General features: G+C 41.3%; 57 protein-coding genes and 1 other RNA gene. 31 read left to right on the forward strand and 27 right to left on the reverse strand.

What is annotated here, in order from left to right; translation table 11 throughout:
- Window positions 1-1,181: 1,181 nt before the first annotated feature.
- From V7K45_RS21215 to V7K45_RS21225, 3 genes are all read left to right on the forward strand, one after another.
- Window positions 1,182-3,680 carry a DUF3987 domain-containing protein gene (locus tag V7K45_RS21215; RefSeq protein WP_335006898.1) on the forward strand — a complete coding sequence of 833 codons (2,499 nt, stop codon included), beginning with the start codon at window positions 1,182-1,184 and terminating at the stop codon, window positions 3,678-3,680.
- A 1,184-nt stretch (window positions 3,681-4,864) separates the two neighbouring features.
- Window positions 4,865-5,332, forward strand: a complete 468-nt coding sequence (locus V7K45_RS21220) for a hypothetical protein (protein WP_335006900.1) — start codon at window positions 4,865-4,867, stop codon at window positions 5,330-5,332.
- Between the two features lie 196 nt (window positions 5,333-5,528).
- On the forward strand, window positions 5,529-5,915 hold the full coding sequence (locus tag V7K45_RS21225; protein ID WP_335006902.1) for a hypothetical protein: 387 nt from the start codon (window positions 5,529-5,531) through the stop codon (window positions 5,913-5,915).
- Here the strand turns inward: V7K45_RS21225 and V7K45_RS21230 are convergent.
- Window positions 5,907-7,211 (reverse strand): lipid-A-disaccharide synthase, encoded by a 1,305-nt coding sequence (locus V7K45_RS21230; protein WP_335006904.1) that lies wholly within the window; start codon window positions 7,209-7,211, stop codon window positions 5,907-5,909. The two genes, V7K45_RS21225 and V7K45_RS21230, sit on opposite strands and share 9 nt — an antisense overlap.
- Window positions 7,212-7,755: 544 nt before the next feature.
- Here V7K45_RS21230 and V7K45_RS21235 point away from each other — a divergent pair.
- Window positions 7,756-10,140, forward strand: a complete 2,385-nt coding sequence (locus V7K45_RS21235) for an ATP-binding protein (RefSeq protein WP_335006906.1) — start codon at window positions 7,756-7,758, stop codon at window positions 10,138-10,140.
- A 106-nt stretch (window positions 10,141-10,246) separates the two neighbouring features.
- Window positions 10,247-11,548, forward strand: a complete 1,302-nt coding sequence (locus V7K45_RS21240) for a hybrid sensor histidine kinase/response regulator (protein ID WP_335006908.1) — start codon at window positions 10,247-10,249, stop codon at window positions 11,546-11,548.
- A gap of 72 nt (window positions 11,549-11,620) precedes the next feature.
- Here the strand turns inward: V7K45_RS21240 and V7K45_RS21245 are convergent, their stop codons facing one another.
- Window positions 11,621-12,172, reverse strand: a complete 552-nt coding sequence (locus V7K45_RS21245; protein ID WP_335006910.1) for a 2'-5' RNA ligase family protein — start codon at window positions 12,170-12,172, stop codon at window positions 11,621-11,623.
- Between the two features lie 210 nt (window positions 12,173-12,382).
- Here V7K45_RS21245 and V7K45_RS21250 point away from each other — a divergent pair, with 210 nt between their 5' ends.
- From V7K45_RS21250 to queF, 5 genes are all read left to right on the forward strand, one after another.
- Window positions 12,383-12,649 carry a YciI family protein gene (locus V7K45_RS21250; protein WP_335006912.1) on the forward strand — a complete coding sequence of 89 codons (267 nt, stop codon included), beginning with the start codon at window positions 12,383-12,385 and terminating at the stop codon, window positions 12,647-12,649.
- A gap of 37 nt (window positions 12,650-12,686) precedes the next feature.
- Window positions 12,687-12,783: signal recognition particle sRNA small type (gene ffs, locus V7K45_RS21255), an RNA gene on the forward strand.
- A gap of 25 nt (window positions 12,784-12,808) precedes the next feature.
- Window positions 12,809-13,195 carry a phasin family protein gene (locus V7K45_RS21260; RefSeq protein ID WP_289795595.1) on the forward strand — a complete coding sequence of 129 codons (387 nt, stop codon included), beginning with the start codon at window positions 12,809-12,811 and terminating at the stop codon, window positions 13,193-13,195.
- A 157-nt stretch (window positions 13,196-13,352) separates the two neighbouring features.
- Window positions 13,353-13,754, forward strand: coding sequence for a hypothetical protein (locus V7K45_RS21265; RefSeq protein ID WP_334701037.1), 402 nt, complete (start codon window positions 13,353-13,355; stop codon window positions 13,752-13,754).
- Window positions 13,755-13,835: 81 nt separating this feature from the next.
- Window positions 13,836-14,249, forward strand: coding sequence for a preQ(1) synthase (gene queF / locus V7K45_RS21270; RefSeq protein WP_335006915.1), 414 nt, complete (start codon window positions 13,836-13,838; stop codon window positions 14,247-14,249).
- 37 nt (window positions 14,250-14,286) lie between these two features.
- Here queF and pstS read toward each other — a convergent pair whose 3' ends face one another.
- The 3 genes from pstS to V7K45_RS21285 all read right to left on the reverse strand — a co-directional run bounded on the left by pstS (window position 14,287) and on the right by V7K45_RS21285 (window position 17,791).
- Window positions 14,287-15,372, reverse strand: coding sequence for a phosphate ABC transporter substrate-binding protein PstS (pstS, locus tag V7K45_RS21275; RefSeq protein ID WP_335006917.1), 1,086 nt, complete (start codon window positions 15,370-15,372; stop codon window positions 14,287-14,289).
- Between the two features lie 247 nt (window positions 15,373-15,619).
- Entirely contained in the window at window positions 15,620-17,020 is a 1,401-nt protein-coding gene (locus tag V7K45_RS21280) for a cytochrome c biogenesis protein (RefSeq protein ID WP_335006919.1), read from the reverse strand.
- A gap of 30 nt (window positions 17,021-17,050) precedes the next feature.
- Window positions 17,051-17,791: a cytochrome c biogenesis protein CcdA gene (locus V7K45_RS21285; RefSeq protein ID WP_335006921.1), complete on the reverse strand. Its 741-nt coding sequence runs from the start codon at window positions 17,789-17,791 to the stop codon at window positions 17,051-17,053.
- A 182-nt stretch (window positions 17,792-17,973) separates the two neighbouring features.
- Here V7K45_RS21285 and V7K45_RS21290 point away from each other — a divergent pair, with 182 nt between their 5' ends.
- Window positions 17,974-25,080, forward strand: a complete 7,107-nt coding sequence (locus tag V7K45_RS21290; RefSeq protein WP_335006923.1) for an AAA family ATPase — start codon at window positions 17,974-17,976, stop codon at window positions 25,078-25,080.
- Here the strand turns inward: V7K45_RS21290 and V7K45_RS21295 are convergent.
- Window positions 25,069-31,707 carry a hybrid sensor histidine kinase/response regulator gene (locus V7K45_RS21295; protein ID WP_335006925.1) on the reverse strand — a complete coding sequence of 2,213 codons (6,639 nt, stop codon included), beginning with the start codon at window positions 31,705-31,707 and terminating at the stop codon, window positions 25,069-25,071. The genes V7K45_RS21290 and V7K45_RS21295 overlap by 12 nt on opposite strands.
- Window positions 31,708-32,225: 518 nt before the next feature.
- On the opposite strand from V7K45_RS21295, the gene V7K45_RS21300 reads away from it, so the two are divergent.
- Window positions 32,226-32,909: a Uma2 family endonuclease gene (locus tag V7K45_RS21300; protein ID WP_335006927.1), complete on the forward strand. Its 684-nt coding sequence runs from the start codon at window positions 32,226-32,228 to the stop codon at window positions 32,907-32,909.
- Window positions 32,910-33,420: 511 nt separating this feature from the next.
- On the opposite strand, the gene bchH is transcribed toward V7K45_RS21300, so the two are convergent.
- The 3 genes from bchH to V7K45_RS21315 all read right to left on the reverse strand — a co-directional run bounded on the left by bchH (window position 33,421) and on the right by V7K45_RS21315 (window position 38,963).
- Window positions 33,421-37,104 (reverse strand): magnesium chelatase subunit H, encoded by a 3,684-nt coding sequence (gene bchH, locus V7K45_RS21305; RefSeq protein ID WP_335006929.1) that lies wholly within the window; start codon window positions 37,102-37,104, stop codon window positions 33,421-33,423.
- Between the two features lie 84 nt (window positions 37,105-37,188).
- Window positions 37,189-37,791 carry a hypothetical protein gene (locus tag V7K45_RS21310; RefSeq protein WP_335006931.1) on the reverse strand — a complete coding sequence of 201 codons (603 nt, stop codon included), beginning with the start codon at window positions 37,789-37,791 and terminating at the stop codon, window positions 37,189-37,191.
- Window positions 37,792-37,805: 14 nt separating this feature from the next.
- Window positions 37,806-38,963: an L-histidine N(alpha)-methyltransferase gene (locus V7K45_RS21315; RefSeq protein ID WP_335006933.1), complete on the reverse strand. Its 1,158-nt coding sequence runs from the start codon at window positions 38,961-38,963 to the stop codon at window positions 37,806-37,808.
- A gap of 560 nt (window positions 38,964-39,523) precedes the next feature.
- On the opposite strand from V7K45_RS21315, the gene V7K45_RS21320 reads away from it, so the two are divergent.
- The gene (locus tag V7K45_RS21320) at window positions 39,524-40,465 is read left to right on the forward strand and encodes an N-acetylmuramoyl-L-alanine amidase (protein ID WP_335006936.1); all 942 of its coding nucleotides are present in this window, start codon (window positions 39,524-39,526) and stop codon (window positions 40,463-40,465) included.
- 565 nt (window positions 40,466-41,030) lie between these two features.
- Here V7K45_RS21320 and V7K45_RS21325 read toward each other — a convergent pair.
- The 5 genes from V7K45_RS21325 to V7K45_RS21345 form a co-directional block, all read right to left on the reverse strand.
- Window positions 41,031-42,614, reverse strand: coding sequence for a mechanosensitive ion channel family protein (locus V7K45_RS21325; protein ID WP_335006938.1), 1,584 nt, complete (start codon window positions 42,612-42,614; stop codon window positions 41,031-41,033).
- Between the two features lie 469 nt (window positions 42,615-43,083).
- Window positions 43,084-45,291: an EAL domain-containing protein gene (locus V7K45_RS21330; protein ID WP_335006940.1), complete on the reverse strand. Its 2,208-nt coding sequence runs from the start codon at window positions 45,289-45,291 to the stop codon at window positions 43,084-43,086.
- Window positions 45,292-45,845: 554 nt separating this feature from the next.
- Window positions 45,846-50,147 carry an ATP-binding protein gene (locus V7K45_RS21335; protein WP_335006942.1) on the reverse strand — a complete coding sequence of 1,434 codons (4,302 nt, stop codon included), beginning with the start codon at window positions 50,145-50,147 and terminating at the stop codon, window positions 45,846-45,848.
- 520 nt (window positions 50,148-50,667) lie between these two features.
- The gene (locus V7K45_RS21340) at window positions 50,668-53,004 is read right to left on the reverse strand and encodes an EF-hand domain-containing protein (protein ID WP_335006944.1); all 2,337 of its coding nucleotides are present in this window, start codon (window positions 53,002-53,004) and stop codon (window positions 50,668-50,670) included.
- Window positions 53,005-53,473: 469 nt separating this feature from the next.
- Complete coding sequence (locus V7K45_RS21345; protein WP_335006946.1) at window positions 53,474-53,722, reverse strand: hypothetical protein; 249 nt, start codon at window positions 53,720-53,722, stop codon at window positions 53,474-53,476.
- Window positions 53,723-53,882: 160 nt separating this feature from the next.
- Between V7K45_RS21345 and V7K45_RS21350 the strand changes: the two genes are divergently transcribed.
- Entirely contained in the window at window positions 53,883-55,241 is a 1,359-nt protein-coding gene (locus V7K45_RS21350; RefSeq protein ID WP_335006948.1) for an AAA family ATPase, read from the forward strand.
- Complete coding sequence (locus V7K45_RS21355; protein WP_335006950.1) at window positions 55,238-56,035, forward strand: Rho termination factor; 798 nt, start codon at window positions 55,238-55,240, stop codon at window positions 56,033-56,035. The genes V7K45_RS21350 and V7K45_RS21355 overlap by 4 nt, the downstream gene beginning before the upstream one ends.
- Here V7K45_RS21355 and rtcA read toward each other — a convergent pair.
- The 3 genes from rtcA to V7K45_RS21370 all read right to left on the reverse strand — a co-directional run bounded on the left by rtcA (window position 56,032) and on the right by V7K45_RS21370 (window position 59,430).
- The gene (gene rtcA / locus V7K45_RS21360; RefSeq protein WP_335006952.1) at window positions 56,032-57,087 is read right to left on the reverse strand and encodes an RNA 3'-terminal phosphate cyclase; all 1,056 of its coding nucleotides are present in this window, start codon (window positions 57,085-57,087) and stop codon (window positions 56,032-56,034) included. The genes V7K45_RS21355 and rtcA overlap by 4 nt on opposite strands.
- 145 nt (window positions 57,088-57,232) lie before the next feature.
- The gene (locus V7K45_RS21365; RefSeq protein WP_335006954.1) at window positions 57,233-58,579 is read right to left on the reverse strand and encodes an FAD-binding oxidoreductase; all 1,347 of its coding nucleotides are present in this window, start codon (window positions 58,577-58,579) and stop codon (window positions 57,233-57,235) included.
- Window positions 58,580-58,767: 188 nt separating this feature from the next.
- Window positions 58,768-59,430, reverse strand: coding sequence for a GIY-YIG nuclease family protein (locus V7K45_RS21370; protein WP_335006956.1), 663 nt, complete (start codon window positions 59,428-59,430; stop codon window positions 58,768-58,770).
- A 170-nt stretch (window positions 59,431-59,600) separates the two neighbouring features.
- On the opposite strand from V7K45_RS21370, the gene V7K45_RS21375 reads away from it, so the two are divergent.
- Window positions 59,601-60,527: a carbohydrate ABC transporter permease gene (locus V7K45_RS21375; protein ID WP_335006958.1), complete on the forward strand. Its 927-nt coding sequence runs from the start codon at window positions 59,601-59,603 to the stop codon at window positions 60,525-60,527.
- Between the two features lie 65 nt (window positions 60,528-60,592).
- A complete protein-coding gene (locus V7K45_RS21380; RefSeq protein ID WP_335006960.1) occupies window positions 60,593-61,420 on the forward strand; it encodes an Rpn family recombination-promoting nuclease/putative transposase in 828 nt (275 codons plus the stop codon).
- Between the two features lie 14 nt (window positions 61,421-61,434).
- Here V7K45_RS21380 and V7K45_RS21385 read toward each other — a convergent pair whose 3' ends face one another.
- On the reverse strand, window positions 61,435-67,464 hold the full coding sequence (locus tag V7K45_RS21385) for a translocation/assembly module TamB domain-containing protein (protein ID WP_335006962.1): 6,030 nt from the start codon (window positions 67,462-67,464) through the stop codon (window positions 61,435-61,437).
- A 261-nt stretch (window positions 67,465-67,725) separates the two neighbouring features.
- On the opposite strand from V7K45_RS21385, the gene V7K45_RS21390 reads away from it, so the two are divergent.
- The 7 genes from V7K45_RS21390 to V7K45_RS21420 all read left to right on the forward strand — a co-directional run bounded on the left by V7K45_RS21390 (window position 67,726) and on the right by V7K45_RS21420 (window position 79,972).
- The gene (locus tag V7K45_RS21390) at window positions 67,726-68,154 is read left to right on the forward strand and encodes a DUF3110 domain-containing protein (protein WP_335006964.1); all 429 of its coding nucleotides are present in this window, start codon (window positions 67,726-67,728) and stop codon (window positions 68,152-68,154) included.
- 145 nt (window positions 68,155-68,299) lie between these two features.
- Window positions 68,300-69,226, forward strand: a complete 927-nt coding sequence (gene murQ, locus V7K45_RS21395) for an N-acetylmuramic acid 6-phosphate etherase (protein WP_335006966.1) — start codon at window positions 68,300-68,302, stop codon at window positions 69,224-69,226.
- Between the two features lie 745 nt (window positions 69,227-69,971).
- Window positions 69,972-71,171, forward strand: a complete 1,200-nt coding sequence (locus V7K45_RS21400) for a response regulator (RefSeq protein WP_335006968.1) — start codon at window positions 69,972-69,974, stop codon at window positions 71,169-71,171.
- A gap of 495 nt (window positions 71,172-71,666) precedes the next feature.
- Window positions 71,667-72,029, forward strand: coding sequence for a response regulator transcription factor (locus V7K45_RS21405; protein WP_292754625.1), 363 nt, complete (start codon window positions 71,667-71,669; stop codon window positions 72,027-72,029).
- A 124-nt stretch (window positions 72,030-72,153) separates the two neighbouring features.
- On the forward strand, window positions 72,154-72,627 hold the full coding sequence (locus tag V7K45_RS21410; RefSeq protein ID WP_335006970.1) for a chemotaxis protein CheW: 474 nt from the start codon (window positions 72,154-72,156) through the stop codon (window positions 72,625-72,627).
- Between the two features lie 124 nt (window positions 72,628-72,751).
- The gene (locus V7K45_RS21415) at window positions 72,752-76,060 is read left to right on the forward strand and encodes a GAF domain-containing protein (protein ID WP_335006972.1); all 3,309 of its coding nucleotides are present in this window, start codon (window positions 72,752-72,754) and stop codon (window positions 76,058-76,060) included.
- A 291-nt stretch (window positions 76,061-76,351) separates the two neighbouring features.
- Window positions 76,352-79,972, forward strand: a complete 3,621-nt coding sequence (locus V7K45_RS21420; protein ID WP_335006974.1) for a hybrid sensor histidine kinase/response regulator — start codon at window positions 76,352-76,354, stop codon at window positions 79,970-79,972.
- Window positions 79,973-79,996: 24 nt separating this feature from the next.
- On the opposite strand, the gene V7K45_RS21425 is transcribed toward V7K45_RS21420, so the two are convergent.
- From V7K45_RS21425 to V7K45_RS21435, 3 genes are read right to left on the reverse strand one after another with little or no spacing between them, the layout of a single operon-like run.
- A complete protein-coding gene (locus tag V7K45_RS21425) occupies window positions 79,997-80,725 on the reverse strand; it encodes a Uma2 family endonuclease (RefSeq protein ID WP_335006976.1) in 729 nt (242 codons plus the stop codon).
- 54 nt (window positions 80,726-80,779) lie between these two features.
- Window positions 80,780-81,673, reverse strand: a complete 894-nt coding sequence (locus tag V7K45_RS21430; RefSeq protein WP_335007005.1) for an ABC transporter permease — start codon at window positions 81,671-81,673, stop codon at window positions 80,780-80,782.
- Window positions 81,674-81,694: 21 nt separating this feature from the next.
- Window positions 81,695-82,780 carry an ABC transporter substrate-binding protein gene (locus tag V7K45_RS21435; RefSeq protein ID WP_335006978.1) on the reverse strand — a complete coding sequence of 362 codons (1,086 nt, stop codon included), beginning with the start codon at window positions 82,778-82,780 and terminating at the stop codon, window positions 81,695-81,697.
- Window positions 82,781-83,194: 414 nt separating this feature from the next.
- Here V7K45_RS21435 and V7K45_RS21440 point away from each other — a divergent pair, with 414 nt between their 5' ends.
- The 3 genes from V7K45_RS21440 to V7K45_RS21450 all read left to right on the forward strand — a co-directional run bounded on the left by V7K45_RS21440 (window position 83,195) and on the right by V7K45_RS21450 (window position 97,407).
- Complete coding sequence (locus V7K45_RS21440; RefSeq protein WP_335006980.1) at window positions 83,195-89,074, forward strand: trifunctional serine/threonine-protein kinase/ATP-binding protein/sensor histidine kinase; 5,880 nt, start codon at window positions 83,195-83,197, stop codon at window positions 89,072-89,074.
- Between the two features lie 334 nt (window positions 89,075-89,408).
- On the forward strand, window positions 89,409-95,282 hold the full coding sequence (locus V7K45_RS21445; protein WP_335006982.1) for an AAA family ATPase: 5,874 nt from the start codon (window positions 89,409-89,411) through the stop codon (window positions 95,280-95,282).
- Between the two features lie 226 nt (window positions 95,283-95,508).
- Window positions 95,509-97,407: a PAS domain-containing sensor histidine kinase gene (locus V7K45_RS21450; protein ID WP_335006984.1), complete on the forward strand. Its 1,899-nt coding sequence runs from the start codon at window positions 95,509-95,511 to the stop codon at window positions 97,405-97,407.
- A gap of 99 nt (window positions 97,408-97,506) precedes the next feature.
- On the opposite strand, the gene V7K45_RS21455 is transcribed toward V7K45_RS21450, so the two are convergent.
- Window positions 97,507-98,634, reverse strand: a complete 1,128-nt coding sequence (locus tag V7K45_RS21455; protein ID WP_335006986.1) for an ABC transporter ATP-binding protein — start codon at window positions 98,632-98,634, stop codon at window positions 97,507-97,509.
- Between the two features lie 292 nt (window positions 98,635-98,926).
- Between V7K45_RS21455 and mrdA the strand changes: the two genes are divergently transcribed.
- Window positions 98,927-100,774 (forward strand): penicillin-binding protein 2, encoded by a 1,848-nt coding sequence (gene mrdA, locus V7K45_RS21460; protein ID WP_335006988.1) that lies wholly within the window; start codon window positions 98,927-98,929, stop codon window positions 100,772-100,774.
- A 442-nt stretch (window positions 100,775-101,216) separates the two neighbouring features.
- Window positions 101,217-101,837 (forward strand): TMEM165/GDT1 family protein, encoded by a 621-nt coding sequence (locus V7K45_RS21465; protein WP_335006990.1) that lies wholly within the window; start codon window positions 101,217-101,219, stop codon window positions 101,835-101,837.
- 160 nt (window positions 101,838-101,997) lie between these two features.
- Here the strand turns inward: V7K45_RS21465 and V7K45_RS21470 are convergent, their stop codons facing one another.
- The gene (locus tag V7K45_RS21470) at window positions 101,998-102,891 is read right to left on the reverse strand and encodes a tetratricopeptide repeat protein (RefSeq protein ID WP_335006992.1); all 894 of its coding nucleotides are present in this window, start codon (window positions 102,889-102,891) and stop codon (window positions 101,998-102,000) included.
- 378 nt (window positions 102,892-103,269) lie between these two features.
- On the opposite strand from V7K45_RS21470, the gene V7K45_RS21475 reads away from it, so the two are divergent.
- Window positions 103,270-104,298 (forward strand): hypothetical protein, encoded by a 1,029-nt coding sequence (locus tag V7K45_RS21475; protein WP_335006994.1) that lies wholly within the window; start codon window positions 103,270-103,272, stop codon window positions 104,296-104,298.
- Window positions 104,299-104,442: 144 nt separating this feature from the next.
- Here V7K45_RS21475 and V7K45_RS21480 read toward each other — a convergent pair whose 3' ends face one another.
- Window positions 104,443-105,612, reverse strand: coding sequence for a homocysteine biosynthesis protein (locus V7K45_RS21480; protein ID WP_335006996.1), 1,170 nt, complete (start codon window positions 105,610-105,612; stop codon window positions 104,443-104,445).
- Between the two features lie 102 nt (window positions 105,613-105,714).
- Between V7K45_RS21480 and V7K45_RS21485 the strand changes: the two genes are divergently transcribed.
- On the forward strand, window positions 105,715-105,843 hold the full coding sequence (locus tag V7K45_RS21485; protein ID WP_335006998.1) for a hypothetical protein: 129 nt from the start codon (window positions 105,715-105,717) through the stop codon (window positions 105,841-105,843).
- Window positions 105,844-106,188: 345 nt separating this feature from the next.
- Here the strand turns inward: V7K45_RS21485 and V7K45_RS21490 are convergent, their stop codons facing one another.
- From V7K45_RS21490 to V7K45_RS21500, 3 genes are all read right to left on the reverse strand, one after another.
- On the reverse strand, window positions 106,189-107,340 hold the full coding sequence (locus tag V7K45_RS21490; RefSeq protein ID WP_335007000.1) for an AI-2E family transporter: 1,152 nt from the start codon (window positions 107,338-107,340) through the stop codon (window positions 106,189-106,191).
- 90 nt (window positions 107,341-107,430) lie between these two features.
- Window positions 107,431-107,622, reverse strand: coding sequence for a hypothetical protein (locus V7K45_RS21495; RefSeq protein WP_094351187.1), 192 nt, complete (start codon window positions 107,620-107,622; stop codon window positions 107,431-107,433).
- Between the two features lie 263 nt (window positions 107,623-107,885).
- Window positions 107,886-108,878, reverse strand: coding sequence for a hypothetical protein (locus tag V7K45_RS21500; RefSeq protein ID WP_335007003.1), 993 nt, complete (start codon window positions 108,876-108,878; stop codon window positions 107,886-107,888).
- Between the last annotated feature and the right edge of the window lie 390 nt (window positions 108,879-109,268).

The raw sequence follows: 109,268 nt of genomic DNA on the forward strand, positions 1-109,268 counted from the left end.
TGGATTTAGAAATTTTGAAAATTTTCGAGTTAGATGCTTGTTAAATTGGTATACCAACTATTAGTTAAGCATAACAAGTACTGAAGAACCAAATTTTTATGGTTCAAGTCCCAAGTAGATCCAGTTATTCAACAAAATTTCAAAGCATTGCAAACTGCACACAATAATTTTGATTTACTAGCAGTGGAAAATTGTAAAAATCGAAATAGTAGCGGAAAAACGCTAAAATCTGAAGTTTGGAAAAATGGCGAGAGATATATACTTACAAAAAAGGGATTACTTAAAGAACCATTGATTGAAGAATTAAGAGTGCACTTTTCTGAAAGTTCTTTACAAGAAGCCAAGTCAGTTCTACAGCAATTTGTTCATTGCCATTAATTTTTATTAGAATTAAAATTATTAGTATTTTTGGCTATAACTTTTAAAACTTGTTGCATGGTTAGTTTGAAAGATTTATATATTTAGCCAATTAATTGGAACTTGCAGTGGGCTAATGATAGTGAAATCAACTTCTCCAATCATTTGAGAAGAATAATTATGATTTAAATTTTAGCTTTACAAAACTTTATGTGATAGCACTTATCCAAGATTGGAGATTTTTGAGCTTATTTTGGTAAATGAAGTTAAACAGTTCTTTCTCTGGAGTTTGAAGAGGTTGTAATAACACGAATGAAAATCTCTTGATACTCATCGGAGTAAATAGTCTGTAGAGCTTCATTAAAATTGTCAATCTAAAAATACATCTGATATTAGTGTTAGGAAGCCGTTCTAAATCCACTAATTTTCAGGAGAGTTAACTATGTCTGCAAATCTTAAGGAGTTTTATGTCTTTCTCATTCTGTAACAAACATTTCCTAGCGCAAAAAATTGGGTATAGTTCACATACCCTTAAATCAATACGGCAACGTGGTGAATGGGTTGAAGGAATTCATTATGTTCGGGAGAATTCTAGAACAATTCGCTACAACTTAGAACTTTGCCTTAATTGGCTGGCCAATAAGCACAACCCAGACGCACACAAGAAAGAAATTGTCCGCTATTTGACAAGTTTAGAAGTCCAAACAACTCGAAAAAATAAAAGGTGATTTTTATGCTCACTAACAAAAAAACTGCCTTTGAATGGCAGTTTCAATACTATTTGATTCAATCTCCTCATATCTATTACAAAAGAGGGCTTGGCAATGAGTGAGATTCAGAAAAAAGCGATTACTGCTACTAACAGCGATTGCCAGAGTAAAAAAAATTCTTCTGCTCAAGATTCTAACAGTATTAACACAATAACGCCTCAGAAACTTCTTCAGGATTTTAAATTAATACCTAAAGATTGGGCACTGGTTGCAGTAGGGAATAATAAAGCTCCATTGGGGAATAACTGGCAAAATACTCCTTTGACGCTACAGGACTTTGAAGCAGCAGTCGAAACTGGGTACTTCAAATGCCTAAAAGTGAAAACACAGGATGGCAAAATCATTAATCCACCTGTTTCGTGGTGGAGTGCAGTTGGCGTTCTTTGCGGAACTCAATCAAATGGGTTACTATTTTTTGACCATGATGGGGCAAGTTGTGACAACCTAATTCAGAAACTTTCAGAACAGTCTCTTGAAGAGGCATTACCTAAAACAGTTACTCTAACATCAGGTAGAAAAGGACACTATCAGGCTATTTATCGAGTACCAGAAAAGTATTGGGGAGCGATCGCCACCAAAAAAATCAAAACAGACACCAACGGAGAAGATGGTAAACCCGAACAACTAGAGCTTCGTTGGGATGGTTGCCAATCTGTTGTTGTTGGATACCACCCTGTTACAGGAGCTTATCAATGGTTTCCAGGTCAGTCTCCTGCGGAATGTAACATCGCAGAAGCTCCTTTATGGATAATCGAGCAAATGCTGGAGAATAAACCTCCGCATCAACTCACTCAGTTAAAATCCAAGGACTTGAATAGTCTACAAGTATGGACTGACAAAGACTGGGCTTTGTCTTACCTCAGTGCTATTCCTCCAACAGAAGACTACGATACTTGGCTTAGGGTTGGAATGGCTCTACACTCTGTTAGCCAAGAATTGTTACCTGAGTGGGATAACTGGAGTCGAGGTGCTACGAACTATGAGGTCAATGCTTGTGCAAAGCATTGGAAATCCTTCAAATCTGGTAAGGGTATTGGGGTAGGCACATTAGGATTATTCGCTCGACAGAACGGTTGGCGATCTCCATTTGGTACTAGTAGAAGCGAGAGCAAGGATAATTTACAGTCTTTGTCACTATGTCTTGAACAATCAGAAGATACAGAAGAATTGGCTCAAGAGGTTCAAAGCCTTCTTGAACTAACTAAAAAACCTGCACCTGTTCAATCATTACTTCCTTCACGCCTAACTGATCCATTAACGTGCCTAGCTAAACAATTCAATGTTCCGCTTGAAACTTTTATGGGGGTTTTGTTACCTGTTGCAGCTTCTTTATTAAGAGTTAATACTTGTATCGAAATTGATGCTGCTACAAACTTCTGTCCACCTGCAATTCTGTGGATGGGTTTGGTTGGTGAAACAGGGACTACAAAATCACCGATTCTCAATAGCATACTGAATCCGCTTGAGAAATTGCAGGCAGATGCTGAAGAAAAATATCAGTGTAATTTAGCACAATATCAACATGAATTAGCCGAATGGCACAAACTCTCGAAAGATGACAGAGGGGATATGCCTACTGAACCAGTTCCGCGAGAGTATTACCTTCAAGATGCAACTGTAGAGGCGATTGCTGATTGCTCTAGCAAGCAACCAAATCGAGGATTTATTGTTGCGATCGATGAATTGGCAGGATTATTTGCTGGCTTCAATCAGTATCGTCCTCAAGGCAAAGGTAATGATCGTCAAAAATGGCTATCTGCTTATGACAGTAGACCCATCAAAATTAACCGCAAAACTGGCCCTAGAGTGTCGGTATATCGTACATCTGTAAGTGTAGTAGGAACAATTCAACCCTGTGTTTTACGAAAGCAGATGGGTGACTTGAAGGAAGATGACGGTTTCTGGCCTAGATATATGTGGATTCAGGTACCATTAACCGAAATGCCACCACCAGGTGGTGATACAACCTATAACCTCTCAGTATTGCTTCAAAAACTTTACAAGGACTTAGAAAACTTGGAGCCTAAAACTTACCAACTGAATCAAAGTGGGCAACAAATTTGGAAAAAATGGCATTGTTGGTGTGAAAAGCAGAAAGTTTCTGAACCAAATTCTGCATTGAGAGCTATTTATCCAAAAGCAAAAGAAAGGGCAGCTAGAATCGCTCTTATCGTCCATTGTGTAAATGCCATTGTTGATGAGCGCATACCGCAACCTATGGTGCCAAGCGAGATATTGGAGGCAGCGATCGCATTTACAAACTGGTTGATTGGTCAAAGTCGCCTGATCTATGCTGACTCTGGCATAACAATTCATCCAGATTCATCAAGAATTACCCGATTTGTAGAACGGTTTAGAGGGACAGGTTGGATTACGGCAAGGAAAGTTACTCACTGGTCATCAAGCCGTGAGAAACTAAGTGCTGATGCAGCTAGAGCATTCATGAAACAGGTGGTTGATTTAGGTCATGCAAGTGATAATCAACAGTCTGCTAGAGCTTACCAAATCCGAATCAAAGATGACTCTGGTAAAACTGGTAACAATGTACCTTAACTGATTTGTGCAATAGCTTTGAAGTTTGGTAACAAAAGTATTAACAGGCTGGTAACAAATAGCAATGTAAAGCTTGAATGCCTTAGCGTAAAGATACCTGATGACGGTAACAAATATTTGTCAATGAGGAGTATTCTGTTACCGTCGATATCTCTCCGTTCAAATTAACTAATATCAAAGGGTGCAGTAAGTTGCAGAAAAGACCGTTACCGAATAGTTAACAAGTTTGTTACCACTCTAGAAGCTTTTTCAGCTAAAGAATCTACGGGGTATTTATTACCAAATTACCAACTTCAATCTTTAGGTGGGCGATCAACTTAGGTTAAGTTGAATGACTCAATAAGCGATCGCAATCAGCAAAGCTACCCTTTCACTAGCGATCGGCTATAAATCAGTAAAGATAAATGGGTGTAAAATGGGTGTAATCTAATCCAGAATAGCTGTAAATACTGATTTATAAGTACTTGCCATCGGACTGAAAATCCTCGTGTCACCGGTTCAAGTCCGGTTCCTGGCATACATCACAGACTAAAAGACAACTGACATACTGCATACACTCACAGTAGACTTGCATCCAACATTTCTGTATTGTTGGTATCATTATTAGGGGTTACACACGTTTATCCCTAATTTTGGCAAAAAGGTACAAAAAAGTGTGAGGATTGACGACAAGCTCACGTGTATACTGTGAGAATTGTCTTTATGAACACTTTTTAATATCGTTTGCTTTGGTCTGTAAGAGTAGCAACCGTGTAAATGTCACGTTCACCCACAAACATTAGGAGATCGTCGGGTCATGTGACGTTTACTGTAAAACAACATCCTATTGCAGTAAGCTTTGCATCATGTGCGAATGGTCACAAAATTGAGCAACTGGCAATATTGATACCTATGTAAATTACAATCACGTTTAAGAGTTAAACGATCGTACAGACATACTTATTATTTATCACAGAAGGTTTTTGCGCTTTCTGTATAGCTTCGGTAAGCATAACTAAATTATGCGGACATAATATCAGTATCAAAACCACAAATAATGACATATATTTACGTATAAAATAATTTGTAAGTATTATTACGTACACTCAACAAAGTACTTAGTTTCACTGCTACAGATGGCAGAGCTTTTATACACTGGCTATAGTGGTCGAACAATACATACAAGACACCATAAAAGGGTACTTATGGCAAGAGTAAAACGTTATGACGACGACACTAACGACATCGAGAATTACAAACACCTGGGTAAGATGACATGGAAGGAAGCTCTCAATAAGGCGTACTCACCCGGCGTTGATACAGTTGGTTTTTCACCCGATATGTTCAGTGAGCTTGGTATGGAACGCTTACTTCCACGACACAAGACACGCGATAAGGTGATAGTGAATTACGATCGTGAGTATGTTTTCTATCGTCTGTTCAATCTCTTTATCAAAAAACTAGGCATCATGCAAAATGGTGTTTTTAATGATCAACTGTACGCATTACTAATGAACGGTCTTAAGGATTACAGCTTAAGGCAATCAGAGCGTGAACACGAAGCACGATTACTACGAGTAGCGAAGGGTTTAGACGACAAGTTACCCGGTATGGGTGTACAGCATTGGTATCAGGTATTGAAGACACAGCAAGAAAATAGAAAAGGTGAATAGTAATACCTTTTTTGAACACGTCGTAGTTTTAAGTCGTTTTCCACATCCTTATTTACGTCCTTTAAATACAGCTAAGAAGCGGGAGATTTGCCAAGTAGTTGAAATCTTGTTAGCTTTTATGCTTAAAATTGCACAAGAGGTTTATTTAGCATCTACTCACAGCTAAAGTTGACCCTTTGCAGGACTCCCCCAAGCAATGCTGACTGAAATTTTACCTTTCCGTTTTGAGTTAGACACGATCGCGATCGCTGGAGCGAGTTTGTGGTCATTGGCGCTATATCTAGGTTTTTCCAGAGTCAATGAATGGGTAATCGAGCAACTCAATCGCTGGTTTAACTTTGCCGAGCGATCGCTCTACACCAGCCAGTCAGAATTTGAAAAGACTCGTAAAGCCAGAGAATCCCAAAATGCTTTCTACGCCTCACTGTTTAGCATTGTCCCTTTTTTGTTAGTTGGCGCTTTAGTTAACTGGGGTGTAGAACTCAGTTTAGGGCCTAGTTGGGGAATCAGCTTAGGTATACTTGCGTGTATTAGTTGTGGCATTTTTGAACTGGGACGCCGGAATGGTGAATCTTCAGATTAATTGCTGTCCGATTTCCTCGCCAACAATCTGTGCTATCTTTTGGGCTGCTCCACTTTCGCCACGAATATTTCGGAGTTTAGCGCGCATATCATCCAATTTTTCTGGATGCGCCAAAAAGTCTAAAACCATTTCCCCAACCTCTTGCGGTTGAAGTTTACCCATAAGTTCTGGGACTATCTCTTCCTGTGCCCAGATATTTGGCCATGCTAATAAACCTTTGCGTCTCACAAATCTCAAAAATGACCAATTAATCACCTTAGCGCATAGCGTACCGACTACTGGCAGATTTGCCAACAACCCAGGTAAACCATCCCAAGAACGCATGGCATCAAGTTGCTGCGTTGGCAGTAAAACAATCATTGGCACTCCTAAAGCACCAAGTTCGGCAGTGTTTGCCCCCACCGTAGTTAAGCAGATGCAGCACTGGGATAATAATTGATATGCAGGGTTTTCTTGCCACAGTTCCACAGTTAAGCCCATTGCTGTTTTTAGTAATGCCTTGCCTTTAGCATCCTCTGAGAGAATTAAGGAAGCACCGCCAAAGCCAAAGATTTCAGCAATAGAGTTCTTTTCGGGATTGGCAAAACTAGCTAAAGTTTGTAAATCCAAAGTTGGGGCTACAGGAATCACAAATCTGATTTGCGGTCTTTTTGCATGAACGTATTCGGCAATAGCTAAACATAATGGTACTCCTTGAGCTAATTTTGCTGCTTTTGAACCAGGGAGTAAACCAATGATTGAGGAGTGGGAAGTAGGGAGTAGGCTTGCCGTAAGCGTAGCCGAACAAGAGTAGGGAGTGCTTACTTGTTCTTGTGCTTCAACCATTAAATCACCGACAACGGTGAATTTGTGAGCATATTTTGATGAGACTTTAGCTGCTACTTCGGGTTTCATCACACCAAAGCGATCGATCCAGTTATGCCATCTGGCTTCCCATTCTGCGTAAACAACTGTGTGATATCCGAGTTTTTTGCCTATAATCACTGGAAAAATTTGATCGCCGCCCAAAAAAACTACTACACCGCGACTTCTCCAATCCCAATTTTCAAATGTTTTGCCCCAAAGCAAAAATTGCCAAAAATGTTCTGCTCCCTGAACTCTATCCACTTCGGGGAAAGAAAGAGCGATCGCTGCTTCTTTACCACTGGCATTTGAGCAAGGCGATAATACCACAGAAATTCTCACTACAGAACGGTCATCCCCTAATTCTTGCCGTAGCGCCTTTACTACTGGACGCACCCAGGTTGTTACTTCACCTGGGCCATTTGAAAGGATCAGAATATCTACTTGAGTCATTAGTCAAAAGGTAAGTATTACCTAATTCGTTGTTATATTACAGGTATATACTGTAGCTTGTTAATGAGATTTGATAACCTCTTTCACATTCAATTTGCATAGAGTCGGCAGTCATTTAATCGCTACCACTGTCACCTAGATGGCGACTCTTAACTTTCGCCTGTTACAAAATAAGCCAAATTTTTGATTTTAAATACCTATTTAACTAAATAAAGTTGACTATTTACAAATACTGAAACATCAGTAATATTATTTAATTTATCAAGATAAATATAACAATAAATTTGATTATTATATTTTTTCTCAAATGTATTTTTTGAACTTATCCGACGATCGGCCTATACATACTTCACAATACAGGTATTTAAAGGATGGTTAGCAAAATTTAGGGTATTGAAAATCGCAGCTATGGGTAACAATCATAATTGCGATTATTAATAATTTTTTGGGCAATCTAAATATAGCCCTTTTTTTGCTTACAAAACCCATTGTTTAAAGGGTTAAGCCTGCGATCGAAGGCAACTCCAGCCCATCTGACACCAAAATGTATTCTTCACGGAATTTACCAATCCGATTTATTATTGGCGGCACTACTCTTATTGTGAGTATTTCTGCTTATTTTAGCTATCAGGCTGCTCGAAAAATAACGCTACAAGACTTGAGAGGAAAAGCTTTTTTAGAGGTACAGAGAGGAGTTGATGAAATTGAGGAGTGGTTACATATTCGCAAAGTCGAGGTGCAAACCCTTGCTCATACTTCAACTGTACGCTCCTTAGACTGGTCTTTAGCAGAACCTTATTTAAAGTCAGAAGTTGAGCGGATCGATGAATTTTTCTTTTTCCAAATAGTTACCCCGGATGGTTCGTATTTTAATACTAAGATTGGTCGGTCAAATAAGAATATTAAGGATCGAGACTACTTTCAAAAAGCATTAGCAGGAAAAAGCAACATTTCCGATCCCTTTATCAGCCGTTCCACAGGTATTCCTTTAATTGCGATCGCCACTCCAATCTGGTCAAATGCTCCTAGCAATCGTTCACCGATTGGAGTTTTCCACGGCAATGTCAAAGTCGATCGCATTGCTAAGGTAGTCAACTCTTTGCGCTACGGCAAGAACAGCTATGCATTCGCCCTCAATTCCCAAGGAGAAGCGATCGTCCATCCCAACTCAATGTTAATGTCAACGTTAGAAAAACCTGCACCCAGCCTGCTAAAAATTCCAGATCGCAATTTAAATGCGATCGCGCGGCGAATGGTAAACAAACAACAGGGAATTCAGTTGATGGAAATTGACGGCACTAAAAAGTATGTTGCTTATGTGCCGTTGCGAGAAGCTAATTGGTCTGTGGCTTTGGTAATTCCGCGCCAAAATATTGAATCTCGGCTACAATTCCTCGATCTGATCGCCCTAATTGTGGGCGGATTGACAGTGACGATGATCGCTGTCTTGTGGCAGGTACAAGCCTTTGAACAAGCTCAACTGAAAAAATCTAAAGCAGCGGCTGATACTGCAAATCGTGCTAAGAGCGAATTTTTAGCCAACATGAGCCATGAACTGCGAACGCCCTTGAATGGTATTTTGGGTTGTGCTCAAATTTTGCTGCGTTCTAAAGGTTTGCCGGAGCCAGAGCAATATCATGTAAACATCATTGAACAGTGTGGCTCTCATCTACTGACTTTAATTAATGACATTTTGGATCTTTCCAAAATTGAAGCGCGAAAACTAGAACTGAATCCTCAAGATGTGCATTTTCCGTCTTTTTTACAGGGTATTGTAGAAATTTGCCAGATTCGGGCAGAACAAAAAGGCATTTTGTTTATCTATGAACCCGCCAGCAACTTACCCACAGGGGTTCATGTCGATGTCAAAAGGTTACGTCAGGTTCTTTTGAATCTGCTGGGAAATGCCATTAAATTTACTGATGAGGGTAAGGTTAGCTTCGAGGTTGAGGTAATCGATCGACTTGCTGCTGATGGGCAGACAGAGAAATATCGCATTCACTTTAGTGTAAAAGATACAGGAATTGGCATAACTCCAACTCAATTGGGCAACATTTTTTTGCCATTTGAACAAGTAGGTGAGAAAAAGCATCAGATAGAAGGGACAGGGCTGGGTTTAGCTATTACTCGGCAGTTGGTGCAGATGATGGGTAGCGATATCCAGGTTAAAAGTGAGATTGGTCAGGGTAGTACTTTCTGGTTTGAAATTGCGATCGCCCAAGCCAGCGAATGGGTACAGTCTGCGATGGCTGTATCCAAGGGACAAATCATTGGCTTTACAGGTAGTCCCCGCACCATCTTGATGGTGGACGATCGCTGGGAGAATCGCACAGTAATTACAAATTTACTGCAACCATTGGGTTTCAACGTAGTTGAAGCCAGCAACGGTAAAGAAGGTTTAGAAAAAGCGATCGCCCTGAAACCAGACCTGGTGATTACAGATTTGCTGATGCCAGAAATGGATGGGTTTGAATTGATTAAACACCTGCGTCATACCCCAGATATCCAGGATGTCAAGATTATCGTCTCTTCTGCTAGTGTCTTTGAAGCCGACCAACATCGCAGTCTGCAAGCAGGAGGTGACACCTTTTTGAGCAAACCTGTACAGGCAGATGAATTACTGCATCAATTAGAGTGCAATTTAGGTTTGACATGGATTTACCAGCAGTCTGAGGAACAAAAAATCAATTCTTCGCCTACAAAACTTGATAGTTCGCCAAATCAAATGACTCCTCCTTCCCCCGATGTATTGCGGGAACTGATGAATTTAGCCAGTAAAGGTAACTTTAACGACATTTTAAAATGGGCAGATAAACTAGAGGAAACAGACGCAAAATTCGCTTCCTTTGCTAACCAATTGCGGCAGCTAGCGAGGCAGTTTGACGAAGATTTAATCCTTCACTTTTTGAGCGAAAACTCAAAGGATTAATTTACCTAAATTTATGCAGATTGTCATGTATGAATTTTGAATTGGGAGTTTTCTCCTTTAGTGTTTTGCAAATAAGCAACGTGAATCAATATAGGTTAGAAATATTATGACAGTAACTATAGGCGATCAAAAAAACTCCTTAAATAACAATCCTAGCAGAGGAATTATTTTAGTCGTTGATGATAATCCTGCCAACTTACAAGTTTTATCAAGCTTTTTAGATCAGTCTAGCTTTGAAGTTTGGGCAGCTCGTAGTGGTGAAAAAGCCATTCAGAGATTAGATAATGATAATTTACCTGATTTAATCTTGCTTGATATCATGATGCCGGGTATTGATGGGTTTGAAACTTGTAAATACCTCAAAAGTGAAAGCAATCCTCGTGTCCGGGATATTCCGATCATTTTTATGACTGCTCTTTCAGATACTGCTGATAAGGTTAAAGGATTGCGATTGGGAGCCGTAGATTATATTACTAAACCTTTTCAGTATGAAGAAGTCTTGGTGCGAATAGAGCATCAACTGAAGCTGAAAAATTTGACGCAAACCTTGACTGCTAAAAACGCCGAATTACAACAGATTCAAACCCAACTGATTCAAGCAGAAAAGGTCGCAACCTTGGGTCAAATGACAGCAGGAATTGCCCATGAAGTAAATAATCCCATCAATTTTATCGCTGGAAACTTGAATTTTATTGAAGAGTATTTCCAAGAGGTTGTTAATTTACTCGAACTATATCATAAGTATCTACCCGATCCCCCAGATGAAATTCAAAATGCTATTAAAACAAAAGATATCAATTATTTATTAAATGATTTATCCAAAATTATTCAATCTATGCAACTAGGTACAGATCGCGTTACAGAAATTGTGTCATCCTTGAATAAGTTCTCTCGACACGGAGAAGCAGGTAAAAAACTGGCTAACCTGCATGAAGGTTTAGAAACTACACTACTCATTCTTGGACATCGACTTAAAGCAAATGGCCATCGTCCAGCAATTAAATTAATCAAAGAATATGGAGAACTACCACTTGTTGAGTGCTATCTGGGGGAACTAAATCAGGTTTTTATGAATTTGATTAGTAATGGGATTGATGCAATTGAAGAAATCCAAAGAAATCAATATTTTGATGAAAACTTTCGACATGTTGGGATGATTTGGATTAAAACTGAAGCAATTGGAGAGCAGGTTATTCTTAGAATTGCCGACAATGGCTCAGGAATCAGTGAAGCAAATCGGACAAAAATATTCGATGCTTTCTACACTACAAAAGTCATCGGTAAAGGAACAGGACTAGGTTTATCTATTGCTTACCAAATTGTAGTTAACAATCATCACGGTAAGCTAAATTGCCATTCAACACCAGGTGAGGGTACTGAGTTTGTGATTGAATTACCTATTCGATAAATTAGAATCCTAAATTCTACCCACATCGGCATTGAGAAAATACTGGCAATGGCTGAATTCTCGGTTACAAGCTCAATTACTACCAGAGAAAAAAGCAAACTCTCGTTTAATATCCCAGCGCTTCCCGTCGTGAAGCAGCAAGGTTAATTTGTCAGCAGTAAACTCAAAATGCAACTGACGATTTTCAAATTCTGGCCAAGCAACTTTAAAATTTTGCTTTGTTAAATCTCGAAATGCAATCGTTAAATGGGGTGCAAAAGGGCGGGTTTTAGTAACCTTGTCAACAATTCTCAAGTTGCTTTCTGTATAAGCCATTAAATCAGCTTGCAAAGTTAAAAGCTCTTGACTTCTGACGACATTAATGTATATGACACGAGGTGCAAAAGCATCAAACCCTTTAAGTGTAATTGCTACTGGCTGTTGTTCGCTGGCAAACTCCTTCAAGGATGCTTCTAATAGTGGCAAGTTAGCATCTGCCCATTCAAAGGGCGGTTGCAGGGTAATATGAGGCGGAGACTTTAGCGCCCCGCTACTAGCATAGCGATCGGCAAAGTATTGCTTAATCTCGTTAGCGTAGTCTTGAATATCTTGCGGTGGTAGGAGGGCGATAAAAAAACGGCTCATTCAATTTCAGATTTTGGATTTTAGATTTTGGATTATGAAATCATTGCTGTTGAGTATTGAACGGCAAACGCTCAAAGGATATTACAGATATAGCGGTGCGTTAGGCTAAAGCTATAACGCACTTCACTTAAAATTTATTGTATTTGATACTCTAAATCAGCACTGGGTACTTCACATAGGCTGTCTGTTGTAACTGGAGTTAAGAAGCCAATGCCGTGGTTTGTAAAAATTGAACAAGGGAAAGTCGATAAACCTACCTTTGACCAATATGTACCTGCTCACAAAGCCTACATTCAGGAATTGATTGCTAAAGGACACAAAGCGCGAACAGGCTATTTGGTGGAGCAAAGAGGCGGGATGTTGCTGTTTGAGGCAGCCTCAAAGGAGGAAGCAGAAACGATTGTGGCTGACGACCCCTTGGTAAAACACGGCTGCGTCAACTATCAGCTTTATGAATGGCGAATTGTTATGGAATAACACACACTTACTGAATTTTCATGTTATGTTTATATAAGACCTGGATCTATGCGATCGCAACACCCAAATCTTGTCAGAACCGGAAGGTAGCAGCAACACGGGAGGCTTGTGGTAGGCGTAGTCTCCGGGTCGCCCTATTTTTAGGAGCGGTCAACGACAATGCCTGGTTTTGGAGATATTGTTCAAAAAGCTTTTTACCTCGGTGTTGGATTAGCTTCTTACGCGGGTGAGAAAGCAGGGGGAAAATTAGCCGAAGTGCGATCGCAAGTCCAAAAACTGGCAGATGAGATGGTGGCAAAGGGCGAAATGAACACAGAAGAAGCCCGCCGCTTCGTTGAGGACATGATGAAGCAAGCCCAACAAGCCCAACCATCTGTTGAAACCTCACCAGAAACGCCCCCTTCTCAACCTCGCCGCATTGAAATTTTAGAGGAAGATGAAGAGCCAACGGTCAAAGAGGCGTCAAATGATGAGAATGTAGATAAATTGCGCGATGAAGTGCTAAAGCTGCAAGATGAGTTAAAACGATTGCAACGCGATCGATAAAAAGCATTCTTTGAGCGCAATATTAAGTAATAAGTGGCATTTTGACATGACACTTCGGATAAAAACTTGATAAGATACATTGCCTAGTGTGTATTCTAGTGCTTCAAGCCAGATAACACAAAGCGTCCTGTTTATAGCCTGCAAAGGTTTCAAGTTTATGGAACAGTGGCAAAAAGATTTAGTAGAAATCGTCGAAACAGTGGCTGATGAAGTAGAGCGCTTCTTTCTGGGAATGAGTGAAGTGGTAGACGCATTTTTTGAGCTAACGGAAGAAGTCACCGAGCAAGTACATAATAATATTGTTACTGAAGTCGATCAGTACCTACAGGATTTGGCTGAACCGATGTTAGAAGCTTACTGGGAGCTGGAAGACATGGTAGCAGATGTAGATCCGGGTTTTCCTTATTCGGTTGAACCTACATCTGAAAAAAATCCTGCCTGTATCGGTTGTAGTCATTACCACGGTCAAGTTTATGGTGGTAATTTATTAGTTTGTGCTATGCATCCCCACGGTTGTGAAGATGAGAATTGTCCAGACTGGGAGAAGGAAGAGTATTGAGGGGCAGAGGAGCAGAGGGGCAGGGGGCAGGGGGAGTAAATGATAAATTACAAATTACAACTAAAAACTAATAAATGACAAATGACAACCGATAAATTACCTGAAAGTGCATCCCAGGCAAAGCAAGAAATGAAGTATGGCGAACGCGACATTGCGGAAGGTAAACTAATTACCTTTCCGAATCCGCGTGTGGGGAGGCGATATGACATTAACATTACTTTGCCGGAATTTACTTGTAAATGTCCGTTTTCCGGCTATCCGGACTTTGCGACAATTTATGTTAGTTATGTGCCTGATGAACGGGTAGTGGAATTGAAGGCGCTCAAACTTTATATTAATAGTTACCGCGATCGCTACATTTCCCACGAAGAATCTGCCAATCAAATTTTAGATGATTTTGTGGCTGCTTGCGATCCGTTGGAAGTTACGGTAAAAGCAGATTTCACGCCTCGCGGTAATGTACATACTGTAGTTGAAGTGCGTCACCAAAAATAACATCATCACTGATGAGCGCAGATGGCATTAATCGGCTTCATTCAGCAATTTTCTTCACGGCAGATTGCACTTGCAGCACAACTTTTTTTGATAAAGGAATATACCCAAGTTCCAAACTGGATTTTTGCCCGTCAATCACAGCCCAATTCACAAAGTTTTTCAATGCTTGAGCTTTGACTCGGTTGGGATATTGGTGATAAGTTAAAAGCCAGCTGTAAGTGACGATGGGATAAGACTGGGCACCTGTAGGATCGGTGATAAAAGCAATCAAGTTATCACCTGGTAATTTCACTGCTTCTAAAGTTTGTGCTACAGATTCTGGTGTCGGCGTAATATAATTACCAGATTTATTTTCTAAAGCAGCCACAGAAAGCTTATTTTGTTTGGCGTAAATGTATTCTACATAGCCAATAGCCCCTGGTATCTGTTGAATCAGGGCGGTAACACCTTCGTTACCCTTTCCACCAATTCCTACTCGCCATGCTACAGATTTACCAGCCCCAACTTTGCTTTTCCATTCTGGGCTTATGGTGCTTAGGTGTTGCGTGAACACGCTTGTAGTTCCACTACCATCTGTTCGGTTTACAACTTGAATCGGTAAATCGGGCAAACTTACACCTGGATTAGCTGCACCTATTTTAGGATGATTCCAATTCGTAATTTTTCCGAGAAAGATATCTACGTAAACTTGGCGTGGTAGCCTGAGAGCAGTTGGCACATTCACTTGAGGCTGAGGCGACTGCTGTGCAACTGGTGTGAGGTTATAAGCTAGCACAATAGAACCAGCAGTTATTGGCAAAGCAATTACTCCTCGTTTTATTTTGGCTGCTTGTTCCTTTGTAATTCCCACATCACTAGCTGCAAAATCTACAGTACCGTCGATGAGCTGTTGCACTCCAGCACTGCTTCCTATAGCTTGATAGTTAATTTCTATATTGGGATTTTGCTGGTTGTAATCTGAAAGCCAACGCTCATACAAAGGTGCGGGAAAACTTGCCCCAGTACCAACAAGGGAAACACGTTTTATGTTTTTCTGCTCGGTAGTGCAAGAAGCAATACTTAACAAGATAGCGATTAAAGGTAGAAGGCAAACTCGTCCCTGAGATTGGAGTTTAGCAGACATAGAAATTTTTTGTTCCAATTTTTAATCAATACCTCTAGTAATTTCAATTTGTAGGCGTGTGGACGTAATTAATTGTAAATAACTTTGAAACGCTCCAGGGACGCGGAGGTTAACGCAAAGGTACGCAAAGTAATCCTCTGCGTACCTCTGCGATTTCCTTCTCTGCGAGACGCTGACGCTCCTAACGTCGCTACCGCTTCTCTGCGAGACGCTGCGCGAACGCTAATGCGAATGCGCTCCTTTGCGTTTAAACTTCAATCGCTGCCTCTTTCTCTTCACCTTTTGGCTGTGAACTCAGCCGATCTAAAATCTCCAAAACCTCTTGTTCAAAAGCAACTTGGGCGCGATTAGTTTTACCACCGACATACAAGCGATCGCCTTTTTGCAATGCCCATATTTGTGAATGAGAAAAGTAACTCATCACCACACCCAGCATCAGCAAACCAAACCCTGTATAAACAATTGGGATGCCTGGATCGGCTTTAATTTGTAAGCCGGTGCTACCAATGACATCCAAAATTTTCAGCTTCACGCCATTAACTTCGGTGAACATCCCGGCGCGGACTGTATCAACAAGTTTGCCAGTGGCATCATAAATTAATACCATCCCTTGCAAGTCTTTCGCCAACAGGGAGACACCCTCACTCAAATCTGGTTTAGTAGGAACCCAGGTTCCCCAAATGCGCCCGTTACCGTTGGTGTTCAATTGCGCCATTGGAAGCTGAAAAATCGGGCTGTTGTTAAATTGGACGCGAACACCTGCAATTCCCCAATCAGTTTGATAGAAAGTTACGCCATGATAGCGCAGAGGCTCGTTGACAAAAATCTTCTTGTGGTCAACTTCCTTTCCCTGATTATTCAAGACAGACATATCTGAATAAAATTGATCGATGCCGCCAGATGGTGTGTAGTCAATCCAAAAACGATTGACGCGCACAGACCAATCTTTCGGAACTTGGGCTGCTGCTAAAGGCCCAGCATCAACAATATTTGTCACTTGAAATGTATCGCCACTGGCAACCATTTCCTGAGCCAAAAATCCAGTCATCGCCCCCCAAATTCCCCCTAGCAAAATAGCGACGATGCCAATATGAACGATAATTGGGCCGATGCGTCCGACTATTCCCTTGCGGGCGTAAAGGAGATTTTCTTTTTCTCGATCTGGAAAAATTTTATAGCGGTGTTTTTGTAATATTTCGCTGAGGGAATTTAGGGAACCAGTATCTAGTTCTGCACTCAAAGCTAATTTTTGAAATTGCCGTGGTTCTTCGTAATATTTCCAGCGCTGGGCAGCTTTTAGGGCTGGTAACTGACGGGTAAATGAACAAGCAGTTAAGCTAGTGCCAAATAAGATCAGTAATGCAAGAAACCACCAGGTACGATATACGTGGTCTAATCCAACTACTTGAATTACCTTCCAAGTTAAGAAACCAAATAAAGCTGGATGTTCTGGATAGTTGGCTTGGTAAAATGCGGGTGACTGACCTTGCTCAATTACAGTACCAGTAGAGCTAAAGATGGCAATCAATAGCAGTAGTGCGATCGCTAGTCGTAAGTTAGTCAGTACGGGCAAAAGCTCTTGGCGTAAGAACTGCCCAGGTACTGCCCACCATTTTATTTCTTTGGACGCCGAATCTTCTAAAGTCATTAGGTATAAAAGCTAACAAAGGTATTGATATTAAAAACTGCCAAGGGGAATTCGAGAAATTAAGGAAAATACACCGAATCCTACCAATAGTGCCCCACTAACTGGGTTAATCCAACCAGACCAGCGACGCAATTCTAGTAATTTTTTAATTGAAGCTGTAAAAGTACCTGCCAAAATCAATGGTGCTACATAACCGGCTGTATAAGAAAGTAGCAAAACAGCGCCTAAAATTAAGTCTTGTGTATTGGCAATCCAACCCAACAAACTAGCTAAAACAGGTGTGCTACAAGGGGATGCGACTAAGCCAAAAGTCAGCCCCAGCAAATAAGAACGCAATCCTGCTGGCAAATCTGGCGAAATCCAATTGGTTTCATTCAAGGATGGAAATTGCAAAGGTAGTGCTTCTAATAAGTTCAGCCCCATGAGAATGGCGATAATGCTGACGATAATCGGCAAACCAATTCCCACTTGACCGTAGACTTTTCCAACTAAACCTGCTAGAATGCCAAGCCCTGCTAGTGTAGTTGCTAAACCTAAAGCAAACCAAGTTGATTGGGCAGCTGCTTGCAAGCGGCTTTTGGCTTCATAACCACCGATGTAGCCAATGGTAATTGGCAGCATCGAAAGCATACAGGGTGTGAGACTGGTGAGCAAGCCAGCGGCAAAGATAATGCCAACGCTCACCACGCTAAGGTGTGTCAGTTGGTTAGAAACGAGGCTGTTGGCAAATTGTTCTAGTTGGTAAATTTGGGTTTGCAGGTTATCAAACATGAGGAGTTTCTGAGCGGGAAATGCTTACTCTGCTTGAATTGTAGCTTAGTTTTGGTTTTTGAGTCAGCATAACCAAATTATCCAAACCTGATATCATCTAAATTTCATCTGCCCAAAGAAATGTATTTAAAATACAATTAAGCTCGGATTATCCCTGAAGAAGCACGGCTGGAGTGTTTGGCATGATGATTGCATTACCCGGATTTCGGATTGTCACTTTGTTAAAAGCAGGGGTAAAAGCAGTCATATACCGTGGAATTAAAGTTAAAGATCGGTGTCCGGTAATTATCAAAGGGCTACGTCTAGAACAGTGTACACCCAATAATATCGAACAACTCAAACATGAGTATGCGATCGCCCAAAGGTTAAATACCACAGCAGCAGTCAAAGCCTACGCCTTAGAGATGCATCAGGGAATCCCTTATTTAATTATGGAGGATTTTCAGGCGCGATCGCTCGATCAATTGCTAGACAAATTTCAACAGCCTGTGCCATTTTTGAAGATTGCGATTGAAATCACTAGTAAACTTGCACAAATCCACACTCATCACATTGTCCACAAGGATATTAAGCCGCAAAATATTTTAATTAACCTCGAAACTAATCAGGTCAAAATTGCCGATTTTGGAATTGCTGCCTTCATTCCATACCAACAGCAAATAGTTAGCAGTTCCAGTCGCATTGAAGGCAGTCTACCTTATTTATCACCTGAGCAAACCGGGCGGATGAATCGAGGAATTGACCATCGCAGCGATTTGTATTCTCTAGGAGTCACCTTTTATGAAATGCTCACAGGTCAGCTACCATTTCAAGGTAAAGACCCCTTAGAGTGGGTGCATTGTCATATTGCCAAATCTCCACTATTCCCAAGCAAGCTAAACTCTGATATTCCCCAAACGCTCTGTGAGATTATCATGAAATTGCTGTCGAAGGTTGCAGAACAGAGATATCAGAGCGCTTTAGGTTTGCAATTCGATCTGGAAAAGTGCTTAAAACAATTAGAGACAACTGGACAAATCCCATCCTTTATTTTGGGTGAGCAAGATATTTCAGAGCGTTTTCAAATTCCTCAAAAATTGTATGGGCGAGAACCAGAGATTGCCAAGCTTCTACAAGCATTTGAGCGAGTTGTTAATCAAGGTAAACCAGAAATCGTGTTAGTTTCTGGCTATGCTGGCGTTGGTAAATCAACTCTTGTGAAGGAGATTCATAAGCCCATTGTTAGAGAACGTGGGGTTTTTATTTCTGGGAAGTTCGATCAGTATAAACGAGATATTCCTTATTCCACAATTGTTCAAGCTTTTCAAACACTCGCGCGACAAATTTTAACTGAACCTGAAAATCAACTTGCTACCTGGAAAAAGCGCATAAAAGCAGCATTAGGGAACAATGGTCAGCTAATCACAGATGTAATTCCAGAAGTTGAACTAATTGTTGGAGAACAGTCTCATATACCAGAGTTGGGGCCTGCCGAATCTCAAAATCGATTCAACTTGGTATTTCAAAACTTTATCAGCGTCTTTGCTCAAAAAGAGCATCCACTCACTGTTTTCTTAGATGATATGCAGTGGGCAGACACAGCTACTTTGAATTTAATTCAAACTATTATTGCTGGCTCTAGTATCCAGTATCTCTGCTTCATTTTAGCCTATCGAGATAACGAAGTAGATGTTGTACATCCCTTTAGGTTAATGCTAGAGAAGGTTCGCCAGTATGGAGCAAGAACGACTGAAATTCTAGTTACACCGTTGAATCTTGTTTATGTCAATCAGTTAATTGCTGATACCTTACATAGTTCAGCAGAGCAAGTAGAATCCCTTGCTCAATTGATTATCCAAAAAACTGACGGTAATCCTTTCTTTGTCAATGAATTTATCAAAACACTACATCAAGAAAATCTGCTGACTTTTGACCACCCTCAATCCCCCCTTACCAAGGGGGGAAGTAAAGGGGGGTGGCAATGGGATTTAGCTGAGATTGAAGCCCAAGGTATTACAGATAATATTGTCAATCTAATAATTGGGCGGATGCAAAAACTGCCACCTGCAACTCAACAGGTACTTAAGTTAGCCTCCTGCATCGGTAATCGCTTTGATTTAGAAGTTTTGGCACTGGTTGGCGAACAATCTATTGAAGAAACGGCAAATGCACTTGTTGAAGCAATTTTAAGAGGATTAATTATTTCTATTGAGTCAGATGAAAGTGTTGATAAAAACTATCGTTTTTACCATGACCGAATTCAACAAGCGGCTTATGCCTTAATTGCCGATGAATCAAAATCGGCCGTTCATCTGAAGATTGGGCAGCTTTTGCTGAAGAATGCGAATGCTGAACAAGTGAACGAGCAAATTTTCGATCTAGTCAATCAACTAAATCTCGCGGTGGATCTGATTATTGAACAAACAGAAAAAAATCAATTAGTACGATTAAATTTAATCGCTGGCAAAAAGGCAAAAGCTTCCACAGCTTATACTCCTGCGAAAAGATTTTTTAGCGTTGCCATAAATGTTTTGGCTGAAAATGCCTGGATGGAACAATATGACCAAACATTTACTTTATTTAGGGAACAGGCTGAGTGTGAATTCTTAACAGGGAATTTAGAACAAGCAGAAGGATTATTTGAGTTACTATTGCTGAAAGCAAAATCTCATCTAGAGAAATCAAATATTTATATGCTGCAAATCAGACTCTACCAAGTTGCAGGTAGATATGAAGAAGCACTGATGTTAGGGTTAAAAGCTTTAAAACTTTTTGGGGTAACATTACCTGATACAAATGAGGAAGTGCAAAGTGCGATCGCAATTGAAAAAAAACAGGTATTAATCAATTTAGGCGATCGACAAGTCTCTGATTTAATTGATGCTCCAGCAATCCAAGATCGAAATATTAAGACACTGATTAGTCTATTGACCACTTTGGGGCCACCTACCTATCTCGGTAAACCCCATCTGTTTCCCTTAGTCGTACTTCAAGCTGTTAACTACTCACTCAAGTTTGGCAATACGGAAGATTCCTGTTTTGCTTACAGCATGTACGCCATGTTGTTAGTTTCCATCTTCCATGATATTCCTACAGGTTATGCATTTTCCAAGATGACAATTCAATTGAATGAAAAGTTGCATGACTTGAAACTTAGAGGAGTTGTTCTACACATTCATGGGAGTCATATCAACGTTTGGTGTAACCATATTGCTAGTGATATTCCCTTTTTAGAGCGGGGATTTATCGGCTGTGTAGAAGCAGGTGATGTGACGATGGCAAACTATAACGGCTATCAAGGCTCGTGGCAAATTATCCAATTAGGCTATCCACTGACAGATACATATAAATCTCTAGAAAAATACACTGCATTCGCTCGTCAGTCTAAGCATGATGCTGTCTATCAGACAATCAGATTAGAACAAATGCTACTGATGAATCTGCGGGGATTGACTCACCATAATCTGACTCTAAGTAGCGATAATTTTGATGAATCACAGGCGTTATCTATTATTACAGATGCAGGCTTTGTCAGTGGAATTATTTTTTATCATATTATCAAATTAATCATATTTTTTACATATCGACAGTATACAGAGGCGCTGAATTGTGCCTTAAAATTAACAACTTTCCCAGTCACGACACTAGCATTACCAATTGAAACAGATTATGTTTTATATTACTCACTAACTCTAACGGCTCTTTATCCCACAGAATCTTTTCAAGAGCAAGAACAGTTTTTGCAAACCTTAGATTCTCATCAACAGCGATTGCAATATTGGGCTAATAACTGCCCTGAAAACTTTTTACATAAGTCTCAGTTAGTAGCTGCCGAAATAGCTCGCATCGAAGGCAAAGAATGGGAAGCGATGCGTCTGTATGAACAATCAATTACTTCAGCCCGCGAACAGGGATTTGTACAATATGAAGCTTTAGCTAATGAACTAGCTGCTAAGTTTTACTTGGAGCGAGATTTTGAACTAATTGCCAAAACCTACTTAGAAGCAGCTAAAAATGCCTATATGCGTTGGGAGGCATTTGCTAAAGTCAAGCACTTAGAAAAAACCTATCCTCAGCTATTGCCACAACAACAGCTTGTCTCTAACGGAACATTTATTACTACAGGCGAGCATTTAGACTTTTTGTCAGTAGTTAAAGCCTCTCAAACTATATCGAGTGAAATTGTTTTTTCGCGTTTGTTGAAGACATTAATGCAAATTGTCATCGAGCAAGCAGGAGCAGAAAGCGGTTATTTGTTGTTGGAACACGAGCAAAATCTAGCGATCGAAGTAGAAGCTAAGGTTAATCACCAAGCAGAAAAGCTTAATGTTTCTCGACTGGTATTAGATAGTGAATCACAGATAATTCCTCAATCAATGCTGAATTATGTCCAGCGAACTCACGAGACAGTGATTTTGCAGAATGCCAATGAGCAAAATTTGTTTTCTAAAGACGAATATATAATTCAAAAGCAACCTAAATCTGTACTTTGTTTGCCGATCGCTCGTCAGTCAAAATTACTTGGTATTTTATATTTAGAGAATAATCTGATCTCTGGTGCTTTTACACAGGAAAAACTTTCTGTACTGGAAATTTTGACAGTGCAAATTGCCATTTCTCTAGAAAATGCTCTTCTTTATCAAGGTTTAGAAGACAGCAAAGCACAACTTAGCTTGGCATTGAAATCTGCCCAAATCGGTGTTTGGAGTTGGGATATTACCAGCGATCGCTTTGACTGGGATGAGCAGATTTATCAACTATTTGGCTTAACACCGGAAACCTTTGCTGGCACTTCTGAAGCACTTTTAGCTCGTCTGCATCCAGACGAGCGAGGATTGCTGGCTCAATCATTAAGTCGAGCAATTAACGACGAAGGTGTGGAGCATAATTTAGAATATCGAATTATTTTGGATGATGGCAGTATCCGCTACGCAGCCTGTCGGGGAAAAGCTTTTTTCAATGAAGCAGGTAAAGCTACACACATGAGTGGTGTTGTACTTGATATCACCGATCGCAAACAATCTGAAGCTGAACGCATTCAACTGATTCAAGAGCAAACCGCCCGACAGGAAGCAGAAGCCGATCGGCAACGAGCCGGGTTTTTAGCTCAAGTCAGTGCAACCCTCGCTTCTTCCCTTGATTACGAAAGTACCCTAGCAAGTGTGGCTAATCTGGTTGTGCCTTACTTCGCCGATTGGTGCGGCGTCGATCTGCTGCAAGACAACCAATCAATTAATCGGGTAGCAGTTGCTCATCGCGATCCAGAGAAAGTGAAATTAGGTTGGGAACTTTATCAACGTTATCCCAGAGATTTGGATGCAGAGGAAGGCGTGCCGAAAGTGCTGCGTACCGGACAAGCTGAAATGATCGCTGAAATTTCAGATGCACTCCTAGAAGCAGCCATCCCAGATCCAGAACACCTGCGTATTATACGTGAACTTGGTTTAAAGTCCTGCATAATTTTGCCGTTAATGGCACGCGGAAGAATTTTTGGTGCCATTTCCTTTGTAAACGCTGAATCAGAACGTCGTTACAGCACGGCTGATTTGTCATTAGCGGAAGATATTGCCCATCGAGCGGCGATCGCCATTGATAATGCCCGCCTTTACCAAGAAGCGCAGCAAGCACAAAAAACCGCAGAACGAGCATTGGAGCGCATTGCTCGTCTTCAATCGATCACGGCTGCTCTTTCAGAATCCCTGACACCAGCCCAAGTCTCTGATGTGATTGTCGAGCAGAGCATGGCTGCCTTGGGAGCCAGTTCTGCCCTTGTCGCCTTGGTGAATGAAAGCAAAACTGAACTGGAAATTGTGCGGGCGGTTGGCTATAAGCAGAATTTGATAGACGCTTGGCTTACTTTTGCCATCGATTCACCCTCTCCCTTAGCAGAAGCTGTGCGAACTGGGAAACCTATTTGGGCTGAATCAACACAAAATCGGGTAGCTCGTTACCCGCATTTGGCTGAAGCTTATGCCCAATATGACTTTGAAGCTTGGATTTCTATTCCATTGATGGTAGAAGGTTGGGCAGTTGGCGGTATAACTTTGGGATTTACCCAGCCTCAACAACTGAGTGGAGAAGATCGAGCGTTTCTCTTAGCTGTTGCTCAACAATGCGCCCAAGCGATCGCTCGCGCCCATCTCTACGAAGCCGAACTAACGGCACGAAGCGCTGCTGAAAGCGCAAACCGCATTAAAGATGAATTTCTCGCTGTCCTCTCCCATGAATTGAGAACACCGCTTAACCCAATTTTGGGTTGGACAAAACTAATGCGAACCCGCAAGCTAGATCGAGCAACAAACGATCGCGCCCTAGAAACCATTGAGCGCAATGCCAAGTTACAAACCCAATTAATTGAAGATTTACTCGATGTTTCTCGCATCCTTCAGGGTAAACTTAACCTCAACTTTTACCGGATTAATTTGGTATCAGTAATTGAAGCTGCCATTGAGACAGTGCGTTTATCGGCAGAAGCTAAGTCTATCCAGATTCAGACTATTCTTGAATCTGGTGTTGGGGAAGTTTTAGGCGATGCCAATCGATTGCAACAAGTCTTTTGGAATATCCTTTCTAATGCGATTAAATTTACTCCCATTGGTGGACAAGTAAAAATTAAATTAGAGCAAGTTGGTTCACAGGCACAAGTCTGCGTCACTGACACAGGGAAAGGAATTGCACCTGAGTTCTTACCTTATGTCTTTGATTATTTTCGTCAAGCAGATGGTGCGACAACTCGAAAATTTGGCGGTTTAGGTTTAGGATTAGCGATCGTCCGCCATCTTGTGGAACTTCACGGGGGAACTGTGCAAGCAGAAAGTCTCGGCGAAGGACAAGGAGCAACTTTTACCGTCAGACTTCCATACCTACAGGATGAAAGCAAAAAAATCAAGGATGCAAAAGATAACTCGTCGCTGGTGGCGGATCGGTCCTCGCCCTTGTCTGGCTTAGAGATTCTGGTGGTGGATGATGATGCAGATATGCGAGAATTTTTGCCCTTTATGCTGGAGCAATATGGCGCAACTGTTACCGTTGTCGCCTCAGCCATTGAAGCTTTAACTGCATTGAGTCAATTCCAGCCAAATCTAATTATCAGCGATATTGGGATGCCAGAAATGGATGGCTATATGCTGATGCGACAGATCAGAAATCTAAAACCAGAGCAAGGAGGGACGATTCCCGCGATCGCTTTAACTGCTTATGCTGGTGAGATAGATCGTCAGCAAGCGATCGCTGTGGGATTTCAACAGCATATTTCTAAGCCTGTAGATCCAGAGGAATTGGTGAGGGCGATCGCGTCATTAACGATATAGCCAAACACGCAACAGCGACAGCAATTGTTCGGTATCTACGGGTTTAGTAATGTAGTCTGATGCGCCGGCTTCAATACACTTCTCGCGATCGCCTTGCATGGCTTTAGCGGTCAGTGCAATAATCGGCAAAGATTTAAATCGCTCGTTTTGGCGGATCGTGCGTGTTGTTTCGTAACCATCCATTTCTGGCATCATTACATCCATCAACACCACATCAATATCTGGTGTATTTTCTAACAGGGTAATCCCCTCTCTACCATTTTCAGCATATAAAACCTGGATTTGATAACGCTCCAGCATACTGGTCAGGGCGAAGATATTCCGCATATCGTCGTCTACAATTAGCGCTGTTTTACCAGTAAGTAAGTAGTCTTGTGAATGCAGCTGTTCGAGTATTTGTCGCTTCGGTTCAGGTAAATTTGCTTGGACTCGGTGTAAAAATAATGCTGTTTCATCGAGGAGACGTTCGGGCGATCGCACATCTTTAATAATGATTGTCTCGGCAATCCGTCTGAGTTCTGTTTCTTGAGCTTTGCTAATTTCTCTACCTGTGTAGACAATAATTGGTAAAGTTTTGCCGTTAGGTAAAAGCTTTATCTGCTCAATTAGCTCAAACCCGGTCATATCGGGTAGTCCTAAATCGAGGACAAGGCAATCAAAATGCTGGGTACGAATAGCTTCTAGAGCAGCTGCGCCGTCAGCCACAGCAGTAGTCGAAACATCGCTGTTACCAATCAACTCAACAATACTCAGCCGTTGAGTGTCGTCGTCTTCCACTACCAATAAATTTTTCACCTGGCGCTCAACAAAACCTTTAATTTTGGTTAACGCCTCGGATATTGTCTCGCTGGTTAAAGGTTTTTGCAGATATGCGATCGCACCTAGTTGCAAACCGCGCTGTTTTCCTTCCTCAACAGTCATGATATGTACGGGGATGTGACGGGTATTTGGGTCATGTTTCAGACGATCCAATACCGTCCACCCATCCATTTCTGGCAACCGGATATCTAGTAAAACGGCTGAAGGCTGGAATTGCTGCGCTAACATCAAACCTGTACTACCGGTTTGGGCAGCTATCACCTTGAATCCTTGTTGTTGCGCCATATCTAGAAGGATACGCGCAAAATTAATGTCATCTTCGACAATTAGTAAAACGCGATCGCCTCTTTCAATAGTAGTGCGATCGTCATTAATCAGTGCTGAGTGCTGAGTACTGAGTGAGGAGTGGGGAGTAAGGAGTGGGGAGTAGGGAGTGGGGAGTGTCGATCTAGACTCAGGACTCAGCGCTCGTGACGGGCTAAACGCCCCGCTATCGCTAACAGCACTCAATTGTGGTAGATAGAATGTAAAGGTGCTACCTTCACCGGGTTGACTGATGAGTTTTATTTCGCCGCCGAAGAGACGGGCAATTTCGCGGCTAATTGATAAGCCCAATCCTGTACCGCCATATCTGCGACTGGTAGAACCATCGGCTTGCTGAAATGCTTCAAAAATCACTTTCTGTTTTTCGGGGGCAATGCCAATGCCTGTATCGCTGACTGAGAAAGCAATCACAAGCTGGGCACGATTTAAGGTTTCATTGTCGTTGCTCCACCCTAGCTTGGCCACCGCAATCCGTAAACGTACCTCCCCTTGCTCTGTAAATTTAAAAGCGTTGGAGAGGAGATTTTTCAACACCTGTTGTATGCGTTTGACATCTGTATAAATGCTGTTTGGCAATTCGGGAGTAAATTCAATTGCGAAACCAAGTCCTTTGCTCTGAGCGATTTGCCGGAAGGTGCGCTCAATCTGTTCGCCCAAGTCTGTTAATGGCATTTGGGTCATGTCAATGGACATGGTTCCAGATTCAATTTTAGCCAGATCCAGAATGTCATTGATTAACGCTAACAAATCAGTACCGGCTGAGTAAATAGTTTGGCTGTATTCGACTTGCTTGGCTGTGAGGTTGCGATCGATGTTATCTGTCAACAATTTCGCTAAAATTAACAAGCTATTTAGCGGTGTCCGCAGTTCATGGGACATATTGGCGAGAAATTCTGATTTGTATTTTGAGGAAAGGGCGAGTTGTTCAGCTTTGTCTTCTAAAGACAGCCTTGCTTGTTCAATTTCCCGATTTTTGCGCTCGACTTCTTTCTTTTGCATCGCCAACAACTCTGCCTTTTCTTCTAATTCGGCGTTGGTTTGTTGCAGTTCCTCTTGCTGTCCTTTGAGTAAATCTTCAGAGGTTTTGAGTGATTGGGCTTGTTGTTCTAAGCGCTTGTTGGTTTCGCGGAGTTCGCTTTGCTGGGTTTGGAGTTCTTCAGCTAAAGATTGCGATTGTTTGAGTAATTCTTCAGTTCGCATCGATGCTGCGATCGTGTTGAGGACGATCGCGATACTTTCGGTAAGCTGGTCGAAGAATGTCAGATGAATTTCGCTAAAGCGGCGGAAGGATGCTAATTCAATCACTGCTGTCACCTGTCCTTCAAAGAGTACAGGTAACACCACGGCATTTAGGGGCGTGGCTTCTCCTAAACCAGAAGCAATTTTGACATAATCGCTGGGTACTTCCGTCAGCAGAATTCGCTCTTTTTCTAAGGCGCATTGTCCCACCAAACCTTCACCCAATTGAAAGCGGTTAGCTAGATGTCTGCGTTCGCGGTAAGCGTAGCTACTAATTAGTTTCAAATATGGTGTATGTTCAACAGACTCCATCAGGAAGAATACGCCGTGTTGCGCTCCTACCAAGGGTGCGAGTTCTGAGAGAATTAGTTTAGATACGGTTTCTAAGTCACGCTGCCCTTGCAGCATTCGGGTAAACTTGGCTAGGTTAGTTTTCAACCAATCTTGTTCGGTGTTTTTCTGCGTTGTCTCGCGCAGATTAGCAATCATCTGGTTGATGTTGTCTTTGAGTATCGCTACTTCCCCTAGTGCTTCGACGGCAATTGAACGAGTTAGATCGCCTTTAGTTACAGCTGTAGCAACTTCGGCGATCGCTCGCAACTGGGTTGTCAGTGTAGCAGCGAGTTCATTTACATTATCGGTCAAATCTTTCCAAGTTCCCGCCGCACCGGGTACTCTAGCTTGTCCGCCTAACTTCCCTTCAATTCCCACTTCCCGCGCTACTGTAGTTACCTGATTGGCAAATGTTGCTAAAGTATCAATCATCTCGTTGATTGTTTCTGCCAAGGTTTCAATTTCTCCCTTAGCATCTAACATCAGTTTTCGTTTCAAGTCACCGTTAGCAACTGCTGTTACAACTCTGGCAATACCGCGCACTTGTGCCGTTAAGTTACCCGCCATCGAATTAACGTTGTCTGTTAAATCCTTCCAAGTTCCTGCAACACCTTGGACTTGCGCTTGTCCGCCTAACTTCCCTTCAGTTCCCACTTCCCGCGCTACCCGCGTTACTTCACTGGCAAAGGAACTAAGTTGATCCACCATTGTATTGGTGGTGTTCTTCAAGTCCAATATTTCGCCTCTAGCATCGACGGTAATTTTTTTAGATAAGTCGCCATTTGCTACCGCTTTCGTAACTTCTGCGATGTTGCGAACTTGTCCGGTGAGGTTCCCCGCCATCGAGTTAACGTTGTCTGTTAAGTCTTTCCAAGTACCTGCAACTCCTCTGACGTAGGCTTGTACGCCTAATTTACCTTCCGTTCCCACCTCACGGGCAACCCTGGTAACTTCTGATGCAAAAGAATTTAGCTGATCCACCATTGTATTGATGGTGTTTTTAAGCTCCTGAATTTCACCTTTCACATCGACGGTGATTTTCTTGGATAAGTCGCCGTTTGCTACCGCCGTGGTAACTTCGGCAATATTCCGCACCTGTGCCGTCAAGCTTCCCGCCATGAAGTTTACACTTTCGGTGAGATCCTTCCAAGTCCCGGCTACACCTTTAACTTCTGCTTGTACGCCCAATTTACCCTCAGTTCCCACCTCCCGCGCCACGCGCGTTACTTCACTTGCAAAGGAATTGAGTTGATCCACCATCGTATTGATGGTGTTCTTGAGTTCCAATATTTCACCTTTAACATCAACGGAAATTTTCTTCGAGAGGTCGCCATTTGCCACCGCCGTAGTCACTGTAGCAATGTTTCGCACCTGTGCCGTTAAGCTTCCTGCCATGAAGTTTACGCTGTCGGTTAAGTCTTTCCAAGTTCCAGCTACGCCGCGCACATCTGCTTGTACGCCGAGTTTACCTTCGCTTCCCACTTCCCGCGCAACTCTTGTAACTTCACTGGCAAAGGAATTAAGTTGATCCACCATTATATTGATGGTATTCTTGAGTTCGAGAATTTCGCCTTTGACGGCAACAGTAATTTTCTTGGATAAGTCACCATTGGCGATCGCAGTTGTCACTTCGGCAATGTTCCGCACCTGTGCCGTCAAACTTCCCGCCATGAAGTTCACGCTGTCGGTTAAATCTTTCCAAGTTCCAGCAACGTCTTTCACTTCTGCTTGTACGCCCAATTTACCTTCAGTTCCCACTTCACGGGCAACTCGCGTCACTTCACTTGCAAAGGAACTGAGTTGATCCACCATTGTATTGATGGTGTTTTTCAACTCCAGAATTTCACCTTTGACATCGACAGTGATTTTCTTGGATAAGTCGCCTGTTGCAACTGCCGTAGTTACTTCGGCAATATTCCGCACCTGCGCCGTTAAGCTTCCCGCCATGAAATTCACGCTGTCGGTCAAGTCTTTCCACGTACCCGCTACGCCGCGCACTTCTGCTTGCACGCCCAGTTTACCTTCGCTTCCTACCTCACGGGCAACCCTTGTTACTTCTGATGCAAAGGAATTGAGTTGATCCACCATTGTGTTGATGGTGTTTTTCAACTCCAGAATTTCACCTTTGACATCGACAGTGATTTTCTTGGATAAATCACCTGTTGCAACTGCCGTAGTTACTTCGGCAATATTCCGCACTTGTGCCGTTAAACTTCCCGCCATGAAGTTTACGCTGTCGGTTAAATCTTTCCAAGTGCCAGCCACACCGCGCACATCGGCTTGCACGCCTAATTTTCCTTCACTTCCCACTTCACGCGCAACCCGCGTTACTTCACTTGCAAAGGAACTGAGTTGATCCACCATTATATTGATGGTATTCTTGAGTTCGAGAATTTCACCTCTAACATCGACGGTGATTTTCTTAGATAGATCGCCATTTGCGATCGCAGTAGCAACTTCGGCAATATTTCGCACCTGTCCGGTGAGATTACCCGCCATTAAGTTAACGTTGTCAGTTAAATCCTTCCAAGTTCCCGCAACTCCCCGGACTTCTGCTTGTACGCCCAACTTCCCTTCAGTTCCCACCTCCCGCGCAACTCTTGTTACTTCTGATGCAAAGGAATTGAGCTGATCCACCATTGTGTTAATGGTATTTTTCAACTCCAGAATTTCACCTTTTACATCGACAGTGATTTTCTTGGATAAATCGCCATTCGCTACAGCCGTAGTCACCTCGGCAATATTCCGCACCTGTGCCGTCAAGCTTCCTGCCATAAAATTCACGCTGTCGGTAAGGTCTTTCCACGTACCCGCTACGCCGCGAACTTCTGCTTGACCGCCTAATTTTCCTTCTGCACCCACCTCACGCGCAACTCTTGTCACTTCCGATGCAAAGGAATTAAGCTGATCCACCATGATGTTAACGGTGTTTTTCAACTCTAAAATTTCGCCTTTGACATCAACAGTGATTTTCTTGGAAAGGTCGCCGTTTGCTACCGCCGTTGTTACTTCTGCAATGTTACGGACTTGGGCTGTTAAATTTCCTGCCATCAAGTTAACGTTATCAGTCAAATCCTTCCAAGTACCTGCTACTCCTTTAACTTCTGCTTGTACGCCCAGCTTCCCTTCAGTTCCCACTTCACGCGCAACTCGCGTTACTTCCGATGCAAAAGAATTAAGCTGATCCACCATCGTGTTGACAGTGTTTTTTAGTTCCAGAATTTCGCCTTTCACATTTACAGTGATTTTTTTGGATAAGTCACCATTTGCGATCGCAGTAGCAACTTCGGCAATGTTACGAACTTGTCCGGTGAGATTACCCGCCATCAAGTTAACGTTATCAGTCAAATCTTTCCAAGTGCCAGCCACACCTTGCACTTCGGCTTGAACGCCCAATTTCCCTTCAGTTCCCACCTCACGGGCAACCCTGGTAACTTCACTGGCAAAGGAACCAAGCCTTTCTACCATCGTGTTGACGATATTAGCAGTTTGGAGAAACTCTCCTTGGAGGGGTCTGCCGTCAATTTCTGTAGCGATCGTTTGGGATAAGTCACCATTGGCGACTGACCGAATTACCCGCGTAGTTTCAGCTGTTGGTTGAACTAAATCTGTAATTAGAGTATTGACAGAAGTAACACAATCTGACCAAGAGCCACGAACATCTCCGAGAGAGGCGCGATCGGCAATTTTGCCTTCTTTGCCGACAACGTTACCAATGCGTTGTAGTTCGGCCGCCATCCGCTCATTTTGATCGATAATATCATTGAGGGTGTCAGCTATTTTCCCCGCCACACCAGTATGATCTATGGGCATCCGAGCAGAAAAGTCACCCTGTTTAACAGCATTCAGCGTTCTTAGTAGCTGATTTAAATCTAGATTGTCACTGTCTCTAGTTAACTGTTCGGTTGCCATAGCCGTATCCTTAATCTTAATCCTTAAAGAATTTTTTGTATTTTTTGCACCCCGTACTTATTTAGAGTACTTTTAGCCAATGCGTATCACAATAGAGAGCAGGGAATAGAAAGTGGATCAAACTACTTTTTATGGGTGCGAGTGTAAGCAGTTAAGAAAGACTGCTAACTAAATGGTATTGCCATCGATATATCTGGCATACCACTTAGCTAATGATAGCTAGTTGGAATCTGTTATGCAGCATTAATTGTCGGCGATGTCTAACTTGGGCGAGTAAGCGATCGCACAGTAGAACACAAGATGATAATGAACAGTACGTTTTATGATTTTTGGAATTTGAGGAAAGCAGCAAATCAAGAAATCCTAACTGATAACTCAATACGGTTCAGTTAAGCCTTTTTTTCTCCCCCTGCTCCCCCTGCCTGCCTTAACAGATAAATTTCCTTAACTGAACTGTATTGACTGATAACTGAGGTTTGCTAAAGTCAGAAATATCCGGCAACTCCAAGGATTGGCAAATGGTTAGAGAGTACTCACCCCAGAAACATCTGCCTCCGCTTGAAAGTGGCGATCGCCTAACTCGCCCTGAATTTGAACGGCGTTACGCGGCTGCACCCCATATCAAGAAAGCAGAACTGATTGAAGGAATTGTTTACGTGGCATCTCCCTTAAGACATGAACAACATGGCAAACCCCACAGTCGGGTGATAACTTGGTTAGGAGTCTACCAATCACTGACTCCCGGCGTTGACTTAAGCGTTGAACCAACCGTCAGACTAGATTTAGACAATGAACCCCAGCCAGATGTAGTGCTGTTTATTGAACCAGACGCAGGCGGACAAACCCGTTTGAGCCGCGACGGTTACATTGAAGGATCTCCCGAATTGATTGTTGAAATTGCCGCGAGTAGCGTTGCGATCGATACAGGCAGCAAAAAGCAGGTTTATCGCCGTAATGGGGTGTTGGAGTACGTAATCTGGCAATCTTACGAGAATAAAATTGAATGGTTTTGCCTAATTGATGGCGACTATCGATCACTATCTCCTGGTACGGATGGAATTATTCGCTCTCAGGTGTTTCCGGGTTTGTGGTTAGCGGTGGAGGCACTGTTAAACAATCAGATGGTGCAAGTGTTGGAGGTGGTACAAGCGGGGTTGAAGTCACCGGAACATAATGCGTTTGTGCAGCAATTGCAGAAATAGGAATAAAAGGTACTTTAGTTTTACCCCACTCTAACCCTTGCGATCGCATCTCAAAAAGTTTAGTTAATTTCACTTAGACTATATTTTATCCCCGGTAATAAATAGATTCATAAGTTCGTTACAACAATTGCTGCAATAATTTAAGCCTTTCTTATACATGGAAGAAAATTTGTTGCAAAGCATTAAACAATTGCAGCAATGACTTATACATTTGCAAGAAAAACTTAACCCTTTCTTATATATGAAAGAACATTTGTTGCAAAGTATTAAGCGTTTGCAGCAACGACTTATACATTTGCAAGAAAAACTTAAGCCTTTCTTATACATGAAGTAATCTTAGCTGCAAAGGTTTAAATTTTTACAGCCTCAAGCTTAGGAAGGTAGGCGTAGCCCGTGGTAGACATCGCTTTCAATACGCTTCGGTTAAGCAAAGACGCGATAAATCGCCGTCTCTACAATAATTTTTATTAATGGTTAGTGTCTTTATTTGAACTTTTAACGCATCTACTTTCTAAACCGTCACTCCCTCCAACTCTTCATCTGTCAACTCATATAATTGCCGCAACTTATCCAACTTATCACCATCAGCTTCCCAGAAGCCTCGCCCATGCGCCTCCAACATTCTGCCTAAAATATTGCGGAAAGCTTCAGGATTTGCCTTACGTAATTTCTCCGCCATCTCTGCATCTAAAGCATAAGTATCAGCCGCTTGGTCATAAACCCAATCATCGGTAAAATCGGCAGTACCACCCCAACCAATCAACGCTGTCATCCGTTGGGAAATTTCAAAAGCACCACCAGAACCTTGATTCGCCATCGCTTGCGCCCATTTGGGATTTACTAACTTAGTGCGATACTCCATTCGCAGCAAATCATCTAAATTGCGCGGTGTAGTATCCTTCGAGAAACTTTCTACAAAGCTGGTTGTCACCTTCTTACCGCCTTGTTTTTCTGCTGCCTTTTTTAAACCGCCAGTATTGGCGTAATATTCTTGAATATCAGTTAAACCATATTCTACCGAATCGATTTCTTGAACAATGCGATCGCTAGTTTTTAATAACGTATTCAATACTTCCGGTCTAGCTTGACCTTTATCTTCTCTCCCGTAGCTAAACACATTGCGACTTTGCCAAGTATTACCTAACTCCTCACCTGATTCCCAGTTACCATCAACCACTCTATCGTTCACCAAAGAACCAAAATCGCCCGCCGGATTAGAAAACAATCTTGCTGATGCATTTTCCACCCCTTGGGCTTTCAAAGCTAAAGCGTGTCTTCTAATAAAATTCTGATCTTCGGGTTCATCAGCATCAGCCGCACGTTGAAATAAATCGTCCAACAATTCGATGATATTTACAAAACTATCCCGGAAAATTCCAGACAAATTACCCAACACATCAATGCGGGGATGTCCCACCTCAGCTAACGGCTTCAACTCATAACGAACAACTCTACCAGTTCCTTCCTTAACAGGTTCAGCCCCCACCAATTCCAACAGAATCCCCAGAGATTCACCCTTAGTTTTAATTGCATCCAATCCCCAAAGCATCACCGCCACCGTTTCAGGATATTTACCATATTCATCCAAATGCTGGGCGATAATTTTTTGAGCAATTTCCCGTCCCCGTTCATACGCCGCAGGCGAAGGCATCCGATAAGGATCTAAAGCATGAATATTTCTCCCTGTTGGCAAAACACCAGCCCCATCCCGCAACAAATCCCCACCAGGCGCAGGCGGAATATATTCCCCATTCAACCCTCTTAACAAATTCGTTAACTCATCCGTAGATTGCATCAACAAGTCTTTGATTAGTTTTTCTTCTTCTCTTTCTTCTTGATTCTCGCCAAAATAAGCTTCCAAATACGATCCTAATTCCTCTTCATTTGGTGCTTCTCCCAACGTATGCAACCCAGAAGAAAATAACCGATTTTCTAAAACCTGCAAATATTTGTACAACTCTACCAAATAATCATCAAAAGCATGACTGCTAAACATCCGCACATTTTCAGGAGTAAACGCAATTCCTAACCGTTTAGCATCTTCAAACGGACAATCTGCATCTAAACCAGAGTCCACAATTTTTTTGCAAATCCCTTCTTTTAAGACATAATTCTTTTGTGGGTCTTCACGATACTCTGAAATCAAATCACGCAACGCCACCAATTCCTTATACAAACCTGCGCGACCATAAGGCGGTACATTATGAGAAATCAACACACCATAACCGCGACGTTTTGCTAACATCGACTCAGAGGGATTATTCGCCGCATATATATATAGATTAGGCAAATTTCCTAACAAAATATCCGACCAAGAATAACCCGTATTACCCAACGGAGAACCAGGCAACCATTCCACCGTTCCATGCATTCCAAAGTGAACTAAAGCATCAGCTTGAAACTCATTTTGCAACCATTTATAATAAGCAGCATATTGCGGATGGGGCGTTAAATCTCGTTCAAACATTAAGCGCATCGGGTCGCCTTGTATCCCTAATGGTGGCTGTACACCTATCCATACATTTCCTAATTGCACACCACCAATTTGAAATTCATCGCCATAAGTTTTAATTCCAGTTCCCGTGAGAGATTTCCATTGTTTTTCGATACGGGAGGTTTGCAGATATCCCAACCATTTTTCTAGGGTACGGGTGCTAACGGACGCAGGAATATTTTTTGTATCATCTAAAGATTCATCCGCCTCTTTCACCCGGCGAATCAATTCTTCCCCATCTTCTGGTAAATCTCCGACGGTGTAACCTTGTTCTTTAAGTGCGTGGAGAAACTTCAGCAAACTACGCGGCACATTTAATAATGCAGCTGTGCCTACAGCACCATAACCAGGAGGAAATCCATATAATATAATGGCAATTTTGCGTTCAGATGCAGGTTTTTGCCGCAAAGCCACCCAAGTTTTCACTCTACCAATTAATCGCTCCACCCGTTCGGGAACTAGATAAATATTTTCGCCCACCAAACCACCAAGGGGAATGGTATCAATAGCCCCATCCAATTCTGGTAAAGCATACAAAACCACACTTTGCAATCCGCCGATACCTTGGCGCGTCCACGAGGAAATATCTTGAATTAATAGTGGTGCAGCAACAATATAAGGTACATTTTTGGCAGTAAGGATACGTTTTGCTACTTCTATTTGGCGGCCAGCTTCCATTGAACCAGCCGGGCCACCCACCAGAGGAAAGCCAATTGTCGAAACGATCGCATCTACTTTTACTGCTTCACTTGATAGTGAGGGAGTCTCTATATTACCTAGTTGTCGTTGCTGAATTTCATGGTCGGTTGTCATTAAATCTCGTACCGCCACGTGTCCTTCTACGCCGTTGATGAAGATGGGTAAAGGAGTTAAACCAGCTTTTTCAAAACTGCGAATCAGTTGGGGAATGTATGGTTGTTTGGTGATGACGTGTTTGCGGTAGAGGAGAATTCCGATAACTGGGGAGGCGTCATTTGGGGAGACGCTATTAGGGAAGACGCGATGAATCGCGTCTCTACAATGGGTTTTATACCATTCCAAATATTTGCGGGGTGATTCAAAAAATCCTGGATAATCGGGGTGGAGTAATCCGATGTTGGGGGTTTCAATTAGCGGGGGAATGTCGCCGACTTTTAAATTTAAATTTAAATATTTTTCTGCCAGTGTCCAGAATAATGAAGCGACGTTTTCTGGGCCGCCAGCATTCCAGTAACCATAGATAATTAACCAGTTGCGTAAGTCTTGGACTTTTTGCACTGGGACATATTTCAGTAGTTTGGGGCCAATTTTTAAGAAGCTGATGTAACCAGCGAGTTTGTCTTCTTCTCGTCCGTTGCTAAATTTGTCGAGGATGAATTTAACTGGTTTGGGCATTCCTTTGGGTTTGTCGCCAATGGCAAAGTCACCCACCTTGGTTAAACTCATCAATTCCAAGGCTGACTCAAAGACTAGGCGGATGGGAATTTGAGCAATGCGATCGCGCAACCACACAACTTGGTCATAATCAAATAGGAGGCTACCGAAAAACACATCAGCGCCATCAAGTGCTGCTTCTACCTCGGTGCGTTTGTTGGTAAGATCGCGATCGCTAAATACCCGAATATCCAACTCAGGACAGCGAGAGTTAGCCAAAAAGGCTGCTTTTCTGTACAAGTCAGCGTTGAATGATTCAAACCCAGCAATCAAGACGATGCGTTTCATGCCTGTAAGCTACGAAATATTTCTTTACTTAAATTTTAAACGTGCTTTCAGGCTGATTGTTAAATATCTACCCACAGATTCCGGTCAGTAGTTCCTTGAAGGAGTTAGGACTTCACTATCACCACTGTCTTGTGAATATTTTGATTTCAAAAAAGTTGTGATGTGTTGAGTCAAATTAAGTGCATCATTGAACTGTTTCGATTCCTGTAGCGCTTCATATAGCGAACGGATTTCTTGTGGTGACAGGTTTGTGAATGTACGCAACTCGGTAATATCTAATCTCCGGTTAAACTCATTGGCAGTATGCCGCCATTGATGTAGAAGCGAAAACAACTCTCTATCTTGACGTTCTGCAAAGACACCAGATGCGATCGCGGTTTCCGTCACTGATATAATTAATCGCGGAAAAACTATTGGTCGTCCTGGTTTATGTGAGTTTGGGTCAAATCGGTTATCAGATAGAATTTCCTCATTGAATTTACACTCATTTAATAAGGCACGCAGAAATTCTATCCTCTTTTCGTTCGCTGATGCCCATCGTTCGCCAAAAATTCCGGTAATTGTTGCTAATAATCCCAGTCCTGTCAGTAGTGACTCAAAACTTCCTCCCTGAGTCCACCAGACGGCAGCTAGAACAAATCCCAGAAGTAGAGGGAAAAACGTGATAAAGGTCGCTAGGTTTTTCATACTTATCTCACATCTTACCGTTTAGGCGGCCATATATCCTTCACTACAGAAGAATCACTCTTAATTCCTGAAGAGTCAGAGGCAAGTAAGATTAAATCCATGCCAAATCCATTCTTTAAACGTGGTTCCAATACTTTGTTTAGCTTATCAACAAGCACCAGATTACTGTCTGATATAATTTGATCGATGCCATTAGAAGTATATTTCCGAGTCAGATATAAACGAATCGTATCTTGGTCTTCAAAATTCATTACTGACCGATCGGGTAACATGACTTCAATTTTGTTTCCAGTTATGTTACGATACAGTATTTTTATTAAAATTCCTCTATCATCTTCTACAGTACCGTCAAAAAACACACTATTTAAGTCGATATTTAAGTCAGTATTTTGTAGCAATGCGCTGGTGACAAACTCTTTAAACGATCTAGTTTTTGCGTATTCTTTCGCCGCATTTTGTGCCGCTTCTTCGCTTAATTCTTCGGTAGTCGCTACTTCTAGGAGTAGCCTATCTTCACGTCGCATTAGTTTAGAAAGAGTTCGCAACAGTTCTGTGTCTTGTTGAAAATTAGCTAATGTGTTTCCCAATAGCGAAAATAGCACAGGACTGTTATTGATAACTCTATCTAGTAGTTTTCGTAACTCGTCAACATTTCTCTCAATTGAGAAGTCAACTTGAATTGGCAATACATGGCTACCTTGCAATTGCGCTCCTCTCGTTGCCTGTTGCACACCTAGCCTCAACATCTCCGAACTCATATCAACTGGAAAGTAGAGGATATCGGGATTTGCGTTAACCAATAAACTTAAAATGTGTTGGTCTTTTTCACCTGTGCCTACGCCTAAACTTACATAATGATATTTTTGATCTTTGATATTATTAGCATTAATTTGATGCCATCGATATCTAAAAGACTCTATACTCTCTCTCATCACGAGATAGAAGCGATCGTTACAGGCACGATCCCAGGCAATTGTTGGGCCGATTCCCCAATAGGAAAAACCAGATAAAATCTCTTTTCCATCGCCTGTTGCAGAAAATTCTCCTCTCAATTCTTGCGTGAGTTCTGCAAGTTTACTAGATTGATCTTCCCCCATAAAACAAAGAGTCCACCCTAAGCCGGGTTCATTGATGGAATTCTCCAGTAGCTTCACAAAATTTAAAGATCCCATGTTGAGCCTCGTTTCTTGAGCAGTTTAGTTTATTAATCTCGTACAGGTGTCTAGAAGCGATCGCGTATTCATTAATACTGTAAAGCATTATGTGTTAAGCTGCTCAGGGTTAACATGAAGCCAAGGGTAGAGTCTCTCAAGGGTTTACGACCTTATAAACCCAGGTTCACATTAGGGGGTGCGTTCGGTTTAGGGATTTGGGCATCTTAACTAAGTACATTTGTCATAGCTTTCCAGTTTTACAAAGCGTTATTATCTAAAGAATGGAGGCAATTACTAGATTTCAATTTATTGCAAAAATTTACTGGTTATTCTCGATATTGATAACTTATAATAGTTGTCTTTTTGGTTAAAATATAGCTTTGAATTAGTAGATTTTACCAAATCAAAGTTGCTGCTCAGGTTCGCACAAAAACTTATTTGGTCTAATAGCGTAGGAATGCTGAAAATAATGAAGCCATTGCTAACAAGTATTTTCACAAAGTTATTAACCAAACTTTGTCTATATAATTACAAGAGTTTTGAACTAGTGTAAAAACAAGTAAATTGAGGATGAAATAATGAAATTTGGAATTGATAGCGGGCACAATTGTCCACCAGATACAGGAGCTAGAGGTATTAAATTTGAGGATAATTTAACTCTAGATGTAGGTAATAGAGTTATAGCCAAGTTAAGAGCTTTAGGAAATGAAGTCGTAGTATGTAGACCAAGTAGTGCTAATACAGTCCGTGACTCACTTTCAAAAAGATGTTCTACAGCTAATGCCAGTAAAGTAGATATTTACGTCTCGGTTCATTTTAACTGCTTTAACGGACAAGCTAACGGCACAGAAGTATTCGCAACTAGCGATACAGGTAGAAAAATCGCTAAACCTGTACTAGATGAAATCGTCAAGTTAGGATTTTTTAATCGTGGCGTTAAGAGTGGTTCCCACTTGTATGTTCTGAAAAATACAGATATGCCTGCTATCTTGATAGAATGTTGCTTCCTCGATTCGCAAAAAGATATGAATCTTTTTAATCCTGAAGCAATGGCTAATGCAATTGTCAAAGGTTTAACTGGTAAAGTGCCAAGTGCCCCTGTTAACCCTGTACCAGATGAAGAGGAGAATATAGATGAGACTGTTCTCAGACTGCAAAAATCCTTAAATAGACTAAAAATAACCGATAAAAATGGTAAGGCTTTAGTGGAAGATGGCTTCACGGGGGCTAGCACCAAATCTGCCGTAGAAAAATTTCAGACTATTGTCGGAGTTCAGGCGACTGGAATTGCTGACACAACTACATGGAATGCCATAAATCTAATTTTGGCAAAACGAATTATCAGACCAAACCATGCGGGTGGTGTAGTTGTCAGATACTTACAATACCGTTTAGGTGTTGAGAATGATGGCGTCTACGGGCCGCAAACAGAGGTTGTAGTTAAAAACTTTCAAAAGCAAAATGGTTTAGATGCTGATGGAATTATCGGCCCCGCTAGTTGGCAGAAATTAATTGGTTAGACTGATGGGGACTAGAGACTAGAGACTGGGGTAGTAGTGCTGAGTAAAGAAGTTGGAAATCTAACATCTTTACTCAGAACTGGAAACGGGCTAAACGCACCGCTACTACTAACAAAATTGTTTTGCCTAATCAATAAGTGAAGGGACTAATTTTAGCAACTTACAACCATATTTTGTTCATAATATCTTTGGCAAGTGCACAAACTGGCAAAGCATTTGAGATAGCATTGATATCGCTTAAAAGCATTGAGCTAAAATAATTAAAAGAAATAACCAGGGCGTAGGAAATCACCTATTCTGCTGACAAGAATCTGTTCAACTTAACCAGATTTGCATTTGATGAGTATCAATCGCATTTGGTAATAAGTAATTTCCTATCGCTCTGGTGCTTTTTTGGCGGTGAAGTTTCGCCAAAGTATAAAAGTAAAGGGCTTTTCAAGCCTATAACAATCACTACTGGTTTTTTGTATAAATCAACACGTTTTAACTAAGCTTCAAATTTATTTTCCATATCATATTAATAACTAGAAATCTGCCTAATCTAATGTATAAAAAAAGTGCCAAATTAACCTTCAACACTTTCAGCGCGCAAGGAAATTATAATTCCTTCCCGCAACAGTGCATTCGTAAAAATCTTCCGAAGAACGCGCTGAATCTGAAGATGTTTTCCTGGCTTTACTTTCGTCAATGTTCGCAGCAACAAGTTAGACTCTCCCAGGCTTTCAACTCCATCTACCTGTGTGGCTTCGAGTACATCTGGATCGTCTGCTTTTAACTGCTGTCCCACTTCCTCAATGACTTTGTACACATGCGCTAAGTTGGAATCATAAGGCACGCCAACTTCTACTACTGCAAAAATATACTGTTTGGAGTAATTAGTAATTGAGCCAATATCGCCATTGCGAATAATCTGCAATTGACCATTAGGATGTCTAATACGAGTGGTTCTGAGTTCAATCGCCTCGACAATACCTTCGACAACTTTCTCTTCGGCTTTTCCAGCTTCAATATAGTCACCTACTAAGTAATAGTTTTCAAACAAAATAAAGAAGCCACAGACAATATCGTTAATTAGTGTTTGTGCCCCTAAACCTACAGCGATGCCGACAATACCAGCACCCGCAAGTATGGGAGTTGGATCGATACTCAGGGCATAAAGAATGAAAACTGTAGCACCAAAGTAAATTAAGTATTGTAAGAAACTACGAAACAGAGGAACGAGCGTCAGGCGTCTACTTCTTTGAATATCAGTTAGATTCTGCTCTTTGAACAGCACCTCTTCAATAAGTAAGTAAACTACTTCAAACAACACGCGACTAATGAAGACGATACCGATTATCTTGATTATTCGCGGGCCAAAAGTTGCGACATTGGCAATTAACTGCACCTGCTGAATCACTAATGTTGCCATGCAGACATAAATTACAAATTCCAGGCAGCGCTTTAAAAAAGGTATTAGGTGTCGTAGGCGATCGTAGAATCTTAGCAGGTTATCAGGATTGGAGTATCTGATGCTGAGAGCATCTAGGCTATCAACGATCGCAGCAACTGCTTTGAGTATAAGCAAGCCGACGGCAATGATTAGATAGATTCGCAGCGCGATGTACAAATATTCCGAAACCGTTGCTGGCAATTTGAGAAAATGGGCACACAAGATGGTAGCCCATAACCAGATTCCACCACTGATTCTGTCATAGAAGGCGTTAAAGAAAGCATCAATACTTTCATCATCAGCAGTATTTTTTTCTAAGTTCTTGGCGCGAGTGCTGGCTACCTTCAACCAATATTTGAGAAATTTCAGGGCGATCGCTGCTAAAATCAAAGTGCCAAGACTCTGAGCTATGCCAATTCCTAGTGTCACCCAAAATCCTGATGGGATACGCTCAATCAACAAGAGTGTATATTGCTGAAGGTTTTCGCCCCGATAAACTAGATAACCATTAGCACCCACAATCAGAATGCACGACACCACACAAGCAAGTAACAATAACCCTGTGATATTTCGGCGGAGCGTTTTGATACTTCTATTGTCGCTTTGAGGTATAAAGGTTTTAGTAAATAGCTTGAATAATTGGCTGAAAACCCAGTTCAGTAATAAAAAAACAAAGATTATTAGGCTGACTTCAGCCAAAATAATTAATACATTCATATAATATGAACAGAAAACTGAATTAATTTCACAGTTGTATATGAAAATTTATTGATAGCATCAAGGTTTTTCTATACATAGATGACTATTATTTCATATAATCATAACTTGTCAAGCCATTAACATTTTATTCATATATTCAGTTTTCGTTTTATGTTCACAAACTCTAAGTAAATGAGAATAAATCGAAGTAAATTAAGTAATGTAAAACATCTTGAGATTATTTTTTAGTGAAGGCTTCAGCCTTCATTTGCTTTCACTACAAACCTTGAATTATTGATGCTGCTTTCCTTAAGCGATACTGATAGATGATTATACCAATTTGAAAAATGATTGCGACAGATGGGAAACTGAAACACTTATCCAATGTTTCACAATCCAAAATCTAAAATCTAAAATCCAAAATGGTATTACCCCTGAATTTATCCAATCGAGAAAAGGTTTTTATTCCATTGGGATTCCTCAAAAGTCAATTCTTACAATCCATCTGCACCACACAATTTCTCCCTTGTGCTTTTGCCTGGTAGAGTCCTTGGTCAGCAGCAGCAATTAAGGTTGCAGGAGATAATTGGCTATGAGGAGTGATGGTTGCCACACCAAGACTTAAGGTAATGAATCCACTGACCTGAGAATGGGGATGAGGCATTTGTAATGCACTAACATTGATCTGAATATCTCTTGCAACTGCAATGGCCCCTTCAATATCAGTATTCGGCAAAATAACTGCAAACTCTTCTCCGCCATAACGAGCCACTAAATCAGCGGGGTGTTTAACTGTCTGCGAGATTGCCTTAGCAACCTGTCTAAGTGCATCATCTCCTGCCAGATGTCCATGCGTATCGTTGTAAAGCTTAAAGTAATCTACATCACACAAAATCAAAGATAGCGAACCTTGCTCTCGTGCCAACCATTGCCACTGCGTGTTTAACGTGTCATCAAAGCAGCGGCGATTTGCCACTTGGGTTAAACCATCAGAACAGGCAAGGCGCTGTAATTCCTGGTTTGCTTGTTGTAATTGGTGATAAAGTTCTGATTGCTGAATAGCGATCGCAGCTTGACCTGCTAACTGGTTAAACAAATTAATCTCCGATTGCTGCCATTGTCTGGAATGACGGCATTGGTGAGCAATCAATAGTCCCCACAAACACCCTTGCTGCAAAATTGGTACGACAAGGTTTGCCCGAATTTGCAGACTTCTAAGGAGGTCAACATGACACGATGATAGACCCGCAGTTTCAATGTCTGCGATCGCTCTGGTGTTACCTTGTTGATAGTAAGCTGCACGCGTCGATTGAAAGCACGTGTCCATGACGTGAAATCCCAGAATGGACATACACCCTTTTGCTAAGGATTCTACAGCGACTAATCCACTCCAGTCTGGCTCAAACTGGTAAATCAGCACTCGATCTACGTCAAATAGTTGTCGCACTTCGGCTGCTGTGGTTTGCAAAATCTCGTCTAATTCCAACGATTGGCGAATGCGCTGCGTTACAGCTGCAACAATTCGCTCAGACTCGCTTTGATGTTGGACACGCTGTTCAACCTGCTGAGAGTGTGCCGATGCTACAGTTAATGCGATTTGCTCAAAGTAAGGGGTTGTAGTGACAGGCGCTGCACTAGGTTTAGCAATCAAATAGCCTTGAGCAAAATTTGCACCTCGTTCTCGCAGCCAGTTCAGTTCCTCAATGCACTCAATTCCTTCAGCAACGGTTTGAATATTTAACTTTTGAGTAATCTCTAAAAGCTTCTCGGTAATCGAAGCTTTGTAAAGGTCTTGATGCACATCTCGAATTAACTCCATGTCCAGCTTGATAAAATCTGGACGTAACTGATGCAGCAAGTTTAGGCTGGAATAACCAGAACCAAGATCGTCAAGAGCGATTAAAAACCCAGCATTCCGGTAGTATTGAAGCACTGCCTTGAGGTGAGCTAAATCTTGAGGATTGTCTGACTCCACGACTTCAAAAACAACCCGCTCGTGGGGAATTCCGGCAGTATCAATGGCCTCTACCGTACTACGTAGGCAAAAAGCTGGGTCATAAAGTGACGTTGGTGCAAAATTGATGAAGATGTGCCCATTGACTTGATGGCGACTGAATTGAGTGATTGTGCTCAGACGAGCAACTTGGTCAAGTTGTGGTAGAAGTCCGGCTTCGGTTGCTAACTCTATAATTGGTGCTGGTAGCACTAAATTACCTTCTTCATCCAGCCCTCGCAAGAGTGATTCATATCCAAAAATTTGCGATGTATCGTTAATTGAAACAATTGGTTGGAAGTAACTGGTAAATCGTTCTGTTGCCAGCATTTCAACCAGCCAGTCGGATTGATTTAACTTAATGAAGCGTTGTAATGAGGCGATGTCACTAAAATCATGGAGTTGAGGTTGGAAAGTACCTTGCATGAAAAGGACTTGCGTCTCTTTTAATTCTCTTGGTGCAAGTAGTTTAGCCAGATTACGAGCAATTTCTAGGGATTGTCCGGGTTTACAGTCCAAACTCAAACCTGGTCGCTCGTGCATCAGTTCATACTTAAGGGAAAACTGCTGTAGGTAGGAGGTGACTTTTATCAGGGTATGTGAAACGGGAAACCAGAGAAATAGCCTACCTGCTTCCTGATTCCGGCAGCGTGCAATATTGCGACAAGCACAGGTTTTGGAGATAGGACATATTTGGCTCATAGCTAAATAATTTGAATTTGCGCAGTCCGATTTATTCTATTATTCCCACTATTTTTACTGTAAAAGATAAACTACACTTCAAATATATGAAGATTTGATGAGTTAAGTAAACTGAATAATTTAGCTGGGTAAGTGACTCAGCAACACATACCAAAAATTATACTAAAATTCCAAGTAATTTCCGATGTGCTTTGTGTAGTCAAGCAACAAAACCAAGAGTTATATTAACAATTTAGGTTACAAAATCAAGGTAATACCAATTTTAAAAAAGAATGCGATCAATAGACTATTTGTAGAGACGCGATTCATCGCGTCTTTAGCCAAGTATGTATTGTAATAATTAATTTAATTAGTATGAAATTAGCCAGATTAGTAACAGCTTTTAGCTAGATTAATTCAGAGTAAATATATCTTTTTCAAGAAGGAATCGACCTCAATAAACAACAAAATATTTGAAACAATTTCATAAATTAAGCCATGAATCAATGAGCTTTCAGCCTAAATCCCTCTCTCAATTTTGAGAAAGAGGGACTTTGAAATTAGCTCCCCTATACTTAGACATGACCACTTCTACCAATTAGAGTTGCAATTTCCTTGATTAATTCTTCTGGTTCTACGGGTTTGGACAGATGCTTTTGAAACCCTGATTTCAGTGCTTGTTGCTGATTGATTTCTCCAGCATAAGCAGTTAAAGCGATCGCTGGAATTCGTTTGGTTTGGTTTGCCTGTAACGCTTTAACTTGGCGCATTAGCATATAGCCATCCATCTCTGGCATCCCAATATCACTGAGCAACATATCTGGTTCTGACTCTGCCAAAATTTGTAATGCTTCTTTTGCTGATGTCACTGCTGTCACCATTGCTCCAGCCTGTTCTAGTACAAATGTGTGGAAGTCACGGGTATCATCGTCATCATCTACAACTAAGATTTGGATGCCTGTCAGGATTTCAATCGGAGGAGAAGGATTTAATGCAGCAACATCTATATTTTGTTTTGCAGTTAAATCTTTTTTAATTAATGGTAGCCTAACTCGGAAAATAGCTCCTTGCCCCTCACCTAAACTTTCTGCCTGAATCGTACCGCCATGTAATTCGGTCAAATGACGCACAATTGCTAACCCTAACCCCAATCCACCAAATTTTCGGGTTGTCGTGCCATCAGCCTGACGAAAATATTCAAACACGTAAGGCAGAAACTCCGGGCTGATTCCCTTACCTGTGTCGCTGACGGTAATCTGAGCTTGAGCGTCAACGCACTCTAGTTGAATATCAATTTTTCCTCCTTCCGGCGTGAATTTAACGGCATTCGATAAGAGATTCCAAATAACTTGTTGTAAACGACCGGAATCACCCAAAACCTGCCCGAAAGCAGCATCCAGCATCGTCTGAATTTGAATATTTTTAGCTTCTGCTGCCAAACGGACTGTTTCCAATCCCGCCTCAATCACCAGTACTAGGTTGACAGGTAACATCTTCAGGTTGAGCTTGCCTTGTAAGATTCGAGAGACATCAAGCAAATCTTCAATTAGTTGAGCTTGTAATTGAGCATTCCGCTCGATAGTTGCGATCGCTTTCTTTATGGCTGCGGCGTCAAACTCACGAGTCTGCAAAAGTCTCGCCCAACCAAGAATCGGATTCAGAGGCGATCGCAATTCATGGGAAAGTACCGCCAGAAACTCATCTTTAATCCGGTTGGCTCTTTCGGCTTCGGTTCTGGCAGCTTGCTCAAGTTCTAGGAGGCGATCGCGTTCGGCTTCTGCAACTTTGCGTTCGGTAATGTCAATTACTGAGCCGATGTAACCTTTAAACTCACCGTCCACTCCAAACCACGGATTCGCGGCATCAATACAAGAGCGATATTTGCCATCTTTGCGCCGTAAGCGGTACTCCAAACGGAAGGCCGAATAACTGCTACTAGCTTCTAGAAAAACACTCCTGGCGTCATTATAGTCTTCTGGATGCACAGCATTTAACCAGCCAAATCCCAGACCCATTTCCTCGCTCTGACCTGTAAAATCGTACCAGCTTTGACTGAGATAGGTGCAGTAGCTATTGGTGTCTGTCACCCAAACCATGAAGGGGGCATTGTCAGCCATGTTGCGGAACTTTTCTTCGCTTTCCCGAAGGGCTTTTTCTGCTTGTTTGCGATCGCTAATTTCTGTAACAAAAATGCTTACTCCCTCTCCAAAAGGGTAGACGCGGCTTTCAAACCAGCGCTGCCAAGGTGCATAAAAGTATTCAAATTGAACAACAGTGTTTTCTGCGATCGCCCGATGAACCTGGGTATCAAACTCGCTTTTAACCATATCGGGAAAAACTTCCCAAATAATCCTGCCTAGCAACTCTTCTTTGGGGATGCCAACAACATCTGCTACCTGTTCGTTGACAAAGCTATAACGCCACTCTCGATCCAATACAAAAAACTGGTCTTGGATACCAGCTATGACAGTCTCTAGGTGGGCTTTAGCGACCTCAGCTTCAATTCGCAACCCTTGCTCGCGTTCCATTGCCTCTTGGCGGAGACGAGCCATTTTTAGGGCTGCCTCTACTCGCGCCAACAATTCACGGGCAGAGAAAGGTTTAATCAGATAATCATCGGCTCCCGCTTCTAACCCTTCCACCCGTGCCTCTTCCCCTGCCCGTGCCGACAACAGAATGATGGGAACTTTTTGCGTCAGCGGATCGGCTCGTAATGCTTGCAGCAGTCCAAAGCCATCTAATCCAGGCATCATCACATCTGTCAGTACCAAATCGGGAACACGTCCACGAGCCGAATCCAAAGCAGCCAAACCATCCGGCACTGCTTCCACTTCATATTGCTGACTTAATAGCCGATTAACATAATCACGCATATCTGCGTTGTCATCGGCCAAAAGAATCCGAGCAGAGGGAGCAGAGGGGCGGAGGGGCAGGGGGGCAGGGGAGGCAGGGGAGGCAGGGGAAGAATCTATATATGATGTGTAGTCTTCTTGAACTATTTCTTCTCCCCCTGCTTCTCTTCTCCCCCTGCTTCCCCTGCTCTCTTCTTCCGGTAGCCACCGCAGCGCTTCTTCTAAATAAGGTGTTGCCCCTAATGCAGTTGAAGCTAAAGTTCGCGGGGCACTAATCCGGTCTGGAGGCAAATGAGCATATCCTGTGGGAATTGACACAGTAAAGCAACTGCCTACTCCGAGAAGACTGGTAACATCAACTGTTCCACCATGCATTTGCACCAATTCTTGCACCAGTGATAATCCAATTCCTGACCCTTCAAAAGTTCGTCCTTGCGCCCCTTTGACGCGGTGGAATCGTTCAAAAAGATGAGGGATTTCTTCGGCTGGGATACCGATTCCTGTGTCTTTGACTGCAAACTCAACATGGTCATTTAACCACTGCAAACTGACTGCAATTTTTCCAGCCATCGTGAACTTGAAGGCATTCGAGAGCAGGTTAAGAACAATTTTTTCCCACATCTCTCGATCTACATAGACTGGTGCTGGCAGGGCAGGACAATTAACTGATAACTGCATCCCTGCCCGTTCTACCGCCGAACGAAATACACTAGCTAGTTCTGCGGTGAAGGTGGCAAGGTTGGTGGGTTCATAAGAAGCTTGAACCCTTCCGGCTTCAATGCGTGAAAAATCTAGCAAGCTGTTGACCAGTTTCAGCAGCCGAAGTCCGTTGCGTTGCACCATTTCTAGCTGCTCTTGTTCTTTGGCTGGAAGCAGCGTGGCACAAGTGGTTAAGGTGTCCTCTAATGGCCCCAACATCAGAGTCAGTGGGGTACGGAACTCGTGGCTGACGTTGCTGAAAAAGACGGTTTTGGCGCGATCGATTTCTGCCAAGGCTTCAGCGCGTTTGCGTTCTTCCTCGTAAGCTTGGGCGTTAGCGATACTGGCGGCAATTTGAGCCGCAACTAAATCAATGAATCCTTTGTAATTGTCATCGAATAGCCTGAAGGGGTTCAAACCAGCAATTAATATACCAGCTTTTCCGGTTTGACCGGATGCGGCAATGGGTACTGCGATCGCTTGATGGGGCGATCGCTGCCAAACACCACAGGGTAGACTACTAAAAGACACTTCTAAATCAGAAATTAATTTTGGCCGATGCGTTTTGATTACTTCCGCAAAGGGCCAAACCCCATCCGCATCGAGAGCCACTGTTTCGGGAACTGCTACGTGGTTTTGCGCAATGCGACACGTTCCAGCCAGAAAAACTTCCTGCTGATCGGGATCGACCAGATAAATCATTGCGAAAGGGAGATCGTAAGGGTTGCTCTCCAGACAACTCGCACTTAGCGTACAGGCTTCATCGAATGTCCGCGCGTCTGCCGTCCTCGCCGCGAGTTCGCGCAAAAGTGCCAACTGACGCTCGCTGATAATTCGCTGCGTGTCTTCTGTGTTGGCGCAGATGATTCCACCTGTGTCGCCCTGGTCATTAGGAACCGGGCTATATGAAAAAGTATAATAGGTTTCTTCTGGGTAGCCATTGCGCTCCATAATTAGCAGTAGCGCTTCATCGTAAGTACCCTCATTCTTCAGCATCGCTGATTCGGCGCGAGGCCTAACCTGATCCCATATTTCCCGCCACACGTATGAAGCTGGCTGTCCAAATGCTTCTGGATGTTTGCCGCCGATAATAGTCTTATAAGCGTCATTGTAAAGGTTAATCAGTTCCTCGCCCCACCAAACAAACATGGGTTGACGGGAAGTTAGCATAATTCGCACGGCAGTCTTCAAACTCTGTGGCCACTGCTGTGTTGGGCCAAGAGACGTTTTTGACCAATCCTGTTCTCGCATCCTAGCACCCATTTCACCCCCACCGATAAGGAAATTTACGTCGGCGTTGCTTGCTAACGTTGACTCGTTCTTCATTAATTCCTCTCGATTGGTCATGTGTCGGTTACAGGTTACATCGGTGGTTGTATTTTAGAAAAAATCCTCTATAAGTTAGACCTTTACGTTTCTAAACAGTCATTTTAGAGGATATTCAAAAGCACATACAGCGTGAGATGTCAATGCTGTGACTTTTCAAAGCATTGAAATTGCCTTTTCGGGGCAAGTTTCTACTTTGGCTATTTTTATTGTCTCCTTTATATCATCGATATTTCAAGCTACCAAGGGCGATTTTCATTAGACAATCCATAATGTTGCTAGGCACAAGCATTTGACGCGCTGTAAGTCAAGCAAACGGGTTTTAATGGGTTGCGCTAAAATTCCCCTGCCGACGAAATTTTGAAGGAGGGGAATAGACCTCTTGCAAAAGTTACTTTTGCACTCTTGCGGTCAAAGGGGAAAGGTCAAAGGGGAAAGGTTTTTTTATTCCTTTTCCTTTTCCCCCTTACCCTTTTCCCTACAAATGTCAAGAAGTGTAATTTTAGCAACCCCTAAGTATTTAAATCGTTTCTGTAAACATACCAGTTCGGGCAAACTCTTCTTCTTCAGGGGTGAAGAGTGGAGGTTTATCCACAAGGCTAGGTTCAAAGTAGTATGTCTCTTGGAGAAACTGCCCGCTAATGACAGCTTCTTCTAAATCCTTGATGTGATTCTGTGCAACTATACACGCTTCCTTGAGATTATTCGCATCGCCCTTCTCCAGCAGCTTTGGCAATTCTGTTTTTACCCCTGTCAGCCGTGCCAATGGCTTGAGAATTCCGTAGATGTTGTAGATGCGAGCAGTTTCTATGCTGGTGTATTTGAGTGCATTGGCTCTTGCTAACTCAGAGTCAAGGCTGGGCCAAAAACGGGTGGTGTAGAACGCTTTCTCATCCTTGTGATACCATTCTTCCGATCGCGCAATGGAAGAAGAAACGGTGTTATGCAGTTTCCAGAAGAATAACCGCAGAGAGGAACCATCGACGACGGTGGATAATTTCGCCTCCAATGACACCTCAAAGTCACTCAGGTTGGGATCGCGCCCAAGCACCAAGTATTCTACAGGATACATATCCACTTCCTTATTTTGGACAACATACATATTCAGGTGGTGTCGGCAGTAAGGACAGGGGTACATTGTGGCAAACAGTTGGAAGAAATCTTTGAAGATTGCGACTGCGGCTTTTTGCTGTTCTGGTGTCTTGGTAGACACAATCTCAGCTGTGGTATGGAAGAAGCGCCACACTGCCGGGCCAATGTAGTAGGGGAAACTGACTCGCATTTGGGAATCCTTCACCTCAGTCCGGTCTAGATAGACATCAATGAATGCTACATACTGCGATAGCGCCCCTGATTCTCGCCCAAACTCTAGGCGTTCGCGGCGTTTCTGCACTCCATTTAGGTAGTGATGCGTCAACCGCCATGCTTGTTTGAGGATCAATTTCTGTTTGGGAGTGCAACGGGGAAAATTTTCGGCAACATCCGCCCCGTAGCGGCTAAATTCTCCTGAGTTTTTTGTACGCTGATACCATTCATCCAAAGCTGCCTCATCGGGTACGGTGTTACTTTGGATATCTGCTGTGCTAGAAACACTAAACGCTGCCAACAACTTTGGCATAAAGTCTTCATACCAGTATGCTACTGGCATGATTGCACCATCTATTTCCTCAGTTGCTTGGGAGAGGATGACGCGATTCCACTTGTGCAAATAGTCTTTTGGATTTGCCTGAGATTTAGTTGGTGGTGGAGCCATTTCTTCATTCAGTTCTATTCCCCGCAGACGATTGAGTTCGTTAATCGCCAGCACACCTTCTACAATGTCACCCAGGCTAAGACTTTTCTTTTTGATCGTAATTGCAAACTCGACTCCGGCAGCAAACTTTTCTTTGACATTGGCAAATTTACTCCGCGCTTCTAAAATTGCTTTTTGTTCTGCCAACATTTCTGGTGTCTTTACCACTGTTTGCCAGTTCTCGATCCGCTCCTGCAATCGGGCATATTCATCGGCAATCGATTTAACCACTGCATCCAGGACGGGGTAGCAATCCTCGGATACTATACCTAACGCTTTGTAAAGTGCGATCGCTTGTTTGACAAACTCCACAAAATCAGTAATTCTGTATGGCAAGTTTTTTACCCGCAAGTGAGTTTCGTGATTTGCAGAGAAACTCTCACGGAAGCTGCGGTAGGCTGCTCCTTGAATTAAACGAAACAAACCAATCTGCATTTGTAAGGGAGACGTACCGCTTTTTTTCTGATTCGGTGAGTTTGGTTGTTGCGCTAACTGTTCTCTTAGCTGTGCCAACTCTGGAGTCGTTGTTTCTGGCGTCGGCTGGGTGCTGGCTGCTGCGGCCTCATTGGAAGTAGCCACTATCTTGAGGGAACTGTTCAGGGAAATCGGTGAGTCTTGATAGCCAGTTTTGCTCTCTGACTCGAATGGCACTAGCTGACAGAATTCCTCAAAGTCAATTGAGCCATCGCCATCATGATCTACTTCCTGCAACATCTCTTTCAATTCAGCATCTGTCAGCCCAAACTGACTCATGACTGTCCGCAACTCAACGGCAGTAATTTGACCGCTACCGTCTTCATCAAAGGCACTGAAGGCTAACTTCAGGCGACTTTGGCGATCGCCTACTTTCGCAATCATCAGGGTTTTAAATTCTTCAAAGTCAATAGTGCCTGATAAGTCAACGTCAATCTCCTTAATCAAGTCACGCAAACCCGCTTCCGTGGGATTTTGCCCTAGCGATCGCATTACCTCCCCCAGTTCCTCAGTTGAGATCGCTCCGTTGCCATCTACGTCTAATACTTTGAAAGCTTGCCACAATTTTTCTATTTCTTGTTCATCAATCATGGTTTTGTTCCAATTCTATATTTGTCACTAATAAATTTATTACCATGTTTTCTAACAGCTACTTCAATGCTGTCTAGTTCTGTTAGGTAAATAGCAAGTATTAGGAACGTCTGAACTTAGTCTCAACGATACTTGCAGTTGCCTTGTAAATTGGTCAGTTGCTTATTATTCCAACAAATGTAATTTTACGGGTTTAATTGCAAATGCTCCTAGATAAACTAAGTAAGTCAGCGAGAATAAATCAAACTATATTAAGTAATATAAAAAACCTGAAAATTATTTTATGCTAAGTGTTTCAGCCCTCATTTGTTCGCGTAGCATCTCGCAGAGAGGACTAAAATCATCACTACAAACCTTTAATTATTTACGCTGCTGTACTTCTCAAAAGTTTTCTATCTCCCCTTATAAAAACTCCTTTGCCTTATTTATAGTGTTGGGAATAGGGCAAATTTCTATTTTGCTGAACACTCTATGCACGATCCCATTGACAAAAATTAGGTTTATCGACAAATCTTAGAGGTTTATCCAGAAAGCTTAAACGTTCGTCCAGAAAGTTCAAACGTTCGTCCAGAAAGTTCAAACGTTTGTCCAGAAAGTTCAAACGTTCATCCAGAAAGTTCAAACATTCATCTACAAAGCTCAAACATTCATCTACAAAGCTCAAACATTCATCCACAAAGCTCAAACGTTCATCGACAAAGCTCAGAGGTTTATCCAAGAGTATAATTTACTAGATGCAAGAGTCCTGCTTTTAGGGAAAAGCTTTAATATGGCAATCAATTCAATTAGTTAAAAATACTGAGGTCGATTAAGTAGCAAATTTGATTCAATTAATCAAACAAACGGTTTTGTTATTGTTCCCGTTTGCTTATTAAGTGATGCTACTTACAGACTGGAACTACATTTTAGACAACATTTTACCTGATGAGAGTAATGAAGCGCTTATCAGCAAGAGATTTGTAGAAGACTTTATAGAAGCACTGGGATTTAATCAACAAGAGCAGGTTCCACAATTTTCTACAGGAAATGGGATAGTAGATTTTGCTGCTCGCAAAAATACTGATGGTGATAATTTTTTGTTCTCTAAGACTAATCCCTATTTACTTGTTGAAGTTAAGGCACGAGCAACAGGCTCAGGAGCCAAGATTAATTTATCAGAAGGCACTCCTCAATATATAAACACTAGAGAGCAAATAAAAAGATATTTACTTGCTTCTAAGTGCAACACATCTCAATGGGGCATTATTACTAATTCAGTTCACATTCAGTTATTTCGGCGACATGGAAAAGTTGTATTTCCTGCAACTCCAAGTATTTTAATTAAAAAAGATAATATTAATGCTATTGTTTCTCATATCAAAAATTTAATTCACAATCCACCCAAAGCTTTAACTGTTTGTGTTTACAACAATAAAGGAGGTGTGGGCAAAACTACAACAACTGTTAATTTAGCAGCGACTCTTGCACAACAAGGAAAGCAAGTTTTAGTAATTGACTTTGATCCACAACAAGGAGATTTAACTAAATCTCTTGGTTTAGAAGTAAGAGAAATTAGTTTATATGATTGTCTATCCGATAGAGATTTAGACATTCATGATACAATTCAACCATTTCCAGTCAAATTTAAATCTGGCAAATCATTAAAGTTTGACGTTATTCCCGCAGATTCAAAACTGGGAAATTTTACAGAACAAGACTTAGCTACAAGAATTGAAAAGGGGTCTGCTAGGTTAAAAGATGCTCTGAAAGCTTTTGTGTATGAATATGATTATATATTCATTGACTGTCCGACAAACTGGATGTTTTTTAGCCAAAGTAGTCTCTACGCCTGTGATGCCGTTTTGATACCTACAAAGCACAATAATTTAGCATCCCTAGATAATGCAGCTAAAGTAATTAAAGAGTTAGTATCAAAAGTTAAGGCAGCTAGACAAGATGGTGGCCCAATCGCCTTACCTATATTTTTTAATGGTGAAAATATAACTCCTCCTCAGCTTAAAATAGCAAATCAGGAAATTGTAGCTATTATTACTAAAGAGATCAAAGCATCGAAGTTTAATTTACTTCCTTATTTTTATCCTAAGTATATAAAAGATGACACCAATACAAAAATATTCAGTCTGCCTAGTTATGCAATTGTAGCAGGTGCAGCCTTCGCTCGAATTCCAGCAGCCTTTAAGGATTCTACAGCTGCAAAATATTATCTTGAACTAGCTAAGGAGTACTTTATTTTATGAGTGATTTTGATAATATTGGCAAACTAATGCATCTGAAGTTAACTGAGATTAAAGCTGGAGAGAAGTTTTCTGAATCTGAATTTATCATCAAAGCATCAGCAGAAACCATTTTACAAGCTGATGGGCGAAATTGGATTCCTGTTATTGTTAAAGAAATTGGTGACTATCAATATCAAGTTGTTAGTAATCATTTTGTATATGCAGTTGCTCAACAAGCTAAGTTAGAGCGAGTCTGGTGCATAGTCATCTCACCAGAACCTCAAAGTATTGAGCAGGCAAAAATTTTAGCTAAAGAAGTTTTACCCAAAGTAAGTTTGAATACAGCATCACGAGATACTATTCTAGCTGCACTTAAATACTTAATCTCAGAACCAAGTAGTGCCTTAAAGGGTGTAGATCCTATTGTTGCCACAAACCGAATTGCAGAGTCTAATCGCAAAACTTGGTCTAATTTCAACCATATTCTTACCTTGAAATGCGGAATTACTAAAGGCAAAAAGTTGGATGCTCTTGCAAAAGTATTCTTTCTTCTACCATTACCAGATCCATCGACGTTACCAACACCAGAAATTGTGAGTATCAAATCTGCATCAAGAGATGAAGTGTTTACTCGTTTGATTTATTTGTCAAAATCTAAAATAGATGGTTTTGAAGCTATTGATATAGAAAAATCATCTGATATTATATTCAGTGCTAGTAAAGGCAAATGGAAAAGCTTAAATCCTATCTCTAAACTTGAATGTGGCATTGATTCTACAAAAATCAAGACTCTTAAAAAAGTGTTTAGTCTCTAACCCGATCCACTAATGATAGGAATCACGGACACTATTTTCTCAGCTTCATCTACTGTTATTTGCGCCAGCCCAAATTGTTCAATTACGGCTGCATTCGTCGTCAAATGCCTACTCACTTCAGCCACTCGATACTGACTTTCTTGTGAAGCTAAAGCAGCTGGCAATAATAACTGATCTGCTAAATGTTCATCCACTGGTGCGCCGGTGTAATGAAACTCAAGGAGTTGCTGACAAGCAATCTCTGCAACTGTTTCCGCCGACAACCGCAAACGCCCAAATCCACCAAAGCCAGTTAAGCTATTCTGATACTCAGCAGTTAAAAAAATACCCGCCCCAGGTGCCACACCTCTTTCTCGCAAAGTCTGTACAGTAACCTTTAAATGGGCTGACCGTAACAAATTCTCCGCACGATTCGCCATCCGTTGCGGAATATGGGAAGGCAATTCTGTCACCACTGCCAATCCCCGCACCTGTTGTAAATCTCCCCGTTCTAGCAAATCGATCCCACCGAGTTTACCACCGCCATCTACTTGTAACTCTACCTCACCTCCACCTTGGGGATACCACCCCCAAGCGCCTAACTTGACTTGGGCTTCTACACCCATGCGTTGCAGTATGGGCAGATAAACTTGCTCAATGTACGTCGCTGTCGGGCTAAAGTTCACATGAGTTCCACCCTTTAGTGTCACCAGGGAATTGCCAGATGCTAATGCCAAAGGTAAGAGAATTGTCTGTAAAACTAGAGCGATCGCACCCGCAGAACCACCTTGTTGTGCTTTACTAACATCAAAGGTATAAACTCCAGCTTGCACAGCGCTACCTGGGATGAATTCCAGCAGCATTGAACCCAAAGCATCACCCCGTAGTTGGGCATTACAAATTCTCGCCGCAGCCCGAACTGCTGTTAAGTGTTGTGCTGCTAATCCTGGCTTCTTGCGTCCAGCGCGAATGCCTGTAATTCGTATGGGTTCGCCGGTAATGGCGGCTAGACTTAAGGAAGTGCGAAGAACTTGTCCGCCTCCCTCTCCGTAGGAACCGTCAATTTCAATCATGGGCGATTATTGGAATGTTGGATTTTGGGTTATCCCCACGGCTCTTAAAATCAAACCACAAATTATAAACGCCCAGCAACTAGCTTTTTGGAGGTAGGTTACACAAATATACAGAGAAATTTCTGATATGTGTTTCTGTAGTTTGCTAATTTTGAATTTGGAATTGAAGAACCTTGCTTTTACCGGGGTTCATCAACCCATAAGGATCGACTATTTCTTTAAATTTTAACTGCTCAGGATTGATAACTTTTCTGCCGCCGTCTTCAATAATATACGTATGAGGATTGGCAATACTCACACCCTGTTCTTCGTGATAGCGGATAATTTCATTGAGGCGTTCTTCTGTGGTGTAGCGCACAAGTTGCAATGCACCAGGAACTACGACACCATTCACTCGAAAAAATTCTAAATGCATCATTACCTCATCGCCGAAGTAATTATACATCTGCTCTACTACTTGCAAACTGCTATCTTTAGGAAAAAGGCTTTGTAAGTATGTAATCCCAGGATCTACACTCCGGGCAAGCAAGGTAGTGTGGTTCCAGCTAAATTCCCCTAAATGTGTACCTTTGGCTGCTTCCTCCGCTGTTTTTTTATATGTAATCTGACCGCCGTATTGCTGTACCAAAGCCGGTAAGAATTCCAAACTCGGTTCAGAAATTATCAAAAATACTGAGTGACTTCCTTCAGGAATATACTCTTGTACTGTGTGAAAATATTGGGAAATTGGGGATGCAAAGACAGAAATTAACTTTTTAATCATGCCATCAGCATTGCCAAGAGCCTGACCAAACTTTGCTGCTGTCATAAAGTCATCAAAGGTGACAATGACTTCTGCCCAAGGATAAGCCGGCCCTAAAGGAATTTCGACTTCAGTGATGATGCCATTAATTCCCCAAGCATGATTTACCTTTTGGACATCATCGCCGCGTAATGCGATCGCACGGGGTTCATCTTCTACAGTTATCACTCGCAATGCTAAGATATTACCGCGATCGGCTAACATACCATATTGGATCGAGCCAATACCGCCACTTCCCCCAGCAATAAATCCGCCAATTGTGGCTGTGCGGTACGTAGAGGGTGCCATACGAATTTCCCAGCCGATTTCTCGTGTTTTTTTATCCAAAGCTGCCAACTTCACCCCAGCTTCTACCCGCGCCACTCCCGGTTTTACCCAAAGAATCTCTTGCAACCGCGTCATATCTAAAATTACGCCACCGTGCAAGGGTACACATTGTCCATAATTCCCAGTTCCCGCGCCTCGCACAGTTACAGGTATACGATGTTTTGCACAGGCGGCTGCAACTTTTAAAACCTCTGCTTCATTAGCGGGACGCACTACGATATCCCCAACTTTTCCCTCTAGTTTCGACACTAACACAGGGCTAAAAGTGTGATAATCCTGGGATAATTTTGCGACTTGGGTAGAATCGGTAATAGTTTCTATGCCTTCTAGAGAATTAATCAGAGCATCTAATTTTGTCGTCATATATATCCTTTTTTTTAACGCAGAGGAACGCAGAGGTTTACGCAAAGGAACGCAAAGAATTCACTCCTCAGCGAACTTTTGCGCTTCCCTCAGCGCCCCTTTGCGTTTTAAAATCTTAACTCTCATCTTTCACAGAACTTTCATGCCACTTACTCAAAAAGTCAAATAGCGCACTCAAGCAGACAAAATCAATACTTAGTTTCCTGTGTCTGTGCGTCGATAATTACACTCCAGTCATCGTTGTTCACAGCAGCTTCAAGTTGACGCTGACGTTCGGCTTCACTCGCATCTGTTGTTTCTAACTCTTTAGAAAGAGTTGTATCAGCCATTGCTTTCCGCAGTTTTAGCTTTTTCTCCTCGTAGGCTTGAAGTTGGGCTTCTGACATTACCGCCTTAGTCGCTTCACCTACCGTACTAGCCCACATTTCGCTTTCAGTTGCATTACCAGGTGGTGTACTTTCGAGTTCTGCTATCCACGCATCTCGCAAATCTTCCATTTCTTGACGTTTGGGAAACTTAAATGCTTGCACGCGTACAAAAGCACACTTTTGCTCGCCATTTTGGCGAAGATGGCTGTTTAGGGAAAGCAACACATTCCGAGAATAGCCAATGTACTGCGTGTGGCGTTCTGCATCTAATACTGCGTAAACTCCGGCAATTTTAGCGTTCTGAGCAGCTACACTCCAAGCCTCAAACTCAATGATTTCAGTACCATTATTTGCCAGTTCAGGAGTTATACTCACCTCAATGGCGGCGTGTTCGTTGTCAGAACTATACAAAAAATCATGCAGTCCACGGTGGTTTATGGGGACATTTTGATGTTCAATTGGCGGATTGTGCTGAGTTTCCATTGCAGTTGATCTCCAAGTTATTAATTAGCGATGTCTACGACGAACTTCTCTACGAGAGGCTACGCCAATGCTTACACAAGCAAATAATGCCCTTAAAATATTGAAGCTTAAATCTACTCACATCTCCAAATTCTTGTTTTGACAAAGCAAAAACAACTATTCAACTTCTTATGAATCAATTGATACCTAAAAATTGGATGTTCATCAAACAGCGCCTTACCCCTTATTTATTCTTACTACCCGCCTTAGTACTTTTAGGGTTAACTGTCTTTTGGCCTGCATTGCAAGCATTTTACCTTAGCTTTACCAGCTATGAAGACATTGCCCAGCCGCCACAATGGATAGGTTTCGCCAACTTTTTCAAGCTTTGGAAGGATGCAGTTTTTTGGAAAACCTTAGAAAACACTTTTTTATATCTTGTAGGTGTAGTACCAATTTTAGTAATTGCTCCCTTAGTACTGGCAATTTTGGTAAATCAGAAACTGCGGGGAATGAATTGGTTTAGAGCAGCGTACTACACTCCAGTGGTAATTTCAATGGTGGTTGCAGGAATAGCTTGGAAATGGCTGTATGCAGAAAACGGATTACTGAATCAGTTATTTAAAGCTTTAGGTCTTTTTCCAGAAGGTATTCCTTGGCTAACTAGCCCAGCAAAAATTTTTGGCATTGTACCAATTTCTCTTGCCAGCGTCATGGCTGTCACCGTATGGAAAGGATTAGGCTACTACATGGTGATTTATTTAGCGGGGTTGCAATCAATTCCCGCTGATGTTTACGAAGCAGCAGCCATTGATGGCTCTGATGGTATTAGCAAACATTGGGATATTACCATACCTTTAATGAAGCCATATTTAGCCTTAGTGGCAGTAATTTCGGCTATTTCTGCGACCAAAGTCTTTGAAGAAGTCTACATTATGACTCAAGGAGGCCCACTCAGTAGCTCGAAAACGATTGTTTATTATTTATATGAGCAAGCCTTCAATAACTTAGAAATTAGCTATGCTTGCACAATTGGTCTGGTGCTATTTTTGATAATTTTAGGATTGTCAGTTTTGCGATTAACTATTAATCGGCAAAGTGATGATATCACAATTTAATTAATTTAAAAAAATCATTTTCTCTTATCTCCGATAATCTGAAAATATTCAAATATCGAGAGTGCATGAAAACAGACACGATTTTTTACACTTTATTCCAAACTCTTCCAGGTGTCTTATTTGAACTTTTGGGACAATCGGAAGCTTTAGCATTACACTACCAATTTACCTCAGTAGAAATCAAAGAACTAGCACGTCGTATCGATGGCTTATTCTTACCCAAACCTGACTACCCAGAAGACACAATCTATTTTGTTGAGGTACAGTTTCAGCGCGATGATGATATTTACTGGCGAATAATCACAGAAGCATTCCTTTATATCAATCAATATAAACCTCAACGTCGTTGGCAAGCAGTATTACTTTTTGCTCAACGTAGTCTCGATCCAGGTATACCATTTATTTATCAAACATCATTAGCTCCACAGCAAATTCGTATAATTTATTTAGACGAGTTAAATGATGTACCATCATCTTCGATTGGGCTAGGCGTAATTAAGTTAGTAGTTGCAGCCGAAGATCAAGCCGTACAGCAAGCGAAAAATTTGATAAAACAAGTACAACAAACGGATGAAGCTAACCGTAGCAATCTTTTAGAATTAGTAGAGAGAATGCTTATCTACAAATTTGTAAACAAAAGTCAGCAGGAGTTAGAAGCAATGTTTGGATTAACCGATTGGAGACAAACCAAATTTTACCAGGAAGTAAAGGAAGAAACAAAGCAGGAAGTAAAAGAAGAGGTTCGCAAAGAAACAAAGCTCAATACTATACCACGTTTACTTAAGTTGGGTTTAAGTATAGAGCAAATTGCTGAAGCATTAGAATTGGATGTTAAACAAGTACAGCAAGCTATTGACAAGCAAGGAAAAGAGGGAACAGGAAGTAATTCGTAATTTAAGAGATTTCTTTAAAACCGCTTTTGATATTCCACTACTGCACGACTGTCATCGGTTAAGTTAGTGGAGGCACGCACACGAAATTCATTGTTTATCCGGTAATTAATACCCCATTGAAAGGGGTCATTTGTTGTCAAAATTTTAATGCTGGAAACTGATATTTTGGAAGAAATGTCAACCCCAGCCTCTGCTGCTAATTCCAAAGTTGAATTGCTTCTTCCAGCTTCAGGATTCTCAGATATCACGGTAGGAAATATCCGCAGTTCACTTAAGCCAAAAGTACTCCCAATCTGGTTAAAAGCTGATTGGAAATTGTTAAACACAGCCGAACCTGCAATGTTAATCAGACCTAAAGTACTGTCTGCACGTCCTTGGGTGTCTACAAATCCACCTCCTAAAAGAGCAACAATTTCGGTTTGACTGCGTGATGGACTACTTGTTAATTCTAAATTTTCATTCAGTTTGCTAGCTAAACCGTTGATAGTAGCTTCGACTCGAACACTCTCTAACGCTGATAAACCTGTAGAATTTACTCGGCTGAAGTCATTACTTTGAGTGACATCCAGTACTTTGGCAAATAGCCGAATATCTAAGTTGGGGTCGCGGGGTTGAGAAGGACTAAAGGTTGCAGTGTGTTTATAGCCACGAGCAAGGTTAAATTGGGTAGTAAATAAATTTACCCCTCCTTTTTCTAACTGAATAGTGCCATCGGGTATAGGCTGATTGATTAAGCCGTTAACTATGAGATTACCGCTGGCGCGGAAGTTGAGAATAGGGTCACGGGTAATTTGGACGTTTTTACCTAGTTCCAAATCTAAATTATTAAATCTGGCGTTAGTATTTCCTGTCCCATTTCCAATTTCAGATTTGCTCTGCTTATTATCTTTCGTGGGTGATACGCCAATACTACCATTTTCAGATGTCGTGGCATTGGTAGATTCTGCCAGCAATACTTTACCATCAAATAAATTTACTCTACCGCCAATTATGGGATTAAGGGCAGAACCAGTAATCTGCAAATTGCCACTAGCGCCTCCCTGATAAAGTCCCTTGAGATTCAACGCTAACTGATCGAGATTAACAGTCAGGGGATTTTTGATATTTACGTTCTCATTGTTGAAGATGGGAATTTCACCAGCAGCTTCTACCTTCCCACGGCTAAATCTACCTTGAAGATTTTCTACTAAGATGCTGTCAAAATTAAACAGAACTCTACCTGTGACGCGTCTCAGCTTACCTGGTAAAGCCTGGGCTGAAAAAGTAGCATTATTGACAGTAGCAATTCCATTTACTTCAGGTTTTTGCAGCGTTCCTCGCACCTTGAGGTCTACTTCTCCTTCACCTTTTTCAAATACCACTTGATTAGTCAATGCGTTTAGCAGCCCCAATCCCTCGTTTTCTAACTTCATATCTAAACTGATTTGATCGCTGTCTGGTGCGACGGAAGCAAAAGGTAATTTATAAGGGATGCTGCCAGTAATATCAACAGGTTTTGGCCCAGCAACTGCTACAGTACTACCAAAATTTAAACGTCCATTGGCATAGCTGAAACTTGCTGTTGCTGACTCTATTTTGCTCTGATTTAGTATTCCTTCTGTGATTTGCAATTCCCCTCTAGCTTGGGGATTAGCAATGCTGCCTGCTAAAGCTGCTGTACCGTTAAGATTACCTGTGATTCCAACTGGTAATTTGACAACATTATTCAATAGTTGTACTGGAAAATTATTCACCCGCAGCTGACCAGATTGTTCATCACCACCAACGTTACCTGTAAATGCAATCAGTCTGTTTTGAGATTCGATTCGTAATGGTCGCAAACTTAAAACACCGTTCTCAAAGTTGCCTTCGGCAATCACTTTTTCGGCAGTATAAAAACGATTTCGTTCTTCCTTTTTACCCCAGGCAAAGTCTTGTCCATTCAAATTAAAATCCACTGATAACCCATTGGCTGTTGCTGTATTTACAGCCACTTCTCCATTGAAAGTCCCTTTTAAGTCTGCCAAATCTGGTATTGGAGTTGAATTAAGTCGCTGTTCTTCCTGTTCTGCCACTAAAGCTTCAATTTCAGAAAACCGTTGAATTTGGGTGAATAAGGGTTCATTTGGCGTTCCTTGGGGGTTAGTAGTCAGATCCGCTGCTGTGCCGTAGATTTCTGGCGAACCACCAGGCAAATTTTGTAAATCAAATACCTTTGCTACAGCCAGAACATCTTGGATCTCACCCTGCTTGACGTTCAGTTTACCTTGGAGTTGAGGCCCTTTACGGCTTTGAGTCACAGTCCCAACAAGGGCGTAGCTACTTTTTCCTTTGACAAATTCGCTATTAGTGAGTGTGGCTTTACCATCACCGTAGCGGAATTGAGCAGCTAAACGATCGCCTTTAACCCGGCCAATTTGGGGATTTGCGATCGCTAAATTTCCCGTTGTTGCCAATGTCTGCTGATTAAACAGCAAATCCCCTGTCAACAACCCAGTTATCTTACCAGCACCCAAGCGAGTAATGGGTGGCGGAGTCAAATTCAATATTTGTAAGGGGAAATTGGCAACTTTCAGCGCCCAATCATTCCCTTGAACATTACCTGTGGCTGATGCTTGCTGCCACTTGACTAAGAAAGATTTCGGGCGATTATTGGCATCTAAATTGAAGTTCAGGCGATCGCTATTACCTGCCAAGTTTAAACTCAAACCGCGTCCCTGTACTGAATCGATGTTTCCAGTTAACAACGGCTCAAAAGCAATATCTTGAACAACCAAGTCTCGTAAGTTGATTTGCCCTACTACATTTGGTAAGGGCAGTTTTCCAGTGATTTGACCATTAAAATCTACTCTCCCCGCCACGGCAACCTGATTGGGAAGATTAATCGGTAACTGTTTTAAGTTGTAATTCTGCGCCTGGACGTTGAGATTTAGGGCAGTAATTTCCGGTATCCCTGCTTGCTTTGCATTGGCTAATATGTTACCAGTAACACTTAAACCGGGAGCCGTTGCTCGCTCAATGGTCAACCTTTCACCACTCCAAGCGATCGCAGCTGTCAAGGGTTGCTCTAAACCAGGGATACCTTGAGATAATTGCACCTGTCCAGCAGCACGTACATCAGCTAATTTGGACGATCCTAGCGTGCCAGCTAATTGCAACTGACCGCCAAACTGACCCCGCAATTGTTGATTTAACCGATTTAATTCCACACCGGCAGCATCAACTACAGCTTGATAGCGACCATTAGCTACTTGGATATTAGAGGCTGTAATATTTCCACCTGCAACATCCAGCCGTCCCTGACCGTTAGCTTGGATAGTTTGTGGTTGGAAGGATTCAACAGAACCCGCCACGTTTGCTTGACCAGTTAACGTCCCTCGGAACTGCGATGGTACTGCTGCTAATTGTTGTAAAGGTACATTAGTTGCCTGAACTTGCGCCTGGTATACACCATTACCCACCTGGATATTAGAGGCTGTAATAGTTCCATCCGCAACATTGACCCGCGCCTGACCGTTGGCTTGGATAGTTTGCGGTTGGAAGGATTCAACAGAACCCGCTACGTTGAACTGACCAGTTAACTTTCCTCGAAACTGCGGTGGTACTGCTGCCAACTGCCGCACAGGTACATTATTTGCCTGAACTTGCGCCTGGTATAAACCATTACCCACTTGGATATTAGAGGCTGTAATAGTTCCACCTGCAACATTTATCCGCGCCTGGCCATTGGCTTGAATAGTTTGCGGTTGGAAAGACTCAACAGAACCCGCTACGTTGAACTGACCATTTAATGCTCCTTGAAATTGCTTTGGCACTTTTGCCAACTTCTGTACAGGCACATTTTTAGCCTGAACTTGCGCCCGATAAACACCATTCGCCACTTGGATATTAGAGGCTGTAACCGTACCCCTGCCAATAGCAAGGCGACCCTCACCACTGGCACGGAAGGTTTTCAGGCTGAAATCATCTCTGCTACCTGCGATTTGGAACGTTCCCGCCAAAGGATTATCTAAAGCTGAGGGAGACTGTTTCAATATTTGTCCCAACCGCACACCATTAGCTACAAGTTGAGCCGAGAAACTTTGGTCTTGTAGTTGGATATTAGAAACTCCAACTGTGCCGCCACCAATTTGAACTCCTGCACCATTACTGCGAATTGTGGCAATTTTAAATGGTGCTGTGCTGCCTGAGAGGATGAGACGACCATTGAACTGTGCCCCAGCCAAAGAGACATTTTGCAGTTGACTCTTGTCTACAAAGGGTTCTAATTTTACCCCAGAGGAAACAGCCACAGCTTGCCAACGCTCATTGGCATAACTACCAGTTGCCCGAACTATTCCACCACTGACATTCAGAGCCACATTGCGGAAAGATACGTTGCGATTTGGAGCGATCGCAACCTCGCCCGTTCCAGGGTAAGTTCCGTTAGGAGCTTGGAACTGTACCACAGTTTGGACATTGGTAGGAGCGCCAGTTAGTTGAGCTGTACCTGAGACATTGCCAATTTGGAAGGTAGGTGTTGTTTCATAAACTTTGGCGATCGCATCTCCTAGAACATTCTTGGCAGCGAAATTTAAATCCAGTCGCGGACTCTTACCAAGTTGAATTGTACCAGCGCCCGTAATCTCACCACCAATTTTAGCTTTACCTTGAATATCTTTTAGGGTAATTAAAGAGGAACTAGTAACAAGCTCAAATTTACTACTGATGTTATTAAAATCAACTTTGTCAATCCGAGCAGTTTGAATTGTGGCAACCGAGCCGGAGAGAATTGGCTCTTTAGTCGATCCAGTAATCTGCAAAGAAGCTTGTACTTGTCCAGCGATCGGTACAGGTAATTTTACCTTAAGAGTCTCTTGGGCATTCGCCAAACTCACCGCATTTACACGCGCTGCCAACTTCAAGCCTGCTTGAGTATCGACGATTCCCGTAGCCACTAAAGGAATTTTGCCGTAGTTGCTAGTCACATTATTTAACTGCAACTCCGTTCCTTGGAAGTGGAGGTTTCCTTGGCTATTGCTCAACAGTTGCGGGACTTTGGGTATTTGCAGCGTTACCCCTTGCACAGTAGCGTTGCCAAACAATAAAGTTTGCTGTCCTGGTGTCAACCGAACTAACAAATCGCCATTGGCTCGACCCGCTTGTAAGTTCACTGGTAACTTAATCAACCGAGTAATATTCTCAGCCAGAAAATCTTGTGCTTGCACCTGGAAAGTCCCTGCTAGCACCTTAGAACGTGTCTCTCCCTGAATGGAAATATTGCCACCACTGTCTGCTTGACCCCCAACTTCAAACCGTATCAACTGGTTATTTGCTAAAAGTTGAGCAGATCCGTTGAGTTGAGAAAATAGCACCGGCAATTGCTGAGTATTGTTAGTAGTAGCAGGGTGTTGAGCCAGCGCTGAATTAGAAGTTGGGTCTTCTCCCTTGCTCCCCTGCCCCTCGGTAACAGAGCGTAGCCGAAGTGCTGCCCCCCTGCCCCTCTGCCCCCCTGCTCCTCTGCCCCCCTGCTCCTCTGCCTCCTCATCTCCCTCTACTCTCTCATCCGGCATCAAGGCCAGCTTGGCATTACGAAACCGCAAATAGTCCAAATCGGTTTTAATTGCACTGTTTCCACCTGACGACGCGATGGTAGTGGAAATCCAACGCCCTTGATCATCCTGGTCAATGTAAATATCTGGATTGACTAAGGTTACATCTAGCTTTAGATGGCGATTAAAAATTAGTTGTAACAGATCAAAACCCACCTCTACAGATTCGACTGTGGCCCGATCTGCATCTGTGGGTGTGGCTGGGATAGCTGAAGCCCCAAACTGTACACCTGTCAACGAAAATTGTGTGACTCTTCCCAGTTTTACCGGACGGTTGAGTGTAGTAGTTAGACTTTGTTGTGCTAACGGCGTTAACTCTGTTTGGACAAAAGTCCACAACCGCCAAATACCAACGATAACTCCTAACAGTAAAAGTCCACTCAAGGCAATGCTACCCCGGCTCAACACCAGCAACCACATACGTTTGCGGATAGGGGAGGGGGAATGAATATCTTGATTGGTAGATTTAATCATTTGCTTTCACTGTATTAATTGCCGGATGTCGCTGGCACACACAAGCATTAACTGGCACATTGGTTCACTATGCCATTTCCAGGATACGCCAACTAAACCCAAGACCCCATTGGTTGAGTTACGGTATTTTTCTCGATCCAATACTTATGCTTAATAATATTGGCGTTTTCAGGAAAATCTGAATAGAGTGAAAATTATTCCTGTGACTTTCCTTGAGGCACAATCTCGAACTTTAATATGAATAAACCTTAAAAAGGACAGATGATTACACCAATGCGTGTTTTTGTGTTAATTTTTAACGCTCGAACGGAAAATGAGGGGATTCACACGATTCGGGAAGGTGATCGCAATAAAATTCTGATGTTCGAGTCAGAAGATGATGCCACGCGCTTTGCCCTGATGTTAGAAGCTCAGGATTTCCCCGCACCGACACCGGAGCCGATCGATGCTGAAGAAATCAAGGAATTTTGCGAAAGTGCTGGGTATGAATGGGAAATCATCCCAGAAAACAGCAATTTAGTTGTAACTCCCCCAGAACTTAACGTTGAAAAAACTGACTGGCAAGAAGATGCCCAGAAGGAGGATACTGTTGAAGACACCTTCCCTCTCAATCAACAGCCGCTAGATGAACCAGAATTGTCTGATTCTGAATTAGAGAAAATTCGTCGCAAATTGGAAGGGTTGTTGTAAGTAGTCATTAGTCATTGGTCATTGGTCACTTGTACTGAGCGTAGCCGAAGTATTAGCCATTGGTCGCTAACTGACTAATGACAACGGACATAGATAGATGCCTAAAGAAAGGGCGGCGTAGGGTAGAACAAAGGACAAATGACAAATGACAAATTTGCAAGAACGCGGGCATCTTTTAACTGAGCTGGTAAATCCTAATAGTCTGAACTTAGACCAGCTCAGTTCTCTGGAATTGGTGGAGTTGTTTAATGACGAAGACCAAAAGGCTGTCGCAGCAGTTGCAGCGGCGAAAATTCAGTTGGCAGAGGCAATTGAGCGCACCGCAGAGCGTTTGCGCCACGGAGGACGCCTATTTTATATCGGTGCGGGTACAAGTGGCAGATTAGGGGTGTTAGATGCTGCTGAGTGTCCACCTACTTTTTGTACACCCCCAGAGTTGGTACAGGGGATTATTGCTGGTGGTGCTGGTGCACTAGTACGTAGTTCTGAAGATTTAGAAGACAGCATTGAAGATGGTGAGGCTGCGATCGCAGGGCGGCACGTTACCCAATTAGATGTCGTAGTTGGCATTACCGCTGGTGGGACAACGCCTTATGTCCACGGTGCGCTTCATGCTGCTCGTCAGCGAGGAGCTATAACTATTTTTATCGCCTGTGTTCCTGCTGAACAAGTTAGCTTTGATGCCGATATTGACATTCGCCTATTAACAGGCCCAGAAATAATCGCTGGCTCAACTCGCCTGAAAGCTGGTACAGCCACTAAATTAGCTTTAAATATCCTTTCTAGCGGTGTGATGGTTAAGCTAGGCAAAGTTTATGGCAATCGCATGGTGGATGTAGCAGTAACAAATCAAAAATTACGCGATCGCGCTTTGCGAATTTTGCAAGACCTCACAGGTTTAAGTCGGGAAACTGCGGGTTTTTTACTAGAACGTAGTGGAAAATGGGTCAAGCTGGCGCTATTGATGCACTGGACTGGTTTGGAAAAAGACGAAGGCGATCGGCTGCTTTCAGAACACCAAAGTAATCTCAGGGCAGCTCTTATCAGCTATCAAAACCACAAGCAACCTTGAAGAAATTTTCTAAATAAATACTTTTTAATCTGGCTGTTACTTGTTTTAGTAGCATGCCTTTTTTTAAGAAGAATATTATCTAGAAAAGTTGACATTAATTCTAATAATTAAGAATAGTAAACTTAAATAAATATTTTTAACCTCTATTGTGAATGTGAATAACTAAAGCAAGTCTCTTTGGAGACTGCTAATCTTTTTTAAACAAAAATTCAGAACTTATACGGATATGATTCAGTATGAAAATTCTTAAAATGATATCTTGATACACTATTATCTCGACTATGGCAACCTACTTTAGTCATAACTTTAGTCATAAATATTAGCAGAAAAGTAAACTCTGCCGATAAAGACTTTATTGCTAGATAAATTCTTTACTAGCAATAGTTTTGCTATCTTAACATCTGCCTTGCTTTTAATAATCTTGATTTAGACTGCTATATACCAAATCCATTTGCACTGATTCACATATCTGCCAATCGCTATATAGCTAGAACACTGTGACAAAAGTGTTACCTACCTTTAACAAGTGACTTAAGAAACTTGTCTGGTTAAATGAGATGGTAGGTAGATTGACGCTGTGCTCCACTATAGGACTCATATTTGATTTCTGAAAAAACTCAGTACATTTTAGAAAGCCTTCTTTCCTATTCCCTGTTCCCTGACTACGTAGATCGTTTCAAAAATCAAACTGGATTCCTATAGTATCGGTTTTTAATAGCTAGCTTTTTAATAAAAGGTACAAACTATGCCCCATCAAGAACTTATTTCAAATAATCTAGTAAATGAATTTAAAACTTGTACTCAGTTGCAATACAATGGCAAGTTAAATATTAAAAGTTCAAAGGGCAGTCAATGGACTTTTTACTATCGACTGGGACGGATAGTTTGGGCAACAGGCGGAACTCATCCCTTCCGACGTTGGCGTAGACATATAGCCCAGAATTGTCCCCAGATTGATATTGATAAGTTGCAGTTACGTGGACAAGACCTATCAATTGATTACTGGGACTATAAGCTGATAGAAGTATTTTATAAAAAACAGAAAATTCAGAGGGAACAGATTCAATCTATTGCGGAAAATACAATAGCAGAACTATTATTTGACCTAGCTTTGCAAGGAAACTTTGCTTCTTTAACTTGCAATCGCAACCAAGAAGTTATCTTAGAAACCCCAATGAGCTTCACGAGTGCAGAAATGTCTGTAAAGCACATGCAAGACTCATGGAAAATTTGGTCAGAAGCAGGTTTAGCAAATTTTTCTCCTGACTTAGCACCAATTTTACGGCGACCAGAACAACTTGAGCAGATGGTAAGTCCATCTGTCTACAAAAACTTTGTGAATTTAATCAATGGCAAATTCACTCTACGAGATTTAGCCATGAAAATGAAGCAAAGTGTATTGCCACTGACCCGTTCATTGCTTCCTTATATCCTTAAAGGAATCATCGAATTGGTAGAAGTACCTGACTTGCCTTTAAGAATTACTGAAGTTAACAATAACTCTACCACCACACAACCAAAAAAACGGATTGCTCCACTAGTAGCTTGCGTCGATGATAGCCCTCAAGTATGCAAAATGGTAGAGGATATTGTCACTTCCAATGGATTTAGGTTTGTCAAAATTCAAGATGCTGTACAAGCTCTACCAACTCTGATTCAGGATAAACCAGACCTGATTTTTTTGGATTTGATTATGCCAGTTGCTAGTGGTTACGAAATTTGTACTCAGTTACGAAGAATATCTACATTTTCCAACACACCAATAATTATATTAACAGGCAGTGATGGTCTTTTAGATAGAGTTCGTGCCAAAGTAGTTGGTTCTACAGATTTTCTCACTAAACCTGTTGTGACTGATAAGGTAATGAGTATAATACGTAAATATTTACCTACACAGAGCGTATCCACCGATAAGAGTAAATCTAATTTAGAGGTTTGTAAGTAGGGAGAGTTAAAGGCAATTTTTGGTTCTCAATTCTTCCTCAAAGTTTAGAGAGTTTATACCTCAGTAAAAATTAAATTATTGAGGTTCCACAATTTTAGATTCACTCTATTACTCAAATCATTTATTTGTCATTTATTTAGGCTTTTAGATGTATTTTCACTTTTAAATTATTTAGCTGTTAGTCATGTTTAAAGTTTGAATGTTCAATCTAGAATTGAAAATCTAAAATTAGCTTATCAAACTATTTTCTATTAAAAAATCTTATATTAAATTATGTTGATTACGTACTTTTTCTGAGGTTGATAAATAAAGATTGAATCAAAATTAGACAAATACAATTTTTTGTATTTATAGCAGTCCTATTTGATTTGTGAAATATTGGTTAGGGCAAAGGGGTTAGGGCTAGTCTCTAGTCCCTTCCATGTCTTTTTGAGAAATCATTGAGGATTTGTATATTTTGTTTACATTTTGAGAAAAAGTTAACGAGTAATTGCCATGAATACTGTTTTAGTTGTTGAAGATGGCTTAACAGATATGGAAATAATCAGCCGTTACTTGCAACAGGCAGGTTATTCTGTAATTAGCGCCACTAGTAGTGAAGAGGCTCAAGACAAAATAGATAAAAATAAACCAGATTTAATATTTCTCGACGTAATTTTACCAGGTAAAAGTGGTTTTGAAATTTGCCGAGAATTGAAAAATAATCCTGACACTAGCAATATACCTGTGGTTTTTTGCTCTACAAAAAATAGTGATGTAGATAAAATTTGGGGTAATATGTTAGGCGCTGATGGTTATCTATCAAAACCGATCGATCGAGATGAACTAGTGGTAATTTTAAAGCGATTGCTTAATTAGTAAAAATCTCACAATTAAACAAATCCTAGAAGTCACTATTTTTTAGATAGAATCTCTCCAAGAATCAACAATAACTGCAAATAGTGGCTAAAGATAAATCATCAAGGACAAAGGATCGATAGCTTTGGAAACCCAGCAAAAGTTTTTAAGTTTTAATTTGGGAGTAAGTGATACAGCCGTCATTTCTCTACAACACATCACAGAAGTTTTGCAAGTATCATTACCAGAAATATGTGGCGTTCCTCAAATGCCAAGCAGCATTTTAGGTATTTATAACTGGCGTGGTGAGATGCTTTGGTTAGTTGATTTAGACGCAATGTTAGGTTATCCTCCTATTTCGCAAGGGTCAAATTTAGTTTCAAGAATGATGGCAATTGTTCTAGAAAATAAAGGTAAGTATTTGGGTCTATTAGTTCGACAACTTATAGATATTGAATGGCTGGATACTCAAGAAATGAAACCCGCAACTGCTGAGTTGTTTTATCCGAAAATATCACCTTTTTTACAGGGATATTTTATTAATGGTTCGGAGGAGATAATTTTTAATTTGGATGCCACAACTATTATTCAATCTCCAGCATGGGGAATTCATAATTGAATATTTAGTAATGTGTGATTAGGTATACTGTTTTAAAAACTCCTAATCCTTAATGAGTAAATACCAGAAAATATTGCTTGCCACATATCCAGTTATTATCCATCACAAGTTTGAGGTTAATTAAATGACATTTTTGTATAACAATAGCCATGATAACGAGCATCTAATTTCTGAATTAGAAAATCAGAATGGTAACGCTCATATAGCAAATATTGCTAGTAATGAAATATCTTTGTTAAGTGCGATCGCTCAAGAATTTAAAACTTGGCGGCGACAGATGAAAGATATCGCAACTCACATGCGCCAAGCCCCAGATGTTGATACACTATTCAAAATTACTGTAGCACAAATTAGAGAAAAGATTGGCTGCGATCGCGCCTTAATTTATCAGTTTACTTCGCGAGAAACAGGTAATGTTTTAGCCGAATCGAGAACATTAGGTTGGACTCCAACTTTAGGCGAAAATATTCCCGGAATTATTTTTGGTCTATATACCAATCAAGACTATGTAGAAGCTGTAGTTATTGACGATATCAATCAGATTCAACTTACCCCTTATCAAAAACAACTGCTAGATAAATTTCAAATTAAAGCTAGTTTGAGTTTACCGATTGTAGTAGAAGGTAAAGTCTGGGGCTTACTAGCAGTCAATAATTGCTACTCAACGCGGCAGTGGCAAGAAGTAGAAATTAGCCTACTATCTCAACTGACAACAGAACTAATTTACAAATTACAAAGTTTTGAATTCCAAAAAGAACAGCAACAGCGGCTACTAGCAAAAAAATCGGTAGCTAAAGTCATTGACAAAATTTTGCGGATATCAAATGTCGATAAGCTTTTTCAAACAACCACTCAAGAAGTACGTCAATTACTAAAATGCGATCGCGTCGGTGTCTATCGCTTCAAACCTGACTGGAGTGGTGAGTTTGTCGCTGAGTCAGTGGGTAACGGTTGGATAAAAATGGTCGGCCCTGATTTTTACATGGTCTGGGAAGATACCCACTTACAAGACACTCAAGGAGGACGTTATGCCAAGGGTGAAAGCTTTGTGGCCAATGACATTTATCAAATGGGTCATTCTCAATGTCATATTGACATTTTAGAGCAGTATGAAATGAAGGCTTACATCATTGCACCCATATTTGCTGGAGAAAAATTATGGGGTTTGTTGGCAGCTTATCAAAATTCTGGGCCTCGTGATTGGCAACCTTGGGAAGAAACCTTTGTAACTCAAATTGGGTTGCAATTTGGTGTAGCTATCTCACAAGGGGAATATCTCGAACAAGTGCAGACAAAATCTGACCAACTAGCTCAAATAGTTGAACAAGAGAAAGTTTTCACTAAGATAGTCAACCGCATCAGACAATCTTTAGATGTAGAAAGCGTCTTCAAAGCAACCACTCAAGAAGTGCGTCAATCACTACAATGCGATCGCGTTGCTGTCTATCGTTTTAACCCTGACTGGGGTGGTGAATTTGTGGCTGAGTCAGTGAGTACTGGTTGGACAAAACTGGTAGGCCCTGATATCAAAACCGTTTTGGACGATACTTACTTGCAAGAAACTAAGGGAGGTCGGTACGTTAGAGGTGAAAACTTTATCGTTAATAATATCTATGAAGTAGGGCTTGCTCCCTGTCATATTGAGATTTTAGAGCAGTTTGAAGCCAAAGCTTACATGATTGTTCCAATATTTTTCGGGGATAAATTGTGGGGATTGCTGGCAGCTTATCAAAACTCTAGCTCCCGTGAATGGCAAAGCTGGGAAGTGAATTTTTTGGTTCAAACTAGCTTGCAATTTAGCCTAGCTAAATCACAGATAGATTATTTGGAATTAGTACGAGTCAAATCTGAAAAACTAGCTCAAATAGCAGAACAAGAGAAAGCTGTCACCAAGATCAGTAACCGCATCCGGCAATCTTTAGATGTAGAAGAAATCTTCAAAACAACGACTCAAGAAGTCAGGCAATTACTGCGATGCGATCGCGTCGCCGTGTATCGTTTCAATCCTAACTGGAGTGGGGAATTTGTTGCAGAGTCAGCAGGTCATCTGTGGGTAAAACTGGTAGGCCCCGATATCAAAACCGTCTGGGAAGATACCCACTTACAAGAAACTCAGGGAGGTCGATATGCCCAAGGAGAAAACTTTGTTGTAAATGACATCTATCAGGTAGGTCATTCTCCTTGCCACATTGAAATTTTAGAGCAATTTGAAGTCAAAGCTTATGTAATTGTGCCTGTATTTGCCGGAGAGCAATTGTGGGGATTGCTGGCAGCTTATCAAAATTCGGGAACTCGTGATTGGGAAGAATCGGAAGTCACTTTGTTAGCACGTATTGGCAGCCAATTAGGACTGGCATTACAACACACCGAATATTTGCAACAAGTACAAGCGCAGTCAGCAAAATTAGCAGAAGCCGCAACACGGGAAAAGGCAGCTAAGGAGTTACTACAACAACGATCCATTCAACTCTTAAAAGCCCTTAGACCCGCTCTTAACGGCGACTTAACAGTACGCGCACCGATTACAGAAGACGAGCTAGGCACGATCGCAGATGCTTACAATAATACTCTGCAAGCACTGCGGCAAATTGTTGTTCAAGTACAAGGAGCTGCTCAACAAGTTGCCCAAACTTCTAGCAATAGCGAGTCTTCACTAACGGGACTAACCAATCTGGCACAACAACAGTCTGAGGAGATTACCGCAGCCTTAGATGACATTCAACAGATGGTGGACTCAACTCAAGCTGTAGTAGCGAATGCTGAGTTAGTACAACTAGCAGTGCAAAAAGCCAATCAAACTGTAGAGTCTGGCGATACTGCCATGAACCTGACTGTAAAAGCAATCCAAGGAATCCGCGAAACCGTTGCTCAAACCAGCAAAAAGATTAAACGCCTGAGCGAATCTTCACAAAAAATCTCCAAGGTGGTTAATTTGATTGGAAATTTTGCCACGCAGACAAACGTACTCGCTCTGAATGCAGCCATTGAAGCTACTCGTGCTGGTGAATATGGCAAAGGCTTTGCTGTTGTCGCTGATGAAGTCCGTTCTTTATCTCGTCAATCAGCAGCAGCAACCATCGAAATTGAAAAATTAGTTCAGGAAATTCAAGCAGAAACCGGAGAAGTTGCAGTAGCAATGGAAACTGGTATTCAGCAAGTAGTAGAAGGCACAAATCTTGTTAGTGACACTCGCCAAAACTTAAATGCGATCGTTTCTGCGACTGCCGAAATTAGTCAGTTAATCGAGCGAATTACCGCAGCGACTCAAAAACAAATGGCGCAATCTGTAACAGTCACTAAATCAATGCAAGATGTCGCAGAAATTGCCGATAAAACTTTTGCTGAATCTCAAGAGATTGCGACTGTGTTCCAAGATTTATCAGGTATGGCGCAAGAGTTATTAACAACTGCTAGTAAGTTTAAAGTGAAATGAAAAATAGTTAGAAGTTATCAGGTCAAAGCATTAATTATATAAAGCACTATTTTATTAGCAAATGTAAAATGCTTTGGCCTGAATTAATTATAACTTTTTAGTCAAAGAGAGGAGAAAAAGTAATTGGCAGAGAGTATTATTCAACAGCATAGCTGTCAATTTGTTTTAAAAATTATTACTAGTCTATGCATACGAAATCATCGGATTTTGAGTTTAATAGTCAAGACAACTGAAAAATTAATTGGTCGATCGACTTCTAATTTCTAACTCCTAACTCCCCACTCACTAATTATGATTACAGATAATGAAATTCGCGAACAAGGGTACATCTACTTTCTAGCTGAAGCCCCAGAATTAGTCAAAATTATTGAACAAGAACTATTTAGCTTGTCGGAAGATTATAGTATTGCTAAAATTCACAATCTAATGCGAGCCACTCATACACTTAAAGGTGGTGCAGCTAATGTTGGGCTAGAATTAATTAAGACGATCGCCCATTTTTTAGAAGATGTATTTAAGGCTTTATACAATCCAAAAATTGTAGTTGATGCAGAATTACAAACACTTTTATTACAAGCTTATGAATGTTTGAGTATAGCATTAAATACTGAATTAATAGGTAGTACTGTTAATGACGAAGAACTGCTTCACCGAGCGACTTCAGTGTTCGCGCAGTTGCAAGAAAAGCTGGGTGATGCATTTGGTGCTGAATCTCATATTCCCACTTCTGAAGAATTGGGATTTGATATTGTGCAATCTGTTTTTGAAGTAGGAGTAGAACAACGTTTAAACAGTATTGCGGACGTTATTAACAATCCACCAAATAATGACGAATTTATTGACTTTTTACACTCTCAAGCTGAAGTATTTCTGGGCTTGGCAGAATCTTTAAATTTACCTGGATTGGGAGAAATTTCCCAAACTATTCTCTCAGCGCTGCAAGCAAATCCCAGTCAGGTACAGCAAGTTGCAGAAATTGCCCTAGTAGATTTACAACAAGCAAAAAAATTAGTATTAGCAGGCGATCGCACATCTGGTGGAGAACCTTCATCAGGTTTACGAAAACTGGCAATAGTAGCAAATAATGATTTGTCTGAAGAATTAGCAAATAATTCCTTTACTGATAGATTTATCATTAATGAAGAACAATTTTATCAGTTTCTTACTACATCTGATAACAATAAGAGCGAATCGGTAAAACCAAAAACCGCCAAATTTTATTTAAAAGTAATTCGCTACATTTATGGCTGGTTTAATCACCAGATGCAAATACCAGAAGCGGAACTCAGTTTGACTTTACTAGTTCCCAGGTTAGAAATAAAAAATCTGCTTAATTATATCGAAAACTGGCTAAAAGACTTTCTTGATTTTGTTCAAGATGAAGAAGATAGTCAAAGTCTTTGTATTTATCGACGTGGCATCATCTTAATTATTCTATTTGCAGTTGCAAAGTTTCAATATTCTCTGAAAGCATCTGATAGCCACCTTTCAGCAATTAAAATATTACAAAACCAAATTCATAAATTAGCAAAAGAATATAAAAGTTATCCTCCTGTTACTAGTGAAGAAAAAAATTGGCTTGATAGTCCCAAGCTACAAAAACTATTAGCGATCAAAGAGATTGTATCTTCTCAATCAACTGATAACTTGCTAGAAGCAATATGGGGGGAAGAAACTAGGCAAAATCTTCCTGTTGAAGTCGTAACAGCCCAGACTGATAATTATTCAGGAAAGCTTGATTCATTAACTGTCAGCGAGCAAGTAGTTGTAGACGTTCCAGAAATAGCTATTGAAGTCATACCTGATATAGCTACACAAATCAACAAAGAAATAGAAGATAAATCACAGTATGTTCAAACTAAAAACTTTCGCCAACCTTCATTTATTCGGGTAGATACAGATAGACTGCAACACCTCAATTATCTGGCAGGAGAATTACTGATTTACCAAAAACGGCGTAGTTTAAAAGATGAACAGGTCAAAGAAATAATTGAGCAGCTAGTACAGCAACTCACTAGACACCAAACAACTTTAAATGAGTTACGCGATCTACCTTTACAAATACAAAATATTACATCAGAACAAACGCAAAGTTTTGCAGTGGATTTTGACTCTCTAGAAATGGATGTATACACAGAATTTCACATGACATTGCATGAAGCAATAGAAGAAACACTGCAACTACAAGAAACCACAGAATCTCTTGACTTGCTTCTGACACAAGCTACTCAAATTAGTGATAAAAAAGAAAATTTAACTCTTAATGTTATAGATAGCTTAGTCGAAGCAAGAATGTCGCCTTTGGGCAATATTCTGAATCGTTTCCCCCACATGGTAAACAAGTTAGGGAATGTTCATGCCAAACTTGTAGAATTAAAACTTACTGGTAGCGAAGTATTGGTAGATAAAGCGATCGCAGAAAAACTCTACGATCCTTTGTTACACTTAGTGCGTAATGCTTTTGACCACGGTATTGAAGCTCCCCAAGTTCGCCGAGAGCTTGGTAAACCAGAAGAAGGTTTAATCGAAATCTGCGCTTATCATCAGGGTAGCCAAACTGTTATCGAAGTTCGTGATGATGGTCAGGGATTGAATTTAGACAGAATTCGCAGAAAAGCTGCTGAACTTTATCCCATACAAACTGAAGAAAAAACTAGAAACTATGCTTCTAGTCTGGCTGAACCTGAACTTTTAGATTTGATATTTTCGCCTGGATTTACTACTGCAAATAAAGTAAGTGAAATTTCTGGGCGCGGTATGGGTTTAGATATTGTGCGTACTCAGATGCACGCACTCAACGGCTCGATTTCAGTTCAATCCTTACCCAACCAAGGAACAATATTCATCCTCAAAATTCCTTTTTCTATGACTACAGAAAAGTTAATGCTTGTTCAAGCCAAAGGTGTTGTTTATGGTCTGATGTTGGACAGTATCGAAAAAATATTGATTCCCTCTGAACAACAGATTAAAGAAATTGAAGGGAAAAAAGTCTTACATTTGAATATAGACAATGATGAAACTATGGTCAGCCTTCGTCAACTTTCAAAGTTGATTAATTATAATGGTTCATTCATTAATAATGAGACTCAATACAATACTTCAAATACTCAAAACCAAAGTTTAGCAAAGAATCCGGTACTTTTACTACAGCGAAATCAGGGAAAGGTTGCTTTAGAAGTTGACCAAATAATCGGCGAACAAGAACTGGTAATCAGACCTTTAGGAAACGCGATCGCACCGCCAAAATACATTTATGGTTGTAGTAGTTTAGCTAATGGTAATCTCATCTTAGTAATTGATGCTTTGTTACTGGTAAAATCTAGCGAAATCCAACAAACAACACTTGATATTAGGGCGCTACCAGTCGCTTCTTCGTCAAATAAAAAAGCCTTGCCGATATCAGGGCATAATTTTTCATCTACACCATTACTTGCGGCATCGACTTCCACAACAACTATAGAAACCCAATCCAGTTATTCTCAAGAGCCAGATTATAAATCACCAAAAGTTGTTTTAGTAGTAGATGATGCAATTAGTCTCCGGCAAACTCTCTCTTTGACTCTCCAAAAATCTGGCTATCAAGTAATACAAGCTCAAAATGGTGTAGAAGCTCTAGAAAAATTGCAGTTACATCCTGAAATTAAAGTCGTCGTTTCCGATTTAGAGATGCCAAGAATGAATGGTTTTGAGTTGTTGAGCAATTTCCGCCAATACACAAATTTAGCAAAAATACCTGTAGTGATTCTTACTTCTCGCAGCGCTGAAAAACATCGCCAGCTTGCCCAAGAATTGGGTGCAAAAGCTTACTTAACCAAGCCTTTTTTAGAGCATGAGTTTATCTCTAAAATTAAGGAGTTAATTAACAATAATACAAATGATTTAGATCATTTACTCATAGTGAAAAATAATTGATAATTTGTAATTACGAATTACGAATTACGAATTACCAGGTAGATTATTTGGATCTACACCTACAGAACGTAAATACTCGGCTAATTGTTCAGCCCTTTGCCGCTCTTGTTCAGCCCGCGATCGCTCTTGTTGTGCCTGTTCTGCATCTGTTAAATAACGCTTTCCTTGCTCGTCATACCAACATAAAAACTCCTGTTGTATCCCGCCAATTACAGCTTGGTGTCGTCCTATACCTAAACCCACCTCTGGCATCAAATAAGGTTCACCTATTTGTAATTGATAGTTTCCATCGAGCAACTTATAGACTTCAAAGGGTTGATGTTGGTCGCGTCGCCAAAACTCAGGGTTATAAATTACGTAGTACAATACACCGAGTTTTCTATATATATCTAGTTTTTCGTCGTATTCACCTCCTGGAGTATGGGATACCATTTCTAATATGAATATTGGAACTATCCCATTTTCTTCCCAAACCGCGTAACTTTTGCGTGATTTACCACCCTTTTTCCGTTCTACTCCCAGACTTAAAAAAGCATCTGGGACTACAGGTACTCTGGGATTTACTCCTGTGGTGTGATACACTCCCATATCTACTCCGAAGTACCAATCCATGCGATTTGCCCAAATGGAGTTAAGTAAGAAGAGTAAAATATTTGGCAAAAAATTTTGATCTTCGTTATCCACTGGCGTATCGTCTGAACAGGGAAGTTCGTCAGTAGTTGGTAACGCATTTTTGAGATCGGGTGAGAGCATAACCGTTGTCTCGCTGGCGTTTGATGCCTTTATTATAAATGAGCGAACAAAAGTTTAGCGTTTGGGTGTAGGTTCGCCAAACCTAATTAAAAGTGCGATCGCAATACTAACTAGCAAAATTAACGTCATACTTAAGGCTGAACCAAATCCCCAATTTTGGGTGGCTCCAAGAAACTGATTATAAACTAACCGCGCCGCCGTCATACTAGAAGCACCACCGAGTAATTCTGGATCGACAAAATCCCCTAAGCCTGTGATAAATACAAGCATGGAAGCAGCTGCAATTCCCGAAAAAATTTGCGGTACGGTTACTTGGAAAAAAGTTTCCACCGGATTTGCACCTAAATCAGCCGCAGCTTCTAGCAACCGCTTGTCTAGCTTTTCGAGAGAAGCATATAAAATCAAAACCATATAAGGTAATAAGCTGTAACTCATGCCAATTAATACAGCTTGACTATTGTTAAGTAATTCCCAAGTAGGCAAGCCTAAATTGCTGAGTAAACTGTTCAATAAACCAGTAGGACGAAGAATTGTAATCCAAGCATAAGAACGCAGTAACGAAGAAGTCCACAAAGGTAGAACAAAACCTAATAACAGCAAATTTCGCCAACGCTGCGGCGCTATTTGAGCAATCCAATAGGCGACTGGGAAGCCCAAAATTAAACAAATTATCGTAGTCCCAAAGGCAAAAAATAGCGATCGCCAAATTACTTGCACGTAAAGGGAGTCAAATATTCGGATGTAGTTTTTGAATCCGTTGGGATTGACCAAATCTCCCGGTCGGATATCTGCAACTAAACTTAACTCGAAAATTATCAAAGATGGCAGCACTAACAAAAGTAATAACCAAATCCCAGATGGTGCAAGCAATACCAAAGGTTGCAGCCAATTTCTAACGGGGTGCTGCAATTTGTCTATTTTAGAAATTTCATTTTTTTCCAAATTAATCACTCCTAACTCCTAACTCTTTTAACTGCTAGTTAATTGAGTCCAATAACGATCGTAAACCTCTTCAAATTCTCCTACAGGTGTAACACGTTCGCAATTTTTTAGCAGTGACTCTGGCGGAAACAAATTAGTGTTGTTTTGGATTTTTTTTGGCAATTGCTCAAATCCGGCGTTATTCGGCGTAGAAATATTCAAGCGTTGAGTGATTTGGGCTGCTATTTCTGGTTGCAAAATCATGTTAATCCAAGCATAAGCTCCAGCTTGGTTAGGGGCTGTTTTGGGAATTACAATAGTGTCTGTCCATAATGAAGAACCACTGCGAGGAATCACATATTTGAGTTTAGGATTTTCTTGAGAGATTTTCACTGCATCTGCTGAATAACACATCGCCAGTAGTAAATCTCCGGCCAGAATTTGATTTTGCCAAGCGTCGGTGTCAAAACGGGCGATCGCAGGTTTTAGAACCTTCAATTTTTCATAAGCTTGTTTGATTTCTTGTTCATTTTTTGAGTTATAAGAATAACCGAGCATTCGTAAGGTTGCACCCATCACCTCTCGAACATCATTGAGCAAGGTCATTCGCTGATTAAGTTGCTCTTGATTTTGCCAAAGGTAATCCCAATCTTGTGGTGCATCTTTAATTTTTTCGGAATTGTAAAGTAAACCTGTTGTCCCCCAGTTAAAAGGGATACTGTAGCGGTTATTGGGGTCGTAACTAGGATTTTCAAACCGGGGAAATAAATTCTCTAGACCGATTAAGCGATCGTGATTTATTTCTGTTAACAAACCTTTATCTACCATCTTCTGCACCATGTAATCAGATGGGTTGATGATGCTGTAAGTGCCACCGCCTCCAGCTTGCAATTTAGCCAGCATGACATCATTGGAATCATAGACATCTGCCAGCACTTTTATGCCAGTTTGAGCGCTAAAAGTTTTCAATAATTGGTTGTCAGTATATTGCGTCCAGGTAAAAATATAAAGTTGGTCGCGCTGACTATTGGTATTAGAATTAGCACGTACTTCAGCCAGCCTCCAGCCACAACCACCTAAAGATAAGCTAGAAAGTGCTGTCACCCCTTTGAAAAATTGGCGTCTGTTAATCATTAAGTTAATAGTTAATCATATTTTGTAAGGTTAAAGGGTAAAGGGTAAAGGTTAAAGGTTTTTTCTTTCCGCTTTTCCCCAAAACCCGACAAGTATTGCCATAGGTAGTTTAAAGATTAACTTAAGTGTATCTATCTGTGCAACTGTTAATAAGTTACTCCTGTTAACTAGTGTTATGCACAGTTTTTAATCAAGCTTGAGTTATAAAAATTAACAAAGCAAGCGATCGCTTAGGACTAGCAATCAGTCTGCAAATCGTTGAAGAAACCCACAGCGGAAAATTGAATTTTAACTCGGTTTTCAGTGAGGGTACGGAATTTATTATTGAAATTTCGGTGTAATTTTGGCTATTTTTGGTAAATACTTTTAGACATCTGGGAATACTAAATCTGGAAGTTTTAAAGATTTAGCAGTATGGTTAGCACTCTTGTCAATATTCCCGGATACAAGGTTAGCGAAGAACTCTACAATGGTTCTAGAACCATCGTGTATCGAGGGTATAGAGAGACTGACTCATTACCTATAGTTATTAAACTGCTGAAAAATCCTTATCCGAGTTTGGGCGAACTCTTGTCGTTTCGGAATCAGTACACCATAGCTAAAAATCTCAACTCACCACTAATAGTCCAAACTTATAGCCTAGAACCTTATCAAAATGCCTATGCGCTGGTGATGGAAGACTTTGGGGGGATTTGTCTCAAAAATTATTTTACCTTACCAGAAACGCAATATATCTCGTCTTTAGAAGAGTTTTTAGAAATTGCGATCGCACTTTGCAATACCTTAGATATATTGTATCGGGAGCGAATTATTCATAAAGATATTAAACCTGCCAATATTTTAATTAATCCCGAAACCAAACAAGTTAAATTAATTGACTTTAGTATTGCATCTTTATTACCACGGGAAACTCAAACACTTATCAATCCTAATGTTTTAGAAGGGACACTAGCTTATATTTCTCCAGAACAAACAGGCAGAATGAATCGTGGGATTGATTACCGGACTGATTTTTATTCATTAGGTGTGACATTTTACGAGTTACTTACAGGAAATTTACCTTTTGCATCAAACGAGCCAATGGAATTGGTGCATTGTCATATTGCTAAACTTCCACCACTTTTAAGAAATAGAGAAGACATTCCCCAAGTTATTTGTAATATTGTCATGAAACTCATGGCAAAAAATGCCGAAGATCGATATCAAAGTGCGTTGGGATTGAAGTTTGATTTAGAAAATTGTTTGTCTCAGCTACAAGTTACGGGTTCGATTGAGAGTTTTGAAATTGGGGTTAGGGATGTGTGCGATCGCTTCATCATTCCTGATAAACTTTATGGACGAGAAGCCGAGGTATCAACTCTCCTGCAAGCCTTTGAGCGAGTCAGCCTGGGTGCAACAGAAATGATGCTGATAGCAGGTTTTTCCGGAATTGGAAAAACTGCGGTTGTCAACGAAGTTCATAAACCGATTGTTCGCCAACGCGGTTATTTTATCAAAGGCAAATACGACCAATTTCAACGGAATATTCCCTTCAGTGCATTTGTACAAGCATTCCGGGATTTAATGGGGCAATTGTTAACTGAAAGTGATGCACAGATTCAGGAATGGAAAAGCAAGATTTTAGATGCTGTTGGGGAAAATGGACAGGTAATTATTGAAGTCATCCCCGAATTATCAAAAATTATTGGCGAACAACCACCCGCCATAGAATTATCAGGAACGGCGGCACAAAATAGATTTAATTTATTATTTCAACAATTTACCCAAGTTTTTACCAGTGTTGAACACCCATTAGTGATGTTTTTAGATGATTTGCAATGGGCAGATTCGGCATCATTGAAGTTAATGCAGCTATTAATGGCTGATACAGGTCATCTTTTGTTAATTGGTGCATACCGTGATAATGAAGTCAATCTAGGACATTCATTAATGTTGGCTTTGAGTGAAATAAAAAAAACCAAAGCGACGATTAATACAATTACTTTAGCACCACTGAGTCAAATAAAAGTGAATCACTTAGTTGGTGACACACTTAAATGTACAGAAACTTCGGCATGGACTCTTTCTCAATTAATCTATCAGAAAACTCAAGGAAATCCGTTTTTCACAATCCAGTTTCTCAAAGCATTACATCAAGAAAATCTTATTAAATTTGATATTGAGTTGGGCTGTTGGCAATGTGACATTACCCAAGTAATGACTCAAGCCGTTACAGATGATGTTGTTGCCTTTATGGGTTTTCAATTGCGAAAACTACCGCTATCAACTCAACAGGTGTTACAGCTAGCTGCTTGTATTGGGAATCAGTTTGATTTAGCAAGTTTGGCAATTGTTTCTAAACAATCTCAAATCGAAACGGCTGCAACTTTATGGAAAGGATTACAAGAAGGGTTGATTTTACCGAACGGTGATGTTTATAAATTTTATATTGGGCAAGAAAGTCTTGCACGTACACCGGAAAATATTCAGACTGTTACATACAAATTTTTACACGATCGCGTCCAACAAGCTGCTTATTCTCTGATTCCCGACGACCAAAAACAACTGACGCACTTAAAAATTGGGCAATTGCTTTTAAGTGTAATGAGCGAGAAGGAAAAAGAGGAAAAAATCTTTGAGATTGTCAATCAATTAAATAAAGGAGCCGATTTAATTGTTGCAGAAACTGAACGTGAGGAATTAGCAAAACTAAATCTAGTTGCTGCCCAAAGAGCTAAATCTGCAACCGCTTACGTCGCAGCAATTGAATACGCCACTAAAGGGATACAACTTCTCACAACAAGTTGTTGGCAGCAATGCTATGAACTAACGTTAGCTCTGCATGATTTAGCCGCAGAAGTAGCCTGTCTGAGCGGTGATTTTAGGCAAATGGAGCAGATAGTTGACGAAGTAGTGCAAAATGCCCGTCAATTACTAGACAAAGTGAAGGTCTATGAAGTAAAAATTTTGGCCGAGGTGGCCCAGAGTCAACAGCCCAAAGCTATTAAAACAGCTCTTTCGACTTTGGAATTATTTGGAGTATTGTTTCCAGAGCAGCCGACTGACGCAGATATTACTGAAAGTTTGCAACAGACTCAAGATGTATTAAAAGGAAAACATTTAGAAGATTTCTTGGAACTGCCGGAAATGACAGACTTCCAATCCCTGGCAACGATCCGAATTTTAGCGGCGGTGACAGCAGCAGTCTATCAAGCGGTTCCAGAATTACTGCCATTAATCGTGTGTAAGCAGATTAGGTTATCAGTGGAATACGGTAATGCTGCGGTATCAGCACAGGCTTATGCTTGGTATGGAGTAATTTTGTGTGGCATTGGAGAAATAGATTTAGGCGATCGCATTGGCGAACTGGCAATGGGACTACTATCACGCTTCCAAAGCAAAGAATTTAAAGCCAGCACGATTAACATGGTTTATCCCTTCGTGAAGCCTTGGAAACATCATATTCAAAATTCACTCGCTCCTTTACTCGACGGATACCACAGTGGTCTGGAGATGGGTACTTTAGAGTATGCTGCCTACTGTGCCTACAATTACTGTTCGCTTTCCTTTTTTCTCGGAAAAAATTTGTCAATCCTAGAACCAGAGATGAAGGTTTATAATCAGGCATTGGCTCAACTCAAGCAGGAAGTTGCTCATAACTATCTGAGAGTCTTTTACCAATCCGTCTTAAATTTACTCGCCGAGAGCAAGTGTCCTTGGGAAATTCAAGGTGTAATTTATGACGAACAAATCATGTTGCCCTTGCATCAGAAGGCAAACGATCTTTATGCAATGGGAACACTGTATATCAATAAATTAATTCTTTGTTACTTGTTTAATGAGTGGGAACAAGCTATCAAAGTGGCGGCTGATGCTAAACAACATTTAAGTGGAGTATCCGGCTGTTTTATGGTGCCGGTGTTTCACTTTTACGATTCATTGACTCATCTGGCGATGTTGCCCAACGCTCAAGGTAAGGAATGCCTTCCGCAGCAAGTTGTTGACAACCAGAAGAAGCTCAAACAATGGGCAAACCATGCACCCACAAACCATTTACATAAATTTTATTTGGTGGAAGCAGAGCAGTATCGGGTATTGGGGCAGATGTATGAAGCAATGGATTACTACGATCGCGCGATCGCCTCTGCAAAAGCAAACACATATATCCAAGAACAAGCACTAGCGAATGAACTTGCTGGCAAATTTTACCTCAACTGGGGGAAAGAAAAACTCGCCCAAGCATATATGCAAGAAGCATATTACTCTTACGCACGTTGGGGGGCAAAAGCCAAGGTTGCCGATCTGGAAAGACGCTATCCGCAACTGCTAGCCCCTATCCTCCAGCAAACCCATACTTCCTTCTCCACTAGCGAAACAATCTTCTCATTGGCAAATGTTACATCCACGAGTTCCGGCACTTCCCACAGTAGTAGTGTTTCTGTTGCTTTAGATTTAGCTGCTATTCTCAAAGCTTCTCACACTCTTTCCGGCGAAATCGAATTTGAAAAACTGCTTTCATCTTTGCTTGAAATCGTCATTGAAAATGCTGGGGCTGATAAATGCGTGTTCATGCTGTTGCGAAACGATTCGCTAGGCGATACCAAAAGTGAACGTCTGCTAATTAAAGGGTCAATTACCGTGGGGATGCAGCCAGTAGTGTTGCAACGCCTTCCCGTTGAGGACAGTCAAGACATTCCCCTGAAGTTGATTTACAAAGTGAAGCACGATAGACAGACTGCTGTGATACTTGATGCAAGTGCCGATCGCACCTTAGCCAATGACCCCTATATCATCCGTCAGCAGCCCAAAAGTATCTTGTGTAGCCCGATTTTGCATCAAGGGAAGTTGATGGGTATTTTATATCTAGAAAATAATCTAGCAACGGGGGCGTTCACAAAAGATCGCGTCGAACTGCTGAATTTACTCTGCGCTCAAGCGGCAATTTCTTTGGAAAATGCCCGACTTTATGAGCGATCGCTAGAGTATTCCCAACAACTAGAGCGATCGCTTGAGGAGTTAAGCGCCACCCAGTCTGTCTTCCAAGCATCCCAGCAAAAACTCCAGTTATTGGTTCAGCAAACCCCATTGGCAGTGATAGAGTGGGATACCAATTATCACGTTACTGACTGGAACCCAGCCGCAGAAAGAATCTTTGGCTACAGCAAACAAGAGGCTTTGGGTTGTGGATTCAAATTCATCATTCCTGAAATAATTCAAGCAGAAATGGAGCGAGTTAGCGTCGAAATTATATCGCAGGAGGGCGGTAATTACAGTATCAATGAAAATGTGACAAAGGATGGTAAAATTATCATTTGTGCTTGGTATAACAATCCGCTTGTAAATGCAGATGGCGAGTTAATCGGAGTTGCTTCCCTAGCAGATGATATTACAGAACAGCAAGCTGCGCTACGCGAACGCAAAGTTGCCGAACTCCAACTTCAACAAAAAGCACAAGAGCTAGAAACTGCTTTACAAAACCTGCAACAAGCACAATTACAAATGGTGCAAACTGAGAAAATGTCTGCACTAGGCAACTTAGTTGCTGGTGTAGCTCACGAAATGAATAATCCCCTTGGTTTTATTGCTGCTAGTCTAAAACTTGCGAAACCTACTATCGCTGATATTGTTGAACATCTCAAACTATATCAAGAAAGTTTACCCAACAAAAGCGATGAAATCGAAGACCACGCCGAAGAAATCGACTTGGATTATAGCTTAGAAGACTTACCCAAGATGATTGATTCTATGTCTATGGCGTGTGACAGGCTAAAGAACATCAGCACTAGTTTAAGAACTTTCTCTCGTGCCGATCAAGACTACAAAGTACCTTTTAATATCCACGAAGGCATTGATAGCACTATTCTCATTCTCAAACATCGTCTCAAGACCAATGAACAACGTCCGGCGATTCAAGTTGTTGCAAACTACAGTAATTTACCTCAAGTAGAATGTTTCCCTGGTCAATTAAATCAGGTATTTATGAATATTTTTGCTAATGCTATTGATGCATTAGATGAATCTAACTATGGACTCAGCTTTGAAGAAATTAAAGCCAATCCTAACTGCATTACAATTACAACCTCAGTCGAAAATAATCTAATTAAAGTTTCCATTACTGATAATGCTAAGGGGATGAGTGAAGAAGTTAAACAAAAAATATTTGACCATTTATTTACGACGAAAGCTGTTGGTAAAGGCACAGGATTGGGACTAGCGATCGCTCGTCAAATTGTTGAAGAAACCCACGGTGGGAAATTAAGTTTTAACTCGGTTCTGGGTCAGGGTACAGAATTTATGATTGAAATTCCGGTATGAATCTCGGACACTCCTTAGACCTGCCTTGAAAATAAGGCAGGAGGTACGCTTTTAGCGTCTCCCCTTCTCCCAAAGGGAGAGGCTAGCGCCAAGGGAGAAGGCAGGAGGAAAAGAGATTTTCATTATTCCTTGTGAGCGCAGCTTATGAAGTCTTTTGCAAAAATCGTTGAATCGACTTATGCAAGAGACTCCATGAGCGGCGCGTCTCGTAGAGAAGGTATGGGATTAGCGTCGATTTTCTTTGACTCTAAATCCTGAAAATTTCAAGTTGTGGAGCGACGGGTTAGGTTTATATCTGGGAACACTATATCTGAAGTCTTAAAGATTTAGCAGTATGGTTAGTACGAGAGTCAATATTCCCGGATATCAGGTTAGCGAAGAACTCTACAATGGTTCTAGAACCATCGTTTATCGAGGGTATCGAGAGACTGACTCATTACCTGTAGTGATTAAGTTGCTGAAAAATCCTTATCCGAGTTTCAGCGAACTCTTGTCTTTTCGGAATCAGTACACCATAACTAAGAATCTCAACTCACCTCTGATTGTCCAAACTCATAGCCTAGAACCGTATCAAAATGGTTATGCGTTGGTGATGGAAGACTTTGGGGGGGTTTCTCTCAAGGATTGGGGACTTGTACTGAGCGTTCGCCCAGCGTCTCGTAGAGAAGCCGAAGTAGTGGGGAAAAGCTTAGAATCTTTGATGGAGTTTTTAGAAATAGCGATCGCACTATGCAACACCTTAGATATATTGTATCGCGATCGGATTATTCATAAAGATATTAAACCCGCCAATGTTTTAATTAATCTAGAAACCAAACAAGTTAAATTAATTGACTTTAGTATTGCATCCCTACTACCACGGGAAACTCAAACATTGATGAATCCCAATGTTTTAGAAGGGACACTTGGTTATATTTCTCCCGAACAAACAGGAAGAATGAATCGGGGGATTGACTACCGGACTGATTTCTATTCTTTAGGTGTGACTTTTTATGAACTACTAACGGGTGAGTTACCGTTTCATTCAAACGACCCGATGGAGTTAGTACATTGTCATCTAGCAAAACTTCCACCATCCCTTCAGGAAGTTAGAAGTGAAGAGATTCCACAAGTGTTGTCAGATATTGTCATGAAATTGATGGCAAAAAATGCTGAAGACCGCTATCAAAGTGCATTGGGACTGAAATTTGATTTAGAAACTTGTTTATCTCAACTCCAAGAAACTGGTGAAATTAAGCATTTCCCAATTGCTCAACGGGATCTGTGCGATCGCTTTATTATTCCTGATAAACTTTATGGACGAGAAACAGAAGTAGAAACTCTCCTGCAAGCATTTGAGCGCGTTAGTACGGGTGCGACAGAAATGATGCTGGTGGCTGGTTTTTCGGGTATTGGTAAAACCGTTGTAGTTAACGAAGTTCATAAACCAATCGTCAAAAAACGCGGTTATTTTATCAAAGGGAAATACGACCAATTTCAACGAAATATTCCCTTTAGTGCTTTTGTGCAAGCCTTCCGCGATTTAATGGGGCAATTGTTAACAGAAAGCGATGCTCAAATCCAGCAATTTAAAACCAATATCTTAGCGGCTGTAGGTGATAATGGACAGGTGATTATTGAAGTCATCCCCGAATTAGAAAGAATTATTGGTCAGCAACAACCTGTTACAGAATTATCAGGAACTGCTGCTCAGAATCGGTTTAATTTATTATTTCAAAAATTTACCCAAGTCTTTACCAGTGAAAAACATCCATTAGTGATGTTTTTAGATGATTTACAATGGGCAGATTCAGCATCGTTGATGTTAATACAGTTATTAATGGCTGATACAAAACATCTTTTCTTAATTGGTGCTTATCGTGATAACGAAGTCAATTCAGCACATCCATTAATGTTGACTTTGAATGATATCCAAAAAACAGCAGCAGCTACAATTAATACGATTACTTTAGCGCCTCTAAGTCAATCGCAAGTAAATCAATTAGTTACTGACACACTTAAATGTACAAAAGATTCGGCATTACCTGTTTCTCAATTGGTATTTCAGAAAACTCAAGGTAATCCGTTTTTTACCATACAGTTTCTCAAGGCACTACACCAAGATGGATTAATTGAATTCACCTCCCCTTACCAAGGTGGGGCTACGGGAGGATGGCAATGTGATATCACCCAAATAAATCAGCAAGCGGTGACAGATGATGTTGTTAAGTTCATGGTATTTCAATTACAAAGATTGCCTCAATCAACTCAAAATGTATTGCAGTTAGCCGCTTGCATTGGCAATCAATTTGATTTAGCAACCTTGGCAATTGTTTGGGAGTCATCAGAAATTGAAACGGCTGCGAGTTTATGGAAAGCTTTACAAGAAGGCTTGATTTTACCAATTAGTGATGTTTATAAATTTTATCAGGGAGAAAATCACGAGCGATTGGCGCTGTCAACTGGGAATACCAATAAACAATTAGCCAAATATAGATTTTTACATGACAGAGTACAACAAGCTGCCTATTCTCTAATTCCTGATAACCAAAAACAAGCAACTCATCTCAAAATTGGTCAATTGCTTCTACAAAATTCTTCTCAAATAGAACAAGAAGAAAAACTGTTTGATATTGTTGGACATTTGAATTTAGGGCAAGAGTTGATTGCCCAACCGCACCAGCGAGAAGCCTTGGCTCGACTTAACTTAGCAGCAGCAGATAAAGCTAAAAGTTCTACTGCTTATGCTGCTGCCAGAGCCTATTTACAAACTGGGATTGAGCTGCTCACAGTGAATTGCTGGCAAGATCAATATGAATTGACCCTGAGTCTCTATGTTGCCGCCGCCGAAGCCGCCTACTTAAATGCTGACTTTGATGGCATGGAACAGATCGCGTTACAGGTGTTGCAATCAGCTCAGACGATTTTAGATAAAGTTAAAATTTACGAAATTCAAATTGCTGCCCAGACAGCCCAGAGCAGACTATTAGAAGCGATCGCAGTTGGCAGAGATGCTTTAAAACAATTGGGAGTTGAGCTACCCATTGAGCCAAACAATGCTGAGATTGGTAAAGCTTTACAAGTCCTTGCTAGTCAACTCGCAGGCAAACGAATTGAAGAACTAGCTGACTTACCAGCGATGACCGATCCTCAAGCAGAGGCAGCCATGCAACTGTTAGGGATGTTGTTTGCACCTGTTTTCCAAGGAATGCCGGGTTTATTGCCCCTAATTAGCTGCACAATGGTCAGCCTATCGCTTCAGTTTGGGAATACGCCCGCCTCAACTGTGGGGTATGCGCTGCACGGAATGGTGTTGTGTGCCTTTTTGGGAGAAGTTGAAGGGGGCTACGATTTTGGGCAATTGGGATTGAATTTGCTAGATCGGTTCAATGTGCGGGAATTCAAATCCATAATTTCCATGTTGTTTGGTGGCTTTATTCAGCATCACCAAGAAGCCCTCTCGGCAACGATACCATTGCTAAAATCTGGTTTTACCTCTGGTATGGAAACTGGCGATTTTTTACACGCTGGCTATAACGTATGTTGTTACAGCTATGCGGTCTTTTGGAGTGGCTCTGAACTTAGCAATTTGGAATTAGATATAGCAAGTTACAACGCCGCCTTAACTCAGGCGAAGCAACATTCTGCCCAGACTTATGTGAGTATTATGCGGCAGGCGGCACAGAACTTTAGGGAAACCCAAATTCAGCCCGATTGTTTGAGCGGCAGTATCTACGATGAAACGGTGATGATTGCCAAACATCGTCAGGCTAATGAACTCACGGTGATGGCTGAGTTGTATATCTACAAACTGTTGCTTGCCTATTCTTTTGGTGATTATAAGGCTGCGATCGCTTACATTGCGGAAGGGGAAAAGTATTTACTTGCAGTATCAGGATTGATTTTTGTTCCGATTTTCCATTTCTACGCAGCCCTGACGTACCTAGCCCTATTTTCCACCCAGCCAGAAATTGAACTTTCCGTAATTCTTGCCCAGGTAGAAATCCATCAAACCACTCTGTACCGTTGTGCGCAAAATGCTCCCACGAATCATCTGCATAAATGGCATTTAGTTGAGGCTGAAAAACAACGAGTGTTGGGCAATAAAGCAGAAGCACTGGAAAATTACGATCGCGCCATAACTCTAGCTAAAGCCAACGGCTACATCCAAGAAGAAGCACTTAGCAATGAACTAGTAGCTAAATTTTATCTCGATTGGGTTAAAGAAAGAGTTGCCCAAGCATATATGCAAGAAGCATACTACTGTTACGCTCGTTGGGGTGCAAAAGCCAAAATAGAAGACTTAGAAAAACGCTATCCCCAACTACTCCAATCAATTCTGCAACAGCAACGAATCAACTTCAATACTTTAGAAACTATTAGCTTTCGTGGCACTTCCTCATCTACTCGTACTTCTACCACTGGCAGCACTAATATTTCCCACACATTAGATTTTACCTCTGTCCTCAAAGCCGCTCAAGCTATCTCCAGTTCTCTGGAATTAAATCAACTCATTGCCAGCTTGACCCACATTATCCTAGAAAACTCTGGCGCCAAGAAAGCTGTGTTAATTCTTCCCCAAGATGATATTTGGCAAGTTAGGGCAATTACTTTTATCAATCATGAGAAAATACAAACCATTCTTGAACCCCAATTACTCGCTAATTGTCAAGAGATTCCCGCAAAAATTATCAATTACGTCAAAAATACTCAACAAACAGTTGTTATAGACAATTGCAAAACAGATATTATTGGGTTGATTGGGGAATATATGCACCGAACACAACCCCAAAGTGTATTATGTACCCCGATTCTTAATCAAGGGCGTTTAGTAGGGATTCTTTACCTAGAAAATCAACTGACTCAAGGGGTATTTACTAGCGATCGCCTTTCTATTGTAAATTTCCTCTGCACTCAAGCCGCAATTTCTTTGGAAAATGCCCAATTATATAATCATCTCCAGGAGCGAGAAAAGTTTCTCAGTAGTATTTACGAAGGTGTTGGCTGTCTTATTTTTGTGACTGATATCCGGGATAATGGTAGGTATGAGTACACAGGATGGAGCAAATCATGCGAAATAGTGATTGGTATACCTGCTTCGGAAGTGCTGGGTAAAAGTCCGCAAGAATTAATGGCTCCTGATGAAGTTGCAGCAATTGAGCAAAAATATCTGCATTGTTTCCAAACTGGAATACCCATCACTTATGAAGAATGTCTAACATTTAATGACCAGAAAATTTGGTTGTTAAGCACACTCAGCCCTTTAAAAGATGAGACGGGCAAAGTTTATCGCGTAGTTGGGACAACGATTAATATTAGCGATCGCAAACAAGCAGAATCAGCAGTTACAGAAAAATCTCAAGCACTCGGAACAGCCTTAGAAGATTTACAACAAGCCCAATTACAAATTGTTCAAAGTGAGAAAATGTCAGCACTGGGTAATTTAGTTGCTGGCGTAGCCCATGAAATGAATAATCCTTTGGGCTTTATTGCTGCAAGTCTCAAACAAGCTAAACCCACTATTGCTGATGTAGTGCAACACTTGAAACTTTATCAAGAAAGTTTACCTAATCCGGGTGCTGAAATTATTGATCATGCAGAAGAAATTGACTTAGATTATAGTTTACAAGATTTGCCCAAGGCAATAGATTCAATGGTGATGGCGTGCGATCGCCTGAAAAATATCAGCACTAGTTTAAGAACTTTCTCTCGTGCTGATAAAGATTATAAAGTGCCATTTAAAATTCATGAAGGCATTGAAAGTACAATTTTAATTCTCAAACATCGCCTCAAAGCCAATGAGCAACGTCCAGCAATTGAAGTAATAACCGATTATGGCAGTTTGCCTGAAGTTGAATGTTTTCCTGGACAATTAAACCAGGTGTTTATGAATATCCTAGCTAATGCCATTGATGCCTTAGATGAATCGAATACTGGGCGGAATTTTGCAGAAATCCAAGAAAAGCCTAACAAGATTACAATTCAAAACTCATTGCAAGATAATCAAGTGAAAATAACGATTGCTGATAATGCTAATGGCATGAATGAAGCAGTCAAGCAAAAGATATTTGACCATTTGTTTACGACGAAATCTGTGGGAAAAGGAACGGGTTTAGGATTAGCGATCGCCCGTCAAATTGTTGTGGAAAAACACGGGGGTTCAATACACTGCAACTCCTCTCCAGGAAAAGGTACAGAGTTTGTAATTGCAATTCCAGTGCGTCAATAAACAGTACTGAGTAGACCAACTTTAGCTAGGAAGATTCTGTCACCCCACTTGCACATGAGCGTGTAGCGTTCATGCATAAAAGGCATCTTCTCGTAGAGACGCTCCGCGTTGGTGGTTGGATTAATTAAGCTTTTGAGCAATTTTTGCGTAAGTCCTCAGTTAGGCAGGACTGGCTCAACCCTAGCTATCTGCAAACAGCACTAAGTAAAGTAAATCGGAGTTGAACATGTGTACTGAAAAAATCAATGAAGAGATATTGCTTTTACGTGAGCAAAATGCCCAATTGCTGCAACAGCTAGAAGCATTGCAAGACCTTTATTCAACTACGCTGTTAGCCGAACAACATCAAATTTGGGAATTAGTTACTGATGAAGTCCCACAAGATTTACAACTGATAGAATTACAGTCGAAATTGGCAGATAATTCTACCTTTGTAGAATCAGCAAACAAAATTCGCGGACGGCATCACCAAGCGGCGGCAACTGCTTTAGCTGAGAGTGAAGCTAAGTATCGCCAACTCGTGGAAAATATCAGCGACCTGATTTTTTCCATGTCAGTAGAAGGTCTTTTTACTTATGTCTCACCACAATATAAAAATGTTTTAGGATGGGAACCTTCAGACTTACTTGGTCAAACCTTTGCTCCCCTGCTTCATCCTGATGATTTCCCCCTAGCCCAGAGAAAAATCCAAGAAATGGTGGAAACGAAGGGGCAGCGGATCGCCATAGAATTTCGCCACCTAAAAAAGGATGGAGATTGGTGCTGGATGAGGTCAGTGGCTTCGCCAATTTTCGACTCAGACGGTGAAATTATTGGTCTTCATGGCGCTATTAGCGATATCAGCAGTCGCAAACAAGCTGAAGAATTAATCAAAGCCTCGCAAGCAGAATTACTCGCCTTGTTCAACGCTATGCAGGATGTGATTCTTGTCTTAGATGCCGAAGGACGATACCTCAAAATCGCTCCTAGTGGTGCGCCCTTACTCTACCAACCTCCTGCGGAACTGCTGGGCAGAAAAATACATGAGGTTTTACCCTCCGCTTGTGCCGACTATTTTCTCAACTCTATTCAACAAGCACTCTTAACTCAAAAAACCGTGAAGGTAGAATATAGCTTGCCTATAGGTGAGCAAGAGGTTTGGTTTGAGGCGAATATTGCCAGTATGACCGAAAACACCGTTGTTTGTGTCGCCAGGGATATTAGTGAACGCAAACAGATGGAAGACCAATTGCGACAACAAACAGAAAATTTAGCACAAACTCTTCAAGAACTCAGACAAACTCAAGCCCAAATGATTCAAGCAGAAAAAATGTCTAGTTTGGGTCAACTTGTGGCTGGAGTTGCCCACGAAATCAACAACCCCGTTAATTTTATTCACGGTAATCTCACCTATCTTGAAGAATATACTCAAGACCTGTTACGAGTAATTCACCATCAGCAGCAATCTGGTAATAAGTTGGAATTTCAAGCTTTATGTGAAGAAATTGACCTAGAGTACATCCAGAAAGATGTACCAAGAATATTGAGTTCGATGAAAGTTGGCACTCAGCGCATCCGTCAGATTGTGCTGTCGTTACGAACCTTCTCACGCATAGATGAAGCCGAGTTTAAAGCAGTAGATATTCACGAAAGCATCGACAGTACTCTAATGGTATTGCAACATCGCTTCCAAGAAACAACAAAACTTCCAGCCATTCAAGTCATCAAAGACTACGGCGCATTACCTTTAGTGGAATGCTATGGCGGAGAACTCAATCAGGTGTTTATGAATATATTGGCAAATGCCATTGATGCTTTAGAAGAATGGACAATTGAGAATACACAATTAAGAATAGACAATTTCACATCTGGGTTGTTAACTCCCACGATCGCCATTCGTACCTCAGTGATAGATGACGGTTGGATAAAAATCGCGATCGCTGACAATGGAATAGGGATGTCAGAACAGATTCAAAAACAAGTTTTTAATCCGTTTTTCACCAACAAGCCTGTAGGTAAGGGAACAGGTATGGGAATGTTTATCAGTTATCAAATCATTACAGAAACACATGGTGGTAAACTGGAATGTCATTCAACACCAGCAGCAGGAACGGAGTTTGTAATTACAATTCCAATTCAGCATTAAAGTTTTTTTTTGCAACTGTAAGGTTATATCCTTTGTAAGACGGTTGTCCTCCTTTTCCATGAGGTTGACTAATTTGCCACCGCTTTCTATGACCATTAACTATTGACTAATAGCTAAACAATCAGTTTCTGCCCACCAGGCGTAAATAAGTGTGTCGCGGTCTGGTAAAGTGCCCAAAGTATTAGGTTGCAAAACATTAATGCTAATGCCATTTGTTAATTCCATAACATAATTAACGTGTGTGCCCAAATACATAACGTTGACAAGCCGTCCTTCAAAGCAGTTAACTGGCAAATTAGGTGGATAAAGCGAAAGCTGTATTTTTTCTGGACGCACACTTACTACTACAGCTTGTGATAATTCAGTTGGTGTATCTTCAGCGCGGCTAATAACAATTGATAGCCCCATTTTTGTGGAGATTTTAATATTAGAGGAGTCTACCGCGACGATTTCACCACTGAATAAATTAGTATCACCAATAAAATCAGCAACAAAGGATGTACAAGGACGTTCGTAAATTTGGCTGGGAGTGCCAACTTGTTCAATTTTGCCTTGATTCATCACGGCAATGCGATCGCTCAAAGACAATGCTTCTTCTTGGTCGTGTGTCACCATCACAAAGGTTAACCCCAAGTCTTTGTGTAAATTTGATAACTCAACCTGCATTTCTTTACGTAGTTTTAAATCTAACGCCCCTAAAGGTTCATCCAGTAGTACCACGGTGGGACGGTTGACTAAAGCCCTGGCTAAAGCTACTCGCTGCTGTTGACCACCAGAAAGTTGATTGGGAAAGCGCGATCGCAAACTTTCCATTTTCACCAGTTTTAAAACTTCTTGGACTCTAGCTTCAATTTTCGATTTGGGTATTTTTTTTAACCGCAGTCCAAAAGCGATGTTATTCCAAACATTTAGGTGGTTAAATAAAGCGTAACTTTGAAATACAGTATTGACGGGTCGGCGGTAAGGGGGCACATTAGTCATGGACTGACCCTGAATAAACACCTTACCAGCGTCAGCAATTTCAAACCCAGCAATTAAGCGTAGTGTTGTTGTTTTACCACAACCGGAGGGGCCTAAAATACTAAAAAATTCTCCTTGTCTGACATCCAAATCAATTCCATTTACTGCTGGTTCTTGGTTAAAAAACTTGAAGACGTTACGCAGTTCAACATCAAGTGGCTGAAAACTTGTTATCCCCCTCTGATTTTGCATGACAATTTGAGCCATAATCCTCAGTAGAATGCCGTGATATTACGTTATTTTGTCAATTGCTCTAGTCTTTTGGGCAGACTATATTTGACACTTTGGTTTATTGTATCCGCCAAAAACAATTGTTCAAGAATATACTCGCCCGATTCTTTCATACCCAGCAACTAAAATAAAAGCATGGTAAAATTATATACATTTTCTACTTAGAGATTCTGCGATGAAGTTAACAAACCTTAAAATTGCATATTAGCAATTGCTAAAAGTCTGGCTGGAATTGCGTTTATTCATTTTGAATTTTGAATTGATACTTATGTCATTATTCCCATCACTTGGCAACAAAAAAGATACACGTACAGTTGGACGTGGTTTCCAATCAATATTTTTAATCGTATTTACCCTATTAACGATCAGTGGGATTGAGGCTCGTTTGGCTTACTTGCAAATTGTTGAAGGGCCAAAACTCCGGGAACGAGCTGAAGCAAACCGAATTCGGATGATTCCCAAACAACCAGAACGGGGCAATATTTTTGACCGGAATGGCAAACTTTTAGCTAGTACTCGCTACCCTAGCTCAGTATATTTGTGGCCGATGGCACATACTAAGCCTTCCTGGTCTGTAGTCGGCCCGCGTCTAGCGCAAATTCTTAACATTCCCCAAGATGAGATGGAAAAGAAATTAGAACAAGCAGGGGCTAATTCTTCTTCACTCATTCGGGTTGCTCGCGATTTAAATGAAGCAGAAATTACGGCATTAAAGGAGTATAAAAATGAACTTCCCGAAGTGGAAATAAATACAGATTCTGTACGTTATTATCCCCACGGCAAGCAATTAGCGCACGTACTAGGTTATACACGGGAGTTGACCGCCGACCAGTTAAAAGGCAAGAAGGAGTTAGGCTATCGGCTGGGAGATGTAATCGGTCAGATGGGGGTGGAAAAGGCTTATGAGAAAGCTCTACGAGGCGAATGGGGCGGTCAGCAAGTGGAAGTGGATGGTGCGGGTAGACCAATCCGGGTTATAGGAGAGAAACAGGCAAAAGCTGGTAATGATTTGCACCTAACCATAGATTTGGATGTGCAAAAGGCAGCCGAAAAAGCTTTGGGAAATCACCGAGGTGCGATCGCAGCACTCGATCCGAACAATGGTGCTGTTTTAGCGTTGGTATCTTACCCCACCTTTGATCCAAATATTTTTTCCAAACAAAAACTCTCTCAAAAAGATTGGGAAAGTCTCCAAGGTAAAGATCATCCCTTGGTGAATCGCGCTCTGAGTGCCTTTCCACCCGCCAGTACTTTTAAAGTTGTGACTACAACAGCTGGACTTGAATCAGGTGAATTTTCTCCTGATACCATACTACAAACCTTTGGTTCGCTTACCGTGGGTGGGGTGACATTTGGTGAGTGGAACCACGCCGGATTCGGGCCATTGGGATTTCCCAGAGCGATCGCTATGAGTAGTGATACTTTCTTCTATCAAGTTGGCAGAAAAGTTGGCGGCCCAACTTTAATTAAATGGAGTCGCAAATACGGGTTTGGTCAAAGAACTGGTATTGAATTTCGGGATGAAGAATCAGTAGGTTTGGTTCCAGATGAAATATGGAAACAGAAAGTTTTGAAAACGCCTTGGACTGTTGGCGACACCATTAATATGTCAATTGGTCAAGGCGCTTTGCAAGTGACACCTCTGCAATCGGCGATTATGTTTTCTGTCCCTGCTAATGGTGGATATCGAGTTCAACCGCATTTGCTTAAAGATAACGAAGAAGCAAAAAGTTGGCGAGAATCCTTAAATATGAAGCCGACAACTATCAAAGTTCTGCGCGACGGACTGCGAAGGGTAGTGAGTGAAGGCACTGGGAAGCGCTTGGACGTGCCAACAATTGCCCCAGCTTCCGGGAAGAGTGGCACAGCTGAAGCTGGTGTTGGTCGCCCAAATCATACTTGGTTTGGTGCTTATGCGCCCAGTAATAAGCCAGAAATTGTGGTTGTGGCCTTTGGGGAAAATACTGGCGAACATGGCGGTACTATTTGCGGGCCGATGGTTTTACAAGTATTAGAAGCTTATTTTCAGCACAAATATCCAGGTAAGTATCAAAAACCTCAGCCTGACCCATCAGAAGCTAAAACTCAAAGTTCAGGCCATAGCACTGGAGATTAGTACCGCAAGGCGGAAGTCAAAAGTCACGCATTCAAAAGTCAAACAGGTATACAGCGTAAGATTTTCTAGTCTATCCCTAAGGCAAACGCATCTAAAATTGGATCTGAAAAATTCCCTCCCATGACACGATTGCAAGAGTATACTCAAAGTGGATTCCAAATCCAATGAAACGTCTTTCTATATTGCCTACTCTCTTGACTTAATACATAGAAAATATGTACAATGGCGATCGCATAGAAGGGGAGTAGCTGCTGGCATAAAAACATAAAAGCCAGTACATCTGAATCAACATACTGGCGATGAGCCTGGTTCAGGTGGCAAATAATAAATATTTGAAAGCGAGACCTTCACTAAGTTCACACCGAAAAGTGTAAACTTGGTGAGGTCTTTTGGCTCTCATCAAGCTTCACATCGGTATACGATTCTTCAGGAGCTTGAGAGAGTGTTAACAGCTTTTACCGCAGGTTTATTACTAATTACAGTTTCAGAACTAGGCGATAAAACATTTTTTATTGCTGTAATTTTGGCAATGCACCACCCGCGGCGGCTGGTATTTATAGGTGTGACAGCTGCTTTGGCGGCGATGACAATCCTTTCGGTGATATTTGGACAAGCGGTATCTTTGTTGCCAAAAGCTTATATTCATTACGCCGAAATAGCTTTATTTATCGCCTTCGGTATCAAGCTGTTGTATGACGCCAGTAAGATGTCTAATGCTGCTTGTGATACAGAAATTGTACAAGAAGCGGAAGCTGCGGTGAAACAAGCCGATTTGCAGTTACCAAAGCAAAAGACTGATTTGGCAATTGTTGTAGAAGCCTTTGTGTTGACATTTATGGCAGAGTGGGGCGATCGCACGCAAATTGCCACCATTGCCCTAGCCGCAGGCAATAACCCCATTGGAGTCACAATAGGTGCAATTTTAGGACATGCTATTTGTGCTGCGATCGCAGTTATCGGCGGCAAAATGATTGCCGGACGCATTTCTGAGCGTCAACTCACCCTGATTGGCGGATGCCTGTTTTTAGTTTTTGGTGTCGTCGCTGCCATTGAAGGAGCGTGAGGGGAAGAAGCAGGGGAGCAGAGGAGCAGGGGAGGCAGGGGAGACAAGGGGACAAGGGGGAATTATTGAACAAGTCTCTTCCTTGTCTTCCCCCTCTTCCTTGTCTACCTTGTCTCTTCTCCATGCCCTATGCCCTATGCCCTATGCCCTATGCCCATTACTACTTGGGCGTACTTTCCGGTGAAGACGCGGGAGAGGTAGCAGATTTAGGAATGGGAGAAACCGTTCCTGCCTTCTTAATTTCGTCTCTGTACTTAGCAGGTGCTAAAGCTGCGGCACTATCAAATAAAGGTTTTGCATCTGCATCTTTGCCCTGTTGTTTCAGGAGCATCGCTTTTGCCACGACGGGGCGAAAATCTTTGGGATCTTTCTTAATTGCCTGGTCATATACAGAGCTAGCTTGAGCGTAGCGTTTCTGGGAAGCATGAACAGAACCTAACAGCACCTGCACGGCGACTATATCTACACTTCCAGGCTGAATTGTATTTGCTTGGGCTGCATTAGATAGAGTTTCTTGCAACAAACCAATGGCTGCTTCTGGGCGTTGCTGACTGATCAATAGAGCCACCATTCCTTGCAAAGCCTTTAAATCACCTGGCTTCGTGGACAAAATCGAGCGATAAGCTTGAGCGGCTCCTTCGCGATCGCCAATTTGCTGTTTGGCTTGAGCTAGTAACACTGAATATTCTGACTGTTCGGGATTCAGTTTTGCTAGCTTTTCTAGGGGTTCAATCACAACTTGGATATCAGCTGGTTTAACCTCACTTTTATCTTTTTGACTCAGTAATTGCAGCCGCGCCTGTAACAGACCCTTAAGCGCAGTCTGATTTTCTGGTTCCCTTTGCAAAACCTGTTCATAACCCCGTGCTTCGTCTTCCAGTTTTGATTTTTGGTCAGCAGAGGGCAAACTGCCTCTGGTGCTAGCAGTATTCTGACTTGAGGGTGGCGTATTATTAAATGCTCCAATTATGGGAATCACCGAAACACCCACAAAAGCAAGAATTGCCACCGCTAAGACGACTTGAACTATCCAACGATTGCGCGGTTGAGACACGGTTTTGTCTTTCTCCTAAATTTTAATGACATTATCATTTACACAAATCGTAAAGTTAAAAATTTCCAAAACTTTGCGGAATACCGCCAATTGCCTGTGAATTTTATAACAATTAACTATCCACACTGCTAAAGTAAGTGATGACTTTAGGAGGAGCCGTCAGAATTGTAGCTATGATATGCTTCCGAAACTAGTGTAAAGCCGCTAAATTAGACATTTAGTGTTTATACATTAAATTTAGCGCCTTTAGGATTGTATAGAGTACCCTAGTGTGATTTTGTGAAAAGCCAATATACTTTCATCAGTCGCACAAATGCTCTTTCCAGCTGCCTTTGTAAAATCCCACAATGGGATGTGTCTCCGCCGCAAGGAGTTTTTATGAATTCCGACCTGATGCCGTTGCCTGAATCTTCCAATTCTTCTGCCTCTAACCAGGGCCTAACTAACGTAGAGGCAGCCGCTAATGTTCATATAGCAGCCCAGTCCTCTAAACAAGTTGACAATTTGCCTGTCAACACCAGCGAGACTGACTCAAATGGGAACTTGATTAATCGCCAGCAACCGATTCCGCCTCCCAGTGAACCGATGCAGTATCGAGCGATCGGCTTAGTCCGGGGTCGCTATCATGCTAGCAGCGAACAATTTACTCAAGGTACGCTGCTGACTCCAGATGGTGTAGAACTCAATGCCGTCCTCCTAGGCCGGATTATGAGCTTAGTCAAGAATCATCTAGACTTAGAAAAAGAACACTTGTGGGTAGTATATCCACGTACTAGACAAGAAAATGATACCTTGCACATCCAAATCGTCGGAGTTTGGGAGCCAGAAAATCTGGCTAAAAACTCAACAGATGAGGACGAATCGGATTTTGAGTTGCAAGAGTTAGAGACACTCGATGATGGCTTATCCGAGAACTCTGAACTAAATACAACTGCCCCCAGACCTTCATCAGAAGTTGCAGATGGTGGTTTTTCTGTTCGTGGTGAAGTAGTATACCAATCTTTTGATGCTAAAAGCTTGGTAGTCAAAATTAGGCAGGCTCCACGCAAATCAACTGACAAACCCAAATATTTTAAGCTGAAATTGAGGGGTGTGCTAACTACCAAAGCAGTGGGAAAATTCTGGGACTTCCAAGCCAAGCGGGAAGCAGACGTTTTAGTAGTAGAAAAAGCTGAAGCGATCGCTGATTTGCCCAAAAAACGCAAACCACCATTTAAAGGTGGGCCTCGTGCTGGCAGTGGTGGTGGTGCTGGTGGTAGAAAACCATTTCCCCCCAGACGCACTGGCGAAACTCCTCGTCCTATCAAGAAAACAAGTACAGGTGGCGACCCTTCAGTGGTGTCAAAACCTATACCAAGAACACCCGCTCCTAAACCGATCAAGCGACCGAAACCGACTCAAGAGTAGGTAATGGGGCATTGGGCATAGAGAAGAGACAAGGTAGACAAGGAAGAGGGGGAAGACAAGGAAGAGACTTGTTCAATAATTCCCCCTTGTCCCCTTGTCTCCCCTGCTCCCCTGCTCCCCTGCTCCCCTGCTCCCCTGCTCCAATCAAAAATCCGTCCGACGGTCTTGGGGTAGAAAAGATCGCTCCATCGGTATTGGAGAAACTGGTTCTGTCAGAGTAAATGTACCTGCTTCGATCCACTTTTTCAACTCTAGGGCGACTTGCCTAGAAAAAAACAAACTCGCTAAGGGGGCGGAGCGTACTGCTTTGCCCTCTATGGCGATCCACCCAGATTTGAGTTGGGCGTAACTCACTAAACCAAAGGTAGGACGGACGCGCCGAGGAATGGAAAAATCTACTATTGGGGCTACTAAATCTCGGTCTTGGACGGCGCAGTGTTCAATTACTTGTTCATTTAATACAGGTAGTGGTACACCAACTCCTAACATTAATGAGGGGCCATAACTTTTGAAATAACACCCTCGCACCCAATAAGCATCCATTTGCTTCGCATCACCAATTAAAGCTAAAGTTGCAGAAGGCCCAATCGGTGTACGATTAGCTAAACGCTTTTGTAAGGGGAAGTGCTGAGTGCCTTCCCAGGCAACATAGCCAATACCGCCGCCTAAAAAAATTCGAGTACCTATACCAACGAGTTGCAAATCGGGATCGTTGAGCAAGGGGGAAATTGCACCGGGGTTAGAATAAACCGCATTCCCCAAGCGCGGTTGTAAAGGGCCGAGATAGGTGAAGAGGGGGCGATCGCCACCATTTACACCAACAATGAAATTTTGATAAAGATTGCGCGGATTGAATAAATAAAACTGATTAATTGTGTCACTGGTGATTGTAGTTTCAAAATTTGCTCTGGGGTAACAATCTGTTACTTGTCCTTGCGCTTTCACGTGTATAGATTTACCAGCGATCAAATCTTCGATTACATGACCACCACCACGTTCTCGCACTTCTTCCCCATCCGTCGTCTCCACAGCGCAACTCGCACCCAAATATAAATCTACTGCCCCAAAACCAGAGTATGCTGGCACGCCATCTAACCAACAACGGCGAATTTTTATTGGGGGATCGGTATGTCCCAGATTGATAATTGCACCACTTGATTCCATCGGCTCAAAAGTACCAGTGGTAACTACATCAACTTCTTTAGCAGCTTTAGTAACACCGATTTCTACAACTCGTGCTTTTAATTCTTCAGTTGTCAACACCACCGCACGTTGACGCTTAATTTTCTCGTTAATTTCTGCAATTGTTCGCATCTTCTCAGTGCTTGCGCTTCCTGCTGAATGGTGAATAGGGAGAAACACGATTAATCGCGTCTGTAACTAGGGAGTAGGGAAAAGAAATTTTCATTGCTCTTTGTGAGCGCGGACGATCGAGGCTTTTGGATAACTTCATCTCGAAATAGCGATCGCCAATCTCTGCGCGACAGCTTAACACCCCGAATAAGGATAAAATTCCAAAAAACAATTCAAGGATTGCAAAATTAAAATGATATATTTTTTGGGGGACACAAGCTGCCTGTATCCAAAATGTTTTTTATTCTACGTAAAATTACCATAAACAAAGCCTTGTATTATCAATCAAATGTATGTATGGTTAGGATTAAGTGGATTTACGCTTATAAATCTGAACTCACTAAAAAAGCTGAACTCTAGAGTTATTTATTGACCAATCCTAATTCTTGGGATAAAGATACGCTGACTCTGACAAGAGGGAAGGCTTGTTTTACCGCTAAACTACCAGGTCAAGGTTTTGGAGACGCGGACGAGATTTGAACTCATGTCCCACTGACCAAAAGCGATCGCCTTTTTCTATAATGAAAAATTCAGTTACTAATCTTCTGGTTTCAAAATATCATCATCAATCGATGACTTATTTTTAATGTCTACATTTTGTGCATTCCAATTTTCATCGGCTTCTGGAGATTGAGACACTATCACAAACTCAGTCTCTTGTGTATGATTATTTCCCCATTCATCCAAAACATCTTTAATTAACACTTCTTGCAACCAAATCTTAGCGACAACAGTCAGGGGTAGGGCTAGAAATAATCCTAAAAAGCCAAAGAAAGTGACGAAAAATAGCTGGGCAATTAAGGTTATAGCTGGCAGCAATGAGACTTGATGCGCCATGACAACAGGCGTGATGAAATTACTCTCAATCTGTTGAATAATAAAGTAGAGAATCAAGACAGCGATCGCTTTCCAAGGTTCATCCAAGAAGGCGATCGCCATTGCTGGGATTACACTCATTGTTGGCCCCAGATTGGGAATCAAGTTAAAAAATCCCGCTAAAACCGCTAAAGCAAGTGCTGCCTTGACATGCAAAATTGATAAACCAATCAGACTCATCACTCCCACTACACAGATGGCAATGAAAGCGCCTGTAATCCATCCTTCCAAAGAGACTTCACATTTATCTAAAATCCCATCTACCCGCCGCCGATAAAATGAAGGGAAAAGCCGCACAAATACTTTGCGGTAAGCCATTGGGTCGGCTAACATCATTCCTGTTAAAACCAACACTAGCAAAATCTTGAGGACGACTTCTAAAGAGCCAGATACAAAAGCAAAGGAGTTTCCCAGTAGGCGATTGGCGAAGGGCTGTACTTGTTGAATCAGGCTATTGATATCTGGGATGTAAGGAACTAACTGGTCAGGAATACGAGTTCTCAGGGCATCAAGCCAACTATTAAAGCGTCCAAACCCTCTAGGAACTTGATAGGTTAGTTCTTGAAACTGCTGGGCAAATGGCGGCACAATTAGCCAGAAAAAACCCACGACACCTGCGAAAAAGATAGCTACTGCTAGGAGGACGGCGAATCCGCGCCTCATTCCAAAGCTTTGGAAGCGTTTCGCTAGCCGATTTAAGGTGGTGGCTAACACAACTGCGGCAAACATGAGCAAAAGCACTTCCCGAATTTGCCACAAGATGTATAAAGAAAGAAGTATGGCGATTAAGCCGATCCATTGACCGAGGTTCACAGGCTAACTCCCAACGGTTGGCGAGATGCAATTTTCTTGTAATTAAGCTAGGTTAGCTGATTTTAGGAACTTGTGCGTAAATGGTTTGAGTTAATTTTGTTTTTGTGCTTGAAATCGCCATAGTAGAGCGATCGCTACGATCGCAATTGGCAAGAATACTATAATCAGCGCGTTGGTTGCTGTCGCCGGAATTGATAGACTTGGCCCTGCATACTTAATCAATACCGATAACAAAGCCGACAGTAAAAGCAGTTTTAGAATTAATCCTAGTTGATTTTCCATAAAAGTACGGTAATACAGATTTTTGTGGTACATACAAATTTGTGCTGTACCGTGTAGTTTCTAGAATAAACCCACAGATACAATCCTTGTAGTTTTCACAAAAATATAATTTCTATTACCTGTCAGGAGCGAAGGATGCGAGGCGCGATCGCTATTACACTTTGTTAGTGCTGCCTAAACCTCAGACAGCACATTATACACTATTAAAGTTTACAGAAAGTAACCAAAGCAGCCTTTGAGTAATTTAAACTAAGCACCAAACTTTATTTGCTCCGAGCTGGCTCAATTTTATATTTAGTTTTAATCAATTCAGGAAATTCTATCAAAAGTTTTTTAAATCTAGCTTGAATATATTTAGGATTTTTAGGTACACGTTTAGCTATATATCTTAAGAAAGCAATCTGATAGCCAAACTTATATTGAATTGCGGAAAATATATTAGACTTGACCTCGTTGCCTGAACCATTATCTAGATTTTTTAACTTTGATATTTCACGACGATATACGGGATGTTCTCCCCAAACACAGGCAAAATGTACAAGAGCAGGAGATACCACCTGATTGTATTTTTGGAAAGTAGATTTACCTGTAATCACATCTATATCAAAAGAACCACGAAGACCGATAGGTGTTCGCATCATCTGACCATTATCTTCAAACATACTTTGATTGTGTAGCATCATAGCTAGACCAAAAATACGTTCATCATTAGGGCCATCACCACGAAATTCACTAATACCTAGCTTTTTCCAGTCTCTTGAAAATGCTAGTGCTGTTTCAAAAAATGCTTTAGTAGTATCGTTTTTTTCAAAATAGTAGAGACCTCCATTAAATCTAGGTAATTTTGTCAGATTAAATTGTTTGAGTGTGTCATCTACATCAATGAACTTATCTTTATCACCTGCTTGAAGATATGCATTACCTGGTACACTAAAACTTCTACCTTGAAAATCATCAAAAATAAAGTTAATATCCCTTACTGCTATGCAATCACTATCAATACAAAGTGTATGTTCAAATGGAGAATAATCATAAACATGAAGCTTTTGTTTGACATTAGAACCATATTCTTTTTTAAGGCTTATAACGCAATCATAAAGTTCTAATAAATCTCGCTCGTGTTCATTATCAGTAACAATAGCACGCGGAATATTTGGTGAATGAAGACGTAGAGAACGTGCTAAAGACTTTGCCATTTCTAGATAATAAGATGCTCCGTAAGCATAGGTGATAATGCCACGTTGGTAAATAAACATATTTTTATTGATTAAATAGTATCTAAGCTTTAACTTTCTAATTGCATTCTAACTTACACTCCAAAAGATAGATATCTACTAATATCAATCCAGCTTAAAATTTGTGTAAAGTGTCCGTAAAGTATAATCTAAATAAAATTTAGACCTGTTTAAGTATATCTGATTGATTACCTTTAAAAGAAAATTTTAAAGGTACAGATAAGTTAAAAAAAGAAATATAAGCCAATACGGTTCAGTTAAGGCTGAAAATCTTGTAAAGTAAGCATTGTCCCAAGAATGAAAATCAGCGTGTGGTGCATCTCAAAGATTTTTCATTAATGTCTCTAGATATACAAAGTAGTGACGTACTGAAAGCAATCGAGACAGCGATTCCAGTTTTTGCCATCGAAC

Origin of the sequence: Nostoc sp. (genome assembly GCF_036917375.1) — a bacterium.
Taxonomy (GTDB): Bacteria; Cyanobacteriota; Cyanobacteriia; order Cyanobacteriales; family Nostocaceae; genus Nostoc.

Bases quoted from the DNA above. Each gene is read 5' to 3' on its own strand.
- V7K45_RS21405 (WP_292754625.1), top strand. From the start codon at position 71,667: ATGAATACTGTTTTAGTTGTTGAAGATGGCTTAACAGATATGGAAATA.
- V7K45_RS21355 (WP_335006950.1), top strand. From the start codon at position 55,238: ATGAGTGATTTTGATAATATTGGCAAACTAATGCATCTGAAGTTAACT.
- V7K45_RS21250 (WP_335006912.1), top strand. From the start codon at position 12,383: ATGCCGTGGTTTGTAAAAATTGAACAAGGGAAAGTCGATAAACCTACC.
- V7K45_RS21280 (WP_335006919.1), bottom strand. From the start codon at position 17,020: ATGACTTTAGAAGATTCGGCGTCCAAAGAAATAAAATGGTGGGCAGTA.
- V7K45_RS21245 (WP_335006910.1), bottom strand. From the start codon at position 12,172: ATGAGCCGTTTTTTTATCGCCCTCCTACCACCGCAAGATATTCAAGAC.
- V7K45_RS21375 (WP_335006958.1), top strand. From the start codon at position 59,601: ATGAATCAATTGATACCTAAAAATTGGATGTTCATCAAACAGCGCCTT.
- V7K45_RS21300 (WP_335006927.1), top strand. From the start codon at position 32,226: ATGGTTAGAGAGTACTCACCCCAGAAACATCTGCCTCCGCTTGAAAGT.
- V7K45_RS21415 (WP_335006972.1), top strand. From the start codon at position 72,752: ATGACATTTTTGTATAACAATAGCCATGATAACGAGCATCTAATTTCT.
- V7K45_RS21450 (WP_335006984.1), top strand. From the start codon at position 95,509: ATGTGTACTGAAAAAATCAATGAAGAGATATTGCTTTTACGTGAGCAA.
- V7K45_RS21320 (WP_335006936.1), top strand. From the start codon at position 39,524: ATGAAATTTGGAATTGATAGCGGGCACAATTGTCCACCAGATACAGGA.
- bchH (WP_335006929.1), bottom strand. From the start codon at position 37,104: ATGAAACGCATCGTCTTGATTGCTGGGTTTGAATCATTCAACGCTGAC.
- V7K45_RS21365 (WP_335006954.1), bottom strand. From the start codon at position 58,579: ATGACGACAAAATTAGATGCTCTGATTAATTCTCTAGAAGGCATAGAA.
- V7K45_RS21335 (WP_335006942.1), bottom strand. From the start codon at position 50,147: ATGAAGAACGAGTCAACGTTAGCAAGCAACGCCGACGTAAATTTCCTT.
- V7K45_RS21315 (WP_335006933.1), bottom strand. From the start codon at position 38,963: ATGGGATCTTTAAATTTTGTGAAGCTACTGGAGAATTCCATCAATGAA.
- V7K45_RS21330 (WP_335006940.1), bottom strand. From the start codon at position 45,291: ATGAGCCAAATATGTCCTATCTCCAAAACCTGTGCTTGTCGCAATATT.
- V7K45_RS21285 (WP_335006921.1), bottom strand. From the start codon at position 17,791: ATGTTTGATAACCTGCAAACCCAAATTTACCAACTAGAACAATTTGCC.
- V7K45_RS21295 (WP_335006925.1), bottom strand. From the start codon at position 31,707: ATGGCAACCGAACAGTTAACTAGAGACAGTGACAATCTAGATTTAAAT.
- V7K45_RS21480 (WP_335006996.1), bottom strand. From the start codon at position 105,612: ATGCGAACAATTGCAGAAATTAACGAGAAAATTAAGCGTCAACGTGCG.
- V7K45_RS21425 (WP_335006976.1), bottom strand. From the start codon at position 80,725: ATGCTCTCACCCGATCTCAAAAATGCGTTACCAACTACTGACGAACTT.
- V7K45_RS21445 (WP_335006982.1), top strand. From the start codon at position 89,409: ATGGTTAGTACGAGAGTCAATATTCCCGGATATCAGGTTAGCGAAGAA.
- V7K45_RS21215 (WP_335006898.1), top strand. From the start codon at position 1,182: ATGAGTGAGATTCAGAAAAAAGCGATTACTGCTACTAACAGCGATTGC.
- V7K45_RS21455 (WP_335006986.1), bottom strand. From the start codon at position 98,634: ATGGCTCAAATTGTCATGCAAAATCAGAGGGGGATAACAAGTTTTCAG.
- V7K45_RS21350 (WP_335006948.1), top strand. From the start codon at position 53,883: ATGCTACTTACAGACTGGAACTACATTTTAGACAACATTTTACCTGAT.
- V7K45_RS21420 (WP_335006974.1), top strand. From the start codon at position 76,352: ATGATTACAGATAATGAAATTCGCGAACAAGGGTACATCTACTTTCTA.
- V7K45_RS21380 (WP_335006960.1), top strand. From the start codon at position 60,593: ATGAAAACAGACACGATTTTTTACACTTTATTCCAAACTCTTCCAGGT.
- V7K45_RS21435 (WP_335006978.1), bottom strand. From the start codon at position 82,780: ATGATTAACAGACGCCAATTTTTCAAAGGGGTGACAGCACTTTCTAGC.
- mrdA (WP_335006988.1), top strand. From the start codon at position 98,927: ATGTCATTATTCCCATCACTTGGCAACAAAAAAGATACACGTACAGTT.
- V7K45_RS21260 (WP_289795595.1), top strand. From the start codon at position 12,809: ATGCCTGGTTTTGGAGATATTGTTCAAAAAGCTTTTTACCTCGGTGTT.
- V7K45_RS21230 (WP_335006904.1), bottom strand. From the start codon at position 7,211: ATGACTCAAGTAGATATTCTGATCCTTTCAAATGGCCCAGGTGAAGTA.
- V7K45_RS21475 (WP_335006994.1), top strand. From the start codon at position 103,270: ATGAATTCCGACCTGATGCCGTTGCCTGAATCTTCCAATTCTTCTGCC.
- pstS (WP_335006917.1), bottom strand. From the start codon at position 15,372: ATGTCTGCTAAACTCCAATCTCAGGGACGAGTTTGCCTTCTACCTTTA.
- V7K45_RS21325 (WP_335006938.1), bottom strand. From the start codon at position 42,614: ATGAATGTATTAATTATTTTGGCTGAAGTCAGCCTAATAATCTTTGTT.
- rtcA (WP_335006952.1), bottom strand. From the start codon at position 57,087: ATGATTGAAATTGACGGTTCCTACGGAGAGGGAGGCGGACAAGTTCTT.
- V7K45_RS21400 (WP_335006968.1), top strand. From the start codon at position 69,972: ATGCCCCATCAAGAACTTATTTCAAATAATCTAGTAAATGAATTTAAA.
- V7K45_RS21340 (WP_335006944.1), bottom strand. From the start codon at position 53,004: ATGATTGATGAACAAGAAATAGAAAAATTGTGGCAAGCTTTCAAAGTA.
- murQ (WP_335006966.1), top strand. From the start codon at position 68,300: ATGACAAATTTGCAAGAACGCGGGCATCTTTTAACTGAGCTGGTAAAT.
- V7K45_RS21495 (WP_094351187.1), bottom strand. From the start codon at position 107,622: ATGGAAAATCAACTAGGATTAATTCTAAAACTGCTTTTACTGTCGGCT.
- V7K45_RS21225 (WP_335006902.1), top strand. From the start codon at position 5,529: ATGCTGACTGAAATTTTACCTTTCCGTTTTGAGTTAGACACGATCGCG.
- V7K45_RS21220 (WP_335006900.1), top strand. From the start codon at position 4,865: ATGGCAAGAGTAAAACGTTATGACGACGACACTAACGACATCGAGAAT.
- V7K45_RS21370 (WP_335006956.1), bottom strand. From the start codon at position 59,430: ATGGAAACTCAGCACAATCCGCCAATTGAACATCAAAATGTCCCCATA.
- V7K45_RS21390 (WP_335006964.1), top strand. From the start codon at position 67,726: ATGATTACACCAATGCGTGTTTTTGTGTTAATTTTTAACGCTCGAACG.
- V7K45_RS21500 (WP_335007003.1), bottom strand. From the start codon at position 108,878: ATGTTTATTTACCAACGTGGCATTATCACCTATGCTTACGGAGCATCT.
- V7K45_RS21310 (WP_335006931.1), bottom strand. From the start codon at position 37,791: ATGAAAAACCTAGCGACCTTTATCACGTTTTTCCCTCTACTTCTGGGA.
- V7K45_RS21265 (WP_334701037.1), top strand. From the start codon at position 13,353: ATGGAACAGTGGCAAAAAGATTTAGTAGAAATCGTCGAAACAGTGGCT.
- V7K45_RS21240 (WP_335006908.1), top strand. From the start codon at position 10,247: ATGACAGTAACTATAGGCGATCAAAAAAACTCCTTAAATAACAATCCT.
- V7K45_RS21290 (WP_335006923.1), top strand. From the start codon at position 17,974: ATGATGATTGCATTACCCGGATTTCGGATTGTCACTTTGTTAAAAGCA.
- queF (WP_335006915.1), top strand. From the start codon at position 13,836: ATGACAACCGATAAATTACCTGAAAGTGCATCCCAGGCAAAGCAAGAA.
- V7K45_RS21235 (WP_335006906.1), top strand. From the start codon at position 7,756: ATGTATTCTTCACGGAATTTACCAATCCGATTTATTATTGGCGGCACT.
- V7K45_RS21440 (WP_335006980.1), top strand. From the start codon at position 83,195: ATGGTTAGCACTCTTGTCAATATTCCCGGATACAAGGTTAGCGAAGAA.
- V7K45_RS21385 (WP_335006962.1), bottom strand. From the start codon at position 67,464: ATGATTAAATCTACCAATCAAGATATTCATTCCCCCTCCCCTATCCGC.